Raw genomic sequence first — 115,343 nt, forward strand, 5'->3', positions numbered from 1 at the left:
TATTGGAAAAATTTGTTCTGCAAGGATACTGTTATTCCCGCGAAGGCGGGAATCCATTTCTAGCGAACCTACTCTTCCTTATCAGATCCACCTAATTCAGAATCAAAATACAACGCTTCCTTGTTTTCCTGATCCTGAATTTCATTAACTCGATATTCAGGAAGCAATTGAATTAATTCTTTTGCTCTCAAAATAACTTTTTTAAATTCACCGCGATATCCTTTCAACTGCACCGCCATATCATTAATTTTTCCTGCAAACTCAATAAGAAGGCCTTGCGTATTCGCTGCGAACTCATCCAGAGCATGCAACTCATTGGAAAATATCTCCTTTGCCTCCGGCGTCAGGGAAATACCTAATAATTGCTCAACAGTACTCCAGTGTTTGTCATTTATCTGCCGGGTTTTAAACTCATACTGAGTGAGGAGCGCAATCAGTGCGCGTAAAATCTGCTGCTCTGATTTACCTGATTTTGACAATTTTCCTTTCACAGCTTTAGCCGCATTTTTTAATAGATTATTCCAGTTTGCGGCATGCTCAATAAGAGCGCGTTGACTCTCCACAATCAATGTTTTATGTGCGGTTTCAGTTTCAGCGTATTGCTCATTTAATTTCACAAACTCTGTACGTAATTCTTCAAGATTATATCGCGTGCCGCCGCCCGGCCCCTCTTCATCCTTACTGCCATCGGGAGAAATCAGAAAATCGATAAACATTTTTTGAGCGTACAATTGATAATCACGAGCCTGCTGCAGAATAATACCATTAAATATATTACGCAGCGGCACCCTTAATAAGCGATGATAAAAAGTCTCAGGGGTTTTCAGGGTATAGATTATCTCATTTGGACTTAATTTGATTTGATATTTATCGAGCAGGCGTTGTATTGTCACCAAACCATAGGTGGAAACCCAACCCGTCAAATCATTCTCAGCCTGTATTTCGCTCATTATTCTTCCAACTTGATTTTGTAACTGTCTGTGATATAAAGCTGTCATTTTACATTATATATCAAATTTCTATGCTAAACGCTCTTGCTAATGATTTGCAAACATTAAATGACTTTATTCGTCTGCCGACTCCCGATCGCTGGCTTGCGGCAGTCGCCGATAATCTGCCCCTTCTGCTTGTCGACCATGCTCATTGCGAACGGAAAGCGGCGGCAACCGCTATTAACCTGATCAGCAAATATCCCCACCATAAGGAACTGGTGGCTTTAATGTCGCCGCTGGCGCGTGAGGAAATGCTGCATTTCGAAAAAGTTATTGATTTAATGCAACTGCGTGGAATCAAATTTGGCTCTTTAACTCCCTCTGATTATGCTCAGCAATTGCATGCGTTGGCTACGCGGGCGAATAATCAGGAGCGGCTGCGGGATCTGTTACTAATCGGGGCTATTATTGAAGCGCGATCCTGCGAGCGTTTTTGCGCGTTGGTACCCATACTGGAGGATAAAGTACTGGCTCGTTTTTATTCTACCCTGCTTAAATCAGAAGCCAGGCATTATCAGGATTATTTGCATTTGGCGAATTTATATGGCGAGGGAGTTGAAGAAAGACTGGATTGTTTTCTTAAGGTTGAAAACAGGTTAATCAGTGCAGAGGATTCAGTGTTTCGGTTTCATAGCGGCGTGCCTGCTTTGCCGAATTAAAGGAGTGTTGGGCTTTACAGCCCAACCTACAGTAGTTTGATTAAGCGTAGGTTGGGCTGTAAAGCCCAACACTCCATTTGTATAGTTTTAAAACGGTCTGGTAGATAGTGGCGTGGGAGCCGTATCAACGCTCGCTTCTTCTTTCAACTCCTGCTTAACTTCCATTTTAAAGCGCCCGCTTAAAAATGCATTGAGCCCTTGTTCATCATCCTGGTTAAGCACATTGAATTGTTCTGCGGTCAACACCTGCCTGTCAGCAACATTTACCACGCTATTATCCTGTAGACACATATATCCCTTTGATAGAAACCAGCTCTCAACTGCTTTTTTAAGAAGTTGCTGGTGCTGCGGTTCGAGGTCATCACTCCCCAATTTGCCAGAAACAACAAGCTTGTTGTCATTATTAATTTCAATGGTAACTGACAGGGGCTCGATTTCCATCTCTTCTTTTAAACCAATTTGAGTTTTTGCAGCATCGATTACCTTACCCATAGTAAGCTGCCAAATAAATTTAAAACCGCGTTCGACTTTGACGCCATATGTTTTTGCTAAAGCGATATTTAACTTTTCCAGAGCTTTTACAATATCCATCATACCGGATACCCAGTCTGAATAGCCTTCCATCGCTTTTGCTTTCATCTCCCGGATGGCGTATTCAACCGAATGTTCATCAACCTGGCCATTTTCACCTTTTTTCCAACCCCAGGCTTTAAACATAGCCTCAATTTCGGCATCTCTCCTGGCAGCTTCCTGCTGTTCATTTAGCTGTCTCTTGATATCATTAGACTTTTTTTGCGCCGCTTCTTTAATAGCGGTTTCCTTTACCTGCTCAGCATCACCGCCTTGTAATAAATTAAGCGGATTGAGTGATTTAAGATCTGGCATTATAACAACTCCTGCTATATTTGGTCATAATAAAAACCCTTTGTATTATCATAACACAAAACCCGGGGCATGTCATCCCAGTCGCTTAAGACATATTGCTTATATTGCAGGCTATCCCAAGTATAGTCCTTAACGCCAGGTTTGTGAGTATGGCCATGTATCAGATTGTGCAATTTCAGGCTTGTCATATGGCTACGCATTGCCTCTGGCACTACATCAAACACGGCATTATTTTTATAGTGTTTTGTTCGGCTGATTTGACGGACGCCAGCAACCAGACGATTTCTGACGAACAGCGGCAAACGCAGGAAATGTTCAACAAACCAACGGTTACGGGTCAACCGGCGAAAGCGCTGATGAGCCTTGTCATTAATGCAATAGCGATCGCCATGAACGAGCAAAACCTGTTCAGTGCCCAGTTTTATGATTGCCGGTTCCTGTAAAATGGTCATCCCGGCTAGTTGGGCAAAATCGCTTCCTAATAAAAAATCACGATTACCATGCATAAAATACAGATTGATTCCATTATTAGACAGCTTTGCCAGTTGCACTGCAATTGCCTGACTCCAGGGAGTAACCGAATCATCGCCTGCCCAGGCATGGAAAAAATCACCGAGAATATATACCGACCTGGTATTAATCAATGCCCAATCAATAAACTGGTTAAAACGTTCGGTTATAGCCTCATCCAACGGATGTAAGTGCAAATCCGAAATAAACACTGCTTCTAGCATAAAGGCTCAATTTTAATATGCTCATCCTGAAGGAAAATCTGGCATGGTCCCGCATGCGGTACAATCGCGTCGCTTAATATATAAAAACCGGCAATTGACAAAAGCTCCGCTTCCAGCGACTGGCAAAAAATTCTCGCATTCCGGTCACCGCTAATACCTGCAAGCGCCCTGCCTCGTAAAGCGCCATAAACATGAATATTGCCATCGGCTAACAATTCAGCGCCATGACTTACCGAAGCCGTAATAACCAAATCACCGCCTTTGCTCACCACTTGCTGTCCGGAACGCACAGGCGTAGTCAGTAATTTTGTTTTCAGTGTTTCAACATGCGGCGCTTCATCGTTAACCTCTTCGATAAGCGGCTTATCGTGTGCTGACGAACCATGGAAAACCGCCAGACCATGGCATTGCGCCAGCGTAGCCAACAACGGATTAGCCCCCTGAATACCCACTGGCAACAAACTGTGCGAGCGCATGGACTTGCAGAGCGCATCCAAATCAACCTCTCCATCTCCAATAGCGCTGCAGTCCAATACTACCGGCGTATTATCAAATATTTTTGGCGCTTTCTGGATCACGTCATCCAATTGCTGTGCAAAATCATATTTATCCGCACTAAAAAGTTGGATAACAGTAAACGTATAAAGTCTGCCTTTCAGCTTAAAGGCCTGTGATTTCAATAAATTATCGCTCATTGTAACAATACCCATGGCTTTTTTTTTTATTTATACTACCATGAGAGAAATGATAACAGAAGGACATAATTGTGGAGAAAAGCTGGTTAGAACATTACCAACAGGGAGTACCTCATGAAATTAATCCTGACGAGTATTCGTCTTTAGTTCAGTTGTTTGAAGAATCTTGCCAACAGTATGCCAAGCGTGTCGCATATACAAACCTTGGCTGCGAGATAACTTATGGACAGCTTGATCAGCAGAGCAGGCAATTTGCCGCCTATTTACAGCAATTGGGGTTAAAAAAAGGCGATCGGGTTGCCATAATGATGCCAAATCTGCTGCAATATCCGGTTGCCTTATTTGGCGTTATGCGCGCAGGTTTTATAGTCGTGAACACCAATCCATTATATACACCGGATGAGTTGGCACATCAGCTAAATGATTCCGGCGCAGAAACAATCGTTGTTCTGGCCAATTTCGCCCATACGGTGGAAAAGGTATTGCCCAAAACTAACTTAAAGCATGTAATTGTTACTCAGATTGGCGATTTGTTTCCTGCATTTAAACGGGTGATTGTTAACGCTGTTGTTAAATATATCAAAAAAATGGTTCCTGCTTTTGTAATACCAAATGCAGTTACTTTTAACGATGCATTGGCAATCGGTAATGCAGGCTCCTATACACCTGCATCTCTGACTCACGATGATATCGCTTTTCTTCAATACACAGGCGGTACAACCGGCATCGCCAAGGGTGCAATGCTGACTCATGGCAATATGGTAGCGAATGTTTTACAGGCTTATTCCTGGATTAAACCGCTGGATATAGGCGATGAAGATATTATTGTCACTGCGTTGCCGCTTTATCATATCTTTTCGCTGACAGCCAACTGCCTTACCTTTATTAAGGCAGGAGCAAAAAATATATTAATTACCAATCCGCGCGATATTCCGCATTTCATTAATGAAATCAAGAATAGCAAATTTACCGCGATTACCGGAGTTAATACGCTATTTAATGCTTTGTTGAATAGCCCCAAACTTGCCGAAATCAACTTTTCCAAAGTAAAGCTCGCCCTTTCCGGCGGAATGGCATTACAGAAAAGTGTTTCCCTGCGTTGGCGCGAAATGACCAAAACCCGCGTTCTTGAAGCCTATGGCCTGACTGAAACCTGTCCAGCCGTTACCATTAATCCGCTTTATCTTGAAGAATATAATGGCAGTATTGGCTTGCCTTTACCTTCCACCGATATCTCTATCCGGGATGAAAACGGCCAGGAAGTTGGTGTACGCGAAACAGGCGAACTCTGTGTTAAGGGTCCGCAGGTCATGCGTGGTTATTGGCAACGTCCTGAAGAAACGGCATTGGTATTTACCAAAGACGGTTATTTGAAAACAGGCGATATGGCTCAGATTGACGAAAAAGGTTTCATTTATCTGGTAGATCGCAAGAAAGACATGATCGTTGTTTCCGGTTTTAATGTTTATCCTAATGAAGTCGAACAAGTTATAGGCCTCTTGCCTGGCGTTCAGGAAGTTGGCGTTATCGGCGTAGTCAGCGACGATACTGGCGAACGTGTCAAGGCTTGCATTGTTAAACGCGATCCGGCATTAACAGCCGAGCAGGTAATTGCCCACTGCCGTGAGCATTTAACGGCTTATAAAGTGCCGAAAATTGTTGAATTTTATAATGATCTGCCTAAAACCAATGTTGGGAAAATTTTGAGGCGGGCACTGAAATAATTGTATCTCAGGCATAAAATTATCATCCCCTCGAAGGGGGGATGATAATATTCCTTGCGGCAATAGCTCCGCGCTTATAAATTTGCGCCAGTATATTGAAGTCCCAGAGAAACCACATAACTCCTGTTGCTTAAACCCGAAGTGCCATTTGGGAAATATATTATTTCTCCAGAATCATTATCGCGAACCAGCATATCTCCTTTACTATTCGGGAAATAGTTTAATTCGCCTTCGGCAAAAAGTTTCACTTGCGGTTTAATGTAATACCCCAGATTAAGCGTGACATTATAAAATTCAGAGTCCTGGGAGTTATCCTGATATGTTAAATTACGCAGATAATGTTGATCAGTGTCTTTGGCATCAACATCAGGACCGTATTTGAATACACTATTAAACTCAAATGCATTCCTTACATAGTTTCCAGCCAGGCCAAGATAAGGGGCGCTAAAGGTTTGTTTGTATCCCAGACTTTTTTCTCCAGCCGGAAAACACCCGGTTATATTTCCATTCTGGTAATTGTAACATCCCCCTTTTGCCAGAAAACTGAACAAATTTCTTTGATATCCTATAATACCTGCAAAATGAGTATTATTTTCTGATGGGAGCCAGGCTCTGAGACTGAAATCAATCTTGTTCGCCTGGTTTAAACTTGTATTGTCATGATGAGACCAGTCAGTCCATTGTTCTTGCATTGGATTTAACCAATCATAATCGTCCATTACTGCATTGCCTGCTGCCAAAGTAATCCATCCCTGAGCATTAGCATCGAGCCATGACAACAGTTTAAAGTTTCCTTCTCCTTTAATAACTGCGCTACCTTTGATATCCCAATCCAGTTGACTTAATTGATAGTCTTCGACATAAACAAACTCTTGTGCTTTGCCTGTTAAATATCCTATGGAGCTATTTAATGAAAGGCGCTCAATCACTGAGTCCGCATTTGTTGCATGAGGTATTATAAAGGCGGTTGATAAAATTAACCCTGTTATTTTTTTCACTGTATTTCCTTAGATGTTGGACAACGGGCGCAAAACTAACAAATATTGATTTAATTTACAAGCTATTTCTCTTCATGACTGTTCTCGAAATTTTTAATTTTTGCTTTCAATATACTATTCTCAACCCTGACGGAGAGGTTGGGAATAGTAAGCAAGATCGCCTAACTGCTTCATAATCCTGGCTGTTGCGCCCCAGATAAATTTTGGATGTGGAGTAAATTGACAGCTGGATAGGCGATATCCGTTTTTTTCAACGAAAACTTTTTGATAATTATGTGGATTACAAACCTGGTCACAAGGCAGTAAAATAAGCTCATTGACCTCATCATGATTGATTTGATAAGGCTCAAGTGTTTCAAGTGCGGCAAGCCATGGATAAATCGTAAATCCTGTCAGGGTTATTTCGGTATTCAATTGCTGTTTTAAAATAACTCGTGCGCAATCTATGCCCAGTTCCTCATGCAATTCACGTAAGGCAGTCTGATAAAGGCTTTCATCTGATTGCTGCCATTGCCCGCCAGGGAAGCAGATTTCTCCTGGATGATCTTTTAAATGGCCAGTGCGTTCAGTTAACAGAATTGAATCGCTTTCCAACACATGCAAGACAATAACGGATGCGTCTTTACTCATAATAATCCTCTGATTATAGCTGCGATTTTGGTATTGCATTCTTCATATTCATCCTCGCAGTTTGAATCAATAACAATCCCTCCGCCAGCGGCCATATGCAATTGCCCGTCCAGGGCAGTTAATGTTCGAATTGCAACATTGCTGTCAAAATCGCCATGTGCCGAGAAATAGGCAATACTGCCGCAATAGACGCCGCGGCTATACTTTTCCCGTTCAACAATAACTTTCATCGCCTCCAGTTTTGGGGCGCCAGTGATTGAGCCGCAGGGAAAACAGCTTTCAAACGCCTGGAGCGCTGTTACCTCATCACGGCATTGTGCAGTAATCGTACTGACAAGATGGTGAACAGCGGCGTAACTTTCGAGGGCGCAGAGCTTTTCAACTTTTACTGTTCCAGGCTTGGCGATTTTACCTAAATCGTTCCGAAGCAAGTCTACTATCATAACATTTTCAGCCCGGTTTTTCAGGCTGTTGATTAACCGGTTTTTCAGAAATTCATCCTCATTTGCGTCAGCGGAACGTTTTTCACTTCCTTTAATTGGCGATGCCAGCAAGGTTTTGTCTGTCATTTTTATAAAGCGTTCTGGTGAAAATGACAGGATGCTCGCATCAGCTGTTTGCATAAACGCAGCGTAAGGCACCGGGTTTTTTTGCCTGATACGAATATAAGCCTGCCAGGGATCTCCTGCAATCGGAGCAATATACGGTTGGGTATAGTTCACCTGATAGCAGCGGCCGCGTTTTAATTCTTCCTGAATAATTTTAAATGCAATCGCATAATCTGATTCCCTTATCAGAGGCGTAAATGCTGATTTAACCGCATAATCCGACTGAGATTCGTTGCCCGCCCTGTGCCAACAGGCAAGTACATCCTGAATTAAATCTTTGGTATCAGGCTGGGTATTTGCAACAAACAAAGTCACTTTTCTTAAATGGTGATCAGTGATTATCGCCCAATCATAGAGCTTGAACTCCGCCAGGGGCAGTTGATTTGAAAACAGAGAATCCTGCAAAGGCAAGCCCCGAAGCAAGCAGGCCAGATCATATGAAAAAAAGCCGATAGCGCCGCCTTGAAACGGCAATGTCAGACCATATTGCCGTTGTGGAACAGCCTCTTCAATGAACCTGAAAATATTTTTGATCTGTTCAGATTTCGGTTGAAACGTTATGGTATGGTACGGTATGGCGCTTACAATGTCGTAACGCCCTCTGCTATGATCACTGCTTTCAAGCAATACAAAACCCGGCAAATTACGCAAACGATCGTAGAACTGCCCCATATCATGCTCGTATTTTAGCTCAAAAAGCTGGAATTTACTCATTTTAACCCTGATTTACTCTTTTTTTTATAGAAAATGCTTTACCTGCAAGGATAAAAATAATACTGTTTCTGCTGTTCCAAATCACTCTACAGAGAAGCTATGCGTATTTACTTTACCACAATTCAAATAGATGGAGCTTATCTAATATGGAATGTTAAAGGCAATGCTGCTACTTGTGAAAACAAGTTAACAGGCTCGACGAAACTTTTAAATGCTGAAGACGTTAATACGGAACTCAAACAACATAGGGTTAGTGGAATCAGCTATACTGTGAAAGGCCCTGAGATTAAAGACTACGAAACATTTTGCAAGACCAATAAGCCTTGTATAATTATTGACAATATCGATTTGCATACTGATATCCGCCCACGATTAACAACCAGCTCAAACTTGCTTCGGTCACAGAGTAACCCTGATTCGCCTACAATAACTATAACCAAAGCCAAAAGTCCTCGAAATAAAAAAAGCCCCCGATCAGTATCAGGTCCTATAACTCACTTTTTTTCTCCTTCTCCAAGCCCCCGAGCAACAACAGAAACACCAGAAGCGCCTCCCAGTCCGGAGCGGTATATTTCATCAAGTACTTTTCGCGCTGCAAGCTTAAAATTAGAAGATCTGATACCAGAGCCCAAAACTGGAGTGGATGACATTTTTAGACAAACTCGTTGTTATGAAAAGCAAAATAACAATCGGGAAAATAATATGGCAACTGAGTCCTCTAAAATAATAAAAAGATTGTCAACCATTTTTATTAAAAGCCAGTCTGAACTAAGTTCCTTAATAGAACCCTACCTGGTCCTTAAGATTTATCCAATCAAAGAAGCACAAATTGAATTAATAAAACAGCTATTTGATACCATTTTAGCACCACTGATGCCTCGACCTTCGGCCAAGTTGACATTCTTCTTCAAGATGGCAATCAAAGAGGCCATGAATAATCCGCCCTTTAACCAACAGAAAAAATTAAGGGTGCCTCTTACCCAGGAACCGGCATTGTTTAAATCCCAACAACAACGATTTTATGCAATGAGCAAAATTGCATTGGTAGCAGCACAAACCATGCTTATGCCCTTATATTTTTTTGTTTCACCGGAAATTACCAGTACGCAATTAACCAAAGATCCAGAATTACAGCGAGAATTAGATAATTTTAAAGAAATAATAATAACCGGGACTCATGTTTTTAAAATTCTTGAAATTTTGTACCAGCTGAGTGAAAAAACAATGCAATCAGGATTAATTGAGCACGACATTATTGAAAAAAGAAATGCGTTCAGGGAAAGTTTGGCAGAAACCCCCGACACAATCAGTCTTTCTGAATACACTAATGACTTCAATGATTGTTATGAATCGTGGGTGGCGCTGGTTAGAAATTCATCATCTATCGGCAAAAAAGCTAAAACAGATTTTCGGCAACAATTAATCGCTCAGTTGCTGCAGGAGTTCAACGGACCGACGGGACTTAAGGCTGAAATATACAATGACACAACAGCATTCTATCTCACCTTGCCTAAAGAAGAACGATTTGACTATTACCCACAGGCTGATGACAAAACACCTGATCTTTACTTGTCTGCTGAACTTGCCGCCAGTTTTAAAAAGGACTATCCACAGTTGCAAAAATGCAAAAATTTGTCAGATTTAATTCAAACCAGTTGCAAATTATTGAGGGAAAAATTCAAGGAGCAAATTCTCAAGCATGTCGGGGATGTAAAAAAAATGAAAGAACGGGAGAAGCAGCCAGTGGAGTTAGAGAGGGATGAGATTTTAGATCCGGTTTCGTTTGTAAGATCGTTTGGATAATAGTAACCAATCACAGTTTATTCATGTAATTGATTGAGTGTTGGGCTTTACAGCCCATAGACGTCAAGCTAAGCCAGGTACATAGGAAATTAGAATAGTAAATGTACAAAATTCCTTAACTGACTGCTATGTGTTTTACAGTCCATATTCGTTCGGCCTGAGGAAAATGCGGAGCATTTGTCTCGAAGGCGTGGCACTGTACCACAGGCTTCGAGACAGCGCTAAAGCGCTTCCTCAGCCCGAACGATATTGTGAAATATAGAAATTTAATTCCTTAGCTTGACGGCTATGGGCTTTTCAGCCCAACACTCATTTCCTTAATATTCCTACAGCAGCTATGCTGCCACTACCATTTATTGCAATTTGTGAGTATGCTATTGCGACATTGTGATCAAGGAGATAATTCGTGACTATAGTCGCCCGTTTTGAAATAGCATTTCATCAGGTGGTTAACGAACAGGGAGAAAAATGTGGTGAATTGCCCGCTTTTGCGCAGGACAACGCAGTTTTGCAGGCACTATATCGCACCATGGTTCTTACCCGGACTTTTGATAAAAAAGCAATTGCCCTACAGCGTACTGGCAAAATGGGAACTTATGCCCCGATCAATGGCCAGGAAGCAATTTCTACGGCTATAGGCCATGCCATGCGTAAAGAGGATGTCCTTGTTCCCTATTACCGTGACTATGCTGCTCAAATTCAGCGCGGCGTCAAAATGTCAGAGATATTTTCCTATTGGGGCGGAGATGAGCGCGGCAGCCAATTTGTTAATAATACTGAAGATTTGCCGATTTGCGTTCCCATTGCTTCTCAATGTCTGCATGCAGCAGGTATTGGTTTCGCATTCAAATACCGTAATCAGCCTCGGGTGGCGGTTACCTGTATCGGCGAAGGCGGAACATCTGAAGGCGATTTTTATGAGGCGATTAACGTGGCCGGCGCCTGGAATTTACCCGTTGTCTTTGTGGTCAACAATAACCAATGGGCCATTTCAGTACCCTTATCCAAACAGACTGCGACTGAAACCGTTGCTCAAAAGGCTATTGCTGCAGGATTTAGCGGTGTCCAGGTCGATGGCAATGATGTCATTGCTTGCCGTCAGGTAATTGGCGAGGCGATTGAAAAGGCACGAAATGGCGGCGGCCCTACCCTGATCGAAGCTATTACTTACCGTCTTTGCGATCACACAACAGCCGATGACGCGACTCGTTATCAGCCTCAGGAAGAAGTTGAACAGGCAAAACCGAAAGAGCCGATCAGCCGATTCAGACATTTTCTTGAAGCCGAAGGCATCTGGAATAATGCGCTTGAAGAACAGGTACAAAAAGAAAGCTCTGAACAAGTGCAACAGGCAGTTGATGAATACCTTAACCGCACTCCGCAGTCGGTCAGCGCGATTTTTGATTATCACTATGCCGAACTGCCTGACTATTTAATCGAGCAACGAGCTATTGCAATGGAGGAAGCCGCTCATGCCTGATATTACTCTGATTGAAGCTGTAACCCAGGCGTTAGCCTACGAATTGGAGCACGATGAAAACGTACTCGTTTTTGGTGAAGACGTAGGTAAGAATGGCGGTGTATTCCGGGCAACGCAGGGTTTGCAGGATCGCTTTGGCGAGCGTCGGGTATTTGATTCGCCGCTGGCTGAATCCATGATTGCCGGACTGGCAATCGGAATGTCGACTCAGGGCTTAAGGCCTGTCGCTGAATTTCAGTTTATGGGCTTTATTTATCCAGCCATGAATCAGATTATTTCCCATGCCGCCCGAATGCGTAACCGTACACGCGGACGGCTGCACTGTCCGCTTGTTTTCCGGGCGCCGTTTGGCGGTGGTATTCGGGCACCGGAACATCATTCTGAAAGCACTGAAGCCCTGTTTGCCCATATACCGGGACTACAGGTGGTAATTCCTTCATCACCCAAACGGGCGTATGGCCTGTTATTAGCCGCTATCCGCAATCCTGATCCGGTTATTTTCCTTGAGCCTAAACGCATTTACCGTCTGGTTAAACAACCGGTTGAAGATAATGGCGAAGCATTACCATTAGGTAAATGTTTTACCTTACAACAAGGCGACGATATTACGCTGGTCAGTTGGGGAGCAAGCATGCACGAAACGCTGCAGGCGGCCAGACAACTTGGCGAGGAAGGTATTTCCTGCGAGATTATCGATGTTGCCACTATCAAGCCACTGGACATAGAGACTATTATTGCTTCCGTGGAGAAAACCGGTCGTTGCGTCATTGTCCATGAAGGCGCCAGAACAGGCGGCGTTGGCGCTGAAATTTCCGCCCAATTGATGGAGCATTGCCTGGCTGATTTACAGGCGCCAGTACAAAGGGTAACAGGTTATGATACCGTAATGCCTTATTTTCAGCTTGAAAAATTATATATACCCAGCGTCAAGCGTATCAAAGACAGTGTTATGAGCATAATGGAGTGAGCATGAATATTTTTAATTTACCTGATTTGGGTGAAGGATTACCGGACGCGGAAATTCACGAGTGGTTTGTCAAAGAAGGCGATCATGTCCTTACCGATCAGCCTCTGGTATCGATGGAAACAGCCAAGGCGGTTGTTGATGTTCCCTGCCCTCATGATGGCGTTATTGGCAAGCTGTTTGGTAAACCCGGCGATATTATTAAAACCGGCGAGCCGCTGGTAGGCTTTGCTGCGGCAACGGCTCAGCGAGTCGATAAAGGAACGGTTGTCGGCAATCTTGAGGAAAGCCATGAAACCAGTGAAGATAATTTTACCATTGGCGCAATAAAAACCTCATCCCAACGCATTAGAACTACACCTGCCGTGCGTATGCTGGCAAAAAAACTGGGCATAGATTTGGCCACGCTACACGGAACAGGCGATCATGGCGTAATTACCCGGGAAGATGTGGAAAAAGCCGCTGGTAAATCCTCTGTCATGCCTGAAGGCTATGAAGCGCTGCGCGGTGTACGCCGGGCCATGTTAAGCAGCATGGTACAATCCCATCAAGAGGTTGTTCCAGTCAGTATTTTTGATGAAGCCGATATCCAGCAATGGAAAAGCGGTACTGATATTACTGCCCGTCTGATTCAGGCTATCGTTCATGGCTGTAAACAGGAACCAGCGCTTAATGCCTGGTTTGACACTGGCCACAGCGCCCGTAAATGTTTTGAGGAAGTGCATCTCGGTCTGGCAATGGACACCGCAGACGGGTTATTTGTTCCGGTAATTCATAATGCCGGCAGTCATTCAACAGCAGAACTGCGCACGATTATTGATGACTTTAAAAAATCGGTTGGCGAGCGTGCTGTACCGGCAGATAAATTAAAAGGGGCGACTATAACGCTGTCCAATTTCGGTAAATTTGCCGGCCGCTTTGCCAGCCCGATAATTGTTCCGCCTATGGTGGCTATTCTGGCGGTTGGCCGTTTGTACGATGCTCCGGTAGTAAGTGCAGGCAAGATTGAATCTCATCGTATGCTGCCGTTGTCGTTAAGTTTTGATCATCGTGCAGTAACAGGCGGTGAAGCAACACGGTTTTTAGGTGCGGTGATTGAATCGTTGAGTGCGCCGTAGGTTGAAAATTGTCATTCCCGCGCAGGCGGGAATGACATGTTGAACCGATTATGCCGCAGGTGGGACGATTCCACTGGCAGTTTTATCCATCTTGCCAATCTGATTCTCTCGCTCAGTGTTAAAGCTAATGAAGAATGCATGACCGGTAAACAGTTTACTGACTGCTGCTGGTATGAATAAAGTCAGCGTATTGATTATATCAGCAACGATTGGCAACCAGACACTACGATGTTTACCCATCATATCATCCTGGCTGTGTAACAGTACTTTAAAATCTTCGGCAAACTGTTTCATGAATTGATGATTGTTAAACTTATCGGCGTGATTAACTATCAAATCATCAATTCGTTGCTGTAAAGCAGCAGCCAGCTTTGCTGCACATTGCCCTGCTTCAGGCGATTTGGTTTTAATTTTTTCGCCGTAAGCTTTCATCTCGCTAATTTGAAGGTTCAATGTATCAAGATGATCAAGTTGTGCATTTTGCTTATTTTTTACTGTGATATTGGAAGTTGCATTCGCAAAAGCCCTGCGTTGGGTTAATGCATCTACGGCCCTTTGATGATCAACGGGAACTATTGCAACCAATCCTTGCTCAAGATTGGCAGGCGCTGCCTTTTTGTAATCCGTGATCTGAACTAAAATCCGGTTTAAAACAGGCCGCAGAGTATCCCCGGCATTCTTCTTGACTGTTTTTACGGCTAACAATAATGCTGCTGAATCACCGGAGCTAACAAAAGCGTCTACATCCGATTTAATTGCATTAATTACATCTTGACGTTGTTTTTCGCCGTTCTTATATACAAAATCTTTAGCGACATGTTGCGAGTGTGCATCGCTTAGATATTTATCCAGTTGCTGGCCAATTTCTTCCTTAATCGCTTTTCTTTTTGTAATACGGGCTTCAATTTTATTAAATTTGTCCTGAACAGCCTCAATCCCTGCGCGTAACCCCCTCCGCGCATCCTTGAAAAGCCCATATGCCGCATGTAACTCTTGCTCAGACTGTGTATTGGCTATTAAGGTATCGCCCAGTTCAAAATTTATAACCGGCTGCTCGCTCAAATTTGAAAACTCTTGTTTTAAGCGCCCAAACTCAGACACTTCCTCAGTGAATACATAGTTCAGATTCGCCAATTTTGTGTCGCAAGCCAGCCGTTCGTTATTCAATTGCGTGGTTACTGTACTGCAAACGCTGTCAAAAGCTTCATTTAGTGTAACTGAAGTCCTATCAAGCAGCGCCATATTGCCTGGGTCGGCTTGATCAGAACTGTAGATCGCATATTCAATTTGCTTGCCTTTCAGCGCTGCGATATCTTCAACTAACACCTTATAATGATCACAATAAGCTTTATAGTTAGAAACCGATGGTTGACTGTCAGCTATTTGTTCTGCAAATAATTTAACCTTAGTCTCTAGCTGTTTAAACTCATTATTTATTGCTTCTGTAATTTTTTGCTTATAATTTTCGTTAATTTCAGACAGCTGGTAAACCAACTCGATTAATCCACTGTCCAGACTGGTCAGGGCTGAAGCCATTTCGGCGCTTCGCTCTGCGGCAGTACCATTCTTTAGCTCTGATAATTTTTTCTCAAGCGACTTGATTTGATTTGCTGTCAATTCAGCGATTTCTTCATACCCATTTTTCAACTCTTCCACAGAGTTAGCTTTGGCCAGTTTATCTTTTAAAGCTGTAATTTTCTGTTCCAACATCCTGTAATCCTTTATTACACCGCTAATATTACGGAGTATATCAAGTTCTGCTGCTAATTGGGCATATTGATCCAGTTGATTTTTATTTTCCTGTTGTTGCGCATTTAATTGCAGCAGACGGTTTTTTGCTTTATCACTAACCGTTTGAGAATTTGCAAGAGCTTGCAGATTATTTTCCAGATTGGTAATTGTAGTTTCTATTGTAGCAATACTGTCGTTATTGTTTATCGCTGATTTATAAGCTTCATATCGAGCTGTTACTAATATTTTAAAAGTAGTAAATGGACTATCGCTTACCAAAGCCATCAACTTGTCCATAAATCCACTGGATGGGGGATTTTGTCTCACATTATTCCAATAATTAAATTGATTCGAAACATTTAATATATCTAATAAGGTACGCAAACGAGCTTCAGGGGACAATTCCGGCTCAAATCCAATATCATCGGCTAATATTGCGTCAAAATTGAGAACGTTATTTGATTTGTTTAGAACATCTATAATTCGTAATAAAATACTATAAGAAGAGTCAGAGCCCTCAGTATTTTGAATAGTTGATTTAAAATCAGGCAGGTAAACAGTCTTAATCTGCGCTATAGTAGCAATGACGGTCTGAGAGTTTTCAATTGTAATGTTAACTTTTCCTAATTTACTCAGTATATTATTCAATTCATTTTGATTAGCCTTCAGACTATCATTATGCGCTGTTACAGCTGCATTAAGGTTATTTATATCCTTATTAATTTGGTCGTTTACCTCATCCAGCTCAGCTCTATTAATTGTTTCATACAGTCTGGTTTTTTCCTCAAAAACAGTCTCAAAAGCAGTAAATGCGTTTTGCTCTGCTGCTGGGTCAATTAACTCTAACTCAGCTGCAGGCTCACTTTGTGGTACAGGCGCTGCTTCTTGTGCAGGCACTGTAACCGCTTCAATAGCAGGTTCAACAGGAGGTTGTTGTTCAGCTGCTGTTCCTGAAACATTCAGTTCATTTTCATGAGTTTGCTCGGTAAACATGGTAATTAGTTTCCTTTTAAAGTTTAAATAGGCTTTATGGAAAGGAATTTGTTTAGTTCCTGACACAATAAAATAATTTACTTCATTTGATGTTGCTGTTGACTCGGTGTTAATGGTGTAGGTTAATGTGAAATCGATTAGTTTTTTGCTTTTAAGTATTTGGGTTTTATGTACTGCCTTTGGATTCAGGAACGAAAGCAATGTACTCACCCCCTCCGGCATCTTTTCAGCAATTTTTTTTATTTTTTTTCTTAAATCAGAAAATTCTTCGCCCTGAAGATTTAATTCATATTTATCAAGAATATTACTTCCCATCTTCTCGCCAAGAAACGCTGGAAGCTGCCATGCCACATTATTGGCACGAATAGCAGGATATTTTTTAAAGAAATTCTCAATGTCGCTTTTAAATCTGGCTAGTAATTTTTGATAATCAGCGCCTGGTATTTTACTAATAGCCTTTTTTATATTTTCTGATTTATCAACCTTATCGATAATAAGTCTCTCAATAGACTGGGCATCTTGTTCAGAGGACATGCCGCTAAGCAGCTGTGGTAAATTTTCAGCTAAAATATGAATTAATTGATAATCAGCCTTATAAAAAGTGGGGAGGCTTTTTAATAATTTTTGGGCGTGACGAGCTACAAATATGAATCTCGCTTTATCTGGATTATTGCCATTATCCAGTTTTGGCAAGATGTCATCTTGCATAAATACTATAATTTCATGTAACAGCTTGATCTGATTAAAGGAATATAAAAATGATTCACTTGCCGGTATATTCAATGGACGTGTTTGAAGAGCCTGCTCAAGTACAGTTCTTGTTTCATCGAAGAGTGTTTTCAAACCACTTTGCGCTATTGTTGAATACATCACGATCGTCTTTTTATCTAAATCGTTTGATTTTACTACTTGAAGCTTAAGAAATTATTAAACTGTAAAAATAATACCGATTTTAAGTGTGTGTTAGGCTGCACTCCGTTTAGCCCAACACTCCATTAATTTCAATTCCCTCATGCTTTACAGCTCAACCTACTCTGGAATAATATTAAGTGATTAATCAGACAAGGAATGTTATGAATCGATTTACCAATAAACTGATATTGGCAATTTTTTTACTTTTCTCCTTCGGCATTACCCCTGCACAGGCAAAAATTAAAATCGGTACGGTGTTTTTCGATCCACCCTTTGTTATGGCTCCCGGACAAGGGTTTAATTACGATCTGATTGCAACTATCTGCAAAGGGCTGCAAGAAGATTGTCAAATTCAGCAAATGGATTTCGGTACGCTATTCACGGCCGTGACAAATGGCCGGGTTGATCTTGCTGTCGGGATTTCCATCGATAGCCAGCGTAAGAACAATTTTATATTCAGCCTTCCTTATATGCTAAGTAAAGCCCAGTTTATGATTTCAACCAATAATAAAGTCAAAACCATTGCTAATCTTCAAAATGGTAAAATAGGCATTATTAAAGAAGATCAAAATGGTATCCTGTATAATTATCTAATGAGCCAAAGTACCTATCAATTCAAAATCGTCACCTTTGATGATATAGAAGATTTGATTACCGGGCTGAATGAGAATACCATCAATGCTGCTTTTATCCATGCGCCAAGCCTTGCTTATTGGGTACAAAACAGTGATGGTCAGTTTGCCGCTTTAGGCGCTCCTGTAACGCTTGGTGAAGGCATTGCTTTTATGGGATTAGCTAACCAACAGGCGCTTATCCAGAGCATTAATCAGCAACTGCAAAAAATGGAAACTGATAATGCTTACCTGAACCTTTACAAAAATTATTTTAGCAGTTAAATGAAAGAACAAATATATGATGTTGCAATAATTGGAGGCGGTATAAATGGCTGCGGAATAGCAGCCGATGCCGCCATGCGCGGCCTGTCTGTGATATTGTTTGAGAAAGACGATATTGCGTCCAAAACTTCTTCCAGCAGCAGCAAACTTATTCATGGCGGTCTGCGATACCTGGAATATTATGATTTTAAACTGGTAAAAAAGGCGCTTGATGAACGGCAAACGTTGTTAGACCTGGCGCCTAATCTTATTCATCCGTTGTCATTTGTCTTACCTTATCAAAAATCATTACGGCCCGGCTGGCTTTTAAGGCTCGGACTTTTTCTGTATGACAATTTAAGCCGGAAAAATAAGTTACCCAAAAGCAAGCTTGTAAAACGCACACAGCATCACCCTTATTTTGAGCCATTAAAGCCTGAGTTTGACAAAGGATTCTTGTACTATGACTGCGCGACTGACGACGCCAGACTGACTCTTACCAATGCCATACAAGCCAGAAATCATGGTGCGGCTATTCATCCTCAAACCGAAATGATTCAGGCTCAGGTCAAAGATAATCTTTGGCTGCTTACGGTTCAAAGGGGTCAGGAGCTGGTGACGATACAAGCAAAAACCCTGATTAACGCAGCTGGGCCATGGGTGAATTCAGTCAATGAAAGACTGGCCATTCCAGCGCAACTTGCCTTATCTCATGTTAAAGGCAGCCATATTGTCGTGCATAAACTCTATGATGGTAATCATGCCTACCTCTTGCAAAATGACGATAATCGCATTGTGTTTGTCATTCCATATCATGGTAATACGTTGATTGGCACTACCGATGTCGCTTTTACCGGTGATCTTAATCAAATTACTATCTCACCCGATGAGATTAATTATTTATTTGGACTTGTTAGCCATTATTTTAATCAACATTTGTCGCCAGCCAATATTATCAATACCTGGAGCGGCGTCCGCCCATTGCTTGCGGTTCAGGGGGAATCGCCACAGGCATTAAGCAGAGATTATATTTGCTCTTTTATCCAGGTCCCTGCCCCTGTGGTTTGTGTATATGGCGGCAAGATCACGACCTATAGACAATTAGCTAAAGAGGCGGTTACGCTCTTGCGGGCTGTTTTTCCTGCGTTGCCGGACACACTAACGGATAGAGCCCTACTGCCCGGCGCCTCACTCAGCCATCTTAAATACCGGGAATACTGTGATTATGCCGGCAAACATTATTATTGGCTTGATAAAGATCTTCTGGAGCGCTTGCTGCAAACGTATGGTACCAGAACAGAATTAATTGTTGGTAACAGCTTATCGATATCCGATCTGGGCATGCATTTTGGCCATGGGCTGTTTCAGCGTGAGGTTGATTATTTATGCTCGGAGGAATGGGCCAGAACCAGTGATGATATTTTATGGCGCCGTACCAAGCTTGGTTTGTATTACAGTGCTGTAGAGAAGAAAGCGCTGGATGATTATCTGAGACAGTTTTGCGTTTCGGTATCTAATAAAAATATATGTCTCGAAGAAGCATAGATACGATGCAGGTTGGGCTGTAAAGCCCAACATTCCGATATAAGAAGAGTGTTAGGCTTTACAGCCCAACCTACGCTTTTTTTATTACTGCACAGGCAGCGCTTCTTTTTCTGTGAGTGCGGCGATGATATTGGAAAAAATGGTATCAACGCTGCCAACGCCGCTTACCTTATGGAATCGAGGAGCCAGAGGATTGTTGGTTTTTGCCCATTGTTGATAGTAATCAATTAATGGTTCCGTCTGCTGATGATAAACTGCAAGCCGATTTTTTACTGTATCTTCTTTATCATCATCACGCTGAACTATAGGCTCACCGCTCACATCATCGATGCCGGCTGTTTTAGGCGGGTTAAATTTAATGTGATACACACGCCCGGATGCCAGATGCACCCGTCTGCCGCTAATGCGGTTAATAATTTCACTGTCAGGAACAGCAATCTCGACAACATGATCAAGCTTTATTCCAGCTTCTTTCAAGGCATCGGCCTGTGGAATGGTGCGTGGAAAGCCATCAAAAAGAAAACCATGCTGGCAATCAGGCTGTTGTAAACGCTCTTTGACCAGGCCGATAATAATATCGTCAGAAACCAGCTTGCCGGCATCCATTATGGCCTTTGCGCTTTTACCTAATTCCGTTCCCGCAGCAATAGCCGCTCGCAACATATCCCCGGTTGAAATCTGTGGGATTTTAAAATGACTTATTAATTTTACTGCCTGGGTGCCTTTGCCGGCACCTGGGCCGCCTAGTAACATCAAACGCATTCGCTGACTCCTGCTTTATTCAATCGTTAATCGTACCGTTTCTGAACACAAATGTCATCAGGCCTGTTAATTTAACCGCAACGGCTTAACTGTGCCTGATAGATCTGGGCACGCGCCTGAACCTTTCTTGCCACTTGTTCCAGCCAGGGTTTTTGTAAATAAGTCTGACGCTGATAGCCGCCTACGCCCTCATGGTAAGCTAAGTATAGACGATATGCGTCGGTACGGGGAATACCCGCCTGACGATTAGCCATATTTGCATACCAGCCGACAAAATCGACCGCATCAGTAAAATTATCCCGCGAGGACATAAAACCGCCATCAGTCTTCTTATAATGATCCCAGGTTGATTTTAACGCCTGAGTATAACCATATGCAGTAGATGGCCGTTTCCAGGGAATAATCCACAACAGCTTGGTGCGCGGCGGTTGAGCTGAACCATCAAATTTTGACTCCTGATGAATAATCGCCATCTGCACTGGTACCGGAATTTTCCACCGTCGGGCTGAATCCTCAGCATCCAGACGCCAGTTTGGGTACTGCCTGAAAATACTGCATATATTATTAACATCACGCGGCGGTTTGGTTGCACAGGCCGTTAATAAAGTAATCAGACATAGGAGTAATATACGATTAAACTTCATTGTGTTCCGTCAGGTAAATTTAAATTTGGCGTATTAGTAACAAAAAAACGATAAAATGGAAACTTTTTTATTATGAGGATTTTTTAATAGATTATAAATCTGACTACACGTTAATAGTTTAACCATGTTACAATAAAATAATTATAATCGAGCTTTGCAAAGCGATTGATAAAAGGAAATAACAATAAAACATGAGTGTATTAGTATTTGATATTGAAACCATCCCGGATGTCAAGGCAGGCAAGGAGTTATACAACCTGGAAGCGTTATCGGATGTAGATGCGGCCAATGCCATGTTTGCATTGCGGAGAGCTAAAACCAGCAGTGAATTTCTTCCGCATTATCTGCAAAAAATTGTTGCGATTTCACTTGTGTTGAGTCAGGGACAACAATTAAAAGTCTGGTCTTTGGGGGATGAGAATTCCGATGAAAAAGATTTAATTAACCGCTTTTTTAGCGGCCTGGAAAAATATACGCCAACGCTGGTGAGCTGGAATGGTAGCGGTTTTGATTTACCGGTATTGCATTACCGCTCGCTGGTTCATGGCATCAGCGCTCCGGCCTATTGGGAAACAGGCGAAAACCAGCCGTCATTTCGCTGGAATAACTACCTGAGCCGTTACCATTATCGTCATCTGGATTTAATGGATGTATTGGCTGCATATCAGAATAAAGCGTTTGCTCCGCTTGATGATATCGCTACCATGCTTGGCTATCCAGGTAAAATGGGTATGAGCGGCAGCAAAGTATGGGAACAATATAATGCGGGAAATCTGAAAAGTATTCGTGATTACTGTGAGACAGACGTTTTGAATACTTATTGTGTTTATCTCCGCTTTGAATTAACACGAGGCCAGTTAACTTATCAGGAATATGAAAATAAGCTGGATTCATTAAAAACCTATCTTGCTTCAGAAAAGGACAAAAACCACCTACAGGAGTTTGTAAGCAGATTTAAGCAGTAATAGAAATTTTATTGAGGTTATTAACCATGTCAGACAATCAACATTCATACAATCTACTGAAGGTCCAGACTAATAGCCGTTTTTTTGTTGCCATATGTAAAAGGGTTAGCAATAAACATTCTTTTGTTTGTTTCGGTGTTGAAATGAATGGCGAGGACGTAATCCTCGGAGCGTATGGAAAAACGATTGATTTTGAGGGTTCAGGGATTAATCCTGATGCCAGTAATAGTATTGGTGCATTTTTCAGAGATTGTCTGTTATTCGTCAAACCTGGTAATAAATATACTTTAGCTAATGAAAACATTGAGCCACAGTGGAAATATCGATTCAGCTACAAAGCCCACCCTTCGAATTATGAGCAATATCTCAAAAATATCGATTACCTCGATAAACTCTCCTCTTCCCGTACTGATAATTTTTTACTTAGCGCCTTTGTGCCAGTCAGTGAAGTATCCGGGAACGGAGAGGTGGTTATGGCCTGGAGAAATTTTGAAGATCCCCCTGGAACAGGAACGGATTTCAGCCAGGATTATAAAGTTCATTACGATTTTGGTTTTGATAATAACTGCCGTCATAGCGCTATCGCGTTAACGAAAAAGAGCACCGGGCTTCAAGATCTTGGTCCGGGTGTATCAGAAAAATTTTTCAAAAAAATGCCATTACCCGGCTACCTCTTTGGCGGCGCCATATCAGGAGAGCAAGCGAGGCCAATATTGATTCTCCCCTTTTCGCCGGCGTTATTATTAAATCTTGATGCTGAAAAACGTAAAGTCGCGGTAAAACTATATAATCGGCTTGAGGAAATGATCTTAATAGCTGGCAAAAATCCGGTTACTGATAGGAAATTTCTTGCGATCAGAGATTTGTATGAAAAAATAACGCAAGACAATGAGATTAATATGCCTGCCGTTATTGCTGATTGTTTTGAGAAAAACAAAATTCTGATTTCAACTCATAGACGATTTCATTGGTGGCAAAAAACTAAAACTGAGAAAATGTTTAATGAATTAATGCCTCCTGAAACACCAAATTTATAATAAAAGAGCGTTGGGCTTTACAGCCCATAGCCGTCAAGTTAAGGAATTAAATTTCTATATTCCACAATATCGTTCGGGCTGAGGAAGCGCTTTAGCGCTGTCTCGAAGCCTGTGGTACAGTGCCACGCCTTCGAGACAAATGCTCCGCATTTTCCTCAGGCCGAACGAATATGGACTGTAAAACACATAGCAGTCAGTTAAGGAATTTTGTATATTTACTATTCTAATTTCCTATGTACCGCGGCTTAGCTTGACGGCTATGGGCTTTTCAGCCCAACACTCATTAAATGCTACTTTTTGCAGAGGTTATAGATTGTTTTCTTTCTTCCAAATCTATTAAATCAAGCTGAGTAAAAATAGAGGGAGCAAGCCTTATAGCTTCACTAACATTACTATAGCCACGTATACAGGCTATAGCTGGCGCAGTAATATTCGAATTTACCAGTGTCTCTCTAATTTCTGTAGCGTTAAAGCGAAAAGCATCCCCGCGTGCATGAATGGTTGCCTCATGTTTAAAAAATGCTGATTTACAGAGAGCTTTCAAAGAAGGCACTTGTCTTTCTTTTAATTGTTGTTTTATGACCTTCTCTTCGGCAGCAATCGCTACCTCAAAATTGTTTTGCGAATAGGCTATTTTCACCAGCTGCTTCAACCAATCGGAATTGGAGTGCGATTCACAGCAGGCTTTCAGATCGTTTAACGCGCCAACAATATTCTTTTGTTGCAAATAAACCTGACTTCTTTCGTAAAGAAAAAAAGGGTCTTTGGGTTTCCTGATCAAGAGATGGTTTAACTCATTGAGCGCCTCATCAAGCCGTCCCATTTTCCTATAAACGACTGCACGGTTTTTCAATGTAATCATATCTGCTGGCGCCAGTATTAACGCCTTATTGATGTCATCCAGCGCTTTATCAAATTGACCTATTGCCCCATAAACGGCCCCTCGCGTTCTTAAGGAATAAACATCTGTCGGTGTTTTCTTTAACACCTCGGTCAAATCAGTCAAAGCCAGTTGAAATTCGCCCATTCTCCAATAAGCGGTTCCTCGGGCATTTAAGACATAAGGATTTGTCGGCGCTTGTTTTAACGCCTCCTTGAAATCAATCAGAGCCAGTTCATATATGCCCATCATCCGATAAACATCTCCTCGGGCTTGTAAGGAAATAACATCGGTCGGCGCGTATTCTAATGCCTTATTCAAATCAGTCAGCGCCAATTCTAATTGGCCCTTCCTCCGATAAACTTCTCCTCGGGTTCTTAATACAGAAAGATCTTCAGGCGCACCTTTATACGCTTCATTCAAATCAATCAAAGCCAGATCAAGTTTGCCTTTCATCCGATAAAGGTCGCCTCGGGCTTGTAAGGCAAAAGCATCTGTCGGTACTTGCTTTAATGCCTCAGTCAAATCAGCCTCAGCCAGATCCAATTTACCCATCAACCGATAAGCGTCCCCTCGATTTTTTAAGGCGAACTCATCGGTCGGGGAATATTTTAACGCCTCATTCAAATCAGTCAGAGCCAGTTCATGTTTGCCCATCATCCGATAAACGTCACCTCGGGTTTTTAAGGCAAAAACATCTGTCGGCGCGCCTTTTAACACCACATTCAAATCAGCCTCAGCCAGATCAAGTTTTCCCATCAACCGATAAACATCCCCCCGGTTTTTTAAGGCAAGAACATCTGTCGGTGACTTGGTTAAAACATCACTCAATATGACCAATGCTTCGCTAAATAGCTTATTATTTGCAAGGTCACGAACCCGTTTTTCTAACTCAAGAGTAAATTCAGAATTTATTTTTGCTCTTTTTTGCGGCAGGATATTTTTGTCATTACGATTTTGTTTAGGCACAATACAACTCCATTACGAGGACATAATGACACATTGTACCTCATATTGACTCGTATGCATACAGTTTAGGCATGAAATGTTGTCGCTTACTTCAAAAGCGTAGGTGGGCTGTAAAGCCCAACACTCCATTTCCCGCCAGGTAAACCTTGATTAATTGCTACTTTTTGCCAGGGGTTACATATTGTTTTCTATCTTCCAAATCCATTAAATCAAGCTGAGTAAAAATAGAGGGAGCAAGCCTTGCAGCTTTGACACGAGAGCAAGCTATAGCTGGCGCAGTAATATTCGAATTTACCAGTGTCTCTCTGATTTCTGTAGCGCTAAAGCGAAAAACATCCCCGCGTGCATGAATGATTGCCTCATGTTTAAAAAATGCTGATTTGCAGAGAGCTTTCAAAGAAGGTACTTGCATTTCTTTTAATTGTTGTTTTAAGAGCTTTTCTTCAGCAGCAATCGCTACCTCAAAATTATTTTGCGAATAGGCTATTTTCACCAGCTGCTTCAACCAATTGGAATCAGGATGCAATTCACAGCATATTTTCAGATCGTTTAACGCGCCAACAATATTTTTTTGTTGCAAGTAAACTTGACTTCTTTCGTAAAGAGAAAAAGCATCTTTTGGATTCTTGTCCAAGAGATGGTTTAACTCATAGAGCGCCTCATTAAACCGCCCCATTTTCCCATGAACGACAGCACGGTTTCTTAATGTAACCACATCTGCGGGCGCCTGTTTTATCGCCTCCTTGATGTCATCCAGCGCTTTATCAAATTCCCCCATTTCCCCATAAACAGCACCTCGGGTTCTTAAGGAATAAACATCTGTCGGTACTTGCTTTAACGCCTCATTCAAATCAGTCAAAGCCAGTTGTAATTTGTCCATTTTCCAATAAACGTATCCTCGGTTTTTTAAGGCAAAAACATCTGCCTGCTTGTGTTTTAACACCTCTTTAAAGTCTATCAGAGCCAGTTCATATATGCCCATCATCTGATAAACTTCCCCCCGGATTAATAAGGCAAAAACATCTGTCGGCGTTTGCTTTAACGCCTGATTCAAATCAATCAGGGCCAGTTCCAGTTTGCCCATTTTCCAATAAACGTACCCTCGGGTTTTTAAGGCAAAAACATCTGTCGGCTCTTGCTTTAACGCCTGATTCAAATCAATCTCAGCCAGTTGAAAATGGCCTCTTTCTTGATAAACAGCCCCCCGGACTCTTAATATAGATCCATCTTCAGGCGCGTATTTTAACGCCTCATTCAAATCAGTCAGAGCAAGTTCATATTTGCGCATTTTCCAATAAACGTACCCTCGGGTTTTTAAAGCAAAAACGTCCGTCGGCTCTTGCTTTAACGCCAGATTCAAATCTATCTCAGCCGCTTGAAATTTTTCCATTACCCGATAAACTTCCCCTCGATTTTTTAAGGCAGAAACATCTTCCGGGTTGTATTTTAACGCCTCAGTCAAATCAGTCAGAGCAAGTTCATATTTGCCCATCATCCGATAAACTTCCCCTCGAATTTTTAAGGATAAAACATCGTCCGGCTTGTATTTTAACGCCTCAGTCAAATCAGTCAGAGCAAGTTCATATTTGCCCATCATCTGATAAACTTCCCCTCGGTTTTTTAAGGCAAAAAAATCGTTCGGCGCATGTTTTAATGCTTCAGCCAAATCAATCAAAGCCTGTTCAAATTTGCCCATAGCCCCATAAACCGCCCCTCGGAATGTTAAAAAAGCCAAATCTTCAGGTGAATGTTTTAACCCCTCAGTCAAATCAATCACGGCTTGTTCAAAGTTTTTCCTTTCGCGATGAACCATAGAACGGAACTTAAGGGCGATAGTATCTGTGGGTGAATGGGTTAAGACATCATCTAATATCGTCAAGGCTTCACTATATTTCTTATCGTTCAAAAGGTTAAAAACTTGATTTTGTAACTCAACACTAAATTCATAATTTTTTTTCGCCTTCTTTAACGGCTGAGCGCTTTTGTCATTACGTTTTTGTTTGGGCACAATATAACTCCATTACGTGGATACAATGCTCTATTATAATTTAAATCGACCCTAATGTACATATTTTATACATTAATATCGCTTTTACCCAACAAATCGATCTCGCAGATGAGGATTAAATCATAAGAAATTTAAAAGTAAAAAACACTTAAAAAAAGTAAGTTTTAGGAGTAAAATATAAGCAACAATTTTACGGATAAATAAAATAAAATGCCTCACCCAATAACCAGCTCACTTACTATCAACAAGGGTAATCAGTTTTTTATAGCAATATGCAAATACGTTAATCTTCGACACAGTTTTGTTGTCGCCGGGGTGCAAGCTAAAGGAGAGCACATATTACTATGTGCTTTTGGAAAGTACTTCGATATTGAAAAGATTGCTGAAAATACGCCGGAACATTTACGGCAACAGGGAAAACTCGACATTGGTTTTTTTGATATATTAGCATTTGTTTTTAACCAAAAGAGCCTGGAAAGCAATTTAATTAATGAACCGTTTCTCTATATAGAAAATGATGCGCAAAACGCAGAGCAGCCACAGAATATCAGTTACAAAGCTCTCGATATATCCTATCAGGAGTATCTGCAATTTCTTTATAAGCTTAAAGAAATTACCAGACATGCCCCGGATATGCAATTGGAAGCATTGATCCCCGATAAAAGCATCGAAAAAGGCGATGAGGTTACTTTGCGTTGGCGTCCTCTTTCCGCTTTGCAAAGCACTACTAGAATGAACACTACCAACCTGAATATAAATAGTTATTATAAATTGAAAATGTGTAATACTTGCCGCCATAGCGCCATCTCATTGGTTACAGAAGCAAGAGGCACAGGCCCTGGCGTATCGCCATATTATTTCAAAGAATTGCCGCTTGAAACAACCATTTATGCCGGCAAAATGGGTAGTTCGGATAAACCATTATTAATTCTTCCAACACTACCGCCATCAGATTCCGAGCTGAGTACTAATAAGCGCTCGATTCTTGAGCGCCTGTATCAGCGGCTGGAGCGTATTATTTTAATTGAAAACCAGCATCCTCTGACTTATAGAAAATTTATGCAATTTTATAAACTCTATCAGCACCTGTCAGCAACAAAAGCCTCTACTCTTGATTCTTTTTATAGGACACTGCAACAATTTTATATCCAAAATAAAGAATTACTGGAAACCCATCGTAAACCCGGTTTTTTTAACTCAATGAAGGTAACTGGATCAGTGCTATTGTTCCAGGAGTTTGAACAGGAAGCAAAGGCGGTTTTGTCAAAGCAGACAATTTAATTGTTTTTTTAATACTAATGCATCCTCATAACCTGCATCATCATTATAGTAATTCTGTTTATATCCATCGTGCTCAAATCCCAGCTTTTCATAAAGCTGGATAGCCGGGGCATTACTTACCCTCACTTCAAGAATAACCTGTTCTATCGCCGGTTTTGGTAAAGACTCAATCAGTTCTGTTAGCAGCCTTTCACCTATCCCCTTGCGTCTATATTCTCTATCTACACATAAATTAAGAACGTGGCAAACATTCAGGACACGTCGGCTAATAATGTAACCAATCAATTTGGTGTTCTCTGCCAGCCCTATTACTTTACAATCAAACCCGATCAGCAGACAGCCAATCAGAATCTCTCTGGTCCATGGCGTAACATGTCCCTCTTCTTCCATTAAATAGACTTGTTCAATATCATGTAGCATCATTGGTCTGGTTATATACATTGCAAATACAATTAAGAGATTGATATTTAATTATTTAGCTTCCGAAATCATATTTTGCAAGGTAATATTAAAGAGACTTCAGGTGCTGATCAAAAAACAACACTATTATGAAACTGAATGAACTGGTTGATTTACTTGACAAACTTTTCCTTGCACCTGATACAGACATTCTCAATGTTGCTGAAAAGCTTATTAACCCTCTGGATGACCCACAATTAAAGAAAATATCAGGGCAACAATCTATCCCTCTGCTCTATGAAGCAATCCTGGATACCCTGCTTCTAGCTAATACTAATAACATGGCCATAACTCCGGGAGAATGGGGGAAAATAGCGCATTATTTTAATCTGTACTTTTCGCGGCTTCTAAATTGCAATCAAACAGACGCTATAAATTTTTATCAAAAAAACGCTATTAATATTAATGAGCTGGCTCCCAATATCCAATTTTTATTAAAGCCGATTGAACAGGCTGCCGAGAATAAACAAATTGACTTTGCTCCACTCGCCATCACAGAAAAAAATCCCGGACAAATTATCCTTTTGGGCGAAGTATTGGTCACTGAACCAGAAAAATTTGCTCAATTTCTAGTATGGCAACTCGAATATGTTGATGAAGATTATGTACTGACATCAGGAATTCTGCACCAATTTATAAAGACCTATATCCCTGAACTTAGTAAAGCCCCTAACCCGGTAGAAGAGTTTTATCAACAATTAGTAAAGGATAATCCCAATAAGCCTCGTATTAGCAATTTAGTTCAAAAAGCGCGCGCAAGCTGTTGCCCTCAGGCGCCCAGATATTTATTGAGCGGTGAAGAGGTAAATTATAAACTCCAGGTTCAGGAAGCGAAGCCACTGGAATTTTCCTATACCGAATCTCTGGAGAATCTGGATAACCTTGCTGATTACTTCAGTGAATATTTTTTTCTTCAGCTACTTAACCAACGTAAAACACCTGAGCGTGACGAGTTATTGCAAAACTGGATTAAAACCTCCCCAAAAGCGCAATCCTTAATCCCGTATGTGGTTAGCTCACTTGTTCACAACCGGCAAAATCAAACCGATAAGTTATTATTGCGTATTGCCGCCCTTACAAGTGATGAAATAGTCCGCAGTTTAATGGCGCAACACAGTTCCATGCTTCATTTGTTATTATATAAAATAAAATTGGTCGATCAGTTAACCCAGGATCAGATCCAATTGTTATTTACTAACCTGGCCGAAATTAATGACGTCTTTGAACGTATTTCTCAAATGGTTGCCCTGTATCGGGCACTAACCAGGTATAAACCCCTGTTTACACTCTCTATTACTCAACCATTATTGGACCAGCTTTTTCAAAACCCTGAATTGGTTTGTAGTGATGATCATTTAATCCATTTTCTGAAAAATAATAAGTTATTAATGGAAGAAATTCAAAGAAATCAATTGCTGGATTTCATTTCATTTTTTAACTTGTCTTTATCAAATATTAATTATCTTGATTTTTCTTACGATACATGGAAGCAAATAGAACAAACCTGGCGGCAATTATTACCCGAAGCAGAGCTTTACCGTCGGCTGAACCTATATTCAAAATATCCATTAAACACAGAGCGGTTAAAAGCTTACGTGATGTATTACGCGCTCACCTCTCCTGTTCAGGTGAATCTTTACAGACTGTTACTACGTCTTACGCCCCATAGTAACGATATTGATCGCCGCCAGCTGTTAACGGAACTTATCCAGCATTCCTTCAGAACCCCGGCACAGCAAACAGCGCTCATATTGCTGGAGTTACATTATTGTACTTTTACCCTTGATGAAGCCTTCTTTTTATTATTGAACGCCATAGAGGATAAAGATTCTGCATTTGCCTGGTTCTTTCTGAAAAATTATAAATTTAGCGATATACAATTCAAAAAAATATGGCGAGAGGTCATCAAATCCGAAAATCTTCCTTTAATCAGGGAACTGTGCGAATCCCCAGACTGTAATCAGCCTTCTATTGAGCTACTGGATATGGCTCTGGACTATGCACTGAATAAAGGTTTGCCAAAATTTGTTGATTATTATTTTGAATACCGCATAAAAACCACCACTGGCAATTATGTTCCCAACCCGGTAGCGGCGTTAAAAAAAATGGTAGCCTATGATAAGAGGCATGAAAATTATCTGAAAATTATTACTAAACTCTGTAATCTACTGGATAGAACACCCGAAAACAAAAAGCTGCTCGCCGACACGCTAATAGAAGCCGTTAGGTCAAATCATAAAGGTCTGGTAAAAATTCTCTGCGAAATCAATACCAGCAATCGACTAGAACCCTCTGATATTCTGGCCGCGATCCAGCTGGCAGTATCTCCGGATGAGCGCATTAATATCATTCCCAGCTATCCGTCTTATCCACGAACCATTACCAGTACCTATGGATATGCCATATTTACTCATCTGACTTCACTTACTGGAAGATTGGCTCCGTCAACCGAGGAACTCAATCAGATTTTTTTTGATGCAATCAAACATGCTATCAATTTACGAAAATCCCATTGGTATATTTTTTTATGCAAAAAACTTGATAACAAACAGCTCCAGCAAATCCTGGAAACCCTGTTAATTGATGCCATAACCTCAAGACATCCACACAATATAAGCCTTTGCAAATGGGTTCTTGAACAAAAAAGTCATTACCCAAGCCATAGCACGCTATCTAATATATTACCTGTTGCAGCGCGCCTGGGCCAGATAGATATTGTTCGAGTGTTATGTACAGATGGTGTATGTTATCCAAAAGCTGATGTGCTCGACAAAGCATTAGCCATCGCGGTTGCGGCCAAAAACAAAGAACTTGTACAATTATTCTTCACATTTATGAAGCCCTGCCAACCGTCAATTGAAGCCATGACTACTACATTGGATCGGATAAGTGCTGACCGTGATATGGCAGATCTCTGCGGTTTAATGCTAGCCATCAGAGCGTCTAATCAGCCGGCCCAAATTGAAGATTTTGCAAAATTGATTGAGAAACATTACAGCAAAAAGAAAAATAAGGACGGTTCTTTACCTTTAGCTGAAAAATTCAGACAAGGACAGCTATCTGCCCAGGATACATTTACAGAATTACTAAACTACCTCGACAGGAAATTCAACCACTATTCCTTTTTGAGATCCAATAAAGGACATTTTAAAATACTTGCAGCGGATCTACTGCTTGAAAAGTATAACCCGATCAGGTGTTTGCTTAAAATTACAGGCACAGACACTGATACTATCGAGAAGGATTTAATGGGTAGATGCAGGCATAACAAATGTAGCCAGCAAGCAGAGAGTGGAGTGTTGGGCTTTACCGGCCATAGCCGTTCGGCCTGAGGAAAATGCGAAGCATTTGTCTCGAAGGCTTGGCACCGCGCCCAAGGCTTCGAGACAGCGCTAAAGCGCTTCCTCAGCCCGAACGATTTGTGAAATGCGGAAATTAATTCCTTAATCTGACGTGTTGTAGTTACCCCTCAAACATGTTAATTGTTGTTAATTAATAATTTTCCAATCCTGATAGTGCAAATGCCAGAATTCCGCGCCCTTTCCAATTTTACCATGCTGATGCTCGCATCGTTCGGCGGCTTGCTTATTGGTACAGCTGTAGCAGGCGTGAGAACTGCTGTCGGCTATGTTCAAACCCTTCTCTTCGGCATGGATATTAACAGTTACGGTGCCGATGCTGTTGCTGGTTGGCGTATTATGGCCGTCACGCTGGCAGGAGGATTGTTTTTAGGCTGGTTACTGGTTATCGCTGGACGCTTTAACAAACTGGCGATAGTGGATCCGGTTGAAGCCAATGCGCTTGAAGGCGGTAAAATGTCTTTTAATGACAGCATTATTCTGGTTGGTCTTTCGATTGTCTCAATTACCATCGGCGGATCAGTAGGTTTTGAAGCGGCAATGACCCAGCTTGGAGCTGGCACATTAAGCGCTGTTGGCCAAAAACTTAAACTTGGCCGACGCGATCTCCGTATTCTGGTTTCTGCAGGAACAGGCGCCGGGCTTGCAGCAATATTTGGCGCTCCTCTTGCCGGCGCTTTCTATGCCCTGGAGTTAGTTATTGGCGGGTATGCCATGCGTGCGCTTATGCCTACTATAGTAGCCAGCGCATTAAGCAGTCTGATGATATTTATTCTGATAGGCAACCAACTCGACTTTCCGGTATCGGGAACCGGCAACCCGACCCTCTGGCATTTTCCGCTTGCCCTGCTCCTGGGTTTTTGTGCGGCGATAGTTGGAATAACCGTCATGCGAGGTACAACGTCATTTGATGATTTATTAAAGAAAATCCGTATGCCCGCCATGCTTAAACCGCTAACAGGCGCAGCCCTGCTTGGCCTTACTGCATTAATTGCACCCGAAGTCATGGGGCCAAGTCACGCAGGCATTAAAGCCATTCTTGCCGGCCACGAACCGGTTAACCTGCTGGCATTATTATTGTTATGTAAAATTATTGCTTCCATAGCCTGTGTCGGCTCGGGTTTCAGAGGCGGCCTTTTTTCTGCCTCGCTATTTCTTGGCGCAGCCATGGGATGCCTGATTTATAACCTGCTTATTACACCGCTTTTTGGTTCTTATATTTCACTTGAGCTTTGCGTAATAGCAGGCATGGCAGGTGTTGCAACATCCATTATTGGTACGCCTATCGGCATTGTTTTACTGATGATTGAAACGGCTGGATTGCATACCGGTGTAGTCACCGTTGCAATTACAGCCATTATTGCCAGCCATTTCACCCGGCAGTGGTTTGGTTTTTCCTTTTCAACCTGGCGCTTTCATATCCGAGGTAACGGTTTATCCGGCCCGCAAGATATCGGCCGGCTCAGGGCGCTTAAATTTTCTGATCTGAATCTGGAACAAATTCCCCGGATTAATGAAGCCACGCCCTTAAAAACTGCCGCTGAGATTGCCGTCAACCAAAATTCAGCATTGCTGGCTGTCAATAAAGAAGATAGCCGGTTTGCCGGCCTGGTCTGGCGGCATCGGTTGCTGGAAGAAATTACTCGAGGCAGGGAATGCTCATTGTCTGAGTTACTTGAAAAACCCAAGCTGGTGGTTGAAAAAGACGATGCCATTGCCCCCTGCCTTGATTCATTAAACAGGAATATCAACAGTGAAGTGGTTGTGCTTGACCAGGAAGGACGTTTGTATGGCCTGGCTTCAGAAGCGGAAATTCTGCTTCGTTATCTTAGCGAGATTCAGGCAGCGGTTAATGATGAAGTGGAGTTGAAAAGTAAAATCTGATCCAGCAATAATGTAGGTTGGGACCAGTTCCCTACGTACTGCGGCTTGTCCGCGGTATCCATGATACAGAGTGCGGGATTTAGTATCCAATGGATGCCGCGGACAAGCCGCGGCACGTAGAAATCGGGGCTTAGCTTGACGGCTATGGGTCAAACGACCCAACCTACAGCCAGCGTTTGAATTTAAAATACTTATAAGGTAGCCAGGCTGATAATCCCATTAAACCCAAGGCAATAAAATACCCCCATTTCGATGAGAGTTCAGGCATATACTGAAAATTCATGCCATAAATACTGGCGATTAAAGTTGGAGGTAGAAAAATTACGGCGGCTACTGAAAAAATTTTAATAATGGCATTCTGCTCAATATTAATCATGCCCAAAGTCGCATCCAGCAGGAAATTCACCTTATTCGAGATAAAATTTGCATAATCGCTTAACGAACTTAAATCCTTATTTAAATTCGCCAACCGCAATTGCCCTTCTTTATCAATTCGGGCATCAGCCGACTGCCAGAAAAAAGCGATTAATCGGCCAAACGTCACCAGGCTTTCCCGGGCTTTGGTATTTAAGTTGCTTTTTAAACCTATATTCTGCATAACCGCTTGATAATCGGGACGTTCTTTCGACTGGTCATGTTGAAAAATATGGTTAGAATAAGCATCAAGTTGATGACCAACCATTTCAAGAATGTCTGCAAGCCTGTCAACGGTCGCTTCCAGCAAAGCGATAAAAATATCAATGACCTGGCAATCTGCCTTATGAGAGCGGGTTAAATAGTTACTGAATAACTTAAAGGCCTGAGGCTCAATATAGCGAATAGTTACTAACTGGGTCTGCGTCAAAGCAAAGGTCACCGCATCAAACTTGGGATCTGGCGTGTCGGATTGGGCCACCATAGTTGCAGTCATATATAAAGTATTTTTTTCAATATACAACCGGCTGGAAACTTCGATTTCACGCATTTCCTCGCGGGTAGGAATTTCCAGAGCGCCATGGCTCTCTACCCAGCCTTCTTCTTCGGGCGTCGGCGACAGCATGTCTATCCACAATGCATTTTTTAGCAATGCCACATTAGAGGCATCAATATTCAGTGGTTTAAAACCATGGCTGGCCAGATAAACAGTTATCATAAATTACCCAACCTCAATTCTCTCAACTTCTCACCAATATCCGCAGCCCTCATCAGACTTTCACCAATTAAAAAAGTATTGATATGATGCTCCAGCATTAATTTAATATCACCGCTGGAATTAATCCCGCTCTCGGTAATAATAATCCGATCTGCTGGTATATCAGCTGCAAGTTCAATGGTAGTATTTATATCCGTTACAAACGTATGCAAGCTGCGATTATTAATGCCAATTAAGGGCGTGGGCAACTTCAGTGCCCGCTCCAGCTCCTGCCGCGTATGACTCTCAACCAGTACAGCCATGCCTGACGCCTGTGCCAGTTGGCAATAATCCATCAATTGATAATCATCAAGCATATCAACGATTAACAAGATGCAATCGGCTCCCAGCGCCCTGCTTTCATGGATTTGATAACTATCAATAATAAAATCCTTGCGTAAAACCGGTAAGGTAGTATTCTTTCTGGCAATTTTCAGATTATCGCTATGTCCCTGAAAAAATTGGCTGTCCGTGAGTACAGACAAACAGCTGGCGCCATTCTGCTGATAAATTTTTGCGATGGCCGCTACATCAAAATCTGTCCGGATAACGCCTTTGCTTGGAGATGCCTTCTTAATCTCGGCAATAATCGCCGGTTTTTTCCCCTGCAGCGCACCAACAAAATTTCGCGGCTCATGACTAATTTCTTTCAGTTGCTCCAAAGACTGCCGCTCTTTTAACAGAGCCACTTCCTGCTTTTTATGCTCGGCAATTTTGGCAAGTATACTGTTCATAACCGGTCGCTTCCTCTTAATAAACTTAAGCATGCTTAAAGACTTTGACTAAATGCCTTCAGTCTGTCAAATAGTTCTTTTGCACGGCCGCTATCAATTGCGTCCGCTGCGCACAAAACACCCTCCTCCATCGTTGCCGCAATATCAGCACAAACTAACGCTGCAGCTGTATTCAGCAATACGATATCCCTCGCCGCGCCCGACTGGCCCGCCAGAACTGCATTAATCAATTCAAGACTTTTGGCAGATGAGTCAACAATTACGGCATCAAGGTTCTCGTGGTCACAATCATAGCGTTCAGGCTCAATAGTCCATTGCCTGATTGTTCCGCGATCATATTCGAGCACGTCGCTTACTGCCGCAATGCTTGCTTCGTCAAGCCCGTCACGCGAAGTGATAACCATGCAACGCTCACTGCCCAGATTAACCAATACCTCCAGCAAGGGCTGCTGCCAGCGTTTATCAAAAACACCAATAACCTGACGCTTGACCCTGGCCGGATTAACCAACGGTCCTAACAGATTAAAAAAGCTGCGGACTCCCAGTTGTTGTCTGGCTGTTTTGGCCTGTTGTAATGCCGGGTGAAAGTGTGGGGCAAACAAAAAACACAGGTTGTGCTGTTTAATACACTGCTGTAATTGCTGCTCGTCCAGCTCTAATCGGATTCCTGCCTGGGTCAGCAAATCGGAGCTTCCGCTGCTGCTTGAAACCGAGCGGCTGCCGTGTTTGGCTACTTTTGCGCCCGCTGCTGCGGCTACAACACTGCTTACGGTTGAAACGTTAAACGTATTTTTACCATCCCCGCCTGTACCGACAATATCAATCAAGTCATCGCCCAAATCAACTAGACGGGCAAAATCAAGCATAGTTGAGGCTGCAGCGGTCAGCTCATCAACCGTTTCACCCTTCATGCGCATTAAAGCCAGAAAAGCGCCCAGCTGAACATCAGTCAATTCACCACGCATGCAACTCTGCATCAGTTGCTCCATTTCTGAACCTGTCAAATCATTGCCAGCAATTAAATGCTCAAAAACCTGTTTAATATTCATCATTTATAAACCGCGCCAAAAGTTGTATGCCATAGTCGCTTAAAATTGATTCCGGGTGAAATTGTAGACCAAAAACCGGATAATCACGATGAGCTATTGCCATGATGACCTCGCCTGCCCAGGCATCGATGCGTATACAGGCTGGTAAGGTATCGCCTGCTATCGCCAGCGAATGATACCGCATCACATTAAACTGCGCTGGCAAAGTGCGGAATAATCCTTCGTTATTATGGCTTATTAATGACGTTTTACCATGAAAAATCTCATTTGTCCGGTTTATTGCCGCCCCGAAAAACTGCCCAATGCATTGATGTCCAAGACAGATCCCTAAAATGGGTAACCGTTGATAAAACCGCTCTATGACTGGCAGCGAAATTCCCGCCTCATCAGGACTATTTGGCCCGGGGGAAATTACAATCCGCTGCGGAGCCAGGTGTTCAATGTCTTCGAGCGTTATCGCATTGTTAGTATAAACAGCTACATTTTGATTCAATTGCTGGAAATACTGCACCAGGTTATAGGTAAAGGAATCATGGTTATCAATCATTAACAACATGGTCAACTCTGCTAGAATTTCTGGTGAATGAATGTTGGGCTTTACAGCCCATAGCCGTCAAGTTAAGGAATTAAATTTCTACATTTCACAACATCGTTCGGGCTGAGGAAGCGCTTTAGCGCTGTCTCGAAGCCCGTGGTACAGTGCCAAGCCTTCGAGACAAATGCTCCGCATTTTCCTCAGGCCGAACGGGTATGGCTTTTATAGCCCGTAGCTTGACGGCCATAATAAATATTTTAAAGCTCGAATTCCTCTCCGAGATATACCGCTCTGACTTGCTGATTAGCCAACACCGCGTCCGGGCTGCCTTCGCATAAAATCCGTCCCTGACTGACGATATAAGCCCGGCTGCAAATATCCAACGTTTCCCGGACATTGTGATCCGTAATCAGCACGCCGATATTTTTATCGCATAAATGTGAAATAATGCGTTTGATATCGAGTACCGAAATGGGATCAACCCCGGCGAAAGGTTCGTCTAGCAAAATAAATATAGGTTCAATCGCAAGCGCCCGGGCAATTTCAACACGTCGGCGCTCACCGCCGGACAGACTCATACCAGTATTTTTGCGTAAATGACCAATATGAAACTCTTCCATTAACTGCTCAAGCTTCTGTTTACGTTGTTGATTATCAAGCTCAGGCCGTAATTGCAGAATAGAAAAAATATTGTCTTCCACAGACATTTTACGAAAAATCGATGCCTCCTGCGGCAGATAGCCTATCCCCATCCGTGCCCGCTTATGCATGGCGGCCGAGGTAATATCTACATTGTCCAGCATTATCTGACCATAATCACAGGATTGCAGGCCGACTATCATATAAAAACAGGTTGTTTTACCAGCGCCGTTAGGACCCAGCAAGCCCACGCATTCTCCCCGATTAATCGCAACGGAAACATCACTGACTACAGTTCGGTTTTTAAATGATTTTTTCAGGTGGTGTGCTGCCAATTGGGTCATATTTTTTTCTCAGGGTGAAAAATAATTACAGTACGGGCAGTTGCGCTGCTTTCTGAAACGATATGTTGCTTAAGGGTATTGTAGGAAATTTTAGGTGCGCTGAACGAGTTCTCGCCCTGGATCACCCGGGCATCGCCAACCAGTTCAACCAGATTTTTTTCCGGATAATACTTTATTTCCTGAGCATAAGCATGCAATTCCGGTTTGTCGGCTGCTGTTTTAGTCCAGAAATGCGCCGGATTCTCTTTATTGCCATAGGCTACTGCGTAAGTCAGTTTGTTCTGCTCATTTCCTTTTGTTATCGCCTTTTCGGCGCGTAAGTGAGTAGTTCCCTGATCAAATTGCACGTTACCGGTATATTCGCCTTGATGCAGCTGCTGGTTTAAATCAGCGTTATCTGCTGACAATTGGGCTATTTGCTGGCGATCTTCCGGTAAGGCATGGGCAAGATTGCCGAATACAATCTGCAGAATAGCTATCGCCAGTAATCTACGCGTGTTCAGGATCATAAACTGCCCTTGCTTTTCCTAATAATTCAACCCGTTTTTCCGCAAGCCAGGCATTCATGCCATTCGCCTGGACTACGCTGCCAGGCTGCTCAAAAACTACGGCGGATGATGTCATTGCCAATTTTTTTTTGGGGAAATAATCAAGTACATCTGTTTTAAACGTGCTTTCAGCCGTGCGCTCGCCTTTAGCCTGATGAATATAAACCTCATCAATAAAGGTCACCTTGCCGCCGCCCTGAATCGATTTTGCTGTTCTGGCCCGGATTTCCCAGGGTGGCTGGTCAGCGGTCTGGGTTACAATAATATACGGTCTTATCAGTAAGTGAGTATTATTTTCCGGTATATGTTCCATTCGCGGGCTAACCAGTGAATTGGCAATTTGCCCCTGCTCATCAAACTGCCTTACAGTCAGGCCGGTAACAATGGTATCTGCAGTCGTGGCAAGCGTCTGATCGTCAAGCCTGATAGCAGCAGGCGCACTGGCAAAATACCAGCCCGAGCAGGCCAGGGCAATTAATGCACAAAAAAGCCATATTGCTTGCCTTACTGCATTCATGATTGGAAATACTTTTCAAGCGCCTGCTCATATTTCCCCTGGGCAGCAAGAATTAACTCACAAATTTCCCGTACAGCGCCTCGCCCGCCATGCCCTGCCGTAATCCAGTCGGCAAATTCCTTGACCTGGCTAACCGCATTTGAAACAGCGATACCAAGACCAACCTGCTTAATCAGCGGCAAGTCCGGCAAATCATCGCCAACATAGGCAATTTCATCCAGCTCAAACCCTAACTTTTCTTTCAGTTCGGCAAATGCCTGACGCTTGTCAACCTGGCCTTTAAAATATAAGTCTATCCCTAATTGCTGCATGCGATGATCAATGACTGCGTTTCTGGCGGTAGTAATAACAGCCACACGGATATCGGCGGCCATAAGCATTTTTAATCCCATGCCATCCTGCACATTGAATGCCTTTAGCTCATTACCTGTATTATCCATGTAAAGCAGGCCATCAGTGAGAACACCATCGACATCACAGACCAGACACTTAATTTTTTTTGCTTTTTCAATCAGGTTATTCATCTTTTCTCACATAAGTTAAAAAACACCGGCGCGAAGCAAGTCATGCAAATGGATAACTGCAACCGGGCATTTTTTGTCATTAATAACAACCAGCGACGTGATGCTGAATTTCTGCATCTGGGCAAGCGCCTCAGCGGCAAGCATGCCGGGAGTCAGTGTTTTGCAATTATGGGTCATCACTTTCGTCAAAGGCGTTGTATTAATATCAAGATTTTGGGTTAAGGTCCGGCGCACATCGCCGTCAGTATAGACGCCTGTTAAAATGCCATGCGAATTCACCACACAGGTCATTCCCAGCTTTTTGGCGGTAACTTCGATCAACGCTTCGCTGATCGTCGCGTTCTCATCCACAACGGGGAGTTGCTCGCCTGAATGCCAGAGCTCGTCAATTTTCAACAACAGACGTCGCCCCAGCGAGCCGCCGGGATGCGAGAGAGCAAAATCCTGCTCGCTGAAACCGCGGGCCTGTAACAAGGCAATAGCCAACGCATCGCCCATGACCAGAGACACTGTAGTACTGGTAGTCGGCGCCAGGCCAAGCGGACAAGCTTCTTGCCTGATACTGATATCAAGATTAATATCTGCTGTTTTAGCCAGTATTGACTCCGGGTTTCCGGTCAAGGCGATCAATGGCACTTCAAGGCGCTTCAATAACGGCAACAAGGTGACAATTTCATTGGTATACCCTGAATTGGATATGGCGATTACAGTATCCAGAGGGGTAATCATGCCCAGATCACCATGGCTGGCCTCGCCAGGATGCATGAAGAATGCCGGCGTGCCTGTACTGGAAAGGGTTGCAGCAATTTTATTGGCAATATGGCCTGACTTTCCCATACCGGTCACTACGACCCGCCCCTTGCATTCCAATAACAACCGGCAGGCTTGTTCAAAGCGCTCGTCAATGCGTTGGGTCAGCTCAAACACTGCCTGGGCTTCTGTTTCAATAACAGCTAAACCTAATTTGCAAAAATCCATGGTTCAACAGAACTTCAATCAAATGTCGCAGCAGTGTAGCATATACCTAATAACCTTGGAAATGCCAGGAAGAGGATCAGGGACATATTTCAAATACGTCCTCCGGGAAAATCGGTTCCTGTTGCTTTTGCATCGACTTCATATCCTGCAAAGCAGATCTATATTGCGCATACAGACCATAATTACAGCTGGTTGTCGCCGCTGTTTTTTTCCAATAATTATCAAATTCAACCCGATTCTGAGGGTAAGTTATCTGTTGCGGATAAGAAACCATAAAGCTATTCATGACATCATGCAAAAATCTTTCTTCAAATAAAGTACACCTTTTGGGCTCTATCTTAATAACACCCTTATTATCATTTTCCGTTTTGAGAGAGCAGTTATCCAGATTAATGGCTTCTTGCGCCAGTTCCAGAATTAAATCACGAACCTTATTAGCCTCAGTCATATTGCCTGTTAACTCAACTGCAGATACACGGGGATTATTTCTATTACGAATATGGATATTAATAGTCGTATTGTTGTATTTTATTACATGTACTGGCATTCTATTTATCCTATCGGGAATTATTGCGCCCAAAATAACAAACAAAAGGCAAGATGTAAATTGAATGCTAAATTTAAGTAAATCATAGGCAGGAGTAACTCCCCACGTCATCCCGAGTGCAGCGAGGGATCTCCCTTGTACGTGCCGTTTTTTGGAGATCCCTCGCTGCACTCGGGATGACGGGGGGAGTTACAGACAGGATTGAATGTTTGAATAACCTACAATTCTTGCATTTTATTGTATTCACGCCATTCAAAATCGATATAGTCTTGCAAGAGTTTTTTAATTTCTTCCTGAACACCGGCCAGTGTGCTGTATTCAGTATGAAATTTGCGGGGTAATGCATCGCGGCTTTCATCCATTAAACATACGGCATAGCCGTCGGCCCTGTACAGGTTACTGGTATTTTTTACCGGTTCCACGTTATATATGATTTTAAAACCTTTATAAACGTACTCAGCCATTGTTCGTCCTTATCAGGTGCATAATTGTATACCTGTTATCTAGTATAGACTGATTAATTACTACTTAAAAACTCCTTCGAATATTACTTGCCAAAGTTATCAGGCTAAACCGTGCGAAACGCTTTAACCACATGCCGCCATCTTTCTGGCTGCCGCTAGCCCAGCCAGCCCAGAATGTTGACAGGAGAGACACTGCCAACATCAAATCATTGCTGGTAATAATATTCCGGAAATACTCTTTATGTATCTCGTATTCCTGTTGATTCAACCGAACTTCCCTCGCTGTCTTTTCGATCTGTGCCGCCAAGGTTGTTATCGTGCTCATCGTTTTCCATCCTTATTTTACTATCTGCCAGACAAGTGCGTGTTTTTTCAAAGCTCAAATTGCGTATTTTGCGTTTTAAACAAAGCATTGCTATTAACAACAGTGCTATGTTAACTCCAAATACCAGTTCGATACTTAGCAAAGTCTGCCCGCCGGTATAATAAAAACTGATGTAAGCAAGCAACGCCATTGCGCTGAACCAGACCGTCACCAACAATACCAGCAACCATACCAGATTAACCAATAACGGGAAAACCGTTAATCCGGCCAGTTTCGCTTCAAGCCGGAATAATGCCCAAATTCCTTTAACTGCATTAATCCTGGATGACACCAGGCCATCCAGATGGTCAATCAACTTCATTTGCTTCTCAATAAAGAAGCAAGGATAAAACCTACACCACCAGCTACCAATATCGATGTCAATGGTCTTTCCTTCACGTTTTCAATCAGGCTGTCGCAAACTTCTTTTACAGTATCCTGAGCCTCATGAACTCGTTTTACGCCTTCCTCATAAAGCTCGCCTGCTTTTTCTTTAGTCTGGTGATATAAATCGTCTGCTTTTTGTTGCGCCTGTCTGGAAACATCGCTAACTTTTTCTTGACCGCTTTCAACTTTTGATTTTATTTCATTTACATTGCCTGGATTATTCATGGTAACCTTCCTTATTAAAATTAACCTAAAAATCTGTCCACTTCACGCTCGGCTTCTTCACGAGTGTATTCATAATAATATTCCAGCTTACCGATTAATTCATCCCGATGGCCTTTAATATTTAAAAGATCATCATCAGTCAGCTTAGACCACTGCTGTTTCGCTTTTCCTTTGAGAATATCCCAATTAGCGATTAATTTACCTGTTGTGCTCATAACTCCCCCTTAATCTTTAACACTTAGACTGGATTTAACTGATTTAACCCCTTTTACACCTTTCACAAGGTTAACAATATTGCTGCGCTGCTTAGCAGTTTCAACGCTGCCGGCAAGATAGACTATGCCATTTTTGGTTTCGACGCTGACCGGCCAATATTCAATATCCTTATCGCCAAATATTTTTTCCTTCAGCAATCGGCCTTTAACCTTTGCAGTAATATAAGTATCAGCCATAGGCGATTCGCTTGATTTAACAATCAAGGTATCGGCATCTACATCTCTGACGTCATCAACTGAACCAGCCAAAACAATTGCCCGTTCATATTGCAAATCTGTATCAACAGTACCTGATAAAATTACTTTACGATTAACCGTAACAACGGATATATCTCGGCCCTTAATTAAGGAAGATTTTGCAAACAACGCTTTGACTTTTGCCGTTATTGCCGTATCTTTTGCAGCTGATTGAGCTGTCGAATTAGTGTGTTTTACTTGCGCCGCCAAACCCACTTCAGGAGCAATCACAGTAAATGCCAAAGCACCACATAATAAGGTTTTCTTAAACATAGCATTCTCCTTGATTATTTTTTTTATTTCTTGCTCACAATTTAAAACTATAACACAAACAGTTAAATGTCAACGATATTGACTTTATTTTTGTGACACTTATTGCCTTTATTCTAAGGTTAATAATAAGAATAGTTGAGCTATAAAGCTCTTAGCCGTCAGATTAAAGAATTAAATTTCCGCATTTCACAACATCGTTCGGGCTGAGCCCCCTAAGCCAAGGGGGCTCAGCCCGAACGGATCTGGGGTGAAAAATTCAACCTACTCATAATATTTGTCAATTGATGAGGCAATTTCTGCAGCCGCGAAATTTGGCCAATGCTCTTTATCAAATCCAGGAGCATTTTTTAAACGTTCCTTATCTATATTTAATAGAAAACAATCTTCAATCGTATCGTATGTAAACATGTGCCATGGAATAGCAAAAAATTTGTTGCCAAATCCCAATATACCGCCAAAATCAAGCACCAGATAGCTGACTTTACCAAAGGCTTTATCAATTACAACATCATTAATTGTACCAAGGTTTTCGCGTTCAAGATTTCTAACCTCAACACCGGTTATTTCACTAGCTTTTACTACTGCTCTGCCGCTCATAATATATCCTCCGTTTTTTTCTTATATTGCGCTCCAAATTTATGCAATGTCAACTTTAAAATGACAGAAAATGTCACTATAATTTACTATAATAAATGAAATAATATTGTCAAATATGTTGTTAATAGCCTGGAGACAAAAATGGATAAACTGGAAAACAAAACAATCAGCGCCATTTTTTCCGATGAAGAGGAAATGGAAAAAGCGATTCATCAGTTGACTCAAACTACTGTTGCGCAACATGATATTAGCGTTCAGACAGAGACTGAGATCAAACCTGAGCTGGTACAGAAAAACCCGGCAGCGCCGCGACATGAGCCATTTCTTAAAGATGACTTTGGTTGGGTACTGGGCTTTACGCTTGCTATCCCCATGACTCTGGGTGTAATCATCGGTGTTTTTGGTATAGGTGATCTCCACTCGCCGAGCGATAATCTTCTTTTCGGTATAATTGGCGGGATATTTGGTGGTTTGGCCGGCTTGCTTCTTATCAGCATTGTCAAACGCGAGCGTGAAAAACGAATCAGAAGCCAGGAGAATAAAGGCGGATTCGTTATGTGGGTTACCGTGAATTCAGAGCAGAAACTCCCTGGTGTTCTGGATATTTTAAAACAGTATCATGCCAAAAGCGTGACTGTTCAGTAACAAGGATTTGATTTTTTCACAATATTGTCTAAACTGAATATTGTGCAATGCAACATAACAGTGAGGTTATCATGAGTCAACAATTTCTTGAAAGATGGACTGAATTTGCCAGAAACGTTCAAAAGCCTATTCAAGCGATGACGGAGTTGCAGCTGAAAACATTACAAAATATAAGTTATGTTAAACCAGACGAACTCAGCCAATTGAAAAAGCCTGAACTATTACTGGAAAAACAAGTGACCGTACTTATTGAAAATGGCCATAAGGCGCTTGATTTTGTGCAAAAATCATTTGAAATACTGGAAAATTCAATGATGGTTTTCGGCAGCGATATTAAATCCAATGTAAGGGAAGCTTCATCAATGATGAAGTCAACTATGCAGACTGCTGAAAGAGCAAGCAAACCTGTCGTTAGAGCGGCTGCTTCAAATACAGCTAAAACAGTGAAAAAAGCAAAGTCTACTGTGGCAAAAGCTTCTTCAGCCAGGAAAACAAAAACGTCTAAAAAAGTTAAGCATTAAAAATTGAGCTTGACTTCTCCCGATGCCTACATGCCGCGGCTTGTCCGCGGTACGTAGGAAATTAGAATAGTAAATGTCAGACCAACCGTATTTTAACCTATGCTCAATGTTCTCTTGTTGCCGAGAAGCGGATTTTTGGATATCGTTCTTCTGCCATCGTCAGATTTACCCTTGTTGGTGCAAGATACATCAAAGTATCACTGCCATCCAGCGCAAGATAATCATGAGCTTTCAGTTTGAATTCTGCCATTGCCTTGTCATCTTCGGCATAAACCCAACGCGCGCAGCTAATATTCACCGCTTCATAGATACAATCAACCTTGTATTCATTATGCAAACGATCTGCTACCACATCAAACTGCAGAGTACCAACCGCACCTAAAATCAGCTGATTGCTGTTTAATGGCCGAAAAAGCTGGGTCGCCCCTTCTTCAGATAACTCAACCAATCCTTTTAAAAGCGCCTTGCTCTTAAGCGGATCTTTTAACCGCACCAGACGGAACAGTTCCGGGGCAAAATTGGGGATACCGGTAAATTTCAACTGCTCGCCCTGGGTGAATGTATCGCCAATCCGAATCGTACCGTGATTGTGCAAGCCTATAATGTCGCCTGCTACTGCCAGCTCAGTATGCGCGCGATCGCCTGCCATAAATGTCAAAGCATTGGCAATCTGCACTTCTTTACCCAGGCGCAAGTGACTTAGCTTCATTCCTTTGCGATAAGTACCGGAACAAATCCGCAGAAATGCAATTCTGTCACGATGCTTGGGATCCATATTAGCTTGTATCTTGAATACAAAACCGCTGAAATTACTCTCCTCCGGCTTCACTACCCGCTCGACAGATGGACGAGACAAAGGAGCAGGAGCATATTCGGTAAAGTCATCCAGTAACTCTTTAATGCCAAAATTATTAATCGCTGACCCAAAATAAACTGGCGTCATCTTGCCCGCAAGGTAGGCATCAAGATTAAACTCATGAGAAGCGCCCTTGACCAGTTCGATTTCCTCACGCAACTCTTGCGCCAGCTCCCCTAATACCGCATCCAGCTCGGGGTTATCCAGCCCTTTAATTTTGATCGCTTCCTGCTTCTGGGCATTCTTACCCGATTCGTACAGGTAAATAGTATCCTGATATAAATGATAAATCCCTTTGAAGCGTTTACCCATGCCAATGGGCCAGGTTACCGGTGCGCACTGAATGCCTAAAACAGTTTCCACCTCATCGAGCAGGGAGATAGGCTCTCGCCCTTCCCGATCCAGCTTGTTAATAAACGTCATTATCGGCGTATCGCGCAGGCGGCATACTTCCATCAACTTGACAGTCCGTTCCTCCACCCCTTTGGCAACGTCAATAACCATCAGGGCCGAGTCTACTGCGGTGAGAGTCCGATACGTGTCTTCCGAGAAATCTTCGTGACCTGGGGTGTCGAGCAGATTAACCACATACCCGTTATGGATAAACTGCATGGCAGAGGTGGTAATCGAAATTCCACGGTCCATTTCCATTTTCATCCAGTCCGATGTGGCATGTCGAGCCGCTTTGCGGCCTTTTACCGCGCCCGCCAGCTGAATAGCGCCTCCGAATAACAATAATTTTTCAGTTACGGTAGTTTTACCGGCATCGGGATGAGAAATAATGGCGAATGTCCGCCTTTTGGAAAAATCTTCGTAAAAATCAGTCATTGCAGTCTGCACAAATTGAAAGTTGCCATTTTAAGTGAAATGCCAACAACAAACAATTTATTAAAGTAAGTTTTCAAAACAGCCGAAAAAAGATTATACTGTACGAATATAATACCAAATGTTTCACTGGATGATGTTACTTGACCTTAAGGAATAAATAAAATGCCATTACACATGAAAGTGTTCACCTTAAATTGTGGTAATGATGGTCCTGGTCCAGAGACCGCGAAAAAAATTATCAGCAGGATCAAAAACGAAGTAGACGAAGAAGGTTTAGTACTGAAGGATGTGAATACTGACATTGCAATTATTCACTGCCAGGAAGCGGATTTTGAGAAAACAATTAATCAGCTTAAAGACAATTTAGGATTTGGCGGTTATACCATTACCAAAGTGAATCAAATGGTAACCCATACAAAACTCATGACCCAGTTTCATAGCCGCACCGGATTAATGACATTTGTTGTTCATAAAGATAATATTCAAATCGAACGCCTTGAACAAGAGGTTATCAGACGGAATGCCAGCCGCTGGAATCAAGGATTTAACAAAGGCGGCCTGTATACAAAAATTTCCGTAACCGTTCCAAATGAAGCGCGCAACAGTGAAGAAAAATTTGTGCTTGCTCTCGCTAATGGACACCTTGAATCCTATGATACTGCTACCAGGATGCTGGACTGGGCCAATCTCTACAAACAGCAATGTACTGATGCTGAAGACTGGAATCAGCTGTGCGCACAAATTCCGGATAATGTTGCCAGTGGCTTTGATGCCAATACCCGCAATTTAATCGGCAATAATGGTCACCCCATCAAGCCATGGGAAAACACCCGAATTATCCCGTCGGTGGAAGGATTAATCCGGGCGCCTTTTGGCAACGCCCGCTTTTCGCGTCCGTCAACTTACAAGTTAGACGGTAAAGAAAATGTTGAGGATAAAAAACGCCCTGGATATGCGATGGGGGGAACGCTGGATCTGGTCTGTTATAATGACGCGAATATAGCCTATAACCAGCACGGCGATAATCCTGACTATATCAAGGAGTCAGAGATCTATCTCGGGCTGGAAGAGCAATCAAGCCGCGATCATGCGGTGATTGGCAGTAATCGCGTTGCTATACATAAACAATCTGATTTTGACCGCTGCAAGGAGTATATAGCCTGCCGGCTGGTTTTTGCAGCGCCTAAAATTGCACAAGTTATAAATAGCGCTGAATTTGTTGAGACAGAAGAGAACAAAAACTATCTGGTTAAAATCTATCGAAGTTTCCTGTCATCAGACGGCTTGATGATGCGAGCTTTAAATTTGCAAGTTGAGCAATTAAAATTCATGACCCAGTTTAGTAAAACCGCGCTTCCCACCCGCGCTGGCGGCTATGAGAATTTCATGTTCCCGCAGGAACCCTGGTTCAAGTGCGTGGATGCACCTCAAACTGATGAGGAGTTGGAGTTTTTTATAAGCCGTCAGAAAACAAAACTGGAGTTGAAAGAACTCTGCCTGAGTTATTTGAATTCAGCTGAAAGCAGCGCTGAAAAAAATACAATAGCAGATATAGTAGACTGTGCAATTGAGCAACTTGAAAAAGAAAACCCCGTCGCATTGCTGCTGCAAACAAAACAACTGTTGAGTTTTTTCCAAGTGTTGTGTAAATATTCTCGCCATTTGCATGGCGGTAAATATATCGATGATCCGGAAAGTAAAGCTAATGAAACAGTATCTCCAGAAGACAACAAACTTTTGCAGGACAAGATAAAAATCGTCTACGGTTTTCAATCAATTGTGAAAACAAAACAAGCGCCTGCCGAGATGAAAGCTGCTTTGAACGCGGCCTTGTCAGAACATCTTAAAAATAATTCAAGCCCTCTGGGCCTGCATCGCCGCGATAGCGAATTTATGCAGTGGCTCCGTAAATTGAAGGACATTCTTACTGGCCGGGAAACTTTATCGCATGGCGCTCAATTTGCAATAGATGCTAAAAGTAAACTTGGGGAGGAAAAGCAGGAAAACCCAGGTAACTCAAGCCCTCGTGTATAAATCTTAAATCTAATATTATTGCACAATATTCATTTTTTAATCATAATACCAGGTTTGCTGACTATGAAGGTCCCGGCAGATAGTCTGCATCAGCATATCTGGATATATTTCATGCATTCCTTACACAACCCGAATTAAAGAACAGTGTCAATTTAGAGGTATTTTTTATGGTAACAAACCAGAGCAAGTCCAATAACGATGGATCTATAGAATTGCAAAAACTTTTTTATAAGGCTAACTTATTCTTTAAAACCCATCAGTTAAACGCTGCTTTAAAAATATTACTGGATTTACACTGCTCATTAGCCAAAGAACAGAAAAAAACCAACAAGCGCAGGGAAAAACAGTGCCAACGTGATATCGTGGATATTTGTTTTCTCTTAGGCCGTATTTACCTCAGTTTAAAGGAATATGATACAGCAAGCTCCTATTTTAACTATGTTAGTAAACGGCAATCGTTATCAACGCCAAGCCGCTTATTAGAATATTCACCGGATGACGCTTACTTCTATCGCGCTCAGGCTTTGTATGGGATGGGTAACTATAAAGAAGCAATTCAGGATTGCGTCCAAATCTCTGAACACAAAAATTCAGCCGATTTATTTCTCTTAAAAGCCCGGCTTTATTTCCAGAACCATCAATACAATCTTGCTAACTATTTTTGTGATAAGATGTTAATTCTTGATCCGGCCTCGATTGAAGCAAATTTTCTTAAAGCGGAGGTTGCGTGTGAGCTTTATAAAAATGATCACTCGGACAATCCGCTGACTACCGTGCTTGCATTACTGGATAAGGTAGTTAAAGTTAATCCGGAATTCAAACCGGCGCTATATTTACGGGCAGAAATATTTTTTCAGCAACAAGAATTCCAAAAAGCAATCCGCGATCTCAATGCGATTGAGCCTAAATGCTTCAAAACAAGGTTTTTACGCATGTACGCATATGCCGCTCTCGGCAATCTTCCCGCCTCATTGCTTGATTGCGACGCTCTTATGGAGCTGCAACCAGACAATCAGGATCTGCATCGCCACTTTAATAATCTTACCAATGCCCTGAAAGATGAGGGATATGAGCTCAATATATTATCGTTAGGCTATAAATATTTACAGCAAAACGATTTTCCAGCAACACAAGAATGCCTCAATCTGGTCACTTCTACCCGAAAGGATATTGTGGAAAGGAAAACGGAGCTTTCGACCAAGATGACACAGGTACTAGCGCATACATTGTTTGCTTTAAAACCCGGACTGCAGTCTGCTGAGGATCCAAAACCAGGTGGTTGTGTGAGGGGTTTTTAGAGTTTTTATATAACAGGTTTTCCCTCTCCCCCCCCTCTCCCGATACGGGAGAGGGAGCACATGAAGTTCCCTCTCCCGTATCGGGAAAGGGTCAGGGAGAGGGAGCACATAAAGTTCCCTCTCCCGTATCGGGAGAGGGTCAGGGAGAGGGAACACATAAAGTTCCCTCTCCCGTATCGGGAGAGGGTCAGGGAGAGGGAACACATAAAGTTCCCTCTCCCGTATCGGGAGAGGGTCAGGGAGAGGGAACACATGAAGTTCCCTCTCCCGTATCGGGAGAGGGTCAGGGAGAGGGAGCACCTGAAGTTCCCTCTCCCGTATCGGGAGAGGGTTAGGGAGAGGGAAATTAAGCTAATGCCTGTGTGCGCTGGCTATGATACATAAAGACACCGCCAATGACCGCTGCCGGCATAACAATGATATTCAAAACCGGAATAAAACTTAGCAAATTAATCAATGAACCAAACCCCAGTGTCTGCGACTTATTCAAATAAATGGCATTTTTCATTGCCTCAAAACTCACCAGATTATTATCCATGGCGAAATCCTGATATTGCACGCTCAAAATCCAGGCATTAAAGAAAAACCACAACAAGGGGTAAATCGGATGCACTACCGGTATAAAAAATAACAGGCACATCAATAAAAAACGTGGAATAAAGTAGCCAATAAATTGCAGCTGCCGCTTGATGCTTCGAACTACGATTGTTGCAAATGACAGTTCAGGGATAATCTCTTTATACAGCATGTATTGTGCCTTTTCAGCCAGTAAACCATTAAATGGCGCCGCCAGCAAATTACAAAACACCGTGAATGTCGACAGAAAGAATAAAAAGCAACTAACAAAATAAATGGCTAAAAACACAACATGTAAAAACCCCAGCCAGGCCGGAAGCAATTCGAGAAGATCAGCGGAATAAGGGTAGAAAAAATAATAAAGGCAATAAAAAAAACTGATAAACAAAAGCAAATTAAAGATTATTGGCAGTATCACAAACCGCTTTAAACCGCGGGCAGGCAACATCTTAATGCCTGCCAGCAGAAAACCTGTTCCCTTCATAAAGTTATACATAATTATGGCTTCCGTACAACGATTGACTCAGTGGTACCATATGCTTTAATCGCCGGGTTATACATTGACTCGGCATAAATCGCCGGAACCACAAATTTGCCGGTATTGACTGGCTTGATACGGTAGGTAATTTCCCGCGCCTGGTCCGCAAGATTAGTAAAGAAAATAACCCGATCTTCACGAACATCGACATAATCCAGGCTAGTATTTTTTAATGAATCCGCAACAACCTCAAAACCACCGGGCAATAAATCAACAATCGCAATATTACTTAAATAATGGCTATCCAAAGATCGCGCCTGAATACGAACTACGATTTCTTCACCCAGGTTTGCCTGATTAATAATATTACCGTCATTATTCTGATATTCGCGGTAAACTTCCATCCCTTGCTTCAGAGCCTCATTCGGTAATTTTTGATCGAAACCAGACTGAATTAACTGATAAAAATAATTCTGCTGTTCAGGATTAGCAATAACAACCTGAGTTACTTTATTATCAATGACCGCTTTTTGATAAAGATCAGCGCCCTCAGATACAATTTTCTTTTGTTTATCGGCAAAAATCTCGCTAATGGTGATTGGAGCGCCGCCTGCAGCACGCACATCATCGCCATAAGCACCTAAAGCCAGGCTGGCATAACCGGAAAGAACGGTATTCATCTCATTACTGTTGATTGCGCTCACCAGGCTACTTACTAGCGGTTTACCCAAATCATTCAATCGGTCAGAGAAGTGACGGGCGACCAGATACAGATACTGTGCATTTTCAATACCTGCATTATAAAAATCGCTGTATTCACCGTCTTGCGCTTTAATCTGATAAAGATCAATCAGGCGATCAGCTTCTGCCCGATTTTGTAATAACTCGTATGTTGCGGCAATATAGGCCCCGATTATATTTTCCTGCCAATCCCTGTCCTTCATCTGCTGCAAAAACAGCTGTAAATTAGTCAGGTAATTGGTAGTTACGATTTCACTGCGGGTCAACAGATAAATGGCATAAGCCTGTTCTCTGGCCTGATCGAGATCGATGGTATTTTGGGCAGCGATATTTTTCATATAGCTGATTCCAGCCGATAACATATCCGCAGGCACAGAAAACCCCTGCTCTCGGGCATCAATCAGGAAGTTCATCGCATACAGAGTGGCAAAGGTATTACTGCTGTTTTCACCGGTAGTTGGCCAGTAGCTAAATGCCCCACTGCTCATTTGCCGTTGGCCAATCAATTGGATAGTGGCGTTAACCTTTTCAGCAATAGCAGCCTTGTCGCCGGCAAACCATGGCTGATTAGCCATTGCCAGCAATGGCATAGCCTTACTGGTTAATTGCTCGGTACAGCCGTATGGGAAATTATCGAGATAACGCTGCAATCCGGCAACCAGAATAAGCGGGCTGGTTGATACCGCTACCTCAACATTGCGGTATTGCGGATAAAGTACGCGATCAAGGGCAATTGCCTTATTGCGGTCACTTGTGCTGTCAGCGCGCACGGTTGTTGAATAAACCGTTGCCGGGCGTACGCTTAAGGTTGAATCAATTGTACCCGATTTCTCACCAAGGGAAGCCTTGAATGTCAGCTTTGCCGAGCCAGGCGTCGCTTTTGCCCGGACTTTAAAGCGAACTGCCTGTTCTCTGCCCTCGTCAATCATTACAGCCTGCAAAGCCGGGTCGATTATTTCCAACTCGGGGCTTGCAATCAGCTCAATATTAACCGCTGCCTTACCTGAATCCTTGACATTATTGGCAACACTGGCCGTCACTTCAAACTCATCCCCTGGCGAGACAAATGTCGGAACATTAGGATTAATAATAAAATCACCGCGAATCTGCAGTTGTTTTTCCATTGAGCCCACTGCATCAGACGAGGCAGCAACAGCCATCACGGTTAATGTTCCATTAAAATAATCAGGAACCTGATAGCTTAACTCACGTTCATTGGTATCAACGTCAATAATTCCCGACCAGTATACAACCGGCAGATCCGTTTTACGCTTAAACGGGTTAAGGTGATTAGCCAGCATTTCCTCCCCATCATCCCCACCGACAGAAGATAATTCACGCTCCTGAATGTATTTCGGCAGAATCTGATCAACAGTTTGCTGGGTTTGAACTTCTAGCGCCCGTTTTTGGAAAAAGAAAGCCAACGGCTCAGGCATTTCATACCTTGCCGCCTGTAAAATACCCTCATCAACGGCATAAACAATAATTTTTCCTGCTTTATCTGCTTTATATTTAATTGCCAATGAGTCACCTGGACGTGCAACCGCGGGTACATCCAGCGCAATATCGATATCCTGATTCGCATTACTGATGGTAAATGGCGTAATGCTATAACTTAATGGACTGATAAAGATTTCCGGCGAATTCCAGTCACGGACAAACGCGACATTCACATAACCGTTACCCTGAAAATCAGCTGGAATATGAATAGTCTGTACCGAATTGGTCATATCGGTTTTAAACCATTGAACAGCATAGACCTTGTCGCGCTCAATCGTGATTAAACCGGCACCGGTATAAGGCGAAGTAATTTGCAGTTCAATGTCATCCCCTGCATTGAACTCCGTTTTATTTAACTTCACGGTGAGCTCGGCATTTTTAGCCATGGCCTGCTGACTTGCGCCAACAACGCTGTACTTTAAAGTATTCAACTCATTTTGGTTCGCATCCACCACCGTTAGCGCAAAATCGCCAATGGTTTCTGTCGGCAGCGGATAATTAACCCCCTCTCCGTTGATTACAAAGGGTTTACTATCAATAATTCTGGATTGGACGATTGATTGGTACTGATAAGTTCCATCCGGTTTTTTTACCAGCGTGGACACCGGCTGTAACGCGATCAATTGTATTTTTAGTCCGGTTACATCCTGTTTTTGCAATTGTTTATTTATCGCAATAAAACTCACACTGCGCTGACTATTTTGTTTGACATAAGCCAAATCGCCATCCGGCTTGACCCCTACCAGATAATCCAGCGGGCTCACCAGAGCGCTGATCTGGGCTGCAACGCTTCGGCCTCCTTCTGCTTCAAAGCCTTCTGCATAAAAAGTAAGCTGGTAACTGGCTTTCTCAAAACGTTCAAGATTCAAAGCGAACCCGGCATTTCCCTTATCATCGGTTTGCCCGTCTTTAAGATCTTCACTAAAGCTTTTGAGCGGTTTTTTGGGATCAAGCAAGGGATCAGCAAACACGTAATTCGGGTATTGATCAAACTCAAGCCGTCCGGGCGTTAAAATAATCCTGGCGCTGACTTTTCTGTCGCTTGCAGGCGCGCCATAGAGGTTCCATAGACTGACATTGGCAGACAAATCGGTTGGCGATAACCAGCCTTGACCTGCAGGCTGAGAGAAAGCGGCATTAATCCGCATCCTATCCGGCTGAAATTCTGCAACCTTAAAGGAGGTTGAGCCAAGTAAGGCTTGTTGCTGCTGGTCTTTAACCGTATAAAGATTAACCTGGTATTGACCTGTGGCAGACGCAGCGCCGGTGGTAAAATCCAGACTCAGGTAGCCAGTTTCATTTAAAGTCATTTTCTGATCAAATACCACCACGCCGCGCGGATCAGTAATAGTCGCTTCAAGCGGCAATCCTGGCGGTTGCGGACGGGCGTAGGATTGCTTGATAATCATTGCCAGATGAGTTGTATCTCCAGGCCGATAGATACCCCGGTCAGAAAACAGATAAGCGCTTAGATTGCCATAGTCCGCATTGTAATTGCTGTATACGCCGCCAATATCATAACGCGAGTAATTCAGTTGCCGGTTATAATTGCTATACGGCATGAAAGATACATCATTACCCAATGCTGCCAGATAAACAACCGGCTCACGATCATCGATAAAATCTTTTAACCCGGGGAAATTGACTCGCCCTTGCTCGTCTGTGCTGCGAGTCAGTATCGGCAATCCATTCTTGCCCAGAACGCTGACTGCCGCATTCGCAACCGGCGCGCCCTTAGTTATTGACTGAACAAAGACGTCATGGCTGCCATCATTGTTATCTTTGACCAGCAAAGCAAGATCGGTAATTAAAATCAGCCGGTTTGATTTAACATCAAGCGAAATATTATTTGCCGTATCCCAACCGGTTGCCTGTAGTAAAAATAATCCCTTTGGTCCGTTGGGATTTTGCGCCGTAGTCAGGTATTTTTCGAGATCCAGTGCGGTATATTGCTGTTTTGACGGATCACTGTTATTAAATTCCCGTACTTCGGAAAACAATTCACTGATATTTTGTTGATTAAAGCTCTGATTGATAAAATATGGATTATTAAAATCACCCTGAGTCTGAGTAACCAGTTGGTTAACATTATCCGGCAATACCCGCGCAATCTGGAATTTGACTGCCGGCAACCCTCTTACCAATACCGACACTTTCTTTTCACCGCTTAAAGCCAACAAGGCGCCTTTATACATAAATCCGATTTCTTTCGGGTACTCAGGAACCTTAATGACTGCCGCATAACTGTTGCTCAGAGGATAGCCGCCAAAGCCTTCTATTCCCTGATCCACCTTGACATATAGATAGCCTGGAGCTTTGGCATTAAAACGATAGCTATGCAAGGCAGCAAAATTCTGTTCGGCTGGTATGGCCTGCAACTTAATCGGTGTAGACAGCGAAAGAATTTTACCTGTTACTTCACCCGGATTCTGCCAGTCATAGTTTTCTTTTTCCTTTTCCATACTGGTAGCGGGATAATTTTTCGGTAACGCGTAAATATGAACGGCTTTATTGATTTGACTCTCATTAACGCCGATTGAGGTTTCAATCGATAAAACCTGTTCAGGACGATCCTGCTGATTGCGGACGATAGACGCATCAATAACAGTCACTTTAAACAGACCGGCACGATCAGGGAGCAATAAATTTTTGGTCACAGCATCAGCAGTTTTTGCCGTCTCGCTCGCCGACTTGATGCCCTTATCAAGAGTCAGTACCAGATAACGCGCTGTATCCTCCAGGGTCAGATGTTCTGATTTGATATAAGCCGTACGCATAAACTTGTCATAATCAATCTGGAACTTATAGTGCCGGGCATTGAGATCCTGTTTGCCGTTTTTGATGGCCTGCAAGATAAGGCTGGTGTTTTTTTCCAGGCTTTTGCCATCCACAGGATAATTAAAATCAACGGTGGCAACAGCCTGTTGTATAGCGGGGTTAGCAGGATCCTGATAAAATTTTAATTCTTTAATATGCAATTGAAATGGCAGCGTGGAAAACTGCCAGGACATTTTTTCCATTTTAGTGCCGGAAGCAAAAAAATTATCGCCAAACTCAACTGTATAGGTCTGGCCAGCAGGCCAATCATCATTGGGTGTAAATACCAGCTTACTATCGGTCTCCCATACCCATTTACCAGCGATTGCAGGTTCAATGCGGATACCGTGTTCGACCTGCTTGCCTATTGCCTGCAGGGGCGCAACCGATTGCGGATTGAATTCTTCCTCATCATAGCCAAAGTCTATAGTCAAGTTATCCGGTATCAGTTCCTCGTCTTCGATAGCCGAGATCTTGGGTTCAGTGATGGCCGCAGCGACAAGATGCGGTTTGGGCAAATTGCTATACCAGTGATAACCATAAACAGCAAGTCCTGCCAGTAATACCGCCAGCGCAGCTATGCCGCTAAAAAGTTGGGGGCGGGCTGCCGCCTTACTCTGCAAAGCATTTAACCAGGGTGGGCTGCTCCATTGCCAGCGGCCGAAAAGAAACGAAAAGGAGTTTGACAGTGCAGCTATAATTCTGGAAGCAAATTTGTTCTTCATATCTTATCCAGCTTGACAAGTGGTTCCGACTGCCGTAGTTTGGCTTCAGCCATAAAAAAAAGCAGCCCCATGAGAAAACTATTTATCTGCCTTAGCATAATCCTGCTTTTGTTTTTTGTCAGCGTTTTCGCATTAATATTTTTTTCACCCAAACCTGACTTGCTTAAAGGCATCAGCTTTTCACGCGCAGTATATGATAGCAACGGCACGCTGATGCGGCTCACGTTAAGCAGCGATGAAAAATTTCGCCTGTATACACCGCTCGGGCAAATATCGCCTACGCTTATTGAAGCAACCCTGTTGCAGGAAGATCGCCATTTTTATCATCATATCGGTATTAACCCGTGGGCAATACTGAAGGCAGGCTGGCAGACATTTATCCTGCACTCCCGCCGCATGGGCGCTTCGACAATAACCATGCAGGTTGCCCGTATGCGCTATGGGATTCACTCCAAATCAGCGCCTGGAAAAATTGTACAAATTTATCGCGCCTTGCAGCTTGAAAGGCATTATTCCAAAGCAGACATTCTGGAAGCCTACCTTAATCTGGCGCCTTATGGCGGTAATATTGAAGGCGCAGGCGCCGCAAGTGTGGTTTATTTCAGTCAGCCGGTTAGCAAATTAAGTCTGCCGAATGTTCTGGCTCTGACCGTTATCCCGCAAAATCCGGCAAAACGTACTCCAAAAAATCAATATTTGCTAAGCCAGGCACGGCAAAAATTATATCGACGCTGGCTAGAACATCACCCGGAGGATAGTAAACAGGCTGCGGCTATCCAGTTGCCGTTAGCGATGAACTCACCGGCTCAGCTGCCTTTTCTCGCGCCCCATTTTGTTAATGATGTATTGCGGATTACGCCCGTCAATCAAACAGCAGTTCGCACCAGCCTTGATCTGCGAATTCAGAAAACCATAGAACGGATTACCAATAATTATCTGAAACGCCATAACCGCCTGGGTGCCTATAACGCGGCGGTCTTACTGGTTGATACCCGCGATATGGGCATTAAATCATTACTCGGTTCTGCGAATTTTTTTAACCGGCAGATTGAAGGGCAAATTAATGGTACCGGTATCAAGCGCTCGCCTGGCTCAACGCTTAAGCCTTTTGTTTACGCCCTTGCGCTTGATCAGGGATTAATCCATCCCAATACCGTATTAAAAGATGTAGCCAGCAGTTTTGGCGCTTATAACCCTGAGAATTTTGATTATGATTTCATGGGGCCAGTAAAGGCCAAAGACGCCCTGGCTTTAAGCCGAAATATTCCAGCCATTACGCTTGCGAACCAGCTTGGCGATAATGATCTCTATCATTTGCTGGAAAATGCCAATATTCGCTCGCTGAAACCGCGTTCATATTATGGTCTTGCCATTACGCTTGGCGGAGCTGAGTTAACCATGAAAGAATTAACCAGCCTCTATGCCGCGCTGGTTAATGATGGCGTCTGGCATCCATTGCATTATCTGGCCAATGAGCCAGGCTCTGACGGCACTCGCCTGCTTAGCCCCGAGGCCAGCTTTCTGGTATTGGATATGATCGCCGAACCATCATCCGGCAATCATCCAGTATCGTGGAAAACAGGAACCTCGTCTGGTTATCGCGATGCCTGGACTTCCGGTACATTTGGTCCCTATGTTTTAACAGTCTGGCTGGGAAATTTTAACAGCAAGAGCAATCATGCCTTTGTCGGCAAAAATATCGCCGCCCCGCTTTTTTTTGAAATTATTGAAGGGGTAGAGCATGAACATGGACCGTTGCCGACAAACAAAAAAAATCCGCACAGTATGAATTTAACGCGTGTTGAAGTCTGCAAGGCATCTGGTTTGTTACCAACACCTTATTGTCGCGACACCGAGTTTACCTGGTTTATTCCCGGTAAATCACCGATTAAAACCGATACTATATTTAGGGAAGTTGCTATTAATCCCGAGACTGGGCTGAGAACTTGTCATATTGATCAAAATACCCGTTTTGAGATTTTTGAGTTCTGGCCGTCCGATTTACTGAAAATCTTTAAACAGGCTGGTATACAACGACGAGTTCCGCCATTTTTTGAAAAGGATTGCGCATTGGCGAACCATAACTCATTTCCGCCCCAGATTGCGTCATTGCAGAAAGAATACAATTACATTATCCGCGCTGACAGCAAGGAGCAGACTCAGATTCCATTAACTGCGGTAACAGATGCTGGAGTGAGGACATTATACTGGTTTGTCAATGGCAGCTTTTTAGGGCAGATTAACCGTGATCAGCCTCTGCTCTGGAATGCTGTGCCGGGTAAGTTTATGGTAAGGGTAGTTGATGACCATGGCTTGGCAGATATGCGGGAAATTGAAGTTAAAATAGATACATAGGCAGCGTAATCAATGTTTTGAGTGTTGGGCTTTACAGCCCAACAGTTCCTTCATTGAGTCAGTTTTTCGATAATCTGGCTATTGGCTTCGGGAAATTGATAATTACCAAGCTCGGAAATTGCGACCCAGTTCATCCCAGGTTGCCCCTCAAGGCATTGTGCATTGCCTTCAAACCCGTCGATAGTATATACCAACAAACTGACGTGCTTCGAACCATAATCGTGGTTGATTTCACATAAAAACTTATAGCTGGTAACCAGTAAGCCAACTTCTTCTTTAACCTCTCTGATTAATGCGGCTTCCGGACTTTCATCAGGTTCAAGTTTCCCGCCGGGAAACTCCCATTGGCCGCCATGAGCTAGCTTAAGCGGCCTTTGGGTGATTAATATCCGTTGTTGGCGATCAAAAATAACAGCAACCGCTACTTTCATCCCAGTTGTCCATGGCAGTTTTTATATTTTTTACCAGAACCACAAGGGCATTGCTCGTTGCGTCCGATTTTTTGCTCATGACGGCGGAATGGCAGTTGGGTAACATTTGATGATTCTTCTTGCACATCACTTAAGCTGTCGTCTTCATGCAAGTACTGCACTTTTTGTGCCTGTTCAGATCGGCGCTGTTCCTCAACCGCATTAGCATCTGCTTCAGTCTGTATCTGTACAGATGTCAGTAAACGCACAATATCGTACTTCATGGTATCGAGCATCATGGTAAACAAGGTGAACGCTTCACGCTTGTATTCCTGTTTAGGATCTTTCTGCGCATAACCGCGTAAATGAATGCCCTGACGCAGATGATCCATTGCAGCCAGATGTTCACGCCAATGATTATCCATAGTTTGCAGGATAACTGACTTTTCAAACTGGGCAAGTACTCCACGGCCGGCGATTCGCTCTTTTTCTGCATAGTGATCGCAGCACATAGTGTAAATGCGCTCATGAATTGCCTCAGGTTGAATATGATGATCTTCTTCTACCCATTGAGCGACATCCGCCTTAATTTGAAAATCTTCCAGTAAAGTCTGGCTAAGACCAGCCAGATCCCATTGATCTTCAAGGCTATGCGGTGGAATATGATTATTGACCAGTGTGCTAATCACTTCTTCGCGCATGGAATGAACGACCTCCTTCGGATCGTCTATGGCCATAATTGCAGCTCGCTGCGAATAGATTACTTTACGTTGGTTATTGGCAACGTTATCGTATTCCAACAGTTGTTTACGGATATCAAAGTGATGACCTTCCAGCTTACGCTGAGCGTTTTCAATGGCTTTGGTTACCAGTGTGTGCTCAATTGGTTCACCTGGCTTCATTCCCAATCGGCGCATCATATTGGCGACACGCTCAGAAGCGAAAATACGCATCAGGTTATCATCAAGCGAAAGGTAGAAACGGCTGCTGCCCGCATCCCCCTGCCGGCCTGCACGGCCGCGGAGCTGATTATCGATTCGGCGCGACTCATGACGCTCGGAACCAATAATGCGTAAACCACCGGCTTTTAAAACATCATCATGGCGTTTTTGCCACTCATCTCTGACTGTTTGCCGTTGCTCTTCCGTTGCATCCTCAGGGAGTTTGGCAAGCTCTGCAGCCAGGCTTCCGCCTAATACGATATCAGTACCACGGCCGGCCATATTGGTCGCAATAGTTACAACACCCGGACGACCGGCTTCAGCGATAATCTGCGCCTCTTTTTCATGGAATTTGGCGTTTAATACCTGATGCTTAATCCCGGCTTTATTCAGCATATGACTCAACAGTTCAGAAGCTTCAATTGAAGCAGTTCCTACCAGCACTGGTTGTTTACGCTCGATGCAATCTTTAACATCGGCAATAATCGCTTCATATTTGTCTTGCTGAGTCAAATAAACCAGATCAGGTTGATCCTGACGCTGCATCGGCTTGTTAGTCGGGATAACAACGACCTCAAGATTATAAATTTGCTGGAATTCATATGCTTCGGTGTCAGCTGTTCCAGTCATACCAGACAATTTGTTGTATAACCGGAAATAATTCTGGAACGTGATTGATGCCAGGGTCTGATTCTCATGCTGAATGGGAACCCCTTCTTTGGCTTCTATTGCCTGATGCAAGCCTTCAGACCATCTTCTGCCAGCCATGGTTCGGCCGGTGTGTTCGTCCACAATTACCACCTGATTATCTTTGACAATATAATCAACATCACGATGGAACATGGCATGCGCTCTCAGCGCAGCGTTAACATGATGCATCAGGATGATATTACTGGCGTGGTAAAGGCTTTCACCAGGATCAAGCATATTTTCAGCAGTCAGTAATTCTTCAATACGCATGTGCCCTGCTTCGGTCAAATGCGCCTGTTTTTGCTTCTCATCAATGGTGTAATCCCCTTCGCCGTTTTCTTCTTCCTGTTTTTTCAGCTGGGGAATCAATTTGTTTATTCGCAGATAAAGCTCGGAACTATTTTCAGCAGCGCCTGATATAATCAGCGGTGTACGTGCTTCGTCAATTAAAATCGAGTCAACCTCATCCACAATGGCAAAATTGAGTTCTCGCTGAACTTTGTCTTCAATGCTGAAGGCCATATTATCGCGCAGATAATCAAAACCAAATTCGTTATTGGTCCCATAGACAATATCAGCGGCATAGGCTTGCTTCTTTTCCTGTTGCGGCATATCAGGATAAATTACCCCGACTGTCAGTCCAAGGAATTCAAAAATCGGTTTCTTCCATTGGCTGTCGCGTTTTGCCAAATAATCATTCACGGTTACAACATGGACGCCGCGGCCAGGTATAGCATTCAGATAAGCAGGCAAGGTTCCAACCAGGGTTTTACCCTCCCCGGTCCGCATTTCAGCGATATTGCCTTCATGCAGCACCATACCCCCAATCAACTGCACATCAAAATGACGCAGTCCCATAACCCGTCGTGATACTTCGCGCACAACGGCAAACGCTTCAGCAAGCATTTCATCAAGCGTCTCGCCCTGACTATAACGGGCACGAAACTCACCTGTTTTGGCAGCCAGCTGCTCATCGGTCAATTGCTGCATTATCGGCTCGAACCCGTTGATTGCCTGAACTACTTTTTCCATGCGCCGCAATGTACGTTCGTTGCGGCTGCCAAACATTTTTTTAATCAACGTATTGAGCATGGCTATACTATTCCTCTTAAACAATCGAGCATTAAAACCGGTTAATTTACTAGAATTTTATGGAAATTACCAATTTATTAAATTAAGCACATTGCAGTAGTAGGCTGGAAGGCTTCGCTGGTATTGGCAGAAAGTGAATATAAATTTGATTTAGAACCATTTTTCCCTCTCCCCTGCCCCTCTCCCGGTACGGGAGAGGGAAAACCCCGATACATAAAGCCCTCTCCCGTATCGGGAGAGGGTTGGGAGAGGGAAAATCCAAGGCTATACTTGCTGAGCGGATACTGCTTCCATAATCGGTTCGATGCTTTTTAATCTTTGAGCAAGCATTAATTGCTCCTTCCACCCTTTTGCTCCAGGCATGCCATGGGCAAAATTAAATACAGGCTTTAACAATATGCTGAGCGGAACGCCTTGCTTAAATTGAACGCTCAAGTAATCAATATACTCATTGATCACTTCTTCACGGCTGACGGGCGCTACATCAGGATAAAAATAGTGATGGATTGCCGCCAGAGCATAAGGATTGTTGCATACCAGACGGCCTAACATTACGCCATCAATCTGGTTAGCCAAATGTTGCGTTATGTCATCGATCGTTGCGATATTACCGTTGATAACAATCGGAAGCGCACCTAACTCCTTTTTTAGGTTATAGGCATACTCATAATGCAGCGGCGGTATTGTCCGGTTTTGCTTTGGACTTAAGCCATTGAGCCATGCCTTACGGGCATGGACAATCAGTTTATCGCAACCGGCATCAACCAACCGCCTGGCAAAAGCAGAAAAAAATGAATAACTATCCTGATGATCGATACCAATGCGGGTTTTTGCCGTAACTGGAATTGATACAGCCTGTTTCATTGCATAAATACATTCAGCAACCAAATCAGGCTCTGTCATCATGCAAGCGCCAAAACGCCCGGATTGTACCCGATCGCTGGGGCAACCAAGATTAAGGTTAACCTCAGCATAACCCTGCTCTTCTGCTAGCTGGGCACAGTATACCAATTCCTCTTTATCCGCCCCTCCCAACTGTAATGCAATTGGTTGTTCCATCGGCTGGTAATATAAAGCACGCTCTGGCTTGTTTCTTATTGCACCTGACGTTTGCATTTCTGTGTACAATAAAGCATTAGGCGCCAACATGCGCATGAACACTCTGAAATGGCTGTATGTCCAATCGATCATTGGAGCAATTGCCAGCGGCGAGATTAGCTTATTAGAAAATGATAACAAAACAATGCATAAAAAAAATCATGGGTTGCAGGAATTATACCTTAAGTAGGGAAATGTAGCTATTGGTGAATATCAAGCGGCGGGCGAGGTGTTGCCGGCCGAAATCTGTTGTTCTTCCTCTTGTGCTTTCTCGTTATTACTCTGGGCTTTCATTTGTGCAAAACCCGCTTTAAATGATGAAAATTTATTGGTACTTTCACTGCTTTTCTCAATTACCCCGACCTGGCTGACGTTCTCTGATTTTTTTTCTACCAGAGCATTTGATGTTTTTTCCAGGGCATTGAGCGCTATCTCAATCGCTTTCTGACTTTTGCTAAAAAAACCAAATTCGTTATTCGTTTTCATTTCAGTGATAATGCCTGTGAGTTTATTCTTTGCTTCATCAACAGCGGCTTTATCAGCCATATTGACCTTATTCAGCGTACTCATAATATCAATCAGCTTTTCTTCTTTGCTATCAAGCTTTTCCCAAGTCGGATCATTCGCCGTGCTTTTTTCAGCGGAAAGGCCCTGGATACGCTGGCGCATCATTTCCATCCCTATTGCGAGTTCAATCTCTGCCGATGTTTTAATCAACGGAGGCGGCCTGTTTTTTGCGCTGTATTCCTTAAGCCCCATATCTGGCTTATCTATTTTCCATTGTTCAAAAGTACGGCGCGATACAACAATTGTCCCCTTATCGTTTTGCTCTGCCGGCTCCCATTGGCCAGGTTCTTTAGCTGAGGGCTTTAATAACAGCAAGTCATTAATAACAACCATCCTGAGCTTATCTTTACTATTTTTTTCAAACCACTTCTCAGCCTGGCGTGAACCAAAATCGCCAAATTTAAAGCCCTCCGCACCATAAGCTTTGGACTCAGCCATCCCTTGGGAGTTATTCATATCAATAGTCTGTTCCTGATCAAAGCCGTCTGTTTTCCAGGCACGTCTGGAACCAAGAAAACCAACCACTTTTTGAAACAAAGAGGGCTCTTCCCCTTCTACCCGACAGAATACATGTTTGGTATTTTCCAGCGCTTCAATACGAGGCATGAGTTTTTTAATCTGGTTAAGCGGTTTAATCCACATGGAGAAGGTTTCGGGAATGACTACCCCTACATTGGTAGTTGTTTTAAATAATGCTTCCTGGATGCAATCTTTGGTCTTGCCCAGGACGGAACTATGTCCATGCAGATCTTTTATACCCGTATAACCTTTATTGGTTGTAACTTGTATGGCCAGCTTCCTAATCTGGGAAACTTCACGGGCAACACCGCCATCGACAGCCACAACATCGTTACCCGACATGTCGCCATCCACTTTTTCCATAAACTGGCCTGTGGTCTGCACCGCCGCTACCGCAGATGCCGTTTTTCCTGAGCCTGAGGGGCCTGCAACGATCACGACTGCACGTTTTGCCCATTTTTCACCTTCATAATGTGTCGTAGACGCGCTAAACACTGCATCCCGATATTCATTGCTGTTCATTTCCTCTTCTAAAGCGAGGCGGTACAATTCTGTACCAATCTTGCCTAAAAATCCTTCCATGGTGACAGTGGCCTTTTCCGGACTGGTTGCCCTTATGTCCGGATTACCTGGTTTATAGTGGTTATCAGATTTTTGATTTATGGTATTAATATGCTCAATAAAGGCTTTTCGGAAAAACTGCGGATCAGAAGACGGGATTGTGGTTAATAACAGGCTTTTAGCAAGAAAGGTTTTTACTTTTTCAGTGTGCTGTTGCTGATAGCCACTTACTCCCGCATACAGTTCGCCCCGGGCATTTTCAGACAGCAATCGATTAACCAATTGGGTATTGGTTTCATTATCAGGCTGTTTATAAACGCCAACCTGCTTTTGTAACGGCGCGAGGTCTTCCATTCAGGCTTCATGCAGTTGGACTGGTGGTACTATTACTATAGTACATGGGGAAGCTTTATGAACAAATAAATTAAATTCCTCTATGTATTCAACTAACCAGATTCATAGCTTCGACCAATAATTGCAGTTTTGAGCGGCCCTGATAAACATTAATATCCAGTTTATAAGCCATATGAACCTGTCGTGCCCGATGATTGGGCCAGCATTTGTGGTCAATATTAAATGCTATCGCATCAATGGGTTCCCCGCCCTGACTATGTAACAGAGTCATTTTGAGGTGATTTTGTCCGACTATGCGTTGCTCAAGAATCTCAAAAACGTCATCGAAGCATGGCTCGGGAAATTGCTGCCCCCACGGCCCTGCCTGCTGCAGCAGTAAAGCAATATCCAGATTGAGATCACTGCGGTTTAAATTGCCATCAGTCAGCAGATATTTTTCACATTGTTCGATATCAATGTGCTTATTCACCTCTCGAATAAAGGCCTGTTGAAATTCGGAAAAACGCTGCGGCGGCAAGCTTAATCCAGCAGCCATGGCATGACCGCCGAATTTTGTAATCAAACCGGGAAAATCTTTATCTACCGCAGCCAGAGCATCCCGGATGTTTAAACCGGGTATAGAGCGTGCAGACCCTTTTAATTCGGAATCACTCACTTTTGCAAACGCAATTATCGGGCGATGATAACGGTCTTTAAGGCGGCCGGCCAATATTCCAATTACGCCCTGATGCCAGTTTTTATCCATCAGGCACAGCGCTGCCGGCAGCTTGCCGGCATGTTCGATTTTTTTAGCCAATTGCTCAACAGCAACCAAAGCCTGCTCTTTCATCTCAGCCTCAATTACCCGCCGCTCCTGATTAAGTTCATCGAGATGACTGGCAAACGCCTTCGCCATATTAATATCGTCGCATAGCAGGCAATTAATCCCCAGGGCCATGTCATCAAGCCGGCCAGCCGCATTCAGGCGCGGCGCAATGGCAAAGCCCAAATCACTTTCCCGCACCCGACTGCAATCGCGGCCGGAAATTTCAATTAACGCCCGAATACCGGCACGGCATTGCCCCTGTCGAATACGCAGCAAACCCTGATTGACCATAATGCGGTTATTCTGATCGAGGGCAACCACATCAGCTACTGTACCCAAGGCCACCAGGTCCAGGAATTGCGACATGTTAGGTTCGGCAATGCCCTGTTTGGTAAACCAGCCGGTATTAACCAGATGACGCCTTAATGCCAGCATCACATAAAAAATTACGCCCACACCAGCAATTGATTTACTGTCAAACGCATCCTGCTCTCGATTGGGATTTACAATTGCACAGGCCGCGGGCAATCTTTCTCCCGGTAAATGATGATCGGTAACCAGTACATCAATACCAGCGCTATTAGCAGCAGCAACGCCCTCTATGCTGGCAATGCCGTTATCAACCGTAATAATCAAATCAGGCTGCCATTTACGGGCAACCTCGACTATGCCAGGCGTTAATCCGTACCCAAACTCAAAACGGTTAGGCACCAGAAATTCAACCTGCGTGGCTCCCATGGCTTTTAGCGCGCTGATTGCAAGCGCTGTAGAAGTCGCGCCGTCAGCATCAAAATCACCTATGATTAATATCCGCTCCTGCTTCACAAGCGCTTGTTCAAGGCGTACACAGGCCTTATCAATATCAGTTAACTGGTGAAAAGGCAGCAACGTTTGCAGACTTTTATCTATTTGAGCCGGCTCACTGATTCCTCGAGCGGCATAAATACGTTGTAATATAGGTGAAACAGCTCCCAAAGCCGGTAAATTGTCTGGTAGCTCCCTTCGTTTTATCTGCATTGATTCATCCCCTTAAAAACCGCTTCCACCATTTCTTTTTGCTTGTCTGGTAAGCAATATCATTCCAATACCAGCGAACGCCATTATTTTGACGCAGGTTAAGTTGTCCTGCCCCAGCATTACTAATAATCACCAGCGCATTATCAGGCAAAACCTGCTCGGGAAGCCAGGGCTGTATATAAGATGAAAAATGTGCCTGCAGATCGTGGTCATCAGACAGAATAACCCGCCCTTGCGGCCATTCAAAAACGCCGCCGCCAAAAGCCCACACCCCATTGACCGGGCAACGATCTGTACGCTTGTTGTTTAAAGAATGGTTACTCAAGAACATCTGTAATTCCGTTAATCGCTTTTGCCAATGCAGGCTTTTATCCATTGCAGCAAGCGCCGGCATCATTGATTGATGCAGGATTAATTCTGCCGGCTTGCTGCTGATATCAGGCAGCCCGTCAATATTGATTAACCAGGTATATTTATCATGATAATACAGGCGGATATTTTCTACCTGCAGAAAATCAGCCAGTGCAGCATACCATTCACGTGCTTCATCTTCGCTGAACTGTAAATCCTGCCCTGCCGCTATAATCATGGCGTCATTATGAGTAGCCTGCCAGTATATCGGGGTAAGAACCAGCCATTTCCCTGATAAGGAGTGGTATTGCCGCAAAAAATCGCCAAGCGGCAGGCTAGACGCTTCATCACCCATTGCAGTCAATACATTGAGCATAAAGCGCTTAGCGCCATTTAATTCAACGGCATTCTCAGGCAGACAGCCTTTATCGGCGTTAATAATAACATCGATCATCAACTGGCCTTATAACCGTCTTTTTTAAATAATACTTTTATGTTACGCAATGCCTGGCGTGTGCGATGATTATTTTCTATCAGGCCAAAGCGGACATAGGCATCGCCTTGCGGACCAAAACCGATACCGGGAGAAACGGAAACATGCGCTTCCTTCAGCAGATATTTGGCAAATTCAAGCGAACCCATAGAGCTGTAAAATTCGGGAATTTTCGCCCAGACAAACATCGTCGCCTTCGGCTTTTCAACTGGCCAGCCAATTTCCTGCAGGCCTTCGCAAAGCACATTACGTCTTTTTTCATACAGCTGGCGGATTTCCTCAACACAGTCATCCGGTCCCTCAAGCGCTGCAATTGCTGCAACCTGAATAGGAGTAAAAGTACCATAATCAAGATAGGATTTAATGCGGGCCAGCGCTGCAACCAATTCTTCGTTGCCGCAGGCAAAACCGACACGCCAGCCCGGCATGTTGTATGATTTGGACATCGAATAGGTTTCGATAGCAATATCAATAGCGCCCGGCACTTGCAGAATCGATGGCGCCTTGTAGCCATCAAATACGATATCGGCATAAGCCAAATCATGAATCACCCAGATATTGTGTTTCTTGGCCAGCGCTATCACCCGCTCGAAAAATTCATACTCAACACAGTGTGTGCTTGGATTAGCCGGGAAATTGATCACCAGCGCTTTGGGCTTGGGCCAGTTTTTTTCAATTGATTCCTCAACAGATTGCAGGAACTGATTTTCATCGATTAATGGGATCTGCTCAACATTGGCTCCGGCAATAATAAAACCATAAGTATGAATTGGATAAGCCGGATCTGGCACCAGAATAGTATCTCCCGGACCGCTAATCGCCAGCGCAAGATGTGCCAGACCCTCTTTTGAACCAATCGTGGTCAGTACCTGCTTTTCACTATCCAGCACAACATCATAGTGTTTCTTATACCAGTTCGCCATAGCCCTGCGCAGCCGGGGAATCCCTTTTGACATGGAATAACGGTGGGTGTCCGGGCGCAGCGCTGTTTCCACCAGTTTGTCAACGATATGCTGCGGCGTTGGCCGATCGGGATTTCCCATACCAAAATCAATCACGTCTTCACCGCGCGCTCGCGCCTCTGACTTTAATTGGGTCATTACATTAAAGACATAAGGGGGTAAGCGTTGAATACGTGGAAATTGACTCATGATTTCACCTCTGTGTTATAATGCGCATCAGTATAAATTAATACATGATCAAAACCAATGCACATACACCTGGAATCAGTAGAAAAAAATGCAGTGCAGGCTTATAGCGAAAATGAGGTCAAAATTGACTCAATTATCTATACTCGAAACTTTTTTGTCAGTGCTTCTGCAATTGATGAAAACTGGCAGGCAGAGCATATTTCTGCCCTTGATGAGCAGGCTATCGCCCCTCTTCTGGCGCAACAGCCGGAAATAATTATTCTCGGTCACAAGGAAGCAGGAAAGTTTCCGCCGATGCAAACCATCCAGCATCTGGCTAATCAGCGGATAGGGATTGAATGCATGTCGATTGGAGCTGCGTGCAGAACATTTAATGTTTTGTTGAGTGAAAACCGCAAGGTGATTTTAGGCATTTTATTTTAGATCTTTTGTTGGGTCAAACGACCCAACCTACACCTGGCGTCTTGCTTCCAGCACATTCGGGATCTGCTCCATTTTGCTTAACAGACGCGACAGACTATTTAATCCGTCGATTTCGACTGTCAAGGTAATAAAAGCGGTATTCTCCTGTTTGTTGCTCTTGGTCTGTAAGGCGTAAACATGAGACTTTTCATTAGCCAGGAGCGTTGTTATATCGCGCAAGAGATCCGGGCGGTTGAATGCTTTTATGATAACATCAACCACGTAATGATCCCGGGTTGAACTCCCCCATGCCACCTGCAAGAAACGCTGTTTCTGGCGTTCGGTCGCATGAAGGATATTGGGGCAATCTTTACGATGTATCGATACACCGCGGCCAATGGTGATATATCCTAATACATCATCGCCAGGCACGGGCTGACAGCAGCGAGCCATGGTTGTCAGCAGATCGCCCACACCTTCGATTTTTACATCACCGCCAGATATTTCAGGCTTGGTAAGCGGTTTGACTATCGTCTGAATTTCCGGCTCGGTTGTCACGACCGGCGATAAGCGATGCAGAATCTGGCCAAGCTTGATATCGCCCCTGCCTAACGCTGCGAGCATATCATCCAGCTTTTTATAGTTAAATGCCGAGACGATTTCATTAAGCCGCTCTGACTTAATTCCCAGGGCTTTAAGTTCTTTATCAAGAATTTCCTGGCCCTCGTCGCGATTTCGGTCAAAATCCTGCATTTTAAACCAATGCAAAACTTTGGCTTTGGCACGTGAAGTTTTTAAATAGTTATGGTGCGGATTAATCCAGTCGCGTGATGGCCGTTCTTCCTTGCCGGTTAAAATTTCAACTTTATCCCCGGTCTTGAGCGCATAGGTCAATGGTACAATATGGCCATTGACTTTCGCTCCCCGGCAACGATGCCCAAGCTGGCTATGGACATGGTAGGCAAAGTCCAGCGGTGTAACGCCATGGGGCAAATCCAGGACATCCCCGCCGGGAGTAAACACATATACCCGATCCTCAAGAAATTCGGTTTCAATTGCTTCGGAAACACCGCTGGAAGCAGCCATATCACGATGCCAGGCCAATACTTCCCGCAGCCATTCGATTTTTCGCTCATGACCAGCTTTTACCTGGCCAGAACCTTCCTTATATTTCCAATGCGCGGCAACGCCCATTTCAGCCAGATCGTGCATTTCAAACGTTCGAATCTGAACTTCAAATACCCTGTCCTCTGGACCGACTACAGCGGTGTGCAGCGATTGATAACCATTCGGTTTGGGATTGACAATATAATCATCAAATTCAGCCAGTACCTGTTTCCACAATGAATGCACCATACTTAGCACGTCATAGCACTGCTCTTTAGTCTCCACCAGAACCCTGACTGCTGTCGCATCATAAATTTCATCCAGGGAAACATTCTTGCGCTTCATTTTTTTATAAATACTGTGAATGTGCTTTGAACGGCCATAGACAGCATAATGATGGGCGCCAGTCGCTTTTATCTGTTCAGTGAGTTCAGTAACAATCAGGTTGACATAGCGGTCGCGATCGAGCCGCTTTGTCTTTAAGCCTTTAGCGATTGCCTTATAATCCTCTGGATGCAGATAGCGGAAAGCCAAATCCTCCATTTCCCATTTAATCGCTCCTATCCCTAACCGGTTGGCAAGCGGCGCGTAAATTTCCATTACTTCGGTAGCGATTTGCTTTTGCATACTTTCCGGCAGACGCTCACTGCCCCGCAGCACGCACAGCCGTTCGGCAAGCTTGATAAGGACAACCCTGGCATCGTCTACCATGGCCAGCAGCATTTTACGGATATTATCTGCCTGGTGTTTATTCTGAGGGTACTTGTTGAGCGCCTGCAAGTTATGAATCGCACTCATTTTTTCAATACCGCGCACCAGCTTTGCAATCTCTGGCCCAATTTGCTCTTCGACATCGTCCAGCGACAGTTCAGCATAATGTACACTGACAAATAATATCGCGGCGGCAAGCGTATCTTTATCGACCTCAAGGTCGGCCAGCAAATCAGCCATTGCCAACCCCTGCTGCAGGCACGATACACCAATTTCAGTAGCGTGTTCGTGGCAGGCAAGCTGGCATAAATTACAGGCGTTACGAATCACGGTCAGGTCCTGGAAGTACCCTTTGCTGGCCAGCTGATGCAGCCATTGCTCAACGTCAATATGGCCGTCTACCGACCACAGGGTATCTTCTTTAACCTTAACCATCGTGATTATCCTTGTTCAAATAAAGCAATCGACTCCACATGAGCGGTATGCGGAAACATATCCATTACACCAGCGGCTGCCAGCCGGTAACCGTGGTGGTTTACCAGAATATCGGCATCTCGTGCCAGAGTAGCAGGATTACATGATACATAAACCAAACGCGCAGGTTTTAATTTGTTGATTTGTTTTACTATTTCCAAAGCCCCTGATCGCGGCGGATCAATTAATAACTTGTCTACCCGGCCATTAACAATATTGGCAAGCGCATTCACTTCGTCAAGGTTTGCACAGAAAAATTCCGTATTGTCCAAACCATTTAACCCGGCATTCATACGAGCACGCGCAACCATTGTTTCACTGCCTTCTATACCAGTAACTTTAGCACAGTGCCTGGCCATAGGAAGTGAAAAATTGCCCAAGCCGCAAAATAAGTCCAGCACAACGTCATCTGGTTGTAAATCCATTAAGGCAATTGCTTGATTGACCATAGCGCGATTCAATCCCGGATTGACCTGGGTGAAGTCCGTTGGATGAAATTTGAACTGAATCCCATGATCAGGTAACGCATAATTTAAATAATTATCGGCGTTGTCTGGATAAAATAAGGTAACCGAATCTGGCCCTTTGGGCTGTAGATAAATAATAAAACCGCTTTGCCGACCGAATTCACGCAACTTGTCTTCATCCGCTGTAGTCAGGTTCTCGAGATTACGGAAAATCAACGCAACCTCTTCATCACCCGCCGATACTTCAATTTGCGCAATAATCGCAGGCTTTTGAAAAGAATCAATCAGGGCGCGAAGACTAATAATCTGGTCGTCCACTTTTTTATTCAACACAGGACATTGATTAATTTCAGTAATATAACGCGGATTAATTTTCTCTCTGAATCCGATTAAGGTTGAATTTTTTTTCTCGACATAACGGGTGCTTAACCGTGCCTTATTACGATAATTCCAGGTTGTACTGGTTAATGGCGGCAGAACTTCTTCAGGAGCGGTTTTGCCAACACGCAGGAGTAAATCAAGCAACAGCGCCTGTTTTTCGTGGATTTGTTCTGATTCGGCAAGGTGTTGTAACGAGCATCCGCCGCACAATGCATAATGTGGACAACGAGGTTCAGCACGCTGGGGTGATGCCGTATCAACGGTGATTACCCGTCCCTCATCATAATCACGTTTTACCTCTGTATATTGAAAAGTAACCGTTTCTCCTGGCAGAGCGCCCTGGACAAATGTTGTTTTACCGTTAATACGGGCTATGCCGCGGCCATCGTGGCTGAAACGCTCTATCTCGGCCTGAATGGTTGTTAACGGCAGTTTTTTTCGCCTTCTGGTCATTAGATAAATCCTGCATACAAAATTAATGCTCTTCTCTCAATATGGGAGAAAATGGCGTAAAGCGACGGAAGAGAGATAATCATTTACTTTCTGTTTTACCCTCTTCCGCCCTGCGGGCACCTTCTCCCGATACGGGAGAAGGGAGTTTTTTTACCCTTTTAATAAATTTTCCACTTCACTTGCGGTCAACTCTTGCACCGCCCCACGCGCCAGCCATCTCGGCATGGCAATACTGCCATATCGAATGCGAATCAGCCGGCTAACTTCAACCCCCTGAGATTGCCATAACCGCCTTACTTCACGATTACGCCCCTCAGTCAGGATCACATGATACCAGCTATTGACGCCTTCTCCGCCATGGTACTCTATTTTCTTAAATTGCGCCTTACCATCATCAAGTTCCACACCTTTCAGCAAGTTGTCGATTGCTTCCTTACTCACCTGGCCGTGTACACGTACCGCATACTCACGCTCCAGACCGTATCTGGGATGCATTAACTGGTTTGCCAGCTCGCCATTGTTGGTAAACAGCAATAAACCAGAGGTATTAATATCAAGCCGGCCAACCTGAACCCAGCGCCCTTCTTTCAGATAAGGCAATTTGTCAAAAACCGTTCTGTGGTGTTTCGGATCATTACGGCTGCATATCTCGCCAATAGGCTTATGGTACATAATAACGCGAGTTTTAAGTTCTTTCTTTAAAGGATTAGCTATTAATCTCCCTTTTACCGAAATTTTATCCGTGAAATCAGCTTTGTCGCCTAATTTGGCGACTGTACCGTTAACTGAAACCTGACCTTCCTCAATCCATTTTTCCACTTCCCTGCGTGAACCCAAGCCTGCCTGGCTGATAATCTTTTGTAAACGTTCTTTCATTATTCAATACACTCTTCTACAGGTTGATTATTCGGCACAGATGGTTCTTCAGCTATCGGCATCAATAGCGGTAACTGATCAATACTGGCCAAATTAAAATAATCAAGAAAATCCCGGGTAGTTACATAAACTGCAGGTTTTCCCGGCACATCCCGATGACCGGCAATTTTAACCCATTCACGTTCCATTAAGGTTTTTAAAATTGTACTGCTGACCGTAACTCCCCGAATCTCTTCAATGTCTGCCCGCGTCACCGGTTGACGATAGGCAATGATTGCCAGTGTTTCCAATAACGCTCTGGAATAACGGGCAGGCCGCTCTGCCTGCAGCCGGCTTACCCAGTTTCCGTATTTTGCCCGGGTCTGGAAACAATACCCGCTGGCTAACCGCTTCAGCTCAATAGCGCTATTCTGATAATCCTGAGCTAATAAGTCCAATACTTTTTCAAGTTGTTTACGATCAGGCTTTTGCCAGTCATCAAAAACGGATACCAGTTGTTCATGTGATAACGGCTTTTCCGAACTCATTAACAGCGCTTCAAGAATCAATTTAAGTTCTATGTCATCCATTTTGAACCGCCTGTAAATGAATAGGTGAAAATGCAGCCGTTTGAGTAATCAGAACCAGCGACTGCCTGGCCAGCTCGAGGATAGCCAACAAGGTAACCGCCAGCCCCATCCGTCCTTCATCTTCCTGCAATAACTGATTAAACATAACCGTCTTGTCCTGTTGCAGACGCTCAAGAACAAGAGCCATACGCTCGCGCACGGATAAAGGTTCCCGGCTAATCTGATGATGCACCTCATGCCCCTGACGCTCAATCAATTCCATCATTGCCTGCGTCAATTCATCGAGATTAACATCCGGGTGCATGATGATCATTTGTAATCCATCGGCAGCAATAGCGCCGCGATAAATTTCGCGCTCACAACGCGGTAATTCATCAATGGCTATTGCTGCCTGTTTGAACTGTTCGTACAGCTGCAGTTTTTTTACCAATGCCAGACGAGGATCTTCCATTTCCTCATCATCCGCACCTGCCGGTACTGGCAATAACAGTCTGGATTTGATTTCAGCAAGCATAGCGGCCATTACCAGATAATCGGCAGCCAGTTCAAGCTGATGTTCTTCCATCAGATTGATGTATTGCATATATTGATTGGTAATGCGTGCAATCGGAATATCAAGAATATCAATATTCTGCCGCCGGATCAGATACAGCAGCAAGTCCAGCGGTCCGGTAAATGAATCCAGCAAAACCCTGAGCGCATCAGGCGGAATAAACAGATCCGCCGGCACTTCTGTAAAAGGCTTGCCATCGACCAGCGCTAATACGTCAGGTTCCGCTGCCGCCGCACATGCTGTCATCAATAATCCAGACCCATTACTTCGCGGACATCTTTTAATGTTTTAATCGCTTCTTCACGAGCCGCTTCACTGCCCTCAGCCACCAGACGCTTTACCGATCCGATATCCGCTTCATATTCTCTGATTGACTCCTGAATAGGCTTAAGCTCCTGCTGAATGGCATCCACGACCGGACGTTTGCACTCCAGACAACCAATACCAGCCGTTCTGCAGCCTTTCTGCACCCAGTCTTTTACCTCATCAGAGGAATAGACTTTATGGAACTGCCAGACTGGACATTTTTCCGGTTCGCCGGGATCTGTACGCTTCACGCGGGCAGGATCTGTGGGCATGGTTAATATCTTTTTCTCAACAACCTCGGGCTCTTCCCGTAAACCAATGGTGTTATGATAAGATTTAGACATCTTCTGGCCATCGGTACCAGGCAATTTAGGGGTTTCAGTTAATAATACCTGCGGCTCCGGCAGAATGATTTTACCCGAGCCGTCAAGATAACCCAGTAAACGCTCTTTATCGCCCAAGGATAAATTATGCTGATTGGTTATAAGCGCTCTGGCCGTATTAAGCGATTCGTGGCTGCCTTCCTGCTGGAAATCCTTGCGTAAATCGTTATAAAGACGGCTATTTTTTTTGCCCATTTTCTTTACTGCTTCCTGAGCCAGCGTTTCAAAATTGGGCTCACGGCCATAAATAAAATTAAACCGCCGCGCTATTTCCCGGATTAATTCAATATGGGCAATCTGATCTTCGCCAACAGGAACATAATCAGCTTTGTACAGCAGAACATCTGCGCTCTGCAGTAACGGATAACCCAAAAAACCGTAGGTAGACAAATCTTTTTCACGCAGTTTTTCCTGCTGATCTTTATATGTCGGCACCCGCTCCAGCCAGCCCAATGGCGTAATCATAGACAATAGCAAATGCAGTTCCGCATGCTCTGGTACCCAGGATTGGATAAAGACTTTGGACAAGCCAACGTTAACGCCGCATGCCAGCCAATCGATAATCATGTCCCATAAGGCAGTTTCAAAAAAACCCGGCGAATCGTAATGGGTGGTCAATCCATGCCAGTCTGCGGCAAAGAAATAGCAATCATATTGGTGCTGGAGTTTCACCCAGTTTTTCAATACGCCGTGATAATGTCCCAAGTGCAACCGGCCGCTGACTCGCATACCGGACACTACCCGCTTACTGGAACTAAATAATGCTGACATCAAAATCCTCAATTCAACTTTTTTATAAAAAATTAGCGGAACGGCTCGGGATCGCCTTTTCCTTCTCGTAATATTACCGGAAATTCTCCGGTTAAATCGACTACTGTTGTCGGTTCATAGATTGTGTCGCCGCCATCAATGATCAAATCAATGCGGTTCCCCAGTATGTCTTTGATTGCCTCAGCCTGACTCAAGGGAGCATCGGCACCGGGTAAAATGAGAGTAGTGCTCATTAAGGGCTTTTCCAGGCATTCAAGCAAAGCCAGAGAAATTTTATTTTCAGGCACCCTGAGCCCCAATGTCTTTCGTTTGGGATGCAACATCAGGCGTGGCACTTCATGGGTTGCATTCAGAATGAAAGTGTACGAACCCGGTGTAAACGCGCGCAGCAGCCGGTAAATGGGATTAGACACTTTGGCATAAGTGCCTAATTGCGACAGATCGCGGCAGACAAGCGTCATGTTGTGATTCTTGTCAAGGTGGCGAAGCGTTCGGATGCGTTCAAGCGCACCTTTATTGCCCAATTGGCAACCCAGCGCGTAGCCGGAATCAGTAGGATAAACAATTATCCCGCCCGCTTCGATAATCCCGGCGGCCGTTCTTAACAGCCGTGCCTGCGGATTATCCGGATGTATTGCAAATAACTGACTCATAAAGTCCCCTGTTAAGTGTTCCACTGCTCCCATACAGGCTTACAGTTTAGCGGCAGTTTGCGCTGGCGTCCAAGAGAAATACGCGAAACGTTATCATTATGGAAATCCGACCCAGTGGAAGCAGACAAATCAAAACGATTACACAGACCGGCCATATCAACAACCTGCTGCTCGGTCATCTCACCCGATACTACTTCTATACCGCACCCGCCGTAACTTTTAAATTCAATAATCAGCTCAGTAAGGCGGGTGCGGGTTAAACCATATTTCAGCGGGTGCGCAATCACCGCGCTTCCACCGGCAGCCGCAATCCCGTTAACGGCATCGGCCAGCGAAATCCATTGCGTTGGGACATAGGCCGGTTTTCCTCTTGCCAAAAAACGTTTAAATGCAGTCTGCATGTCCTTTACTTTGCCCTCATTAATCAGCAATTGAGCAAAATGCGGCCTGGCGATATGATCATGGCCAGCTATTGCGCAAGCCTTGTCAAACGCATTATCAATCCCAAGCAAGGCCATGCAATCAGCAATCTGCATTGCCCGGGTTTTACGGCTTTGAACTTGCTGGCTAATCAAATCCGAAATACTGGCTTCTTCAGTATTGATATTTAAACCTAAAATATGAATATCATGCTTTTTCCAGCGCACGCTTAATTCTATTCCGCCAACAATCCTGAGGCCAGGATAACGCGATGCGCCAGCAATCAATAATTTACTGCCTTCAACGGTATCGTGGTCAGTCAACGCGAGCATTTTAAGCCCGGACTGACTGGCTTTGGCCAGCAGTTCCTCTGGCATTAGAGCGCCATCAGAATAGATGCTGTGACAATGTAGATCAATCATGCGCCAGTTACCGTTTAAGAAAGAGATCCCAGGCAGTATAGCACTGAATTACAGAGATCTTAAACTCATACGATCAATTTAACTTCAGTTTGATCTAATTAAATCAAGACTGTATAATCTGGCGGTAAAAAATATGAGGAGCTTTATGCTGACAATTGTTTTCGTGGACGACAAGCGGTTTTACCACCACGCGTTCAGTAAATTACTTTACTCTACTCTATCGAAAGAGGGATATAAATGTGATTTAGTTTGTTTCGATAATGCATTGTCAGCGATCCAGTATTTTTCTGAAAAATATTTTTCAAATAACCGCACCTCGCATATAGTAATTCTTGATGGGCATTTGCATAGCAATGCTATTGGACCGCATGGTCCTGATATAGCCAGTCGGATAGTGAATGATGATAATAAAGACTTGATTGTCTCTTTTTCTGATAATGATGCAATGACTGCCGAATTTTCAAAGATTCTTGGCGATACACATACAAAACTCCCAAAACAATTAAGTTCTTGCGTCATTAATGAAAAAATCCTTCCCCTTGTCAGAACTATTTTGGAACCTGCACTGGCAAACCATTCTCCTGAGACTCTGAAACTGCAACGCTAGGCAACATTTTTTCCAGGGTCTGTCAACAGGCCCAAATTTCTTAATCTATAATTACTGTAATCGCATTTAATTAAGCGGAACTCCAAATGACCCAGGAAGAAATTAGAAAGGCAATAGAAAGCGCTTTGAATGCTCAGAACTTCGATAAAGCGCGCGAACTAGTCTTCTCAGGAACCGATACTCCTGACTCATCTACGATTGATTATGCTCTCGTGATGGCCTCAGATAAAGGTGCTGACAAACTTATTGCAGACATATGTCAGATGCAGGGAAATAACCGGCCAACCCAGAAAGCTGTAGATAGAGCCCTATTAAACGTATCAGAGAGTACTGTCCCACCCTGGTTATTTGAAACTATTTGTGACATGACTGGCGACAATAAACCAAGCAAAGAGGGTATTAGTCAGGCTCTGGAACGTCTCTGTGAAGATAAAAATGTGGATGGTTGCCTGGGGCAAATTGAGCATATCTTATTCCGTCTTAATCCTGAAAGCAACCAGCCTGGACAACCTGCTATCGAGAAGGCACTCAAGAAGGCATCTGAAATAGGCCAATGGCAGGTTGTTAAAAAACTGTTGAAATCGAATGCAGAAAATAAACCTGGACAGGCTGCAGTAGGTGAAGTTTTGTTAAAAGCAGTGGAAAGTAAACAGTTATATGTTTTTGGAGCCATTTGCAACATGACTGGGGAGAATAAACCCAGTCAAAAGAACCTCAATGATGCGGTGGATAAACTGCTTACCATGAATAATAACTCCAGTCCTTGGAGGTATGTTAGTTTACTTGTGAAAGCAGTTGATAGAAAAGGTACAACCAAATTGGAGCGTGCAGTATTGGAGCAAGCAGTACAGTTTGGATTTATGCAGGCAGCGGGTGCAAAGAATATAGCTGTAGTAAAGGTGTTTTGTGGGTTGAGCGCTGATATTCATCCAAATAAAAAAGCCGTTTCAGATGCCTTAATCGCTGCAGCAAAGAGCGGCGGGCATGAGGTGGTTTCTTTTCTGACTACATTACAAAATGAAAATAAACCAGACATGGAAACACTCGGAAACGCTTTTACAGCTGCAGCCCGCGCTGGTAAAGCCGAGGTAATCAAGTGCTTGTACCCGCTTTCTGAACTTCCGCTGGATACGAAGCTTGTTAATGAAGCGTTAAAAAATGCTGCACAGTCATTAAATGGATTGGAAGTCATAAAAGTTATATATCAAGAAGAGAATGGCATCTTCCCTGATGATAAGACCAAAAACGAGGTGTTTCTCCAGGCAGTTGCCGAAGGTGAAAGTAAAGTCGTCAAATATCTCATTGACCATGCGAATCTTGAGCAAAGTGTTATTAGGCAGGGATTAAGTACTACGAATGATGGTCCCACCCGAGCTGCATTAAATGATTTTATTATGAATGTAGCTGAAAAAAATGCCATGGCGAATTCGCTAGCATTATCTACAGCAGCAACAGAGGGTAATGTAGATGAATTGAAAAAAATCTGCTCAGAAATTGGAACTAACCAGCTAAAACTGGCAGATGTTCAGAATGCTTTGAAAGTGGCACGTAATGATGGTAGCAAGGAATGTTTACAGGATGCTGAAAAGATAATTAAATTACAAATGTGCGTAGATAAGCTTAGAGTCCATGGCAATAAATTAGAAAAGGATCCTGCTCGCAAAGCTGATGGCAAAACCGCTATAGAGTATGCAGATAAATTGACTAAGGAGACTAATGCCTATGCGAAGGCTTATTTTACTGGTACTCCTGGAGAGGGGCAGAAAGCTAAGAATGCTATTACCCAAACGCTTAATGAAGCATCTGATAAAATGAAACATCATAGGTCAAACTTCGGAGCGGTACTACTGGTATTAAAAAAAATAGGGCAGGCAGTTACTGTAATTGGAGCAGTCCTTAGTAACCGCGAAAATAAAGGCTTTTTTAATACCAATACGCAACGACAAAATGAGATAGCCAAATTTAAGGAAGGATTTTCTCAGATGAAGAAAGACCATTTTGATATGAAGGGAGATCCTGATGTGCCTAAGGAAAGCCAGAAAGAAGGACATAAACCGTGATGCTACACCGGCGTTGTAATTGAAATAGGATAATTTTTTTGTATTACGCGTAGGTTGGGTCGTTTTGACCCAACATTACCAATCTGTAACTCCTCACGTCATCCCGAGCAAAGCGAGGGATCTCCCTGCAGTGGCACATACTAAAATATTGAAAAAAACACTTGAAAAATTATGCGGTTATGATCAAATAGCGGGATGAAAGACTACGAACAAATTATCACAAACGCTTTTGGCAAAGATTGCTGAATGGAAAAGCTCGTACCACAGCAAGCTGGACGAATAGCAGATCAGTTCCATCCAGTCTATTTTTTCTGGTACTATCCCTTTGTTGTCAGGAATCTGAGACGACAATACAGTCCAACAAAATTAAGGAATAGTCCATGCAAACGGAATCATACGTCTACCTTCTGGCCAATAAACACAACAATGTTCTGTATACCGGTGTTACCAATGATTTGATACGTCGTTTTTACGAACACAAGAATAAACTGGTGGCTGGATTTACCCAAAAATACAATGTGGATCGACTGGTTTATTTTGAAGTTTGTTCGGGTATCGTCGTGGCTATTGAGCGAGAAAAGCAAATCAAAGGCTGGTCACGAAAAAAGAAGCAGGATCTGATTAATTCATTAAATCCTGAGTGGGACGATTTATATCGAGCGTTATGTTAGAGATTGTGCCACTGCAGGGAGATCCCTCGCTTCGCTCGGGATGACGTGAGGAGTTACACCAATCTTCAATCACTTTCAGATCTGGTGTACTTGATAAAAAGGCTTGTTGGGTCAAAACGACCCAACCTACTCCAATTATCCGGCACAAGGCTAATTATCAGTTGATTTTATAAACCCAAATGATTATCTTGAACTGCAGGGGCATATCACAAGGGTTGAAAAGTATGGATAACCGCTCGGGATTAATCAGAATAATAGCGCTGGCAACATTTATTTTTTCACCGCCATTGGCAGCAAAACCGTTGACCGCCCAGGAAAAATTAATTGCAGAACACATTACCCAGCAAGCTTCAAATCAGCTTTCGCTCCTGGAAAAAATAGCTAACATCAATAGCGATACCGCCAATGTTGCCGGTGTCCGCCAGGTCGGCTCCGTTTTACGGCCTGAATTCGAACAGTTGGGATTTAAAGTACGTTGGGTTGAAGAACCCGCTGAAATGAAACGCGCACCAACCCTGGTAGCAGAACGAAAAGGAAATTCCGGCAAAAGGGTTTTGCTGATTGGCCATCTGGATACGGTTTTTTCCAAAGACAGCCCGTTTCAGACTTTTACCCGAGTCGGCGATAAAGCGCGAGGGCCAGGCGTTATTGATGATAAAGGCGGCGATGTCATCATTCTGTATGCCCTTAAGGCGTTAGCTGCAGCCCATGTGCTGGATAATACCACTATCACAGTCGTGCTGACCGGGGATGAAGAGGATTCGGGCAAACCTGCGGCTATTTCTCGCAAGCCGCTGTTTGAAGCGGCCCGGCAAAGCGATATTGCGCTTGATTTTGAATGCGCAATTACCGCCGATACCGCAACTATCGCACGCCGCGGCATCAGCCAATGGACGGTTAAAACCACCGGCAATGAAACCCATTCCTCAGAAATATTCCGCAAAGTATCAGGCTATGGCGCCAATTTTGAATTGGCACGCATTTTAAATACTATGGTTAGCCGGTTGGCCAGCGAAAAATACCTTTCATTCAACCCGGGACTGATTCTGGGTGGTACTATCGTTGGCTATGACAAACAACTGTCAAGTGGAAAGGCATTCGGAAAGGAAAATGTTATCGCTAAAACAGCCCTGGCTAAAGGGGATTTACGTTATTTAACGCCAGTGCAGCGAGATCATGCGAAAGCGGCTATGAAGCAGATTGTCAAAACAAATTTGCCTGGAACCACTGCTGAAATCAGTTTTGAAGACGGTATTCCATCCATGCCCCCTACTGCTGAAAACATACGGCTTCTGGAAGTATACAGTCAGGCCAGTGATGATTTGGGATATGGCAAAGTAAAAGCGCTGGATCCCGGGATTCGCGGTGCAGGCGATATTTCTTATATTGCCGGGATAGTCAAAGCTAATCTTGTCGGGTTGGGCGCATTGGGGAATGGCGCCCACTCTACCGATGAAACGCTGGATATCAAGTCATTGCCGATTCAGACGCAAAGGGCGGCGTTGTTGATATATCGGTTGACGCATTCGTAGTGCATGAGAAAACTGAACTTTCCACATTTCACAACATCGTTCGGGATTATGTCATCCCCGCGAAGGCGGGGATCTATCCATCAAACAAGGTAAGGAGCCAACTTGAGAAATGGATTCCCGCCTTCGCGGGAATGACAATATCCTTTGCAGCCAAATCTACACTTGCACGCTTGCAAAAACAGGTCAATATAGACTATCCTTGAACTATAGTGATCAATTTTTTTAAAATCTTGAGTAGTACATTAGAAAGCACTTGTTTGGACTTACCTGACTTGACCGTAAAAAGACTGGCCAATCTGTGTGGCGCGTTTCATGAAAATATCCAGCTGCTCGAAAAATCACTTAATATTCATATCAAAATACAGCACGATCAATTAAAATTGACTGCTGAATCTGAACAAACTCTGCAAAAAGCAAAACCAGTTATCAGCCGCCTTTACCAGCTTTCTAAAAAACCGGTTAGTATTGAGCAGGTTAATCAATTATTAATTCAGAAGGAATCGAGTAAAAGTATGTCGTCAATTCGCTTAAGCCGTAAAAGCATTATTCCCAAAAATGATAAACAAGCTGACTATTTAACCAGCATTAATCAACACGATATTACCTTTGCCGTAGGGCCTGCAGGAACAGGAAAAACCTATCTTGCTGTTTCCAAAGCGATCGAGTCTTTTGAGAAAGGCGAAGTTCAGCGGCTGGTATTTGTACGGCCGGCGGTGGAGGCTGGTGAAAAATTAGGCTTTTTGCCTGGCGATCTGGTGGAAAAAGTATTGCCCTACCTGCGCCCGGTCTATGATGCGCTTTATGAAATGATTGGTTTTAAAGAAACCCAGAAACTTATCCAGACGGATGTCATTGAAATCCTGCCGCTAGCTTTTATGCGCGGCAGAACATTGAATGAAGCGTTTATTATTCTGGATGAAGCCCAGAACAGTACCGTCATGCAAATGAAGATGTTTCTGACCCGCATGGGTTTCGGTTCAAAAATGGTAATCACCGGTGATATGACCCAAACAGACTTGCCTAAAGGCACCCAATCCGGTTTAAGCCATGCGATTAAGATTTTCCGCAATCTGGATGAAATCAGTATCCATACCTTCAGCAGCCGGGAAGTTGTAAGGCACCCGTTGATCGCCAAGATCGTTGACTGTTATGAAAAAACTGAAGAGGATAGAACCTGATGAACCATTATATTGATCTGCAACTCGCTTGTGATAAACCTTTGCCTGTTTCGGAGGCGCAGTTAATGCAATGGGCATCTGCCGCACTTGATCAATATGGCAAGGAAGCAGAAATTACCTTGCGGATTGTAGAGCCCGGGGAAATTACAGAATTAAATCACGCTTACCGTGAAAAAAATAAAGCGACCAACGTGCTGGCCTTTCCAAGTGCGCTCCCGGATAATATTGAACTTGATTTCCCCCTGCTGGGTGATGTAATTGTCTGTCCGGATGTCCTGGAACAGGAATATCTTGAACAGGGCAAAACCGCGGAAGCTCACTGGGCGCATATTGTTATTCATGGGGTTTTGCATTTATTGGGATACGATCATATTGAAGAGAAAGACGCTAAAGTAATGGAAGCGCTTGAAACCAGCCTGTTGGCCGGTTTCGGAATAGCGGATCCTTACCTCCTGGAGGATGAAAAAATTGACTAAAGAGGATGATAGCAGTTCCTGGTTTCTGCGCCTGAAACAGTTCTTGCAAATGGAACCAAGGAATCAGGACGATTTGATAAGTCTGGTAAGAGATGCTCAAATCCGCTCTCTCATTGATTCCGAAACCTTAGGCATGATTGAAGGCGTCATTCAGTTCTCGCAAATGCGGGTACGGGATATTATGCTTCCCAAAAAGCAAATGACTTGCATATCGCATGACGACAGCCTGCAACAGGTTATTGAAACCGTCACCAGTTCAGGCCATTCCCGCTTCCCTGTTACCGGCGACAATAAAGACGAAGTCATTGGCATTCTGCACGCCAAAGACCTGTTGCGCTATCAGGCTCAGGGTAATCAGGAATTCAATCTTCATGATATAGTCCGGCTCGCGACTTTTGTTCCTGAAAGCAAACGGCTTGATATTCTTCTGGGTGAATTCAGAAGTAACCGTAATCACATGGCGCTGGTTGTTGATGAGTACGGCACAGTCAGCGGCTTTGTCACTATTGAAGACATTATTGAGCAAATTATTGGTGATATCGAAGATGAATTTGATGTTGACGAAGAAGCCTACATTAAAGAGCATGGCGATGCCCAATACATAGTCAAGGCACATACGCCTATTGAAGACTTTAACTCTCAGTTAAAAGCGGGTTTCAGCGACGAAACATATGATACTATAGGCGGAATTGTGATGGCGGGTTTTGGCTATTTGCCAAAGCGCGGTGAAGTCATTACCATTGAGCCCTTTGAATTTAAAGTCATAAACGCCGATGCCAGGCGGATAAAGTTGTTAGGCTGTTTTGATAAGCGGGCCGCTTTCGACAAGCACTTACATTTCGAGGAATAACCATTCCATGAGCAACTCCATTCTATTAGTTGATGACGATACAGAATTAACTGATTTGCTGATGCAATATCTGGAGCCGGAAGGCTTCAATGTTGTCTGCGCCCATGATGGCGAAACGGCCGTCAAGAAAGCGCTTAACCAGACCTTCGATGCCGTTATTCTTGACGTCATGCTGCCCAGACTTAATGGTTTTGAGGTCTTGAAAGCCATCCGGGAGCACCTTGACACCCCGGTATTGATGTTAACCGCGCGCGGTGACGACATTGATCGCATTGTCGGACTGGAAATCGGTGCAGACGACTACTTGCCTAAACCCTGCAACCCTCGTGAACTGGTCGCCAGATTACGCGCTATTTTAAGACGTACTCAGAAAATGCCGATTCAGCGGCCGGTTATCGAACATCAGGAAATTGTTGTTGACTGTTCCAAGCGGGCAGCGACTCAACATGGCGAGCCGCTTGAACTGACCAATGCTGAATTTAATATTCTCGAAATGCTGATCAAATCGCCTGGCCAGGCATTTTCCAAAGAAGAGCTTACCGAATATGCACTTGGCCGTAAATACACTGCCTATGATCGCAGCATTGATGTTCATATCAGTAATTTGCGTAACAAGCTTGGTAATAACAACCAGGGCGATCCGCTGGTAAAAACTGTGCGTGGATTCGGATATATGTTTAATGCGTAGTTTGTACTGGAAAATATTTCTTTCTTTCTGGCTGGCTACCATCCTTATTATTATCACCACTGCCTGGGTGACCAGCGAAATTGCCAAAAAATCCTCCATCCCGGCGCGTGAAAAACTGTTTATGGACAGTTATGCCAGCGCCGCGGTTGCAACGTTTGAATCCGGTCAGCACAGCGCCTTAAAAAAATGGCTGGCGGAAACAGGAAGATCACGGCAAATGACGCTGTTTCTCTTATGCAGCACGGGCGAAATTATCGGTAACCGCCCCCCTCCCCTTGAAATCAGGGAAATTGCCAAAGACCTTGTTCAGGAAGAACTTGACGATGGCCTGTTAAAATTCGGCAACCTGATTGTCAGCCATGAAATTTTATCAACTTCAGGCAAGGCATATCGGCTAGCTGCGGTCAGTAAAAAACCATTGGCGCACTTTGTTGTTATTCCCTGGGCAGGCTTAACTATCCGTCTCACGATAGCAATCTTCATTAGCGGCTTGATCTGTTACTTGCTATCGATTTATCTTACTCAGCCGTTACGTTCTTTATCTATAGCCGCCAAATCAATAGCGACCGGTAATTTCAACACCCGAGTCGGAAAGCTCAAAGGGCATTACCGTGATGAAATTGATGATTTGCGCGATGAATTTGATCAGATGGCGGAACAGCTTGAAACTATCGTCAAATCCAAAGAACGCCTGTTACAGGATATTTCCCACGAATTACGTTCGCCCATAGCCCGATTACAAATTGCCATTGAACTGGGAAGAAAAAAAGCAAATGCCCTTGCCGAGATTGAATTCGCCCGTATGGAGCTTGAATGCATGCGGCTTAATAACCTGATTAGCGAAATTCTGCAATTTGCCCGTCTGGACAAATCCGTTGATGAGTTGCATCTTAAAGAAGTCAATCTTCATAACCTGCTGAAAAAAATTGCTGACGACGCGAATTATGAATATAACCATGACTCACCGCGCGTTATGTTTGAAGCGCCTGATTGTCAAATGATGGTTGATGAGCGGCTTATCCATAGAGCAGTCGAAAATATTGTCCGTAATGCATTACGTTATTCACCCGAGGATAAACCGGTTAATCTTTCTCTCGCTATTGAGCCTGAAAGCCGGAAAATATTTATTGATATTAAGGATCACGGCCCGGGAGTACCTCCCGAGCAATTAGATAAAATTTTTAACCCATTTTACCGAGTGGATGTTTCGCGTGAAAAAAGAACCGGCGGATATGGGTTAGGCTTATCCATTGCCCAAAAAGCCATAGATCTGCATCAGGGTACGATTACCGCTCAAAACAGAAAAACAGGCGGCTTATGGATAAGAATCAGCCTTAAGGCAACCGCGCAACATTAAACACGCCCTAACAATCGACATAATTCACGCCATCGGTAGAGCATTGTGAAGGCGGCGTACTACCGTTAGTTATACCGCCATTGGCCAGAACGGCAATTGCAGCATCATTGATAGAAATTGCTGTAACTCTGCTTTCATCTCCGCCCTGGAATTGAATAGTTCCGGTTCCTGTACTGGCCAAAACGCCATAAGACGCTACTGAGCCTCCATTCAAGGCAGTGCCTTCTGTTAACGTGTTAATGACAGAATTTTCAATTAAAATGGTATTGCCGGCCGCAGTTGCCTGTATTCCGAGCGCCTGAGCTGTCGAATTATCAGCATCTCCGTGAGTTTGAGCTGTAATAGTGTTATTTATTGATGTCACTGCATTACTGGCTAAAATGCCAAAACTGTTAACATTGCCTAAATTGACTGCGTTGCCAAATGATTCCGAATAAATAGTGGAATTAGTTACACTTGCTGTCTGGAACGATCTTATAGCAGATGGGTTAGCGACTCCGCCATCGATAGCTGAACCTGATGTCACAGCCCTCACTTGAGAATTGTTAACAATTAAATCAGTACTTGCACGAACGCCCTGGACAAATGTGCTGCCATTTAAACCTGCATTTCCAGTAGAGGAAACATCAACCGTTGAATTTTCTACAAGGGCAGTGCCTGGAATATTAATACCACCTTGCACTACCGTTCCGCCTTCCACACCAAATACAATTGCCTGACCAAAAGTCACATCGCCATGCGTTCTGACAGTCACGATTGAATTTTTAACATCCGCCTGATTAGAATCAACACCCCAGGCGGAAGCAAATCCATTGTCAGTCAGAGTGCCATTCACATTCCCGAATGTTTCCGCATAAAGCACAGAGTCACGTATAAGCGCTTGACCTACAGCGTTATTTACGGCGTAGGCTGTAGCCGTTCCCGCGGTAACATTGCCTCTTGTAATCGCAGTGAGAGAAGAGTTATAGATATTTACTGTACTTAGTTCTGATATTGCGCCCATAGCAATGGCTTTACCATTATTATTCACATCGCCGGTTGTTTCGGCGAAGACAATTGAATTTTCCAGACTGGTTAACTGATTCAGGGTGTATACCCCTAAAGCATTGGCTCCGGTTTTATTATCGGGATTATTAATATTTCCCGCTCCATGGCTGGCCGTGTTAATATTAACGTTGTTTATAGTTGCTGTATTTGCCGCAATCCCCAGGGCGCTGATATTATCAGTGGTTGCATCTACTTCAATAGAGCTGTTTTCAACATTTAAATTACCGGTAGCAGCCAAACCAAACACCGTTCCCTGCGGTCCATAATTAAACACATTTTGCGGCGTAATTTGATTATTATTTAATATCCTGATATCACGCGCTTCACCATTTGCAATCATGTTAGCCGCCTGATTTCCCCATATCAATCCCCCTTCAATTAAAGGTCTTGCACTGGCATCGGCGGGGGTCAGCCAACCCGGGTTGCGTCCCCAGACTGATTGGCCATTTTGTAAGTTGACCCAGCGTGAACCGTTCTGTGGTATGAAATAATTGCCTGATTCAAAATAAAATTTTGCATTAGGAGCTAACGAAGCAATTTGGGCTGCTGTAGCAGTGTCGATAGTCGAGCAAGGATTCTGTGCCGTACAATTTGCAAACGTTGTTGCCAGACCAGCCGGGAAAGAACCGTTGGGGCTGAAAAACCAGACATTATCAGCAAAAATATATGGATTGCCATTCACTCTAAACGATTGGCGGACGGGTAATGCTTCGCCATAAGATTGTCTTGCTGCATGACGGATAATTGGTGCAGTCATACGGTGTGCCAGCGTCTCTTCAGGTGCAGTTGAACCACCAAAATTCACTCTTAGACCGACAGCAAAACGATTTTTATTTTGATTATCATAGTTATCTTGAAAAATCAACGCCATATTTTTTTTAATTGCAAACTCAACGTTTGCTTGTACACCATTAATGTCATTACTATTTTTATAGGAAAAATGATATCCGCCTACATGTACCCACATATCAAGATCATTATTGAAATGTTTTCCCAGCTCAAGCTCAACCCCGGGGCCAAATTCCTGAATTAATTGCACTGGTGTATCAATAATTTGATGATTATTTGCATAAGCCAGCCTCTGGATAGAGCGGCCTGAATCAAAAAGAATATTGTCAGGTATAGCGCTGGCTAGCGTATCTCGATAAGCAATGCTCCGAGAGCTTGCTGGAACATAGGCTTGTAAACGCGCTTCATAATTCAATGTCAGCCATTCTATACCCGGATTAATTTGAGTATAATTATGGTTCATATTTGTACGATAGAAATCTACAAACCCAAAAAAACCTAATATCGCTGAACCTAAAGAAGTATTTTTTATTTGGCGATAGCCTAAACCGCCGCTATAAGTCATTCTTTGATTTTGTCCCGATAAAATCGTACTATCCGCAAAAAACAGGTTATTTGCCGATTGAATCAGCGGCATCATCCCATCCAGGAATCCGCCAAGCTGTTTGTTGTCTCCAGACAAAAATTGTCCAGTAATACGGGGATTATTAGACGACTCGCTTGCATGAGCGCTATATATTTGAATCAAACAAAGGGTAATTAAAGAAAGTTTCGGCCTGAAAAGCGCTTTTTTAAAATCCTTTTTAAACATTTATTTTATCCTGTGTATTGAATGATAAGCCCGCTGCAATTCAAGCGGCATCATTTCCTGCAAATTCCCATACAGGCCAAGAGCTTTTTACCATCCATCCATGATAATGTATGTGCCTGATCCAGGCAATCACGATAACAGCCTTTAAATTTTACAAACCGCACATCATTGTTTTAGAATAGCTGAAAACTGGCTTTATACTGATTATTATCTGTGAGACCTGCTGAGAAACTAGAAAAATTAAGCTCAACATTTTTTGTTATTGGTTTTATTCTCGGTCAAATTAAACATTTGCCCTTTTTCGTGTTTTCGCTGATAACAAATGTTGCATCCATTGTGTTTAATGTAGCCGGCTTCTTAACTTTGATCGCGGCAACTAACTATCATCCCGATCAAATACCTGCCCGAGCCTATTGGTATGGTTTTCTGCAATTCAAGGATCAGGTAAAGGCTGCCGCAACCATTGGATTGTTTGCTGTCATCTGCAGTTTTATGGCGCTGGCGTTTCCCGTCATGGCTATTCCTGCTTTCTGGTTATATGCTGTTAATAGCAGCCTGCGGTGCATTGCGGAATATCATAAAAAACGCAATCCGCCAATCAATGACCCTCACTTTTCTTCCACAAAGCAAAAAAGCAGCTTTTATTATTCGGTATGCACTGCAACTTTAAGCGTAGTCAGCGCAACGGCAATGACCATTATGATTCTGGTTCCACCTGCATTCACAGTCACGCTGGTGATTGCCTGCCTTATCTGCACCGCTCTGGTTATCACAGCGAGTTATTTCTGGGTCAATTCGACGTATGGCAAACATGTCGCCGATACTGAACTGATAGAGGAAACATATTTTAAAGCAGGAAGCAAACTGGCGTTATCGCCAGAGAACCGCCGCGAAAGACGGCCAGAACTGGAAGAAACCGCTGTTTATCAACCAATCTTTCAAAAGTCTGCATCCAGTTCGAATATTGCTCCACGTGCAGATGAAGAAGAACCTGCTGCTGATGAATCCGAGCAAAGCACGGCTCAGATCCGTTCGGCCTGAGGAAAATGCGAAGCATTTGTCTCGAAGGCCTGGCACCGCACCACAGGCTTCGAGACAGCGCTAAAGCGCTTCCTCAGCCCGAACGATATTGTGAAATGTAGAAATCTGATTCCTTAGCCTGACGGTTACGGGCTTTACAGCCCAATCTAATATTAAAATCATTTAATCGCAAATTGTTATACCAACCTGTTCATTGTTACGATAAAATCGATAATTATTTGTCATTATCTAAGGAAATTTTATGAGCAAACGGTCCGAACAACTCCAAAGAGCAATCAACAAAATGGGATCGTCTGTTTTAAAAGAAGTATTATTGCGGCATTTTAATACGGCTCCTGATCCTGATAACGAAACAAATTATTTCACTCAAAATCACCGGTATAACCGTCTAAAACCGGCAGCGCCCCGCTATACTTTACCGCTCAACGCAGCCTTTGCCTATGCGCCTGTTGAAGTATGCAATGAGTTAACTCAACTATTGCTTACAATGCCTGACAGCGATTTTGCAGCAACGATATCCCGGCAATATGACGAAGATGTGCTGCAAACAATTGCGCAATATGCCCCGCCTGATTGCCGTAGCCGACTCTTTGCCAGGATAGCTGCAATGCCTGGCGATAAGATTAGCGAGATCCTATTTGGAAAAGCGGCCGATCCTGCTTATTTTTTATCATTAATTAAAAGTACCAACAGCTCCGATTTGAAGATACTGCTTCAAGCGCTCGATAAAGTTTCGCCAGAAAGTCTGCTCACAATTCTGCCGAGTAACCTCCCTCTCCTGATATATTTCTTTCGCTACCATACAAATACCGAAACAGCAAATATAATGATGGCATTGTTAAAAAAAATGTTTCCTGGCGATAATCAGTCAGCTACACTGATTAAATTTATTCAGGGCGGACAAACTGACGCTCGGATAACAAATTTGCTGCATGTGGTTTTAGCTAACCAGTCAAGTCAGGTGATCAGGGACTTTTTACAGTTGCTTGAAATCGTTGATCAAAAAAAGCTGATTGAGTTTTTTGAGCAGCGGAACAAAGAAAATCAAACACCGCTCGAGGCAGCAGTACGCTTAAACAAAAACCCGCAAGCAGTCCTTACCATAGTCCAGTGGTTCATGTCCCGATCAGAGCCGTTAAAAAGTTTATTGACCAAAGTTTATAGTCAGCAACCCTATTCTATGATGCACCAGGCGGTTAACAGCCATATTGACGCTGCCACCTATTTTTTGCAGTTTTGTTTACCCGAAGAAAGGATACACGCCACTGGCAGCAAACCAGCGCAAACCATGCGGGATTTAGCAAAAGCCGGTAACAATGAAGCGATTACCATGCTTTATGATGCGCTTCCTGTTTTTCATTTTATCCATTCCGAAGGCACACCGGACGCACCATCCCTGGCTCAGATTGAAAATGGAATTAACAGCAATCGCAAACTATTAGACAGCCGATGGTCTGACAACGATACCTTACTGCATCTGGCAGTCAATAATAACACTGATAGCCTGACTCCCATTCTGTTACAAAGCGGCATTAATGCTGAAGCAACTAATAAACAGCAGCAAACAGCGCTGGAAAAAGCATTCTACTCAAACCAGATGTCGCAATTGCAGCATTTTACCCAAACTACTGGCAATACCACTGTTTTGCATGCTATCGCTAAAACAATTGCTACACTTCCAATCTGTCCGATCGAATCTACAATTTTCCCCCAGCTTCTGGAACAATCCTTCGAGAATATCCATCAACAACTGATTAGCGAGGCAAAACAAAATAATGATGCTACCCTGTTTTTGTTGATTGAAGCGGCCAGGCTCGCCGGAGAAACAGGTAATCCGGCTCTGTTCAACGCCGCCAGCAGCTTTATTGATAAGAATATAAACAGTCCTAACCATGCTTTTTTGATTGGTTTTTTGTTTACCTTACCGCCTCAGGCATTAGCCGTAATTTTTGATTATTACCAGCCGCACCGCACCAAAATCGCCAGTCTGATTCAACAGGGATTGGCCAGCCCTGCGGTTTTTACTCGACTGTCCTGGCAGCAAACCCAGCCTTATCTGGAGTTGTTAAAAAAAATCAGTACGCCGCAAATTGATTATAACGCCCAACTCGCCAGAACCATGCTTACCGCTGGCGATAAAATTGAACAGTTACCTGCTCCGCTGTTGCAATACTATGCGCAAAACCAGACGCTTGAGCAATTAGTTCACATTAAATTGAATAATACCAACCCGATTCTCACTGCCCTGGCCCTGGAAAAATGCTATACAGAGGGCAATACCACGCCTGAAGTCAAAGAACAGCTACAGCAGAAATTAACTCAGGAAATCGATTTTCTTAATATGCCCAATACTAATCGCAATAACCTGGAATTAGCTCAGACTCTCAACCTCTGTCAGCAACCCGAGATAAAAATTGCGCTTCACGAAAAAATTACCGCTTTGGGCGAAAAAAGTTTAATCAAAAAACGCGTAACTGATTTGTTACCCTCCTACCCACTAACAGGCAATTTACAATCCGACAGTTTGTTATACCAGTTATTTTTGGAAACCGCCTGTCAACCGGAATCAATGTGTAATCAGGCATCAACACCCGCTTATAGCGCCTTAGCGAGCAAGGCTAATCCAGACGAGCAAAATCAATTAAAACAGGCTATTAATACTAACCAGGAGCGGCTTGCCTTTATCAGCAGTATGCTATCGCCATTCAATACGCCGGTAGCCGCTAACGAACAAATCAATACCAGCCGTATATTCTTTGCTTTTCAACGGCAGAGGATTCATCTGAAACTGATTACTCAGGCACAAAATATCGCGCTGCTCAATGTGGAATTAAATCACACTGGCCTTACTGCTGAAGGGTCGCAGTTTAGAAAGGCGCTGACAGATCTCGATAATCAATTAATAACCTTGTTAATGACAGCCTCAAGCCCTATTCTGAACTCAACCACTTTGCAATGCCTGAATAATGTAAAAAGCAGCTACCAGGTCATTGCCCCCCAATTACCGGCATCATTTGAGAGGCTCCCTGAACTGATTGATCAGATTAAGGATTTATGTCAGCAGCTTGACGGCCAATATCAAAACTTTACCGCCCCCCTTGCCAGACATGACGACAGTTCAGTTTGCCAGCCTTTAACTACGGTTTATGATCCCAATATTCCCGAGGCAGCACAAGAAAGTACACAGGCCGCCGCCAGACACCTGTTACAAGACACAGCAAACAATCAATCAGCGCTCATTGCAAAATTGTTTGCATTAACAGATAAACCAGAAGATCTGCCTGACTTGCTGCCATCTTTTCTGGCCTGCAACAAACCCAACGAGATTAAAACGGCTTATGAAAAAATTACTGACTTTATGAAACGCGGAAAGCCGGACGAATCGCCTCAGCTCATTACAGCGCTTGATTCGCATTACCATAATGTCATAGACAATTACGGCTTTATGGAAAAGCTGCAAACCCTGCTGCTCATGCAGGATCAGGTTGAACTCCGGCAAATAGTCGATTTGATTAATCAATATGATACCAGGCAACTGGCATCTTTGCGGCAGCTATGTAAAAACGCTGGTTGTCATGCCATGATTACCTTCATTGATCTGGTTTCTGCAACAAAAGAGCCGGGTCCCTTAATTGAGCTGAACTATCTCGAGCCATTAACCGGCATTATCGAGCCTAAGAACCTGAGTTTATGGCTTGATAACACCTGGGAGCAATTACAGCGCTATAGGACCCAGGTATTTTCAATGAGTATTTTGATCCGCGGCTATCATGTAGAACGATCCAATATCAGTTTTTATCAACAAGCCATTCATGAGCACTTAGACCTTCCTGGCGTGAATATTAATGCCCAGGCCATATCGTGTCTGATTAAATCCTGCCAATCGATTTTTACTCACGAACAAAAGACAGAAACGTTACAGAGTACATTATATTGCATAAGCGATCTGCTAGGCTGCGTATCCCTGGAGACGATCACTGAGGTAATCGAGGATCTTCCTCCAGAGACGATTGACGCTTTAATCAAATGCGCCCTGAATCATATCAATTGTCTTGGCTATGAAGAACCTTGCCGCAAAATATTGACTTATATTTATCACGACTGCAATCGCTATAGTAACAACCTTGCGGAATTGATTAAAACGAAATTAAACGCCTGTGATTTGTCAATACTTGGCAGTCAGCAACTCAGAGCGATTGCAACCAGTATTCTGACTCGAGTTAATGAGCAAAACGAGAAGCACGAGGATTTACTGAAAGATTTAACCGTAGATTGCGTCTGGATTCAACATTTGATTCTTTCTCCTGAATTCATGGCCGCTTGCGACACCCGGACATTTCAGGCTCTGATTGAACGCTATCGTTTATATTCACTGACATTAAAGCAAGATGAACTGGATCGCTTAAATACCTGGCTTGATAATCCGGATAACCAACTGCTTAGAGATACCATTAACTCTACTGAACAGGCTTTGCAGGAAGAAGCGTTTCCAGGTTTGCAATTCCGCAGACAAAAACTGCTGGAAAAGAAAAAGCGTTTACTCGAATTTCGAGCTGACTCAAGCATTATCGGGATATATAAACAATTTCAACAAAACTGTAATGAATTAAAACTGGGAGGCAATCCTGAGCAGCAAGAATTGGCTGAGAAGGCATTGGCAACCTTTGATGCCAATTGCAAGGAAAAACTGCAAGGCTTACGCAATGATATGCCTTATAAACTGAGCTGTTATCTCCGCGATTCTTTTGTTGACAATAAGGGCGATATTGAACAAAACAAAAACATTCTCGCGCGCTGGATAAATGCAGTATTACCGCCCAGAACGCTTGAACAAAGAGAGTTACAAAAAAAGCAAAATTATCATTTATCATCCGAAAAACTATATGATGAACAAGGCGTTCATATTGCCGATGTTGATCAGACCGATAATATCAAGCCGATTCAATCCGGCAAACGCCCTTTCATGACATCCTCCACCATATTTTATAATGAAAATCATCATAAGGTAGGATACGCGGCTCAAAATGGTAAATTTTGCCGCGAGTCAGATAATATGTTCCAACCGGAAACAACCGCCCGCCTGCTGGCAAAGACCCCGCAAGAAGAGTTATCCGAGCATCCAGCTCTGCTTAATCTGCTATTTAATGACGTGTTTCAGGAAAAGACTCTTCCTGTCCTGTTCAGCCAAAGCAAAGGCAGTCAACGGGCGTGGCTGGAAAATCAGGTCAAAGAGTATATCGCAGAAAGCGCTCAGAAAATTCCAGTAGCAAGTATGACTGAAATCAATCGCCACTATGCGCCAGACGAATTATTTGCTCTGCTCAATACGATCAAAAATCCCGACAATGCTCAGGCACTGTTTACAACCATTTTATATGATGAAGAGAAAGCGCCGTTATTATTTGCGCCTGAATATCAAACGTTATTCAATCAGTTTTTAGTTAATCATAAACCGGTAGAATTATTTGCTGAATTTTTATTACATCACCACGATAAACCCTGGTATTTGGCCGGGCTTAACACGTATAGTCAATTTGCCCGCCAATGTAAAAAACCGGATTTACTGCCCGATGCGTTGCTCTTACTGTGTACCAATGCTTACAACGCCCCCGATTTGCAATCAGAAACAGCCAGAAAAGGCGTGGATGCCTACGAAAAAGCATCCGCTGCCTTGCTGGGCTCTGAAAAAACAGCAGAGATTGTCTGGTGTAATTTTATCAATAGCAACCTGGATGTTTCGACGCAAAAAGTATCGGAAAAAGAAAAATTGTCAGGATTTTTCTTTAAACATCACTGTGCGCCGCTCATTACCAAATTGAATGCTGACCAGAACTGGCAAAATAGTTATCTTTACCGCATGATGCTGTTGATTCTCAATAAACAGCTTACTGCCATCTTCGCCGATGAAGAACTGCGCTATTCACAGGTTTTGGGATGGAGCCCGGCAGAAATTGCAGAAATTACGCAATTTATAAAAAAACATATGGCTTCACCGCGAACACCTGATGAAAACAAAGCAGTTGGCCTGAAAGTTATCAATAAACTTATCCTGCGCTGCGCCAATTTCGGCCAAACAGACATTTTATATAATGCACGCGGGCGATTGAATCAGGAGCTTGTGTTTCAAATGATGGAGCCGGCGTCTAATCAAAGCCGCCTCCCAACCGTTGTAAACAATATAGTTAATAGCATGGTAAACTGGTTTGGTAAAAAAGCGAATCCAACCTATGAACAACTAAAAAATGATCAGGCTATTGTTAACTGGGAGTCATTAACCCAAAGCAGCCGGGAAGTGAATGGCTCCAATGAGCAACTGCCGATTATTACCGCTTATCTGATTAATTATAGCGGTACTACTGAACAACTTTTAAAGCTGATAACAGATTACTGTAATCTTTGTGTGGAAACTAAAAATCAGCAGTCGCTTTATCATATCTCTAAACTGATGCTCAAACTGCCGGACCGCGATATCAGTATAGCGATTTTTAATACTTTATTTATCTTAATTAAGAAAAAACCGGAAATTCTCGATGAGACAATCTATGCGCATCTGTCCAGCTATTATGCCCACCATGATAAAAGCTATGAACAGGAAATTAATCTTATTAAATACCTGGGCCATATTAAAAATTATTCATTAGTTGAGAAATGTTGCCAGTTTCTGCTAAAAGGCTCGCTTACTACCGAAAAACCTGGTTTGGTTCCAACTGTTAAAAAAGCAAAACTTGAAGCAAAAGTTGAAGCGGCACTCAGTAAGCATCAGGAAAGCTGGTATTTTTCGTTTTATAAACGGATTAAACGTTGGTGGAATTATGGTAGCAATAAAGCATCAGGGCTAGTCAAATACTGTGATGAAGCAGCCAGTTCCAGTCAAACGCCAAAACTACCAGAAAAAATCAAAACGCCCGTACTGAGCGGCGAAACGATCTCTGGCCAACTTGAGCTGCTGCGTAAAAGACGGGCATTAAAAGATCGGGTTGACAGGTTTGCAAACCGGGTTGAAACAATGCACCCGTCAAAACGCCCCAGCCAAACCAGCACTGGTATCGAGATTAACGACAGGCTGAGTAATTCGTTGTTTAATACCGCCGCAAGTGTTGAACGGCCAGCAAGGCATGGGCTGGAGATGCAATTGTTTGCAAATAATTAAGTATTGGGCTTTACCATTGTGCCATGGGTACAGTGCAAAAGTAAAAAATCAAAAAAAACATAAATGCATAATATTTGATCAGTATTCATATATATGATACAATATGCCTTTAGTTTTTGAGGAAATAATATGAGGCAAGAAATCATAACAGACCTGGGTTACAGTAAAGAATTCGCAAATAAAATTATTCGTGTACAAAAGGCAGAGGATATCATTGATAGTTTAGAGCAAATTACCATAATTTTAAATGAAGATAATACTAAAAAGCTCTCGCAGAAGGATATTGAATCAATCCTTAATGGCTGCTCCAGATGTTCTACAAGAGCTCAAAGGGTGGCCCAGTATTTAGAGAGTGCTCTCAGTTCTTCTGCCAATTTTACCAGAGAGCAAATAATCACTCTGTTCAGTAGCATTGAATCAGATGCCGCTTTGAGGATTATCATTAACAACTATGAGGAACTTACTGGCGGTAATACTGTACCAAAATTTAGCTTTGAGAATATTATAGCAATGGGTAAGGGATTAGAACCTTACAATACACTTAAATTATTTCAAAAAAATAGCGTTCGATTACTTCAACTATATAGTCCAGATGCGCTTGTTAATGATTTATTAAATCCACAACTCTCAGGCATCCCCATGCCTGACCGTATAGTTGATTTGTTAACACAGGCACCTACGCCTTCGCGGGCTAGACAATTTGGTGCGCAATCAGAGCCACAGCAAACCTTACCTCCAGGTAATAATCGTTACCACCCCTATGCTGGTATAACCAGGAGACCACAATCAGCTCCCACCCGGCAGCCGATTAATTTTTATCCAGCAGTACCAGCTTATCATCCTCAGACGCCTATTCTAACCCGAGTAGCAAACCCTGCTGTTTCTATTGCGCCTCAAAACTATCAACGTCGAGTACGAGCGATGATGCTCTGGCCGCACTCCCAACCGCAAGATGTAACTCAAGCCCTACCCAGGTTTTATCTCCAGGCAGCTAGCCCTGCTGAACCCCATATGCCGGCTCGGCAAGTTAACCTGCCTGTTTCTGTACCGACGCCAGTTCCAGCAACAACAGTAAGCGGGAACAGAGTAGGCTTTTTTAATGAAAAGCCAGCCGTTCAAACTGTTCCTCCAATTCAACTTCCATCAATAAGCACTCTTTTGAAGGAAGTAGATAGTAAAATAGCGCCGAGATATTTAAATAACCCAGTACAGAGGTCTATTTTCCAAGGACCAGAGCTTAGACCAGAAATGGCACCCGTAAAATCACCACAACAGAACATTGGGCTGTAAGGCTTGATGGATCAACCCGTTTTTCTATACAGATTGGGCATATTTTATCTCCTGATGAGTTAATGCCCAATCGACGGGAAAAACCCGCATTGTTATTTATATTTAACTTAGGAACTACATACGGGTAGCGCGGCCTCTGCAAGCGGGGTTTCATGAATTACTGGCAATCGCACGTCCGACATGATTCCAAACTCGCTTAATGCCCTGGCTTGCTGTCCAAAACCTGTTTCCTGCTTTTTACAGCTTTCGATAATCTTGTTAATTGCCAACGCCGTAATCATAATCGCTGAAATAATGGTGCCGGCTGTTGCGCCTGCCGAAAGAATTGTGCCGGCAATCGTGACTGCGAAAATGGCCAGACCAGCCAACAATAACAAGCTGCCAGCAAACAAACCGGCCTTGTTTATTCTTCGTTGTTCAAAACCACGTTGATTTGCAAGCACAGCAAGCTTATTAACTGCTGCCATATCAGAAGGATCTTTAATGACATCGCAAGCAGCGTCGATACTTTCCTTTAGCTTGTTAATGCGATCTATGGATATCTTTTCCTGCCGAAGCAGATCAATTGCCAAATCTTCTCCCGTTATCAATACCGCCAACCCCTGCTGACGCATCAAATCATTATCTGGTTTAACCACTTGGTTTCTCAGCGTTGCAAGTGAAAGGGATAATTCATTAACCACTGGGATTTGAAGATCCGTGTTTTGAGCTACAAGCTGATTAAGGATTTTCTCACGTTGCTTAATGGGCGACTCATCAATCTCTGCCCAATCGTTAGCGCAGGTTTTTAATTTTACCGCCTTAAACAGATCAGTCATTGACTCAAAATACAGTGTTTTTTCAATATGACTGTCGGAAAAATGGTAAAGCTGACCGCCACCGACAGCAAGGCTTAAAATTTCAGCGCCCAAAGTAAAAATATGGGTTATCAGGTTTGCGCCATGCGTTGCAACGGCATCAGCGATAGCCACCCCAAACAGGATAGTTGATACCAGAATATGGATTAATGCATAACTGGTATTTTCAGTATTACGCTTTCGCCGTTTATAATCGCTTTTTTCTACCAACTCTTCCAGTTTATAAACTTCAGGCAAATTCCCGGGTTGTTCCAGTACTTTGGCCGTTTGTTTAAAGCATGTGATCAGTTTTTTCATGCGCTCCGGCTGTGCTTTTTTGCTTTGCAAAATTTCCAGCACCAAATCCTGACTGGCCAGAAAAGCATTTTGAGCAGCTGTATTGAGCACTTCATTATTACGGGCTCGATTAACCTGTAACGCAAATTCGTTCAGTGCATTTAGTAAACTTTCACACTGATTGAGTGTGCTTTGGCGATGCTTCATTTTTTTAAAATTCTCATAGGCAATCAGAATATCCTGGCATAGATAAACTGTCTGCCCTGCTTCAGAAACAGATGGTTCAGGCAATAGCGCTTTCAAGGTTTTACCGCAGGTGGATTGCTGAGCGCTTAACAGAAAATGATGAACCTCATTGTCAGAGATAAAATTGTATGTTGCCAACCTGCTGCGCTGAAAAGTCGAACCAAACACAAATGTTCGGGCCGCATTCACTGAATTGATGACTTTATCAGTACCAACAGCAAGATAGTGTTTCCAACCCGAGGTGTAGCGTTGTTTTTCGTAATCGCCAATAAATGCAAGCTCATGCAGCTGAGCGATTGCTTTATCGTTTTCAGGGCTTGTCAGAATCTCGTTAACAAGTGTTATACATTGAACTAATTTTTCACCTCGCCGATGTGTTTTAGCATGATGGTAATTCCTGAAAATATCTACACTGAGAACACATAATTTATTAAGCAAGGGCTGCGCGGACAAAACAAGCCTTGATTGTTCCGGCGCTGAGAGCTTTTGGTTAAGTAATCGCAACCGGGCGGCTAACTGGTATCGGATATCACCGGATTTTAAAGTTTGAGTTCGTAAACAAAGTTGTTTAATAAGCAACGATGAATCTTGGCGTAACAGCATTGAAATCAAATCCTTTTTACGAAACAGGAGCAATTTTGCCATTATACTAGAACAGTCTTAATAAAATATTAACATAAAATGCGTGCAGGGTAGTTGCCCCTTGTGCCGGACAATTTTTTTGTATTACATGTAGGTTGGGTCAATCAAAAACCCAACCTGCAAAATTCACCGCAACCTAAATATCCTTACTGGTCTTCAACCCTCTGATTGGCACATCGACATTATAAATATAATGCTCAATAATTTCTCGGGCCTGTTCTTTTGACAGCGGTTTGGTAATAGCTCCTTCCATCTCATAAATATCACAATCATATTTCACAACATCCGCTTCATAACCAGTGAGGGCAATAATTGGAACATGATATTCCGTTTCTTTTTCCATTTGCCTGATGCGCTTGGAAACAACATAACCTGAAGTATCAACCAGACTAATATCCATAAACACAATATCGTATTTTCCAGGTTTAAACAGGGCGAAGACTTTATCACTGCTATCAGCCACATCAACCTGACAATCCAGTTGCAACAGTAAAGCCTGGCTTGCCTTTTGGGCAAGCAGATTATCCTCTACCAGCAACACTTTAGGGGGCGCTTCACGAACGATCCCCGGTGTTATCGCTGCATTAACCTTTTTCTGCACCTGCAACTGCTCTTTTAACCCCTCGACTTCCTCTTCCAGTCTTTTATGGGCAGTAATATCATCCAGAATAACCACTAAGCCAATGACATTATGTTCTTTTCCAAATAAGGGAGTACGGGTTGATCTGAAATAGATAATCTCGCCATCCTCTCCTACAATCGGCGCTTCATCTTCGGTTGCAACCTGCTCACCGCCAACCAGGACAGCTATATCTTTTTCTTTTAATAGTTCAATGCGCTCGTGCGACCAATGCAATGAAGACTCAAGTGTTTTATAAAGTTTACCATTTGCCTGGGAAATGTCGGTTATACCTAACATGGCAAGCATATTATTGTTACACCCGACCAAGGTACAATCCTTATCCAATATATAAACCAGATGAGGCATACAATCGATAATATCCTGAAAATATTGCGACAGGTTAAAAGACTCATCCTGTGTTTCTAACTGTTCTAACCTGAACATCATTTGCTCCAATTTGGATTAGCCGCATTGAAAGTATAGTACATTTATCAGATTTTTCTTGGACTTAGCCAGGCAAAACGAAGTGAAACCCTGCCTATGAACCTACACCCAGACTATTACCATTGCACAGGACAATTTTTTGTATTACGTGCAGGTTGGGTCGTTTGACCCAACATCATCAGTCTTCAATCACTTCTCAAGCCTGGAACGCTTGTTGAAAATCTTGTTGGGTCAAACGACCCAACCCACAAAACACTCTACAGTAGAGAAATTGTCAACACCAGACCCTAATAAAAAATGCTAAAAAAATACACTCCAAAATTTAATCAACTTTAAAAATATGCTATAATGCCGGCCTTAATTTTTGAGGAAATAACATGTCGCGTGAAATCATAACAGGACTGGGTTACAGTGGAGGTTTCGCAGATAGAGTCAGCCGTTTAAAAAATGTTGCTGATATCATTGAAAGTTTAAAGCAAATTAAAGTAATTTTAACTGAAGATGGGACTAAAAGGCTATCGCATAAGGATATTGAATCAATCTTCAAGTACTGCTCCAAGTACTCTGATCGAGCGCAAAGGCTGGCTACACATTTAAAAATGGCCCTGATGTCTCCTGCCAATTTTACCACACAGCAAATAATAACCATGTTCCGCAGCATTAATTCAGATGACACGTTGAAGGAACTCATTGAAAGCTATATTGATTTAACTGCTGGCAATAGTCCGTTTGCACCAAAATTTACCTTTGAGCATCTTATCAAAATCGGCGAGGGAACAAAATCTGCCAAAGCACTTGCCATGCTACGTGTTCAAAGAGCTCAATTACTTCACCATTATAACCCGGATGATCTTGTTAAATACCTGTCAAACGCACGTGGACGAAATTCCACGATGCTGAAAAGCCTGACTAATTTGTTACTTAACCTCGGACAATCTCTTGGCGAATGGCAAACTTCGCAGTTTGAGCAATCGGCTGCGCAATCAGGGCCGCAGGAAACAGGACCAGACACAGGAGTTGCTTTTCCGCAGCATAGTCATCCACAATTAACTTCGACTCAACCTGCTACACTGCGAACCTTTCCTCTAATCCATGGCAATTATCGCCAGCAACCCTATATTCCTGTAACTATGATACCAGGCTCAGCGCCCCCACAGGTGAATTACTCTACAGCAGTAACAGCTTATCTCCAGAGTACTATTTTAATTCCATTAGAAAACTCTGCTTTTTCTGTGGTATCTCAAAACTATCAGCGTGTAGTGCCAGCGCCAGCATACTGGCCGCGTCCCCAACCGCACTATGTAACTCAAATCCCACCCACTTTTACCCTCCAGGCTGCTTGCCCAGCTGAGCCTCAAACTTTACCAGGTAATTACTATTTTACAGAACAAAGTTATCAGGCTCTAATACCGGCTCCGCAAGTTAACCGCCCTGTTTCTGTACCGCCGCCAGTTCCGGCAGCAACTGCGAGCAGCTACAGAGCGGGCTTTTTTAATGTACGGCAAACAACCGATCACACCGCTCCCAAAACTGTACTTCCATCAATAAACAATCTTGTCGAAGTTGCAGATGGTAACAAACTACCTAGTGTATCTACGGAGACAGGTTCAGACACTTCAGTACGGAAGTTTTTCTTCAAAGGACCAGAGATTAGACCAGAAATGGTGTCCGTAAAAACACCACAACAGAATATTTAGCAAGGTTATTCTGCACCAAAATCAATGTTGGGCTTTACAGCCCAACATTGATTTAGTTTAGGTTGGGCTGTAAAGCCCACACTCCTTTTATTTCTTTTTCTTCTTCGGCAGATACAAATCAGTAATCGTTCCTTCAAACGCCTCTGCTGATTGCGCAATAGTCTCCGATAATGTCGGATGGGCGTGGATTGTTAATGCGATATCTTCCACATCACAGCCCATTTCAATCGCCAATGTTGTTTCAGCTATTAAATCGCCTGCGTTGACGCCAACAATACCAGCACCTAAAATACGGTCAGTTTCCGGACAGAACAACAATTTTGTCATTCCTTCCTCTCGTCCCATACTTAACGCTCTGCCGCTTGCAGCCCATGGGAATACGGCTTTTTCGTAATTGATGCCTTTTTCTTTCGCTTCTTTTTCGGTTAAACCTGTCCAGGCTAATTCCGGATCGGTATAAGCAACGCTTGGAATGCACTTGGGATCAAAATAATGTTTCATCCCGGCAATAACTTCTGCAGCAACCTTACCTTCAGGTATCGCTTTATGAGCAAGCATCGGTTGGCCAATCACATCACCAATAGCAAAAATGTGCGGAACATTGGTGCGCAGTTGTTTATCAACCGCGATAAAACCGCGTTCATCGACTTTAATGCCTGCTTTTTCCGCTGAGATTACGCCGCCATTTGGCTTTCTGCCAACTGCAACCAGAACCTGCTGGAAACATAATGGTTTATCGGTACCATGCTGGCCTTCCATACTGACATAAATTCCATCTTTCCTGGCTTCAACAGCAGTAACCTTGGTTTTAAGCAGGAAATTAATGCCTTTTTTGACCATTTTTTTCTGCAATACATTCACCAAATCAGCGTCTGCTCCTGGAATCAACTGATCCATAAATTCAACAACAGTAACCTTTACGCCCAGAGCAGAATAGACAGTCGCCATCTCCAGGCCAATGATGCCGCCGCCAAGAACCAGTAAATCGCCTTTGATATCAGCCAGTTCCAGTGCTCCTGTCGAACTGAAAATACGAGGATCTTCCGGAATAAAGGGCAATTTTACCGATTCGCTGCCAACGGCAATAATCGCATGCTCAAAGTCAATTACCGTCGTTTCACCGTTGCCTTCGACAGTTATCTGATGAGTACCGCTAAAGCGGCCATAACCGTTAACAACTTCTACTTTGCGTTGCTTGGCCAAAGCTTTTAAACCGCCAGTTAATTTACCAACGACCGAATTTTTCCATTTAACCATTTTGCTGTTATCAAAAGCCGGCTTGCCATACGCAACACCCTGTTCTTCCAGCTCATGAGCTTCATCAACCACTTTGGCAATATGCAATAACGCTTTTGATGGAATACAACCAACATTCAGGCACACACCACCCAAGGTCTCATAACGTTCAACACAAACGACGCTTTTTCCCAAATCAGCAGCACGAAACGCAGCTGTATAACCGCCAGGACCACTACCCAACACCACCACTTCTGTTTTAATATTTTTGGTCATTTATTTACTCTCAACAATTAACTTCCAACTTACAATAAGATACGCCGTATATCAGCCAGCGACTCTGCCAGATACCGGGTAAAGCGAGCTGCCTCTGCACCATCAATTACACGATGATCATAGGAAAGCGATAACGGCAGCATCAGGCGCGGTTTAAATTCACCCTGATCAAAAACAGGCTTTATTGCGGAGCGGGACAAGCCAAGGATAGCCACTTCAGGACTATTTACTATCGGAGTAAATGCTGTGCCTCCAATACCGCCCAGGCTTGAGATCGTAAAGCATCCACCGCTCATCTCTGCCGGCGACAAGCCTTTATCGCGCGCTTTTTTGCTTAGATTTGCCATTTCGATTGCAATATCTTTTACCGACAGCGCGTCTACCCCTTTAATCACTGGTACGACCAGGCCATTGGGTGTCTCTGCCGCAATACCAATGTTATAATATTGCTTATAAACCAGGTTTTCACCGCTGGCATCAAGCGATGCGTTAAATTGCGGAAACACGGTCAGCGCCTTGTATACCACTTTGGTTACAAAAGCAAGAATTGTTAGTTTGTACCCTTCACGTGAAGCCGCTTCAGACTCAGCCTTGCGGAATGCTTCAAGTTCAGTAATATCAGCCTCATCAAACTGGGTAACGTGCGGAATGGTTATCCAGGAGCGATGGACATTTGCCCCTGTTAACCGTTTGATTTTATTTAACGGTCGAGTTTCAACTGTTCCAAATTTACTAAAGTCAATGACAGGATTTTGTGGAAGAGCCAAACCTTGTCCGGACGGTTTTTCGGCGAGGCGCTTTTTAACATATTGCTGAACGTCTTCTCTGGTAATCCGGTTTTTACGGCCAGTACCCGCAAGCTCGCTCAGATTAACACCTAGTTCCCTTGCCATACGTCTGACCGCAGGACCTGCTGAAATCAGCGTTGAATCAATGGCTGGCGGGGGCAAATCTTCAGCAGCAGGGCTGGCTGCTTCCGGTTTTGCCGGCTCAGCCTCAGCTGCAGTCTTATCAGCGGGCGGCGTAACAGTGGTTTGCTGCGGTTCCTGAGAAGCCTTTTCAGCAGTCATCACCAGAATGAGCGAACCTTGCGAAACTTTATCGCCGATTTTCAGGGCAACACGCTCTACGACACCTGCCTCAGGTGAAGGAATATCCATAGTTGCCTTATCGCCCTCAAGCGTAATTAAAGCCTGATCTTTTTCAATTCGATCACCCTCTTTTACCATGATTTCAATCACATCAACATCACTCGCACCGCCGATATCCGGAATAACAACATCCATTTTTTCCGTTTTTGATACCGGAGCGGCTTTGGGCTGTTCTTCTGCTTTTACTGTTTCGGCCTTGCTTTCTTCTCGTACCGTTTCAGCTTTTTCTTCTTTACTTGCCAAACCATTCGCCAATAAAGTGACAATAGCGTCGCCCTCGGAAACTTTATCGCCAATTTTGACTAATATTTTTCCGACCTGCCCAGCTTCCGGGGAAGGTATTTCCATGCTGGCTTTATCAGATTCAAGGGTAATTAAAGGGGTATCGACCTCAATGTTATCCCCCTCTTTAACCAGAATTTCAATAACATCTACCCCGCTGGCACCGCCAATATCAGGAATTTTAATTTTTATTTCATCGGCCATAATAATCCTCAGCAAATCAGGTGGTTAGTGATGAGCGGGATCCGCTTTGTCACCATTTATCCCATAACGATTCTGCGCATCTTTTAATACTGACTTCGCGAGATCACCTTGTTGTACCAGCGTATCCAGGGCAGCGAGCACAATGAATTTGGCATCCACTTCAAAGAAATGCCGCAATTGTTCACGGGTATCGCTGCGGCCATAGCCATCTGTACCCAATACCGTGTATGTGCCTGGAACAAAGGGTCTTATCTGGTCAGCATACAGACGCATATAGTCCGTAGCCGCAATTATCGGTCCTTTGCAATCTTTAAGCTGCTCATAAACATAACTTTGATGCGGTTTGGCATCAGGATTCATACGATTATGACGTTCAGCAGCAAGACCATCGCGGCGAAGCTCGGTAAAGCTGGTAACACTCCAGATATCCGAAGTAACTCCAAAATCTTCTTTCAGCATGGCAGCAGCCTTGATAACCTCACGCAGTATTGTGCCGCTACCGAGCAATTGCACATGGTGCTTTGCCTTCTTGCCAGCCGTTTGCAAGCGATAAATTCCTTTCAATATCCCTTCTTCCACGCCTTCTGGCATATCTGGATGGGTATAGTTTTCATTCATCACTGTAATATAATAAAAAATGTTTTCCTGATTAGCATACATGCGCTTAAGGCCATCCTGCATAATTACAGCCAACTCATAGGCATAGGTTGGATCGTAGCAAACGCAGTTAGGTATAGTCGAAGCCAGAATATGGCTGTGGCCATCCTGATGTTGTAATCCTTCACCAGCCAGTGTTGTTCTTCCGGCAGTTCCGCCTAACAGGAACCCTCTTGCCTGCATATCGCCTGCAGCCCAGGCTAAATCGCCAATCCGTTGAAAACCAAACATGGAATAATAAATATAGAATGGAATCATCGGATAATTATTGGTGCTATACGAGGTAGCCGCTGCTATCCAGGAACAAAAAGCGCCTGCCTCGTTAATACCTTCTTCAAGGATTTGGCCGTCACGCGCTTCGCGGTAATACATGACCTGTTCATGGTCAACTGGTGTATATAGCTGTCCTACTGGCGAGTAAATACCAATTTGACGGAATAATCCTTCCATACCAAAAGTCCGGCACTCATCAGGCACTATCGGAACAATGCGCTGGCCAAGAGCTTTATCTTTTAACAAAACAGATAATATTCTGACAAACGCCATGGTGGTTGAAATTTCTCGATCGCCTGTCGATTTGGTCACCGCTGAAAAAGCGTCTAAATCAGGAATCTCCAGCTTTTCGCAAGCGGTAGTACGGTTTGGCAAATAACCGCCCAGATTTTCCCGTTGTTTACGGATATACTGAATTTCCGGGCTGTCATCAGATGGGCGGTAAAATGGAATTTCAGTAATTTGATCGTCGCTAATGGGAATATTGAAGCGATCGCGGAACGCGCGTAATTGCTCAATCGTCATTTTCTTTTGCTGGTGAGTAATATTCTGTCCCTCGCCTGCAGCTCCCATGCCATAGCCTTTAATTGTTTTGGCCAGAATCACAGTTGGACTGCCTTTATGTTCAACCGCTTGAGCATAGGCGGCATACACTTTTTGCGGATCGTGGCCGCCGCGGTTAAGGCGCCAGATATCGTCATCTGACATATTCTCAACCATTTTCTTCAGTTCAGGATACTGCCCAAAAAAATGTTCGCGGACATAAGCGCCATTATTGGCTTTATAGGCCTGATAATCGCCATCGAGACATTCTTCCATTCGTTTTTGCATAATGCCGCTTTTGTCTCTGGCAAATAAAGAATCCCAGCGGCCGCCCCATACAACCTTAATAACATTCCAGCCAGCGCCGTGGAAAACACTTTCCAGTTCCTGAATAATCTTGCCGTTTCCCCTGACTGGACCATCAAGACGCTGTAGGTTACAGTTGACAACAAAAATAAGATTGTCGAGTTTTTCCCGTGCCGCTATAGATAACGCACCCAGTGATTCAGGCTCATCCATCTCGCCATCACCCAGAAAAACCCAAACCTTTCTGCCTTCAGCTTTAATTAAGCCGCGGTTTTCCATGTATTTTATAAAACGGGCCTGATAAATCGCCTGCAGCGGCCCTAATCCCATAGAAACAGTCGGGAATTGCCAAAAATCAGGCATTAACCAGGGGTGAGGATAGGAAGACAAACCGCCGCCGCCAACCTCTTGACGGAAATGGCTTAATTGCTGTTCAGATAATCGACCTTCAAGGAAAGCCCGGGCATAAATACCAGGAGAAGAATGTCCCTGAATATAGAGCATATCAGCGCCCTGCTTGCCATTAGCGCCTTTGAAAAAGTAATTAAAGCCAACCTCGTACAAAGTCGAGGATGAAGCATAAGAAGCAATATGACCGCCAAGTTCAGGCGCATATTTTCCTGCACGCAATACCATAGCAACGGCATTCCATCGAATCAGCGCACTGATGCGCTTTCCTACGCCTTCATCAGGCGGCATCTGCTTCTCTTCGTGCACTCTGATTGAGTTGCGGTAGGGAGTATTCAGCGCGCTTTTCAGGTTTACCCCTTCAGAATTGGCATAATTAATCAGCTCCTGCAGAATATAACCAGCTCTTTCGCCGCCATCACTTTGTACTATTGCATGTAAGGCATCCAACCATTCACGTGTTTCAACAGGATCAATATCTTTATAATCTTCATTCGACATGCATGTGTCCTCTTAAATCCGAACTGTTAATTTAGCTTTAGCATACAGGAGCAACCATTAAGCTCTTATGAACTACTCCGCCACACGATTGCATGCAGACCTGGTAATCGGCAGGGCAACTGCATGTTGTTTTCCGGCATTGTAGTGGATCACGATAAGATTGCAATTGACGGGCGATAACCTCGCCTTTAACTGTACGCTCATGTACATATTCACTGTAATTTACCGCGGCTTTCCGATTTGCATGAATAGTGCATAAAGCACAGCTGTTACGGCATGTTTTATGGCATGCCTCCGCTTTTTTCTGACAGCTGGCCTGACACTGTTTAAATTCCGTTCTTGCCGCCCCAACCAGCAGGGGTTGATTGCATGAGATTAATTGCAAACAGCAAACAGAAAATAAAAAAATACGCGACAAGATATTTAATTTCATATGATTACCCGGTTACGCAAATGAATTACATCCATGCAGCCAACGTAAATAAAGCCACAAAGACCAGATATACGATTAATGCCTGCTCAACCATGGTTTGAGCATATGGCAATGAAACGACTTGCTCTTCCTGAGTCCGTGCAGCAAGCAAACCGCCCGCGCTCAGCAGCATTTCATTATTATCGGGGCTGGATAGAAACATCTTGCGATAATAATCAAATCCTTGTTGAAAATTTCCCACCAGCAGGTAAAACATCAGGGTCACTCTTGCAGATATCCAGTCTAACAGGCCGGAAACGCGTTTTGCAGCGATTGCAGTATACTCATGCCCTCTGGCGACATAAAGCAACCGGTAAAAAAGCGCTCCGGGAGCTCCCGCTACGATAAACCATAAAATCACTGCAAAAAGTTGATTATTTGCAATCACAAAGTAATTTCCAGCAGCCAGCTCACTATTAAGATCATCGCCAAGCGGCTTTACCGGATAAAAAATATTTTGCGGGCCAAGGCATAAATAAAATATGACTAGATTAATAACAAAAACTATAACGCCATAAAGAACGGAGGATAGTAAGCATACCAGCAGACATACTATCAGGCTCGGAACCACAGCCAGGAGAACCAGGGCGAGATAGGAACTGGCGCTGAGCAGCTTTTGCGGCAATATCTGGTTCATACGGTCAAAAAAGTGATTAAACCATAGCTCGCGCTTGTTTGAAGCAGCGTGAACCAGATAACGCTCACTTAATAAACAAAGTACAATGGCAAATAGCTTCATAGTTAATCCTTTCGCATCTTATCGGATAAAGCAATTGGTGTCGGGTACTTTAATACTACCAGATATGAAGAAACAATAAATGTTAAAATTGTTGTCGCCTGGATAAGGTTTGATGCCGCTTCAGAAATAATTTTCGAGTTCAGTGCAATACTTGCAACCAGCAGCGAGAATTCACTGGCCTGTCCCAAACGCAAACCGACTTCCTTTGCAACGCCTTTTTTCTCGCCGGAACGCGTCAGCAGGTGTTGGAACAACCAGGGCTTAATAACCAGCATTAACGCTGACAGCAGACAAGCCGGAATAACAACCTGGGCAGCAAAACCAAAGTTGAACGTTGCGCCTATTGAAAAGAAAAACATAACCAGAAAAAAATCCCGTAACGGTTTGAGGCTTTCAGCTATGTATAATGAGATAGGACTTGATGCCAGGGCAACACCGGCGACAAACGCGCCAATGTCTTGCGACAGGCCTATGCATTCAGCGAGTACAGAAAGCCCAAGACACCAGCCGATAGACAACAAGAATACATATTCCTGGGTACGGTCGAATCGAGCCAGCAGCTTAACCAGAACATACCGTTCAACCAAAAAGGCAACCAGCGTCAGTAAAGGCAACGTAACGCTTACCATAATAAAATCATTAAATGAAAACGCCCCGCCTACCTGAGCGCCATTAATCAAAATAAGTACGATAATCGCAATTACGTCCTGCATCAATAATACGCTAATCATCACCTCACCGGTATGCTGATGGTGAAGAATGGTTGTGGGCAATAATTTCAAACCAATAATCGTACTTGAAAACATCATGGCAGCGCCTAAAACGCACGCTTCCATAGGGCTCAAGCCAAACCAGATTCCTACAAAATAGGCGATTAAAGCAAAAAAGACCGAGCTAACCACTGCAATCCAGGTAATCTTACGCAACATATGCACCAGATTCTGTGGTTGCAGATGCAAGCCTAACAGGAACAGCAGAAACACGATCCCCATATCGCCGACCTGCTGTACCATGGTTATATCGGGCACAAGGCCAAATCCCCACGGGCCAAGTGCGGCTCCGAGCAGAATATAAGCTACGAGCAATGATTGTCTGGTATACAGTACCAGCGTGGAAAAAATTGCTGCGCCAGCAAAAATCAGGAATATTGTGTAAAAAACTGAGCCAGTATGCATAAACCAGTGTTTCCCAAACTAAAAATAGAGTAGCGGCTTTTAATTTACCGTAGAATAACACAGTTTATGCCATACCCAATCAATTAATCGCTAATTTTTCTACGTTCTGACTTAACCCGACAAGAAGCTTGCGCACGCGTTACAATCAATAGACAAGGGTTGCTCAAGCTGTTAACATTTTTGGTTTACTTGCATTTACGGGCAAAATATAAATGGCAAACATTCGAAATAAATCTGGCGCCTCCCCTTTAACTGGATCTGCCATTGTTCCCTGGATAGTATGGGGTTTGGGTTGTCTTTTTTATTTTTATGAATGCCTGCTTCAGGTATCGCCAAGCGTCATGAGCAATGAGTTAATGCGCGATTTTTCAGTCACGAGTCATACGCTAGGTATTTTATCAGGCGTTTACTTCTATTCCTATGCTGCAATGCAATTGCCAGGCGGGGTGCTAATGGACTATTTCGGCCCGCAACGCCTGTTGACGCTGGCAACGCTGATCTGTTCGGTCAGCACTATGGCCTTCGGCTTGACTGACAGCTTTTACACCGCGTGCCTTGCCAGATTAATGATTGGTTTCGGATCTGCCTTTGCTGCCGTCGGCAGTATGAAATTGGCCGCCAATTGGTTCCCAGCCAACAAATTTGCGTTATTGACCGGACTAATGGTCACTATTGGCATGTTAGGCGCAATCGGCGGCGAAGCGCCTCTGGCGATGCTGGTTGACCATTATGGCTGGCGCCAAAGCATGATAATTATGGGCGCCGCGGGAATTTTTCTTGCCATGTTAATATTGGTAGTTGTCAAAGACGCTCCCAATAACGAAACCCCAGCAGCACGCGACGATGAAGACGAACCACTGTTCACCAGTCTGCTGGCGCTAATCAAGAACAGGCAGCTCTGGCTTGTTGCCGTTTATGGCGGTCTTATGTATATGGCCACACCCGTTTTTTGCGGCTTATGGGGGGTGCCATTTCTGATGTACAAAATGAGCCTGGCAAAAGCAGTAGCTGCTAATTATATCTCGCTGATTTTTGTTGGCTGGGCAATTGCCAGCCCGTTATGGGGTATTTTTTCAAACCGGATAGGACGGCGCAAACCACCGCTGTATATCGGAAGCATTGGCACTCTGCTAATGAGTTTTTCATTTATCTTCCTGCCGATTAAATCAGGTTTGCTGATGCAGATCCTGCTATTCAGTTTCGGTATTTTTTCAGCCGCATTCTTACCTGCCTTTGCGGTTGCTAAAGAAATCTGTAACAAACGTTATGTCGCAACCGGTCTGAGCTTCATGAATATGATGAACATGATTGGTATTGCCATAGCACAACCGCTTGTTGGCTTTATTCTTGACCAAATGTGGCAAGGAGAAATCGTCAACAAGGTTCGGGTATATCCTATAGAAGCTTATCATTCAGCGTTGGCAATATTGCCTATTGGTATTTTGATTTCTTTACTTATTTTACCGAAGATTAAGGAAACGTATTGTCATAATGTCAACTAGATGATAGGTGTGAAACATTCGACTCCTGACGCAGGTTGGGCTAAACGAAGTGCAGCCCAACAATCGATGCCAGATAAGGAATGTTGGGCTTTACAGCCCAACCTACATTAAAAAGGGAAACGTATTGTCATAATGTCAACTCGATGATAGGTGTGAAGCATTCGATTCCTGACACAGGTTGGGCTAAACGAAGTGCAGCC

Annotated in this window: 90 protein-coding genes; 34 read left to right on the plus strand and 56 right to left on the minus strand. The window is 43.5% G+C overall.

Annotation, left to right across the window (positions count from 1 at the left end):
* Positions 1 to 68: 68 nt before the first annotated feature.
* Positions 69 to 950, minus strand: coding sequence for a hypothetical protein (locus tag ACFORL_RS00850; protein ID WP_382340157.1), 882 nt, complete (start codon positions 948 to 950; stop codon positions 69 to 71).
* 71 nt (positions 951 to 1,021) lie between these two features.
* Between ACFORL_RS00850 and miaE the strand changes: the two genes are divergently transcribed.
* Complete coding sequence (gene miaE, locus ACFORL_RS00855; RefSeq protein ID WP_382340159.1) at positions 1,022 to 1,651, plus strand: tRNA-(ms[2]io[6]A)-hydroxylase; 630 nt, start codon at positions 1,022 to 1,024, stop codon at positions 1,649 to 1,651.
* An 87-nt stretch (positions 1,652 to 1,738) separates the two neighbouring features.
* On the opposite strand, the gene ACFORL_RS00860 is transcribed toward miaE, so the two are convergent.
* Genes ACFORL_RS00860 through minC form a run of 3 tightly spaced genes read right to left on the minus strand, consistent with a single transcriptional unit; the run spans position 1,739 to position 3,965 of the window.
* Positions 1,739 to 2,536 carry a hypothetical protein gene (locus tag ACFORL_RS00860; protein WP_382340161.1) on the minus strand — a complete coding sequence of 266 codons (798 nt, stop codon included), beginning with the start codon at positions 2,534 to 2,536 and terminating at the stop codon, positions 1,739 to 1,741.
* 14 nt (positions 2,537 to 2,550) lie between these two features.
* Positions 2,551 to 3,270 (minus strand): UDP-2,3-diacylglucosamine diphosphatase, encoded by a 720-nt coding sequence (locus ACFORL_RS00865; protein WP_382340163.1) that lies wholly within the window; start codon positions 3,268 to 3,270, stop codon positions 2,551 to 2,553.
* Positions 3,264 to 3,965, minus strand: coding sequence for a septum site-determining protein MinC (minC, locus tag ACFORL_RS00870; RefSeq protein WP_382340165.1), 702 nt, complete (start codon positions 3,963 to 3,965; stop codon positions 3,264 to 3,266). Before minC ends, ACFORL_RS00865 begins: the two co-directional genes overlap by 7 nt.
* 71 nt (positions 3,966 to 4,036) lie before the next feature.
* Between minC and ACFORL_RS00875 the strand changes: the two genes are divergently transcribed.
* Positions 4,037 to 5,689 (plus strand): AMP-binding protein, encoded by a 1,653-nt coding sequence (locus ACFORL_RS00875; protein ID WP_382340166.1) that lies wholly within the window; start codon positions 4,037 to 4,039, stop codon positions 5,687 to 5,689.
* Positions 5,690 to 5,763: 74 nt separating this feature from the next.
* Here the strand turns inward: ACFORL_RS00875 and ACFORL_RS00880 are convergent, their stop codons facing one another.
* From ACFORL_RS00880 to pabB, 3 genes are all read right to left on the minus strand, one after another.
* Positions 5,764 to 6,687, minus strand: a complete 924-nt coding sequence (locus ACFORL_RS00880) for an omptin family outer membrane protease (protein WP_382340167.1) — start codon at positions 6,685 to 6,687, stop codon at positions 5,764 to 5,766.
* Positions 6,688 to 6,807: 120 nt separating this feature from the next.
* Positions 6,808 to 7,317, minus strand: coding sequence for an NUDIX hydrolase (locus ACFORL_RS00885; protein ID WP_382340169.1), 510 nt, complete (start codon positions 7,315 to 7,317; stop codon positions 6,808 to 6,810).
* On the minus strand, positions 7,314 to 8,639 hold the full coding sequence (pabB, locus tag ACFORL_RS00890) for an aminodeoxychorismate synthase component I (protein WP_382340171.1): 1,326 nt from the start codon (positions 8,637 to 8,639) through the stop codon (positions 7,314 to 7,316). Before pabB ends, ACFORL_RS00885 begins: the two co-directional genes overlap by 4 nt.
* 702 nt (positions 8,640 to 9,341) lie before the next feature.
* On the opposite strand from pabB, the gene ACFORL_RS00895 reads away from it, so the two are divergent.
* From ACFORL_RS00895 to ACFORL_RS00910, 4 genes are all read left to right on the plus strand, one after another.
* Entirely contained in the window at positions 9,342 to 10,442 is a 1,101-nt protein-coding gene (locus tag ACFORL_RS00895) for a hypothetical protein (protein ID WP_382340173.1), read from the plus strand.
* 406 nt (positions 10,443 to 10,848) lie between these two features.
* Positions 10,849 to 11,922, plus strand: a complete 1,074-nt coding sequence (gene pdhA, locus ACFORL_RS00900; RefSeq protein ID WP_382340175.1) for a pyruvate dehydrogenase (acetyl-transferring) E1 component subunit alpha — start codon at positions 10,849 to 10,851, stop codon at positions 11,920 to 11,922.
* Positions 11,915 to 12,889 carry an alpha-ketoacid dehydrogenase subunit beta gene (locus ACFORL_RS00905; RefSeq protein WP_382340176.1) on the plus strand — a complete coding sequence of 325 codons (975 nt, stop codon included), beginning with the start codon at positions 11,915 to 11,917 and terminating at the stop codon, positions 12,887 to 12,889. The genes pdhA and ACFORL_RS00905 overlap by 8 nt, the downstream gene beginning before the upstream one ends.
* Before the next feature lie 2 nt (positions 12,890 to 12,891).
* Positions 12,892 to 14,004, plus strand: coding sequence for a dihydrolipoamide acetyltransferase family protein (locus tag ACFORL_RS00910; RefSeq protein WP_382340178.1), 1,113 nt, complete (start codon positions 12,892 to 12,894; stop codon positions 14,002 to 14,004).
* Between the two features lie 48 nt (positions 14,005 to 14,052).
* Here ACFORL_RS00910 and ACFORL_RS00915 read toward each other — a convergent pair whose 3' ends face one another.
* Positions 14,053 to 17,601 (minus strand): hypothetical protein, encoded by a 3,549-nt coding sequence (locus ACFORL_RS00915; protein ID WP_382340180.1) that lies wholly within the window; start codon positions 17,599 to 17,601, stop codon positions 14,053 to 14,055.
* 200 nt (positions 17,602 to 17,801) lie between these two features.
* Between ACFORL_RS00915 and ACFORL_RS00920 the strand changes: the two genes are divergently transcribed.
* Together ACFORL_RS00920 and glpD are read left to right on the plus strand one after the other, a co-directional pair.
* A complete protein-coding gene (locus tag ACFORL_RS00920; protein WP_382340181.1) occupies positions 17,802 to 18,536 on the plus strand; it encodes a transporter substrate-binding domain-containing protein in 735 nt (244 codons plus the stop codon).
* Entirely contained in the window at positions 18,537 to 20,060 is a 1,524-nt protein-coding gene (glpD, locus tag ACFORL_RS00925; RefSeq protein WP_382340182.1) for a glycerol-3-phosphate dehydrogenase, read from the plus strand.
* An 84-nt stretch (positions 20,061 to 20,144) separates the two neighbouring features.
* Here the strand turns inward: glpD and adk are convergent, their stop codons facing one another.
* Both adk and ACFORL_RS00935 read right to left on the minus strand, forming a co-directional pair.
* Positions 20,145 to 20,822 carry an adenylate kinase gene (adk, locus tag ACFORL_RS00930; protein ID WP_382340184.1) on the minus strand — a complete coding sequence of 226 codons (678 nt, stop codon included), beginning with the start codon at positions 20,820 to 20,822 and terminating at the stop codon, positions 20,145 to 20,147.
* 71 nt (positions 20,823 to 20,893) lie between these two features.
* Positions 20,894 to 21,466, minus strand: a complete 573-nt coding sequence (locus ACFORL_RS00935; protein ID WP_382340187.1) for a transglycosylase SLT domain-containing protein — start codon at positions 21,464 to 21,466, stop codon at positions 20,894 to 20,896.
* Positions 21,467 to 21,657: 191 nt separating this feature from the next.
* On the opposite strand from ACFORL_RS00935, the gene ACFORL_RS00940 reads away from it, so the two are divergent.
* Both ACFORL_RS00940 and ACFORL_RS00945 read left to right on the plus strand, forming a co-directional pair.
* Positions 21,658 to 22,431, plus strand: coding sequence for a 3'-5' exonuclease (locus ACFORL_RS00940; RefSeq protein ID WP_382340189.1), 774 nt, complete (start codon positions 21,658 to 21,660; stop codon positions 22,429 to 22,431).
* A gap of 26 nt (positions 22,432 to 22,457) precedes the next feature.
* Positions 22,458 to 23,468, plus strand: a complete 1,011-nt coding sequence (locus tag ACFORL_RS00945; protein WP_382340191.1) for a hypothetical protein — start codon at positions 22,458 to 22,460, stop codon at positions 23,466 to 23,468.
* A 283-nt stretch (positions 23,469 to 23,751) separates the two neighbouring features.
* Here ACFORL_RS00945 and ACFORL_RS00950 read toward each other — a convergent pair whose 3' ends face one another.
* On the minus strand, positions 23,752 to 25,317 hold the full coding sequence (locus tag ACFORL_RS00950) for a tetratricopeptide repeat protein (RefSeq protein WP_382340193.1): 1,566 nt from the start codon (positions 25,315 to 25,317) through the stop codon (positions 23,752 to 23,754).
* A gap of 157 nt (positions 25,318 to 25,474) precedes the next feature.
* On the minus strand, positions 25,475 to 27,325 hold the full coding sequence (locus ACFORL_RS00955) for a tetratricopeptide repeat protein (RefSeq protein ID WP_382340195.1): 1,851 nt from the start codon (positions 27,323 to 27,325) through the stop codon (positions 25,475 to 25,477).
* A 210-nt stretch (positions 27,326 to 27,535) separates the two neighbouring features.
* Between ACFORL_RS00955 and ACFORL_RS00960 the strand changes: the two genes are divergently transcribed.
* Positions 27,536 to 28,606 carry a hypothetical protein gene (locus ACFORL_RS00960; RefSeq protein ID WP_382340198.1) on the plus strand — a complete coding sequence of 357 codons (1,071 nt, stop codon included), beginning with the start codon at positions 27,536 to 27,538 and terminating at the stop codon, positions 28,604 to 28,606.
* Here ACFORL_RS00960 and rimI read toward each other — a convergent pair.
* Positions 28,589 to 29,029, minus strand: a complete 441-nt coding sequence (gene rimI, locus ACFORL_RS00965) for a ribosomal protein S18-alanine N-acetyltransferase (protein ID WP_382340201.1) — start codon at positions 29,027 to 29,029, stop codon at positions 28,589 to 28,591. The two genes, ACFORL_RS00960 and rimI, sit on opposite strands and share 18 nt — an antisense overlap.
* A gap of 125 nt (positions 29,030 to 29,154) precedes the next feature.
* On the opposite strand from rimI, the gene ACFORL_RS00970 reads away from it, so the two are divergent.
* Positions 29,155 to 32,397: a hypothetical protein gene (locus tag ACFORL_RS00970; RefSeq protein WP_382340203.1), complete on the plus strand. Its 3,243-nt coding sequence runs from the start codon at positions 29,155 to 29,157 to the stop codon at positions 32,395 to 32,397.
* A gap of 189 nt (positions 32,398 to 32,586) precedes the next feature.
* Positions 32,587 to 34,308, plus strand: a complete 1,722-nt coding sequence (locus ACFORL_RS00975; protein WP_382340205.1) for a chloride channel protein — start codon at positions 32,587 to 32,589, stop codon at positions 34,306 to 34,308.
* Between the two features lie 163 nt (positions 34,309 to 34,471).
* On the opposite strand, the gene ACFORL_RS00980 is transcribed toward ACFORL_RS00975, so the two are convergent.
* The 16 genes from ACFORL_RS00980 to ACFORL_RS01055 form a co-directional block, all read right to left on the minus strand.
* On the minus strand, positions 34,472 to 35,440 hold the full coding sequence (locus ACFORL_RS00980; protein WP_382340207.1) for a magnesium transporter CorA family protein: 969 nt from the start codon (positions 35,438 to 35,440) through the stop codon (positions 34,472 to 34,474).
* Positions 35,437 to 36,213 (minus strand): indole-3-glycerol phosphate synthase TrpC, encoded by a 777-nt coding sequence (trpC, locus tag ACFORL_RS00985; RefSeq protein ID WP_382340208.1) that lies wholly within the window; start codon positions 36,211 to 36,213, stop codon positions 35,437 to 35,439. The genes ACFORL_RS00980 and trpC overlap by 4 nt, the downstream gene beginning before the upstream one ends.
* 35 nt (positions 36,214 to 36,248) lie before the next feature.
* Positions 36,249 to 37,262, minus strand: a complete 1,014-nt coding sequence (trpD, locus tag ACFORL_RS00990; protein ID WP_382340842.1) for an anthranilate phosphoribosyltransferase — start codon at positions 37,260 to 37,262, stop codon at positions 36,249 to 36,251.
* Entirely contained in the window at positions 37,252 to 37,818 is a 567-nt protein-coding gene (locus tag ACFORL_RS00995; protein ID WP_382340212.1) for an anthranilate synthase component II, read from the minus strand. The genes trpD and ACFORL_RS00995 overlap by 11 nt, the downstream gene beginning before the upstream one ends.
* Before the next feature lie 236 nt (positions 37,819 to 38,054).
* Positions 38,055 to 38,780: an LPS export ABC transporter ATP-binding protein gene (gene lptB / locus ACFORL_RS01000; protein ID WP_382340214.1), complete on the minus strand. Its 726-nt coding sequence runs from the start codon at positions 38,778 to 38,780 to the stop codon at positions 38,055 to 38,057.
* Positions 38,777 to 39,289, minus strand: coding sequence for a lipopolysaccharide transport periplasmic protein LptA (gene lptA / locus ACFORL_RS01005; protein WP_382340216.1), 513 nt, complete (start codon positions 39,287 to 39,289; stop codon positions 38,777 to 38,779). Before lptA ends, lptB begins: the two co-directional genes overlap by 4 nt.
* Entirely contained in the window at positions 39,270 to 39,845 is a 576-nt protein-coding gene (gene lptC / locus ACFORL_RS01010) for an LPS export ABC transporter periplasmic protein LptC (RefSeq protein ID WP_382340218.1), read from the minus strand. The genes lptA and lptC overlap by 20 nt, the downstream gene beginning before the upstream one ends.
* Positions 39,842 to 40,369: a KdsC family phosphatase gene (locus ACFORL_RS01015; RefSeq protein WP_382340220.1), complete on the minus strand. Its 528-nt coding sequence runs from the start codon at positions 40,367 to 40,369 to the stop codon at positions 39,842 to 39,844. The genes lptC and ACFORL_RS01015 overlap by 4 nt, the downstream gene beginning before the upstream one ends.
* Before the next feature lie 15 nt (positions 40,370 to 40,384).
* Complete coding sequence (locus ACFORL_RS01020; RefSeq protein WP_382340222.1) at positions 40,385 to 41,347, minus strand: KpsF/GutQ family sugar-phosphate isomerase; 963 nt, start codon at positions 41,345 to 41,347, stop codon at positions 40,385 to 40,387.
* A 76-nt stretch (positions 41,348 to 41,423) separates the two neighbouring features.
* Positions 41,424 to 41,894, minus strand: coding sequence for a hypothetical protein (locus tag ACFORL_RS01025; protein ID WP_382340224.1), 471 nt, complete (start codon positions 41,892 to 41,894; stop codon positions 41,424 to 41,426).
* A gap of 218 nt (positions 41,895 to 42,112) precedes the next feature.
* The gene (locus ACFORL_RS01030) at positions 42,113 to 42,358 is read right to left on the minus strand and encodes a hypothetical protein (protein WP_382340225.1); all 246 of its coding nucleotides are present in this window, start codon (positions 42,356 to 42,358) and stop codon (positions 42,113 to 42,115) included.
* Between the two features lie 239 nt (positions 42,359 to 42,597).
* On the minus strand, positions 42,598 to 43,044 hold the full coding sequence (locus ACFORL_RS01035) for a hypothetical protein (RefSeq protein WP_382340227.1): 447 nt from the start codon (positions 43,042 to 43,044) through the stop codon (positions 42,598 to 42,600).
* A complete protein-coding gene (locus ACFORL_RS01040; RefSeq protein WP_382340229.1) occupies positions 43,041 to 43,334 on the minus strand; it encodes a DUF883 family protein in 294 nt (97 codons plus the stop codon). The genes ACFORL_RS01035 and ACFORL_RS01040 overlap by 4 nt, the downstream gene beginning before the upstream one ends.
* Before the next feature lie 20 nt (positions 43,335 to 43,354).
* A complete protein-coding gene (locus tag ACFORL_RS01045) occupies positions 43,355 to 43,549 on the minus strand; it encodes a CsbD family protein (RefSeq protein WP_382340231.1) in 195 nt (64 codons plus the stop codon).
* Positions 43,550 to 43,558: 9 nt separating this feature from the next.
* Positions 43,559 to 44,119, minus strand: a complete 561-nt coding sequence (locus tag ACFORL_RS01050; protein ID WP_382340233.1) for a BON domain-containing protein — start codon at positions 44,117 to 44,119, stop codon at positions 43,559 to 43,561.
* A gap of 261 nt (positions 44,120 to 44,380) precedes the next feature.
* Complete coding sequence (locus tag ACFORL_RS01055) at positions 44,381 to 44,716, minus strand: PRC-barrel domain-containing protein (RefSeq protein ID WP_382340235.1); 336 nt, start codon at positions 44,714 to 44,716, stop codon at positions 44,381 to 44,383.
* Between the two features lie 141 nt (positions 44,717 to 44,857).
* Between ACFORL_RS01055 and ACFORL_RS01060 the strand changes: the two genes are divergently transcribed.
* Positions 44,858 to 45,361: a hypothetical protein gene (locus tag ACFORL_RS01060; protein ID WP_382340238.1), complete on the plus strand. Its 504-nt coding sequence runs from the start codon at positions 44,858 to 44,860 to the stop codon at positions 45,359 to 45,361.
* A gap of 71 nt (positions 45,362 to 45,432) precedes the next feature.
* Positions 45,433 to 45,882, plus strand: coding sequence for a hypothetical protein (locus ACFORL_RS01065; RefSeq protein ID WP_382340240.1), 450 nt, complete (start codon positions 45,433 to 45,435; stop codon positions 45,880 to 45,882).
* A 103-nt stretch (positions 45,883 to 45,985) separates the two neighbouring features.
* On the opposite strand, the gene ACFORL_RS01070 is transcribed toward ACFORL_RS01065, so the two are convergent.
* Positions 45,986 to 47,566, minus strand: a complete 1,581-nt coding sequence (locus ACFORL_RS01070) for a peptide chain release factor 3 (protein ID WP_382340242.1) — start codon at positions 47,564 to 47,566, stop codon at positions 45,986 to 45,988.
* A 162-nt stretch (positions 47,567 to 47,728) separates the two neighbouring features.
* Between ACFORL_RS01070 and ACFORL_RS01075 the strand changes: the two genes are divergently transcribed.
* The 3 genes from ACFORL_RS01075 (at position 47,729) to ACFORL_RS01085 (ending at position 51,282) form a co-directional block, all read left to right on the plus strand.
* Positions 47,729 to 49,600, plus strand: coding sequence for a hypothetical protein (locus tag ACFORL_RS01075; RefSeq protein ID WP_382340244.1), 1,872 nt, complete (start codon positions 47,729 to 47,731; stop codon positions 49,598 to 49,600).
* Positions 49,601 to 49,767: 167 nt separating this feature from the next.
* Entirely contained in the window at positions 49,768 to 50,898 is a 1,131-nt protein-coding gene (locus ACFORL_RS01080; protein ID WP_382340246.1) for a tetratricopeptide repeat protein, read from the plus strand.
* 60 nt (positions 50,899 to 50,958) lie between these two features.
* A complete protein-coding gene (locus ACFORL_RS01085; protein WP_382340248.1) occupies positions 50,959 to 51,282 on the plus strand; it encodes a hypothetical protein in 324 nt (107 codons plus the stop codon).
* Here ACFORL_RS01085 and cysZ read toward each other — a convergent pair.
* Together cysZ and ACFORL_RS01095 are read right to left on the minus strand one after the other, a co-directional pair.
* Positions 51,245 to 51,970 carry a sulfate transporter CysZ gene (gene cysZ / locus ACFORL_RS01090; protein ID WP_382340249.1) on the minus strand — a complete coding sequence of 242 codons (726 nt, stop codon included), beginning with the start codon at positions 51,968 to 51,970 and terminating at the stop codon, positions 51,245 to 51,247. The genes ACFORL_RS01085 and cysZ overlap by 38 nt on opposite strands.
* Before the next feature lie 2 nt (positions 51,971 to 51,972).
* A complete protein-coding gene (locus tag ACFORL_RS01095) occupies positions 51,973 to 57,735 on the minus strand; it encodes an alpha-2-macroglobulin (protein ID WP_382340251.1) in 5,763 nt (1,920 codons plus the stop codon).
* A 69-nt stretch (positions 57,736 to 57,804) separates the two neighbouring features.
* Here ACFORL_RS01095 and pbpC point away from each other — a divergent pair, with 69 nt between their 5' ends.
* Positions 57,805 to 60,090 (plus strand): penicillin-binding protein 1C, encoded by a 2,286-nt coding sequence (gene pbpC / locus ACFORL_RS01100; protein ID WP_382340253.1) that lies wholly within the window; start codon positions 57,805 to 57,807, stop codon positions 60,088 to 60,090.
* A 50-nt stretch (positions 60,091 to 60,140) separates the two neighbouring features.
* On the opposite strand, the gene mutT is transcribed toward pbpC, so the two are convergent.
* The 7 genes from mutT to alaC form a co-directional block, all read right to left on the minus strand.
* On the minus strand, positions 60,141 to 60,521 hold the full coding sequence (mutT, locus tag ACFORL_RS01105) for an 8-oxo-dGTP diphosphatase MutT (protein ID WP_382340255.1): 381 nt from the start codon (positions 60,519 to 60,521) through the stop codon (positions 60,141 to 60,143).
* Positions 60,518 to 63,223 (minus strand): preprotein translocase subunit SecA, encoded by a 2,706-nt coding sequence (gene secA, locus ACFORL_RS01110; protein ID WP_382340257.1) that lies wholly within the window; start codon positions 63,221 to 63,223, stop codon positions 60,518 to 60,520. The genes mutT and secA overlap by 4 nt, the downstream gene beginning before the upstream one ends.
* Positions 63,224 to 63,487: 264 nt before the next feature.
* A complete protein-coding gene (gene dusA / locus ACFORL_RS01115) occupies positions 63,488 to 64,438 on the minus strand; it encodes a tRNA dihydrouridine(20/20a) synthase DusA (protein WP_382340844.1) in 951 nt (316 codons plus the stop codon).
* 96 nt (positions 64,439 to 64,534) lie between these two features.
* Positions 64,535 to 66,322 (minus strand): hypothetical protein, encoded by a 1,788-nt coding sequence (locus tag ACFORL_RS01120; RefSeq protein ID WP_382340259.1) that lies wholly within the window; start codon positions 66,320 to 66,322, stop codon positions 64,535 to 64,537.
* 88 nt (positions 66,323 to 66,410) lie between these two features.
* Positions 66,411 to 68,144: a single-stranded-DNA-specific exonuclease RecJ gene (recJ, locus tag ACFORL_RS01125; RefSeq protein ID WP_382340262.1), complete on the minus strand. Its 1,734-nt coding sequence runs from the start codon at positions 68,142 to 68,144 to the stop codon at positions 66,411 to 66,413.
* Positions 68,145 to 68,148: 4 nt separating this feature from the next.
* Positions 68,149 to 68,949 carry a hypothetical protein gene (locus ACFORL_RS01130; protein ID WP_382340264.1) on the minus strand — a complete coding sequence of 267 codons (801 nt, stop codon included), beginning with the start codon at positions 68,947 to 68,949 and terminating at the stop codon, positions 68,149 to 68,151.
* Positions 68,949 to 70,139 (minus strand): alanine transaminase, encoded by a 1,191-nt coding sequence (gene alaC, locus ACFORL_RS01135; RefSeq protein WP_382340266.1) that lies wholly within the window; start codon positions 70,137 to 70,139, stop codon positions 68,949 to 68,951. The genes ACFORL_RS01130 and alaC overlap by 1 nt, the downstream gene beginning before the upstream one ends.
* Positions 70,140 to 70,196: 57 nt before the next feature.
* Here alaC and ACFORL_RS01140 point away from each other — a divergent pair, with 57 nt between their 5' ends.
* A complete protein-coding gene (locus tag ACFORL_RS01140; protein WP_382340268.1) occupies positions 70,197 to 70,562 on the plus strand; it encodes an Mth938-like domain-containing protein in 366 nt (121 codons plus the stop codon).
* Positions 70,563 to 70,589: 27 nt separating this feature from the next.
* Here ACFORL_RS01140 and relA read toward each other — a convergent pair whose 3' ends face one another.
* The 8 genes from relA to ACFORL_RS01180 all read right to left on the minus strand — a co-directional run bounded on the left by relA (position 70,590) and on the right by ACFORL_RS01180 (position 79,087).
* On the minus strand, positions 70,590 to 72,794 hold the full coding sequence (gene relA, locus ACFORL_RS01145) for a GTP diphosphokinase (RefSeq protein WP_382340270.1): 2,205 nt from the start codon (positions 72,792 to 72,794) through the stop codon (positions 70,590 to 70,592).
* Positions 72,795 to 72,799: 5 nt separating this feature from the next.
* Positions 72,800 to 74,134: a 23S rRNA (uracil(1939)-C(5))-methyltransferase RlmD gene (rlmD, locus tag ACFORL_RS01150; protein WP_382340272.1), complete on the minus strand. Its 1,335-nt coding sequence runs from the start codon at positions 74,132 to 74,134 to the stop codon at positions 72,800 to 72,802.
* A 150-nt stretch (positions 74,135 to 74,284) separates the two neighbouring features.
* On the minus strand, positions 74,285 to 75,013 hold the full coding sequence (rluB, locus tag ACFORL_RS01155; RefSeq protein ID WP_382340846.1) for a 23S rRNA pseudouridine(2605) synthase RluB: 729 nt from the start codon (positions 75,011 to 75,013) through the stop codon (positions 74,285 to 74,287).
* Positions 75,010 to 75,579, minus strand: a complete 570-nt coding sequence (scpB, locus tag ACFORL_RS01160; protein ID WP_382340275.1) for an SMC-Scp complex subunit ScpB — start codon at positions 75,577 to 75,579, stop codon at positions 75,010 to 75,012. The genes rluB and scpB overlap by 4 nt, the downstream gene beginning before the upstream one ends.
* Positions 75,572 to 76,378 (minus strand): segregation and condensation protein A, encoded by an 807-nt coding sequence (locus ACFORL_RS01165; protein WP_382340277.1) that lies wholly within the window; start codon positions 76,376 to 76,378, stop codon positions 75,572 to 75,574. Before ACFORL_RS01165 ends, scpB begins: the two co-directional genes overlap by 8 nt.
* Positions 76,378 to 77,592, minus strand: coding sequence for a tryptophan--tRNA ligase (locus tag ACFORL_RS01170; RefSeq protein WP_382340279.1), 1,215 nt, complete (start codon positions 77,590 to 77,592; stop codon positions 76,378 to 76,380). Before ACFORL_RS01170 ends, ACFORL_RS01165 begins: the two co-directional genes overlap by 1 nt.
* A gap of 32 nt (positions 77,593 to 77,624) precedes the next feature.
* A complete protein-coding gene (locus ACFORL_RS01175; RefSeq protein ID WP_382340282.1) occupies positions 77,625 to 78,245 on the minus strand; it encodes an L-threonylcarbamoyladenylate synthase in 621 nt (206 codons plus the stop codon).
* An 11-nt stretch (positions 78,246 to 78,256) separates the two neighbouring features.
* A complete protein-coding gene (locus ACFORL_RS01180; protein WP_382340284.1) occupies positions 78,257 to 79,087 on the minus strand; it encodes a PHP domain-containing protein in 831 nt (276 codons plus the stop codon).
* Between the two features lie 145 nt (positions 79,088 to 79,232).
* Between ACFORL_RS01180 and ACFORL_RS01185 the strand changes: the two genes are divergently transcribed.
* The 9 genes from ACFORL_RS01185 to cpxA all read left to right on the plus strand — a co-directional run bounded on the left by ACFORL_RS01185 (position 79,233) and on the right by cpxA (position 88,506).
* Positions 79,233 to 79,694 carry a hypothetical protein gene (locus ACFORL_RS01185; protein ID WP_382340286.1) on the plus strand — a complete coding sequence of 154 codons (462 nt, stop codon included), beginning with the start codon at positions 79,233 to 79,235 and terminating at the stop codon, positions 79,692 to 79,694.
* An 86-nt stretch (positions 79,695 to 79,780) separates the two neighbouring features.
* Positions 79,781 to 81,754, plus strand: a complete 1,974-nt coding sequence (locus tag ACFORL_RS01190; RefSeq protein WP_382340288.1) for a hypothetical protein — start codon at positions 79,781 to 79,783, stop codon at positions 81,752 to 81,754.
* 380 nt (positions 81,755 to 82,134) lie between these two features.
* Positions 82,135 to 82,425: a GIY-YIG nuclease family protein gene (locus tag ACFORL_RS01195; RefSeq protein ID WP_382340291.1), complete on the plus strand. Its 291-nt coding sequence runs from the start codon at positions 82,135 to 82,137 to the stop codon at positions 82,423 to 82,425.
* A gap of 224 nt (positions 82,426 to 82,649) precedes the next feature.
* Complete coding sequence (locus tag ACFORL_RS01200; protein WP_382340293.1) at positions 82,650 to 83,957, plus strand: M20/M25/M40 family metallo-hydrolase; 1,308 nt, start codon at positions 82,650 to 82,652, stop codon at positions 83,955 to 83,957.
* A 257-nt stretch (positions 83,958 to 84,214) separates the two neighbouring features.
* Positions 84,215 to 85,135, plus strand: a complete 921-nt coding sequence (locus ACFORL_RS01205) for a PhoH family protein (RefSeq protein WP_382340295.1) — start codon at positions 84,215 to 84,217, stop codon at positions 85,133 to 85,135.
* The gene (gene ybeY / locus ACFORL_RS01210) at positions 85,135 to 85,611 is read left to right on the plus strand and encodes an rRNA maturation RNase YbeY (protein ID WP_382340297.1); all 477 of its coding nucleotides are present in this window, start codon (positions 85,135 to 85,137) and stop codon (positions 85,609 to 85,611) included. Before ACFORL_RS01205 ends, ybeY begins: the two co-directional genes overlap by 1 nt.
* Positions 85,595 to 86,461: an HlyC/CorC family transporter gene (locus ACFORL_RS01215; RefSeq protein ID WP_382340299.1), complete on the plus strand. Its 867-nt coding sequence runs from the start codon at positions 85,595 to 85,597 to the stop codon at positions 86,459 to 86,461. Before ybeY ends, ACFORL_RS01215 begins: the two co-directional genes overlap by 17 nt.
* Before the next feature lie 7 nt (positions 86,462 to 86,468).
* Entirely contained in the window at positions 86,469 to 87,149 is a 681-nt protein-coding gene (cpxR, locus tag ACFORL_RS01220) for a two-component system response regulator CpxR (RefSeq protein WP_382340301.1), read from the plus strand.
* On the plus strand, positions 87,142 to 88,506 hold the full coding sequence (gene cpxA, locus ACFORL_RS01225; protein ID WP_382340303.1) for a two-component system sensor histidine kinase CpxA: 1,365 nt from the start codon (positions 87,142 to 87,144) through the stop codon (positions 88,504 to 88,506). Before cpxR ends, cpxA begins: the two co-directional genes overlap by 8 nt.
* A gap of 7 nt (positions 88,507 to 88,513) precedes the next feature.
* On the opposite strand, the gene ACFORL_RS01230 is transcribed toward cpxA, so the two are convergent.
* On the minus strand, positions 88,514 to 91,153 hold the full coding sequence (locus ACFORL_RS01230) for a hypothetical protein (RefSeq protein ID WP_382340305.1): 2,640 nt from the start codon (positions 91,151 to 91,153) through the stop codon (positions 88,514 to 88,516).
* A 336-nt stretch (positions 91,154 to 91,489) separates the two neighbouring features.
* Between ACFORL_RS01230 and ACFORL_RS01235 the strand changes: the two genes are divergently transcribed.
* From ACFORL_RS01235 to ACFORL_RS01245, 3 genes are all read left to right on the plus strand, one after another.
* Entirely contained in the window at positions 91,490 to 92,194 is a 705-nt protein-coding gene (locus ACFORL_RS01235) for a hypothetical protein (RefSeq protein WP_382340307.1), read from the plus strand.
* A gap of 241 nt (positions 92,195 to 92,435) precedes the next feature.
* On the plus strand, positions 92,436 to 99,344 hold the full coding sequence (locus tag ACFORL_RS01240) for a hypothetical protein (RefSeq protein ID WP_382340309.1): 6,909 nt from the start codon (positions 92,436 to 92,438) through the stop codon (positions 99,342 to 99,344).
* A gap of 129 nt (positions 99,345 to 99,473) precedes the next feature.
* Positions 99,474 to 100,634, plus strand: coding sequence for a hypothetical protein (locus tag ACFORL_RS01245; RefSeq protein ID WP_382340311.1), 1,161 nt, complete (start codon positions 99,474 to 99,476; stop codon positions 100,632 to 100,634).
* 107 nt (positions 100,635 to 100,741) lie between these two features.
* Here ACFORL_RS01245 and ACFORL_RS01250 read toward each other — a convergent pair whose 3' ends face one another.
* Together ACFORL_RS01250 and ACFORL_RS01255 are read right to left on the minus strand one after the other, a co-directional pair.
* A complete protein-coding gene (locus ACFORL_RS01250) occupies positions 100,742 to 102,616 on the minus strand; it encodes a hypothetical protein (RefSeq protein ID WP_382340313.1) in 1,875 nt (624 codons plus the stop codon).
* Between the two features lie 175 nt (positions 102,617 to 102,791).
* Positions 102,792 to 103,724, minus strand: a complete 933-nt coding sequence (locus tag ACFORL_RS01255) for a response regulator (RefSeq protein WP_382340315.1) — start codon at positions 103,722 to 103,724, stop codon at positions 102,792 to 102,794.
* A 374-nt stretch (positions 103,725 to 104,098) separates the two neighbouring features.
* Here ACFORL_RS01255 and ACFORL_RS01260 point away from each other — a divergent pair, with 374 nt between their 5' ends.
* Positions 104,099 to 105,418: a hypothetical protein gene (locus tag ACFORL_RS01260; RefSeq protein WP_382340317.1), complete on the plus strand. Its 1,320-nt coding sequence runs from the start codon at positions 104,099 to 104,101 to the stop codon at positions 105,416 to 105,418.
* Positions 105,419 to 105,505: 87 nt separating this feature from the next.
* Here the strand turns inward: ACFORL_RS01260 and lpdA are convergent, their stop codons facing one another.
* Genes lpdA through ACFORL_RS01290 form a run of 6 tightly spaced genes read right to left on the minus strand, consistent with a single transcriptional unit; the run spans position 105,506 to position 113,641 of the window.
* The gene (lpdA, locus tag ACFORL_RS01265) at positions 105,506 to 106,930 is read right to left on the minus strand and encodes a dihydrolipoyl dehydrogenase (protein WP_382340319.1); all 1,425 of its coding nucleotides are present in this window, start codon (positions 106,928 to 106,930) and stop codon (positions 105,506 to 105,508) included.
* Positions 106,931 to 106,959: 29 nt separating this feature from the next.
* Positions 106,960 to 108,567: a dihydrolipoyllysine-residue acetyltransferase gene (gene aceF, locus ACFORL_RS01270; RefSeq protein WP_382340321.1), complete on the minus strand. Its 1,608-nt coding sequence runs from the start codon at positions 108,565 to 108,567 to the stop codon at positions 106,960 to 106,962.
* A gap of 24 nt (positions 108,568 to 108,591) precedes the next feature.
* Positions 108,592 to 111,255, minus strand: coding sequence for a pyruvate dehydrogenase (acetyl-transferring), homodimeric type (aceE, locus tag ACFORL_RS01275; RefSeq protein WP_382340324.1), 2,664 nt, complete (start codon positions 111,253 to 111,255; stop codon positions 108,592 to 108,594).
* A 37-nt stretch (positions 111,256 to 111,292) separates the two neighbouring features.
* A complete protein-coding gene (locus tag ACFORL_RS01280; RefSeq protein ID WP_382340326.1) occupies positions 111,293 to 111,688 on the minus strand; it encodes an acyltransferase in 396 nt (131 codons plus the stop codon).
* A gap of 25 nt (positions 111,689 to 111,713) precedes the next feature.
* On the minus strand, positions 111,714 to 112,466 hold the full coding sequence (locus ACFORL_RS01285) for a hypothetical protein (protein ID WP_382340328.1): 753 nt from the start codon (positions 112,464 to 112,466) through the stop codon (positions 111,714 to 111,716).
* Positions 112,467 to 112,468: 2 nt separating this feature from the next.
* Positions 112,469 to 113,641: a cation:proton antiporter gene (locus tag ACFORL_RS01290; RefSeq protein ID WP_382340330.1), complete on the minus strand. Its 1,173-nt coding sequence runs from the start codon at positions 113,639 to 113,641 to the stop codon at positions 112,469 to 112,471.
* Between the two features lie 212 nt (positions 113,642 to 113,853).
* Here ACFORL_RS01290 and ACFORL_RS01295 point away from each other — a divergent pair, with 212 nt between their 5' ends.
* Entirely contained in the window at positions 113,854 to 115,143 is a 1,290-nt protein-coding gene (locus ACFORL_RS01295; protein ID WP_382340331.1) for an MFS transporter, read from the plus strand.
* Positions 115,144 to 115,343: the final 200 nt, after the last annotated feature.

This window comes from Legionella dresdenensis, assembly GCF_042649825.1.
Classification (GTDB): domain Bacteria; phylum Pseudomonadota; class Gammaproteobacteria; order Legionellales; family Legionellaceae; genus Legionella_C; species Legionella_C dresdenensis.

Excerpts from the sequence above, each read along its gene's own strand:
- ACFORL_RS01170 (WP_382340279.1), bottom strand. The coding sequence starts at position 77,592 with ATGTCAGCATTATTTAGTTCCAGTAAGCGGGTAGTGTCCGGTATGCGA.
- ACFORL_RS01120 (WP_382340259.1), bottom strand. The coding sequence starts at position 66,322 with ATGGAAGACCTCGCGCCGTTACAAAAGCAGGTTGGCGTTTATAAACAG.
- ACFORL_RS01035 (WP_382340227.1), bottom strand. The coding sequence starts at position 43,044 with ATGAAGTTGATTGACCATCTGGATGGCCTGGTGTCATCCAGGATTAAT.
- ACFORL_RS01130 (WP_382340264.1), bottom strand. The coding sequence starts at position 68,949 with ATGATCGATGTTATTATTAACGCCGATAAAGGCTGTCTGCCTGAGAAT.
- ACFORL_RS00885 (WP_382340169.1), bottom strand. The coding sequence starts at position 7,317 with ATGAGTAAAGACGCATCCGTTATTGTCTTGCATGTGTTGGAAAGCGAT.
- ACFORL_RS00945 (WP_382340191.1), top strand. The coding sequence starts at position 22,458 with ATGTCAGACAATCAACATTCATACAATCTACTGAAGGTCCAGACTAAT.
- lpdA (WP_382340319.1), bottom strand. The coding sequence starts at position 106,930 with ATGACCAAAAATATTAAAACAGAAGTGGTGGTGTTGGGTAGTGGTCCT.
- ACFORL_RS01060 (WP_382340238.1), top strand. The coding sequence starts at position 44,858 with ATGGATAAACTGGAAAACAAAACAATCAGCGCCATTTTTTCCGATGAA.
- ACFORL_RS01240 (WP_382340309.1), top strand. The coding sequence starts at position 92,436 with ATGAGCAAACGGTCCGAACAACTCCAAAGAGCAATCAACAAAATGGGA.
- glpD (WP_382340182.1), top strand. The coding sequence starts at position 18,537 with ATGAAAGAACAAATATATGATGTTGCAATAATTGGAGGCGGTATAAAT.
- cpxA (WP_382340303.1), top strand. The coding sequence starts at position 87,142 with ATGCGTAGTTTGTACTGGAAAATATTTCTTTCTTTCTGGCTGGCTACC.
- ACFORL_RS01285 (WP_382340328.1), bottom strand. The coding sequence starts at position 112,466 with ATGAAGCTATTTGCCATTGTACTTTGTTTATTAAGTGAGCGTTATCTG.
- ACFORL_RS01030 (WP_382340225.1), bottom strand. The coding sequence starts at position 42,358 with ATGGCTGAGTACGTTTATAAAGGTTTTAAAATCATATATAACGTGGAA.
- ACFORL_RS01140 (WP_382340268.1), top strand. The coding sequence starts at position 70,197 with ATGCACATACACCTGGAATCAGTAGAAAAAAATGCAGTGCAGGCTTAT.
- lptC (WP_382340218.1), bottom strand. The coding sequence starts at position 39,845 with ATGAATGCAGTAAGGCAAGCAATATGGCTTTTTTGTGCATTAATTGCC.
- ACFORL_RS00995 (WP_382340212.1), bottom strand. The coding sequence starts at position 37,818 with ATGTTGTTAATGATTGATAACCATGATTCCTTTACCTATAACCTGGTG.
- ACFORL_RS01085 (WP_382340248.1), top strand. The coding sequence starts at position 50,959 with ATGAAGTTCCCTCTCCCGTATCGGGAAAGGGTCAGGGAGAGGGAGCAC.
- mutT (WP_382340255.1), bottom strand. The coding sequence starts at position 60,521 with ATGAAAGTAGCGGTTGCTGTTATTTTTGATCGCCAACAACGGATATTA.
- ACFORL_RS00920 (WP_382340181.1), top strand. The coding sequence starts at position 17,802 with ATGAATCGATTTACCAATAAACTGATATTGGCAATTTTTTTACTTTTC.
- rimI (WP_382340201.1), bottom strand. The coding sequence starts at position 29,029 with ATGATGCTACATGATATTGAACAAGTCTATTTAATGGAAGAAGAGGGA.
- pbpC (WP_382340253.1), top strand. The coding sequence starts at position 57,805 with ATGAGAAAACTATTTATCTGCCTTAGCATAATCCTGCTTTTGTTTTTT.
- pabB (WP_382340171.1), bottom strand. The coding sequence starts at position 8,639 with ATGAGTAAATTCCAGCTTTTTGAGCTAAAATACGAGCATGATATGGGG.
- ACFORL_RS01295 (WP_382340331.1), top strand. The coding sequence starts at position 113,854 with ATGGCAAACATTCGAAATAAATCTGGCGCCTCCCCTTTAACTGGATCT.
- trpD (WP_382340842.1), bottom strand. The coding sequence starts at position 37,262 with ATGAATATTAAACAGGTTTTTGAGCATTTAATTGCTGGCAATGATTTG.
- ACFORL_RS01040 (WP_382340229.1), bottom strand. The coding sequence starts at position 43,334 with ATGAATAATCCAGGCAATGTAAATGAAATAAAATCAAAAGTTGAAAGC.
- ACFORL_RS01050 (WP_382340233.1), bottom strand. The coding sequence starts at position 44,119 with ATGTTTAAGAAAACCTTATTATGTGGTGCTTTGGCATTTACTGTGATT.
- ACFORL_RS00975 (WP_382340205.1), top strand. The coding sequence starts at position 32,587 with ATGCCAGAATTCCGCGCCCTTTCCAATTTTACCATGCTGATGCTCGCA.
- ACFORL_RS01175 (WP_382340282.1), bottom strand. The coding sequence starts at position 78,245 with ATGAGTCAGTTATTTGCAATACATCCGGATAATCCGCAGGCACGGCTG.
- ACFORL_RS01260 (WP_382340317.1), top strand. The coding sequence starts at position 104,099 with ATGTCGCGTGAAATCATAACAGGACTGGGTTACAGTGGAGGTTTCGCA.
- secA (WP_382340257.1), bottom strand. The coding sequence starts at position 63,223 with ATGCTCAATACGTTGATTAAAAAAATGTTTGGCAGCCGCAACGAACGT.
- ACFORL_RS00960 (WP_382340198.1), top strand. The coding sequence starts at position 27,536 with ATGCCTCACCCAATAACCAGCTCACTTACTATCAACAAGGGTAATCAG.
- ACFORL_RS01015 (WP_382340220.1), bottom strand. The coding sequence starts at position 40,369 with ATGAATAACCTGATTGAAAAAGCAAAAAAAATTAAGTGTCTGGTCTGT.
- lptB (WP_382340214.1), bottom strand. The coding sequence starts at position 38,780 with ATGACCCAATTGGCAGCACACCACCTGAAAAAATCATTTAAAAACCGA.
- ACFORL_RS01250 (WP_382340313.1), bottom strand. The coding sequence starts at position 102,616 with ATGCTGTTACGCCAAGATTCATCGTTGCTTATTAAACAACTTTGTTTA.
- adk (WP_382340184.1), bottom strand. The coding sequence starts at position 20,822 with ATGCGTTTGATGTTACTAGGCGGCCCAGGTGCCGGCAAAGGCACCCAG.
- relA (WP_382340270.1), bottom strand. The coding sequence starts at position 72,794 with ATGGTTAAGGTTAAAGAAGATACCCTGTGGTCGGTAGACGGCCATATT.
- ACFORL_RS01190 (WP_382340288.1), top strand. The coding sequence starts at position 79,781 with ATGACCCAGGAAGAAATTAGAAAGGCAATAGAAAGCGCTTTGAATGCT.
- alaC (WP_382340266.1), bottom strand. The coding sequence starts at position 70,139 with ATGAGTCAATTTCCACGTATTCAACGCTTACCCCCTTATGTCTTTAAT.
- ACFORL_RS01230 (WP_382340305.1), bottom strand. The coding sequence starts at position 91,153 with ATGTTTAAAAAGGATTTTAAAAAAGCGCTTTTCAGGCCGAAACTTTCT.
- ACFORL_RS01025 (WP_382340224.1), bottom strand. The coding sequence starts at position 41,894 with ATGCCAGTACATGTAATAAAATACAACAATACGACTATTAATATCCAT.
- lptA (WP_382340216.1), bottom strand. The coding sequence starts at position 39,289 with ATGATCCTGAACACGCGTAGATTACTGGCGATAGCTATTCTGCAGATT.
- ACFORL_RS01185 (WP_382340286.1), top strand. The coding sequence starts at position 79,233 with ATGCTGACAATTGTTTTCGTGGACGACAAGCGGTTTTACCACCACGCG.
- ACFORL_RS01195 (WP_382340291.1), top strand. The coding sequence starts at position 82,135 with ATGCAAACGGAATCATACGTCTACCTTCTGGCCAATAAACACAACAAT.
- ACFORL_RS00905 (WP_382340176.1), top strand. The coding sequence starts at position 11,915 with ATGCCTGATATTACTCTGATTGAAGCTGTAACCCAGGCGTTAGCCTAC.
- ACFORL_RS01095 (WP_382340251.1), bottom strand. The coding sequence starts at position 57,735 with ATGAAGAACAAATTTGCTTCCAGAATTATAGCTGCACTGTCAAACTCC.
- ACFORL_RS00910 (WP_382340178.1), top strand. The coding sequence starts at position 12,892 with ATGAATATTTTTAATTTACCTGATTTGGGTGAAGGATTACCGGACGCG.
- ACFORL_RS00940 (WP_382340189.1), top strand. The coding sequence starts at position 21,658 with ATGAGTGTATTAGTATTTGATATTGAAACCATCCCGGATGTCAAGGCA.
- ACFORL_RS01020 (WP_382340222.1), bottom strand. The coding sequence starts at position 41,347 with ATGGATTTTTGCAAATTAGGTTTAGCTGTTATTGAAACAGAAGCCCAG.
- ACFORL_RS00865 (WP_382340163.1), bottom strand. The coding sequence starts at position 3,270 with ATGCTAGAAGCAGTGTTTATTTCGGATTTGCACTTACATCCGTTGGAT.
- ACFORL_RS01290 (WP_382340330.1), bottom strand. The coding sequence starts at position 113,641 with ATGCATACTGGCTCAGTTTTTTACACAATATTCCTGATTTTTGCTGGC.
- ACFORL_RS01200 (WP_382340293.1), top strand. The coding sequence starts at position 82,650 with ATGGATAACCGCTCGGGATTAATCAGAATAATAGCGCTGGCAACATTT.
- ACFORL_RS00860 (WP_382340161.1), bottom strand. The coding sequence starts at position 2,536 with ATGCCAGATCTTAAATCACTCAATCCGCTTAATTTATTACAAGGCGGT.
- ACFORL_RS01215 (WP_382340299.1), top strand. The coding sequence starts at position 85,595 with ATGAAAAAATTGACTAAAGAGGATGATAGCAGTTCCTGGTTTCTGCGC.
- cpxR (WP_382340301.1), top strand. The coding sequence starts at position 86,469 with ATGAGCAACTCCATTCTATTAGTTGATGACGATACAGAATTAACTGAT.
- ACFORL_RS01165 (WP_382340277.1), bottom strand. The coding sequence starts at position 76,378 with ATGACAGCATGTGCGGCGGCAGCGGAACCTGACGTATTAGCGCTGGTC.
- ACFORL_RS00850 (WP_382340157.1), bottom strand. The coding sequence starts at position 950 with ATGAGCGAAATACAGGCTGAGAATGATTTGACGGGTTGGGTTTCCACC.
- aceF (WP_382340321.1), bottom strand. The coding sequence starts at position 108,567 with ATGGCCGATGAAATAAAAATTAAAATTCCTGATATTGGCGGTGCCAGC.
- ACFORL_RS00935 (WP_382340187.1), bottom strand. The coding sequence starts at position 21,466 with ATGAAGTTTAATCGTATATTACTCCTATGTCTGATTACTTTATTAACG.
- ACFORL_RS01075 (WP_382340244.1), top strand. The coding sequence starts at position 47,729 with ATGCCATTACACATGAAAGTGTTCACCTTAAATTGTGGTAATGATGGT.
- ACFORL_RS01180 (WP_382340284.1), bottom strand. The coding sequence starts at position 79,087 with ATGATTGATCTACATTGTCACAGCATCTATTCTGATGGCGCTCTAATG.
- minC (WP_382340165.1), bottom strand. The coding sequence starts at position 3,965 with ATGAGCGATAATTTATTGAAATCACAGGCCTTTAAGCTGAAAGGCAGA.
- ACFORL_RS01070 (WP_382340242.1), bottom strand. The coding sequence starts at position 47,566 with ATGACTGATTTTTACGAAGATTTTTCCAAAAGGCGGACATTCGCCATT.
- rlmD (WP_382340272.1), bottom strand. The coding sequence starts at position 74,134 with ATGACCAGAAGGCGAAAAAAACTGCCGTTAACAACCATTCAGGCCGAG.
- ACFORL_RS01055 (WP_382340235.1), bottom strand. The coding sequence starts at position 44,716 with ATGAGCGGCAGAGCAGTAGTAAAAGCTAGTGAAATAACCGGTGTTGAG.
- ACFORL_RS01080 (WP_382340246.1), top strand. The coding sequence starts at position 49,768 with ATGGTAACAAACCAGAGCAAGTCCAATAACGATGGATCTATAGAATTG.
- ACFORL_RS01065 (WP_382340240.1), top strand. The coding sequence starts at position 45,433 with ATGAGTCAACAATTTCTTGAAAGATGGACTGAATTTGCCAGAAACGTT.
- trpC (WP_382340208.1), bottom strand. The coding sequence starts at position 36,213 with ATGAACAGTATACTTGCCAAAATTGCCGAGCATAAAAAGCAGGAAGTG.
- scpB (WP_382340275.1), bottom strand. The coding sequence starts at position 75,579 with ATGGATGACATAGAACTTAAATTGATTCTTGAAGCGCTGTTAATGAGT.
- aceE (WP_382340324.1), bottom strand. The coding sequence starts at position 111,255 with ATGTCGAATGAAGATTATAAAGATATTGATCCTGTTGAAACACGTGAA.
- ACFORL_RS00970 (WP_382340203.1), top strand. The coding sequence starts at position 29,155 with ATGAAACTGAATGAACTGGTTGATTTACTTGACAAACTTTTCCTTGCA.
- ACFORL_RS00980 (WP_382340207.1), bottom strand. The coding sequence starts at position 35,440 with ATGATAACTGTTTATCTGGCCAGCCATGGTTTTAAACCACTGAATATT.
- recJ (WP_382340262.1), bottom strand. The coding sequence starts at position 68,144 with ATGCAGATAAAACGAAGGGAGCTACCAGACAATTTACCGGCTTTGGGA.
- ACFORL_RS01280 (WP_382340326.1), bottom strand. The coding sequence starts at position 111,688 with ATGAAATTAAATATCTTGTCGCGTATTTTTTTATTTTCTGTTTGCTGT.
- ACFORL_RS01045 (WP_382340231.1), bottom strand. The coding sequence starts at position 43,549 with ATGAGCACAACAGGTAAATTAATCGCTAATTGGGATATTCTCAAAGGA.
- cysZ (WP_382340249.1), bottom strand. The coding sequence starts at position 51,970 with ATGTATAACTTTATGAAGGGAACAGGTTTTCTGCTGGCAGGCATTAAG.
- ACFORL_RS01245 (WP_382340311.1), top strand. The coding sequence starts at position 99,474 with ATGAGGCAAGAAATCATAACAGACCTGGGTTACAGTAAAGAATTCGCA.
- ybeY (WP_382340297.1), top strand. The coding sequence starts at position 85,135 with ATGAACCATTATATTGATCTGCAACTCGCTTGTGATAAACCTTTGCCT.
- ACFORL_RS00895 (WP_382340173.1), top strand. The coding sequence starts at position 9,342 with ATGGCAACTGAGTCCTCTAAAATAATAAAAAGATTGTCAACCATTTTT.
- miaE (WP_382340159.1), top strand. The coding sequence starts at position 1,022 with ATGCTAAACGCTCTTGCTAATGATTTGCAAACATTAAATGACTTTATT.
- ACFORL_RS01255 (WP_382340315.1), bottom strand. The coding sequence starts at position 103,724 with ATGATGTTCAGGTTAGAACAGTTAGAAACACAGGATGAGTCTTTTAAC.